The 115,343-nt window shown below is 37.1% G+C and carries 113 protein-coding genes and 8 pseudogenes (2 of these 121 only partly in view); 97 read left to right on the top strand and 24 right to left on the bottom strand.

Annotated features, from left to right (window positions below; translation table 11 throughout):
• From CYTFE_RS0113605 to CYTFE_RS31970, 6 genes and pseudogenes are all read right to left on the bottom strand, one after another.
• On the bottom strand, positions 1-110 hold the 5' end (the start) of the coding sequence (locus CYTFE_RS0113605) for an MBL fold metallo-hydrolase (protein WP_027472227.1). 658 nt of this gene lie to the left of the window's left edge; only the first 110 of its 768 coding nucleotides appear in the window; the start codon lies at positions 108-110; the stop codon falls past the left edge of the window.
• Positions 111-149: 39 nt separating this feature from the next.
• On the bottom strand, positions 150-809 hold the full coding sequence (locus CYTFE_RS0113600; protein ID WP_027472226.1) for a B3/B4 domain-containing protein: 660 nt from the start codon (positions 807-809) through the stop codon (positions 150-152).
• Positions 810-1,301: 492 nt separating this feature from the next.
• Positions 1,302-1,970 carry a hypothetical protein gene (locus tag CYTFE_RS0113595; protein ID WP_027472225.1) on the bottom strand — a complete coding sequence of 223 codons (669 nt, stop codon included), beginning with the start codon at positions 1,968-1,970 and terminating at the stop codon, positions 1,302-1,304.
• A gap of 47 nt (positions 1,971-2,017) precedes the next feature.
• Complete coding sequence (locus CYTFE_RS0113590) at positions 2,018-3,079, bottom strand: TonB-dependent receptor domain-containing protein (protein WP_152541772.1); 1,062 nt, start codon at positions 3,077-3,079, stop codon at positions 2,018-2,020.
• Positions 3,054-3,551: a TonB-dependent receptor plug domain-containing protein gene (locus tag CYTFE_RS0113585; protein WP_027472223.1), complete on the bottom strand. Its 498-nt coding sequence runs from the start codon at positions 3,549-3,551 to the stop codon at positions 3,054-3,056. Before CYTFE_RS0113585 ends, CYTFE_RS0113590 begins: the two co-directional genes overlap by 26 nt.
• Positions 3,552-3,779 (bottom strand): annotated as a pseudogene (locus CYTFE_RS31970) (carboxypeptidase-like regulatory domain-containing protein); the annotation flags it as partial. It abuts the gene before it with no gap.
• Between the two features lie 1,104 nt (positions 3,780-4,883).
• On the opposite strand from CYTFE_RS31970, the gene CYTFE_RS0113575 reads away from it, so the two are divergent.
• The 13 genes and pseudogenes from CYTFE_RS0113575 (at position 4,884) to CYTFE_RS0113515 (ending at position 12,685) form a co-directional block, all read left to right on the top strand.
• Entirely contained in the window at positions 4,884-5,138 is a 255-nt protein-coding gene (locus CYTFE_RS0113575) for an ATP-binding protein (protein WP_027472222.1), read from the top strand.
• A gap of 183 nt (positions 5,139-5,321) precedes the next feature.
• On the top strand, positions 5,322-5,600 hold the full coding sequence (locus tag CYTFE_RS26520; protein ID WP_044262805.1) for a tyrosine-type recombinase/integrase: 279 nt from the start codon (positions 5,322-5,324) through the stop codon (positions 5,598-5,600).
• Between the two features lie 154 nt (positions 5,601-5,754).
• Positions 5,755-5,940: pseudogene (locus tag CYTFE_RS31965) on the top strand (phage integrase N-terminal SAM-like domain-containing protein); the annotation flags it as partial.
• A complete protein-coding gene (locus tag CYTFE_RS31535) occupies positions 5,937-6,308 on the top strand; it encodes a tyrosine-type recombinase/integrase (RefSeq protein WP_027472221.1) in 372 nt (123 codons plus the stop codon). The pseudogene CYTFE_RS31965 and the gene CYTFE_RS31535, both read left to right, overlap by 4 nt.
• 10 nt (positions 6,309-6,318) lie before the next feature.
• Positions 6,319-6,576: pseudogene (locus CYTFE_RS31960) on the top strand (tyrosine-type recombinase/integrase); the annotation flags it as partial.
• A pseudogene (locus CYTFE_RS32170) lies at positions 6,573-7,734 on the top strand (IS91 family transposase). The pseudogenes CYTFE_RS31960 and CYTFE_RS32170, both read left to right, overlap by 4 nt.
• 368 nt (positions 7,735-8,102) lie before the next feature.
• Positions 8,103-9,158, top strand: coding sequence for a tetratricopeptide repeat protein (locus tag CYTFE_RS0113545; protein ID WP_027472220.1), 1,056 nt, complete (start codon positions 8,103-8,105; stop codon positions 9,156-9,158).
• 680 nt (positions 9,159-9,838) lie between these two features.
• The gene (ltrA, locus tag CYTFE_RS0113540) at positions 9,839-11,215 is read left to right on the top strand and encodes a group II intron reverse transcriptase/maturase (protein ID WP_027472219.1); all 1,377 of its coding nucleotides are present in this window, start codon (positions 9,839-9,841) and stop codon (positions 11,213-11,215) included.
• The gene (locus tag CYTFE_RS30025; protein WP_154665673.1) at positions 11,212-11,355 is read left to right on the top strand and encodes a hypothetical protein; all 144 of its coding nucleotides are present in this window, start codon (positions 11,212-11,214) and stop codon (positions 11,353-11,355) included. Before ltrA (CYTFE_RS0113540) ends, CYTFE_RS30025 begins: the two co-directional genes overlap by 4 nt.
• A gap of 8 nt (positions 11,356-11,363) precedes the next feature.
• The gene (locus CYTFE_RS0113530; protein ID WP_044214532.1) at positions 11,364-11,588 is read left to right on the top strand and encodes a hypothetical protein; all 225 of its coding nucleotides are present in this window, start codon (positions 11,364-11,366) and stop codon (positions 11,586-11,588) included.
• A gap of 41 nt (positions 11,589-11,629) precedes the next feature.
• Positions 11,630-11,911 carry a hypothetical protein gene (locus CYTFE_RS0113525; RefSeq protein WP_027472217.1) on the top strand — a complete coding sequence of 94 codons (282 nt, stop codon included), beginning with the start codon at positions 11,630-11,632 and terminating at the stop codon, positions 11,909-11,911.
• Positions 11,911-12,237 (top strand): hypothetical protein, encoded by a 327-nt coding sequence (locus tag CYTFE_RS0113520; protein WP_027472216.1) that lies wholly within the window; start codon positions 11,911-11,913, stop codon positions 12,235-12,237. The genes CYTFE_RS0113525 and CYTFE_RS0113520 overlap by 1 nt, the downstream gene beginning before the upstream one ends.
• A 178-nt stretch (positions 12,238-12,415) precedes the next feature.
• On the top strand, positions 12,416-12,685 hold the full coding sequence (locus CYTFE_RS0113515) for a hypothetical protein (RefSeq protein ID WP_027472215.1): 270 nt from the start codon (positions 12,416-12,418) through the stop codon (positions 12,683-12,685).
• A 178-nt stretch (positions 12,686-12,863) separates the two neighbouring features.
• Here CYTFE_RS0113515 and tnpC read toward each other — a convergent pair.
• Together tnpC and CYTFE_RS31525 are read right to left on the bottom strand one after the other, a co-directional pair.
• Positions 12,864-13,988 (bottom strand): annotated as a pseudogene (gene tnpC / locus CYTFE_RS26505) (IS66 family transposase); the annotation flags it as partial.
• 115 nt (positions 13,989-14,103) lie between these two features.
• Positions 14,104-14,283, bottom strand: coding sequence for a transposase domain-containing protein (locus tag CYTFE_RS31525; RefSeq protein ID WP_027472214.1), 180 nt, complete (start codon positions 14,281-14,283; stop codon positions 14,104-14,106).
• 1,052 nt (positions 14,284-15,335) lie between these two features.
• On the opposite strand from CYTFE_RS31525, the gene CYTFE_RS0113495 reads away from it, so the two are divergent.
• From CYTFE_RS0113495 to CYTFE_RS0113455, 11 genes are all read left to right on the top strand, one after another.
• Positions 15,336-15,578, top strand: a complete 243-nt coding sequence (locus tag CYTFE_RS0113495; protein ID WP_027472213.1) for an ATP-binding protein — start codon at positions 15,336-15,338, stop codon at positions 15,576-15,578.
• Between the two features lie 303 nt (positions 15,579-15,881).
• Positions 15,882-16,052: a tyrosine-type recombinase/integrase gene (locus tag CYTFE_RS31950; protein WP_407689942.1), complete on the top strand. Its 171-nt coding sequence runs from the start codon at positions 15,882-15,884 to the stop codon at positions 16,050-16,052.
• 220 nt (positions 16,053-16,272) lie between these two features.
• Complete coding sequence (locus tag CYTFE_RS0113490; protein WP_027472212.1) at positions 16,273-17,538, top strand: AAA family ATPase; 1,266 nt, start codon at positions 16,273-16,275, stop codon at positions 17,536-17,538.
• Positions 17,531-18,091 carry an RloB family protein gene (locus tag CYTFE_RS0113485; protein ID WP_027472211.1) on the top strand — a complete coding sequence of 187 codons (561 nt, stop codon included), beginning with the start codon at positions 17,531-17,533 and terminating at the stop codon, positions 18,089-18,091. Before CYTFE_RS0113490 ends, CYTFE_RS0113485 begins: the two co-directional genes overlap by 8 nt.
• A 613-nt stretch (positions 18,092-18,704) precedes the next feature.
• Positions 18,705-19,142, top strand: a complete 438-nt coding sequence (locus tag CYTFE_RS30785; protein WP_211238178.1) for a reverse transcriptase family protein — start codon at positions 18,705-18,707, stop codon at positions 19,140-19,142.
• 12 nt (positions 19,143-19,154) lie between these two features.
• Positions 19,155-20,081 (top strand): reverse transcriptase domain-containing protein, encoded by a 927-nt coding sequence (locus CYTFE_RS30780; protein ID WP_262505585.1) that lies wholly within the window; start codon positions 19,155-19,157, stop codon positions 20,079-20,081.
• Complete coding sequence (locus CYTFE_RS0113475; RefSeq protein ID WP_027472210.1) at positions 20,078-20,257, top strand: hypothetical protein; 180 nt, start codon at positions 20,078-20,080, stop codon at positions 20,255-20,257. The genes CYTFE_RS30780 and CYTFE_RS0113475 overlap by 4 nt, the downstream gene beginning before the upstream one ends.
• A 49-nt stretch (positions 20,258-20,306) precedes the next feature.
• Positions 20,307-20,600, top strand: coding sequence for a type II toxin-antitoxin system HigB family toxin (locus tag CYTFE_RS0113470; RefSeq protein ID WP_027472209.1), 294 nt, complete (start codon positions 20,307-20,309; stop codon positions 20,598-20,600).
• 4 nt (positions 20,601-20,604) lie between these two features.
• Positions 20,605-20,961: a helix-turn-helix domain-containing protein gene (locus CYTFE_RS0113465; RefSeq protein ID WP_027472208.1), complete on the top strand. Its 357-nt coding sequence runs from the start codon at positions 20,605-20,607 to the stop codon at positions 20,959-20,961.
• Between the two features lie 235 nt (positions 20,962-21,196).
• On the top strand, positions 21,197-21,547 hold the full coding sequence (locus CYTFE_RS0113460) for a type II toxin-antitoxin system RelE/ParE family toxin (RefSeq protein ID WP_027472207.1): 351 nt from the start codon (positions 21,197-21,199) through the stop codon (positions 21,545-21,547).
• 1 nt (position 21,548) lies between these two features.
• Positions 21,549-21,839, top strand: coding sequence for a helix-turn-helix domain-containing protein (locus CYTFE_RS0113455; protein ID WP_027472187.1), 291 nt, complete (start codon positions 21,549-21,551; stop codon positions 21,837-21,839).
• A gap of 683 nt (positions 21,840-22,522) precedes the next feature.
• On the opposite strand, the gene istB (CYTFE_RS0113450) is transcribed toward CYTFE_RS0113455, so the two are convergent.
• From istB (CYTFE_RS0113450) to istA (CYTFE_RS26495), 3 genes are read right to left on the bottom strand one after another with little or no spacing between them, the layout of a single operon-like run.
• Positions 22,523-23,278 carry an IS21-like element helper ATPase IstB gene (istB, locus tag CYTFE_RS0113450; protein ID WP_027471363.1) on the bottom strand — a complete coding sequence of 252 codons (756 nt, stop codon included), beginning with the start codon at positions 23,276-23,278 and terminating at the stop codon, positions 22,523-22,525.
• A gap of 3 nt (positions 23,279-23,281) precedes the next feature.
• Positions 23,282-23,743: a hypothetical protein gene (locus tag CYTFE_RS28785; protein WP_052343197.1), complete on the bottom strand. Its 462-nt coding sequence runs from the start codon at positions 23,741-23,743 to the stop codon at positions 23,282-23,284.
• On the bottom strand, positions 23,728-24,837 hold the full coding sequence (gene istA, locus CYTFE_RS26495; RefSeq protein WP_052343196.1) for an IS21 family transposase: 1,110 nt from the start codon (positions 24,835-24,837) through the stop codon (positions 23,728-23,730). The genes CYTFE_RS28785 and istA (CYTFE_RS26495) overlap by 16 nt, the downstream gene beginning before the upstream one ends.
• 83 nt (positions 24,838-24,920) lie before the next feature.
• Between istA (CYTFE_RS26495) and CYTFE_RS0113440 the strand changes: the two genes are divergently transcribed.
• The 20 genes from CYTFE_RS0113440 (at position 24,921) to istB (CYTFE_RS0113335) (ending at position 46,140) form a co-directional block, all read left to right on the top strand.
• Positions 24,921-25,154 carry a hypothetical protein gene (locus tag CYTFE_RS0113440; RefSeq protein ID WP_154665671.1) on the top strand — a complete coding sequence of 78 codons (234 nt, stop codon included), beginning with the start codon at positions 24,921-24,923 and terminating at the stop codon, positions 25,152-25,154.
• Complete coding sequence (locus CYTFE_RS0113435) at positions 25,151-25,504, top strand: hypothetical protein (RefSeq protein ID WP_027472205.1); 354 nt, start codon at positions 25,151-25,153, stop codon at positions 25,502-25,504. Before CYTFE_RS0113440 ends, CYTFE_RS0113435 begins: the two co-directional genes overlap by 4 nt.
• A 90-nt stretch (positions 25,505-25,594) precedes the next feature.
• Complete coding sequence (locus CYTFE_RS0113430; RefSeq protein WP_027472204.1) at positions 25,595-26,698, top strand: hypothetical protein; 1,104 nt, start codon at positions 25,595-25,597, stop codon at positions 26,696-26,698.
• Between the two features lie 24 nt (positions 26,699-26,722).
• Positions 26,723-26,899 carry a hypothetical protein gene (locus tag CYTFE_RS30020; protein WP_154665670.1) on the top strand — a complete coding sequence of 59 codons (177 nt, stop codon included), beginning with the start codon at positions 26,723-26,725 and terminating at the stop codon, positions 26,897-26,899.
• Between the two features lie 10 nt (positions 26,900-26,909).
• On the top strand, positions 26,910-27,386 hold the full coding sequence (locus CYTFE_RS0113420; protein ID WP_027472203.1) for a hypothetical protein: 477 nt from the start codon (positions 26,910-26,912) through the stop codon (positions 27,384-27,386).
• 13 nt (positions 27,387-27,399) lie between these two features.
• Positions 27,400-28,023 (top strand): hypothetical protein, encoded by a 624-nt coding sequence (locus CYTFE_RS28780; RefSeq protein WP_052343195.1) that lies wholly within the window; start codon positions 27,400-27,402, stop codon positions 28,021-28,023.
• Positions 28,024-28,042: 19 nt separating this feature from the next.
• Entirely contained in the window at positions 28,043-30,832 is a 2,790-nt protein-coding gene (locus tag CYTFE_RS28775; RefSeq protein WP_052343194.1) for a hypothetical protein, read from the top strand.
• Between the two features lie 8 nt (positions 30,833-30,840).
• Positions 30,841-31,866, top strand: coding sequence for an N-6 DNA methylase family protein (locus CYTFE_RS0113405; RefSeq protein ID WP_027472201.1), 1,026 nt, complete (start codon positions 30,841-30,843; stop codon positions 31,864-31,866).
• Complete coding sequence (locus tag CYTFE_RS0113400; RefSeq protein WP_027472200.1) at positions 31,863-35,780, top strand: strawberry notch-like NTP hydrolase domain-containing protein; 3,918 nt, start codon at positions 31,863-31,865, stop codon at positions 35,778-35,780. The genes CYTFE_RS0113405 and CYTFE_RS0113400 overlap by 4 nt, the downstream gene beginning before the upstream one ends.
• 31 nt (positions 35,781-35,811) lie before the next feature.
• Positions 35,812-36,729, top strand: a complete 918-nt coding sequence (locus CYTFE_RS0113395) for a hypothetical protein (protein WP_027472199.1) — start codon at positions 35,812-35,814, stop codon at positions 36,727-36,729.
• Positions 36,730-36,926: 197 nt separating this feature from the next.
• Positions 36,927-37,379: a P-loop NTPase family protein gene (locus tag CYTFE_RS0113390; protein WP_152541875.1), complete on the top strand. Its 453-nt coding sequence runs from the start codon at positions 36,927-36,929 to the stop codon at positions 37,377-37,379.
• Between the two features lie 2 nt (positions 37,380-37,381).
• On the top strand, positions 37,382-37,714 hold the full coding sequence (locus CYTFE_RS0113385) for a hypothetical protein (protein ID WP_027472197.1): 333 nt from the start codon (positions 37,382-37,384) through the stop codon (positions 37,712-37,714).
• A gap of 30 nt (positions 37,715-37,744) precedes the next feature.
• On the top strand, positions 37,745-38,164 hold the full coding sequence (locus CYTFE_RS0113380; RefSeq protein WP_152541876.1) for a hypothetical protein: 420 nt from the start codon (positions 37,745-37,747) through the stop codon (positions 38,162-38,164).
• Positions 38,151-38,714, top strand: coding sequence for a glycoside hydrolase family 108 protein (locus CYTFE_RS28770; protein ID WP_052343193.1), 564 nt, complete (start codon positions 38,151-38,153; stop codon positions 38,712-38,714). The genes CYTFE_RS0113380 and CYTFE_RS28770 overlap by 14 nt, the downstream gene beginning before the upstream one ends.
• A gap of 298 nt (positions 38,715-39,012) precedes the next feature.
• Positions 39,013-39,138, top strand: coding sequence for a hypothetical protein (locus CYTFE_RS31520; RefSeq protein WP_262505193.1), 126 nt, complete (start codon positions 39,013-39,015; stop codon positions 39,136-39,138).
• Between the two features lie 158 nt (positions 39,139-39,296).
• Entirely contained in the window at positions 39,297-41,150 is a 1,854-nt protein-coding gene (locus CYTFE_RS0113365; RefSeq protein WP_027472195.1) for a YcaO-like family protein, read from the top strand.
• A gap of 12 nt (positions 41,151-41,162) precedes the next feature.
• Positions 41,163-42,806, top strand: a complete 1,644-nt coding sequence (locus tag CYTFE_RS0113360) for a MutS-related protein (protein WP_044214165.1) — start codon at positions 41,163-41,165, stop codon at positions 42,804-42,806.
• 118 nt (positions 42,807-42,924) lie between these two features.
• Positions 42,925-43,236, top strand: coding sequence for a LytTR family transcriptional regulator DNA-binding domain-containing protein (locus CYTFE_RS31945; RefSeq protein ID WP_027472193.1), 312 nt, complete (start codon positions 42,925-42,927; stop codon positions 43,234-43,236).
• Positions 43,237-43,876: 640 nt separating this feature from the next.
• Complete coding sequence (gene istA / locus CYTFE_RS26480) at positions 43,877-45,403, top strand: IS21 family transposase (RefSeq protein WP_044262803.1); 1,527 nt, start codon at positions 43,877-43,879, stop codon at positions 45,401-45,403.
• Between the two features lie 5 nt (positions 45,404-45,408).
• Complete coding sequence (gene istB, locus CYTFE_RS0113335; RefSeq protein WP_027472192.1) at positions 45,409-46,140, top strand: IS21-like element helper ATPase IstB; 732 nt, start codon at positions 45,409-45,411, stop codon at positions 46,138-46,140.
• A gap of 385 nt (positions 46,141-46,525) precedes the next feature.
• Here istB (CYTFE_RS0113335) and CYTFE_RS26475 read toward each other — a convergent pair.
• Both CYTFE_RS26475 and CYTFE_RS0113325 read right to left on the bottom strand, forming a co-directional pair.
• Positions 46,526-47,725 (bottom strand): annotated as a pseudogene (locus CYTFE_RS26475) (IS256 family transposase).
• Between the two features lie 56 nt (positions 47,726-47,781).
• Positions 47,782-48,846, bottom strand: coding sequence for a phage integrase SAM-like domain-containing protein (locus tag CYTFE_RS0113325; RefSeq protein WP_027472191.1), 1,065 nt, complete (start codon positions 48,844-48,846; stop codon positions 47,782-47,784).
• Between the two features lie 790 nt (positions 48,847-49,636).
• Between CYTFE_RS0113325 and CYTFE_RS30775 the strand changes: the two genes are divergently transcribed.
• From CYTFE_RS30775 to CYTFE_RS26465, 4 genes are read left to right on the top strand one after another with little or no spacing between them, the layout of a single operon-like run.
• Entirely contained in the window at positions 49,637-49,777 is a 141-nt protein-coding gene (locus CYTFE_RS30775; RefSeq protein WP_211238175.1) for a hypothetical protein, read from the top strand.
• An 8-nt stretch (positions 49,778-49,785) separates the two neighbouring features.
• Complete coding sequence (gene ltrA, locus CYTFE_RS26470; protein ID WP_211238174.1) at positions 49,786-51,012, top strand: group II intron reverse transcriptase/maturase; 1,227 nt, start codon at positions 49,786-49,788, stop codon at positions 51,010-51,012.
• Positions 51,009-51,302 carry a hypothetical protein gene (locus CYTFE_RS0113315; RefSeq protein WP_027472190.1) on the top strand — a complete coding sequence of 98 codons (294 nt, stop codon included), beginning with the start codon at positions 51,009-51,011 and terminating at the stop codon, positions 51,300-51,302. Before ltrA (CYTFE_RS26470) ends, CYTFE_RS0113315 begins: the two co-directional genes overlap by 4 nt.
• Position 51,303: 1 nt before the next feature.
• Positions 51,304-54,798 carry a cold-shock protein gene (locus CYTFE_RS26465; RefSeq protein WP_044214413.1) on the top strand — a complete coding sequence of 1,165 codons (3,495 nt, stop codon included), beginning with the start codon at positions 51,304-51,306 and terminating at the stop codon, positions 54,796-54,798.
• Between the two features lie 224 nt (positions 54,799-55,022).
• Here CYTFE_RS26465 and CYTFE_RS0113305 read toward each other — a convergent pair whose 3' ends face one another.
• Entirely contained in the window at positions 55,023-55,868 is an 846-nt protein-coding gene (locus CYTFE_RS0113305; RefSeq protein WP_081735991.1) for a transposase, read from the bottom strand.
• 53 nt (positions 55,869-55,921) lie between these two features.
• On the opposite strand from CYTFE_RS0113305, the gene CYTFE_RS26460 reads away from it, so the two are divergent.
• Positions 55,922-56,182 (top strand): transposase, encoded by a 261-nt coding sequence (locus tag CYTFE_RS26460; protein WP_044262546.1) that lies wholly within the window; start codon positions 55,922-55,924, stop codon positions 56,180-56,182.
• Positions 56,183-56,213: 31 nt separating this feature from the next.
• Positions 56,214-57,236, top strand: coding sequence for an integrase core domain-containing protein (locus tag CYTFE_RS26455; RefSeq protein ID WP_052342971.1), 1,023 nt, complete (start codon positions 56,214-56,216; stop codon positions 57,234-57,236).
• Between the two features lie 79 nt (positions 57,237-57,315).
• Here the strand turns inward: CYTFE_RS26455 and CYTFE_RS0113290 are convergent, their stop codons facing one another.
• Positions 57,316-57,666 carry a hypothetical protein gene (locus CYTFE_RS0113290; RefSeq protein WP_027472188.1) on the bottom strand — a complete coding sequence of 117 codons (351 nt, stop codon included), beginning with the start codon at positions 57,664-57,666 and terminating at the stop codon, positions 57,316-57,318.
• A 247-nt stretch (positions 57,667-57,913) separates the two neighbouring features.
• Positions 57,914-59,254 (bottom strand): group II intron reverse transcriptase/maturase, encoded by a 1,341-nt coding sequence (gene ltrA, locus CYTFE_RS26450; RefSeq protein ID WP_044262802.1) that lies wholly within the window; start codon positions 59,252-59,254, stop codon positions 57,914-57,916.
• 805 nt (positions 59,255-60,059) lie between these two features.
• Between ltrA (CYTFE_RS26450) and CYTFE_RS26445 the strand changes: the two genes are divergently transcribed.
• From CYTFE_RS26445 to CYTFE_RS30010, 16 genes and pseudogenes are all read left to right on the top strand, one after another.
• Positions 60,060-60,332: a type II toxin-antitoxin system RelE/ParE family toxin gene (locus CYTFE_RS26445; RefSeq protein WP_211238176.1), complete on the top strand. Its 273-nt coding sequence runs from the start codon at positions 60,060-60,062 to the stop codon at positions 60,330-60,332.
• 52 nt (positions 60,333-60,384) lie between these two features.
• Positions 60,385-60,702, top strand: a complete 318-nt coding sequence (locus CYTFE_RS0113275; protein ID WP_235208392.1) for a helix-turn-helix domain-containing protein — start codon at positions 60,385-60,387, stop codon at positions 60,700-60,702.
• Positions 60,703-61,677: 975 nt separating this feature from the next.
• The gene (locus tag CYTFE_RS0113270) at positions 61,678-61,956 is read left to right on the top strand and encodes a tyrosine-type recombinase/integrase (RefSeq protein WP_044262527.1); all 279 of its coding nucleotides are present in this window, start codon (positions 61,678-61,680) and stop codon (positions 61,954-61,956) included.
• Positions 61,957-62,110: 154 nt separating this feature from the next.
• Positions 62,111-62,302: pseudogene (locus CYTFE_RS31940) on the top strand (phage integrase N-terminal SAM-like domain-containing protein); the annotation flags it as partial.
• 18 nt (positions 62,303-62,320) lie between these two features.
• On the top strand, positions 62,321-62,614 hold the full coding sequence (locus tag CYTFE_RS0113265; protein WP_027472186.1) for a tyrosine-type recombinase/integrase: 294 nt from the start codon (positions 62,321-62,323) through the stop codon (positions 62,612-62,614).
• A 105-nt stretch (positions 62,615-62,719) separates the two neighbouring features.
• Positions 62,720-64,106, top strand: a pseudogene (locus CYTFE_RS32165) (IS701 family transposase).
• The gene (locus tag CYTFE_RS31935) at positions 64,093-64,455 is read left to right on the top strand and encodes a tyrosine-type recombinase/integrase (protein ID WP_081735942.1); all 363 of its coding nucleotides are present in this window, start codon (positions 64,093-64,095) and stop codon (positions 64,453-64,455) included. Before CYTFE_RS32165 ends, CYTFE_RS31935 begins: the two are co-directional and overlap by 14 nt.
• Positions 64,452-65,615: an IS91 family transposase gene (locus tag CYTFE_RS0113245; RefSeq protein WP_027470237.1), complete on the top strand. Its 1,164-nt coding sequence runs from the start codon at positions 64,452-64,454 to the stop codon at positions 65,613-65,615. Before CYTFE_RS31935 ends, CYTFE_RS0113245 begins: the two co-directional genes overlap by 4 nt.
• A gap of 361 nt (positions 65,616-65,976) precedes the next feature.
• Positions 65,977-67,362, top strand: a complete 1,386-nt coding sequence (locus CYTFE_RS0113240; RefSeq protein WP_027472184.1) for a protein kinase domain-containing protein — start codon at positions 65,977-65,979, stop codon at positions 67,360-67,362.
• Between the two features lie 605 nt (positions 67,363-67,967).
• On the top strand, positions 67,968-68,108 hold the full coding sequence (locus tag CYTFE_RS30770) for a hypothetical protein (RefSeq protein ID WP_211238175.1): 141 nt from the start codon (positions 67,968-67,970) through the stop codon (positions 68,106-68,108).
• Positions 68,109-68,116: 8 nt separating this feature from the next.
• Positions 68,117-69,343: a group II intron reverse transcriptase/maturase gene (ltrA, locus tag CYTFE_RS26435; RefSeq protein WP_211238174.1), complete on the top strand. Its 1,227-nt coding sequence runs from the start codon at positions 68,117-68,119 to the stop codon at positions 69,341-69,343.
• A complete protein-coding gene (locus CYTFE_RS30015) occupies positions 69,340-69,483 on the top strand; it encodes a hypothetical protein (protein WP_154665669.1) in 144 nt (47 codons plus the stop codon). Before ltrA (CYTFE_RS26435) ends, CYTFE_RS30015 begins: the two co-directional genes overlap by 4 nt.
• Before the next feature lie 26 nt (positions 69,484-69,509).
• The gene (locus CYTFE_RS0113225; RefSeq protein WP_027472183.1) at positions 69,510-71,426 is read left to right on the top strand and encodes a hypothetical protein; all 1,917 of its coding nucleotides are present in this window, start codon (positions 69,510-69,512) and stop codon (positions 71,424-71,426) included.
• Between the two features lie 600 nt (positions 71,427-72,026).
• The gene (locus tag CYTFE_RS30765; RefSeq protein WP_211238173.1) at positions 72,027-72,575 is read left to right on the top strand and encodes a reverse transcriptase family protein; all 549 of its coding nucleotides are present in this window, start codon (positions 72,027-72,029) and stop codon (positions 72,573-72,575) included.
• Complete coding sequence (locus tag CYTFE_RS26430; RefSeq protein WP_211238172.1) at positions 72,490-73,404, top strand: reverse transcriptase domain-containing protein; 915 nt, start codon at positions 72,490-72,492, stop codon at positions 73,402-73,404. The genes CYTFE_RS30765 and CYTFE_RS26430 overlap by 86 nt, the downstream gene beginning before the upstream one ends.
• Positions 73,401-73,559 carry a hypothetical protein gene (locus CYTFE_RS30010; protein ID WP_154665668.1) on the top strand — a complete coding sequence of 53 codons (159 nt, stop codon included), beginning with the start codon at positions 73,401-73,403 and terminating at the stop codon, positions 73,557-73,559. The genes CYTFE_RS26430 and CYTFE_RS30010 overlap by 4 nt, the downstream gene beginning before the upstream one ends.
• A gap of 171 nt (positions 73,560-73,730) precedes the next feature.
• Here the strand turns inward: CYTFE_RS30010 and CYTFE_RS29465 are convergent, their stop codons facing one another.
• Complete coding sequence (locus CYTFE_RS29465) at positions 73,731-73,910, bottom strand: transposase domain-containing protein (RefSeq protein WP_081735987.1); 180 nt, start codon at positions 73,908-73,910, stop codon at positions 73,731-73,733.
• A gap of 622 nt (positions 73,911-74,532) precedes the next feature.
• On the opposite strand from CYTFE_RS29465, the gene CYTFE_RS0113210 reads away from it, so the two are divergent.
• The 10 genes from CYTFE_RS0113210 to CYTFE_RS0113170 all read left to right on the top strand — a co-directional run bounded on the left by CYTFE_RS0113210 (position 74,533) and on the right by CYTFE_RS0113170 (position 85,948).
• A complete protein-coding gene (locus CYTFE_RS0113210) occupies positions 74,533-74,787 on the top strand; it encodes an ATP-binding protein (RefSeq protein WP_027472182.1) in 255 nt (84 codons plus the stop codon).
• Positions 74,788-74,970: 183 nt separating this feature from the next.
• On the top strand, positions 74,971-75,249 hold the full coding sequence (locus CYTFE_RS0113205; protein ID WP_044262801.1) for a tyrosine-type recombinase/integrase: 279 nt from the start codon (positions 74,971-74,973) through the stop codon (positions 75,247-75,249).
• A gap of 101 nt (positions 75,250-75,350) precedes the next feature.
• The gene (locus CYTFE_RS0113200) at positions 75,351-76,034 is read left to right on the top strand and encodes a hypothetical protein (RefSeq protein ID WP_211238171.1); all 684 of its coding nucleotides are present in this window, start codon (positions 75,351-75,353) and stop codon (positions 76,032-76,034) included.
• Positions 76,031-78,334: a DEAD/DEAH box helicase gene (locus tag CYTFE_RS0113195; RefSeq protein ID WP_027472179.1), complete on the top strand. Its 2,304-nt coding sequence runs from the start codon at positions 76,031-76,033 to the stop codon at positions 78,332-78,334. Before CYTFE_RS0113200 ends, CYTFE_RS0113195 begins: the two co-directional genes overlap by 4 nt.
• Before the next feature lie 322 nt (positions 78,335-78,656).
• Positions 78,657-80,129, top strand: a complete 1,473-nt coding sequence (gene drt3a / locus CYTFE_RS0113190) for an antiviral reverse transcriptase Drt3a (RefSeq protein ID WP_027472178.1) — start codon at positions 78,657-78,659, stop codon at positions 80,127-80,129.
• Positions 80,122-82,335 carry an antiviral reverse transcriptase Drt3b gene (gene drt3b / locus CYTFE_RS26425; protein WP_052343191.1) on the top strand — a complete coding sequence of 738 codons (2,214 nt, stop codon included), beginning with the start codon at positions 80,122-80,124 and terminating at the stop codon, positions 82,333-82,335. Before drt3a ends, drt3b begins: the two co-directional genes overlap by 8 nt.
• Before the next feature lie 879 nt (positions 82,336-83,214).
• A complete protein-coding gene (locus CYTFE_RS26420) occupies positions 83,215-84,159 on the top strand; it encodes a reverse transcriptase domain-containing protein (protein WP_211238170.1) in 945 nt (314 codons plus the stop codon).
• Between the two features lie 3 nt (positions 84,160-84,162).
• The gene (locus tag CYTFE_RS30760) at positions 84,163-84,591 is read left to right on the top strand and encodes a group II intron maturase-specific domain-containing protein (RefSeq protein ID WP_211238169.1); all 429 of its coding nucleotides are present in this window, start codon (positions 84,163-84,165) and stop codon (positions 84,589-84,591) included.
• Positions 84,588-84,761 carry a hypothetical protein gene (locus tag CYTFE_RS30005; RefSeq protein WP_154665667.1) on the top strand — a complete coding sequence of 58 codons (174 nt, stop codon included), beginning with the start codon at positions 84,588-84,590 and terminating at the stop codon, positions 84,759-84,761. Before CYTFE_RS30760 ends, CYTFE_RS30005 begins: the two co-directional genes overlap by 4 nt.
• Before the next feature lie 494 nt (positions 84,762-85,255).
• Positions 85,256-85,948, top strand: a complete 693-nt coding sequence (locus CYTFE_RS0113170; protein WP_081735986.1) for an HAD family hydrolase — start codon at positions 85,256-85,258, stop codon at positions 85,946-85,948.
• Positions 85,949-86,016: 68 nt separating this feature from the next.
• On the opposite strand, the gene CYTFE_RS0113165 is transcribed toward CYTFE_RS0113170, so the two are convergent.
• The 3 genes from CYTFE_RS0113165 to CYTFE_RS26415 all read right to left on the bottom strand — a co-directional run bounded on the left by CYTFE_RS0113165 (position 86,017) and on the right by CYTFE_RS26415 (position 87,976).
• On the bottom strand, positions 86,017-86,424 hold the full coding sequence (locus CYTFE_RS0113165) for a secondary thiamine-phosphate synthase enzyme YjbQ (RefSeq protein WP_027472176.1): 408 nt from the start codon (positions 86,422-86,424) through the stop codon (positions 86,017-86,019).
• Positions 86,425-86,453: 29 nt separating this feature from the next.
• Positions 86,454-86,879, bottom strand: coding sequence for a low molecular weight phosphatase family protein (locus CYTFE_RS0113160; protein ID WP_027472175.1), 426 nt, complete (start codon positions 86,877-86,879; stop codon positions 86,454-86,456).
• A 125-nt stretch (positions 86,880-87,004) separates the two neighbouring features.
• The gene (locus CYTFE_RS26415; protein ID WP_044214061.1) at positions 87,005-87,976 is read right to left on the bottom strand and encodes an NAD(P)-dependent oxidoreductase; all 972 of its coding nucleotides are present in this window, start codon (positions 87,974-87,976) and stop codon (positions 87,005-87,007) included.
• A gap of 120 nt (positions 87,977-88,096) precedes the next feature.
• On the opposite strand from CYTFE_RS26415, the gene CYTFE_RS0113150 reads away from it, so the two are divergent.
• The 3 genes from CYTFE_RS0113150 to CYTFE_RS28765 all read left to right on the top strand — a co-directional run bounded on the left by CYTFE_RS0113150 (position 88,097) and on the right by CYTFE_RS28765 (position 92,592).
• Positions 88,097-90,550 (top strand): TonB-dependent receptor, encoded by a 2,454-nt coding sequence (locus CYTFE_RS0113150; protein WP_027472174.1) that lies wholly within the window; start codon positions 88,097-88,099, stop codon positions 90,548-90,550.
• 186 nt (positions 90,551-90,736) lie between these two features.
• A complete protein-coding gene (gene rocD / locus CYTFE_RS0113145) occupies positions 90,737-91,963 on the top strand; it encodes an ornithine--oxo-acid transaminase (RefSeq protein WP_235208317.1) in 1,227 nt (408 codons plus the stop codon).
• 125 nt (positions 91,964-92,088) lie between these two features.
• Complete coding sequence (locus CYTFE_RS28765) at positions 92,089-92,592, top strand: hypothetical protein (RefSeq protein WP_052343189.1); 504 nt, start codon at positions 92,089-92,091, stop codon at positions 92,590-92,592.
• A 20-nt stretch (positions 92,593-92,612) separates the two neighbouring features.
• On the opposite strand, the gene CYTFE_RS0113135 is transcribed toward CYTFE_RS28765, so the two are convergent.
• From CYTFE_RS0113135 to CYTFE_RS0113120, 4 genes are all read right to left on the bottom strand, one after another.
• Positions 92,613-93,302 carry a type 1 glutamine amidotransferase gene (locus CYTFE_RS0113135; protein WP_044214062.1) on the bottom strand — a complete coding sequence of 230 codons (690 nt, stop codon included), beginning with the start codon at positions 93,300-93,302 and terminating at the stop codon, positions 92,613-92,615.
• A 222-nt stretch (positions 93,303-93,524) separates the two neighbouring features.
• On the bottom strand, positions 93,525-95,444 hold the full coding sequence (gene argS / locus CYTFE_RS0113130) for an arginine--tRNA ligase (protein ID WP_027472171.1): 1,920 nt from the start codon (positions 95,442-95,444) through the stop codon (positions 93,525-93,527).
• Positions 95,445-95,658: 214 nt separating this feature from the next.
• Positions 95,659-96,297 carry an energy transducer TonB gene (locus tag CYTFE_RS0113125; protein ID WP_044214063.1) on the bottom strand — a complete coding sequence of 213 codons (639 nt, stop codon included), beginning with the start codon at positions 96,295-96,297 and terminating at the stop codon, positions 95,659-95,661.
• Positions 96,298-96,412: 115 nt separating this feature from the next.
• The gene (locus tag CYTFE_RS0113120; RefSeq protein WP_044214065.1) at positions 96,413-98,602 is read right to left on the bottom strand and encodes a S9 family peptidase; all 2,190 of its coding nucleotides are present in this window, start codon (positions 98,600-98,602) and stop codon (positions 96,413-96,415) included.
• Between the two features lie 420 nt (positions 98,603-99,022).
• Here CYTFE_RS0113120 and CYTFE_RS0113115 point away from each other — a divergent pair, with 420 nt between their 5' ends.
• From CYTFE_RS0113115 to CYTFE_RS0113030, 18 genes are all read left to right on the top strand, one after another.
• Complete coding sequence (locus tag CYTFE_RS0113115) at positions 99,023-100,438, top strand: SDR family oxidoreductase (protein ID WP_027472168.1); 1,416 nt, start codon at positions 99,023-99,025, stop codon at positions 100,436-100,438.
• 295 nt (positions 100,439-100,733) lie between these two features.
• A complete protein-coding gene (thrS, locus tag CYTFE_RS0113110; protein ID WP_027472167.1) occupies positions 100,734-102,683 on the top strand; it encodes a threonine--tRNA ligase in 1,950 nt (649 codons plus the stop codon).
• Positions 102,684-102,687: 4 nt separating this feature from the next.
• Positions 102,688-103,272 (top strand): translation initiation factor IF-3, encoded by a 585-nt coding sequence (infC, locus tag CYTFE_RS26405; RefSeq protein ID WP_316929584.1) that lies wholly within the window; start codon positions 102,688-102,690, stop codon positions 103,270-103,272.
• 34 nt (positions 103,273-103,306) lie between these two features.
• Positions 103,307-103,504 (top strand): 50S ribosomal protein L35, encoded by a 198-nt coding sequence (gene rpmI / locus CYTFE_RS0113100; RefSeq protein ID WP_027472165.1) that lies wholly within the window; start codon positions 103,307-103,309, stop codon positions 103,502-103,504.
• 93 nt (positions 103,505-103,597) lie between these two features.
• Complete coding sequence (rplT, locus tag CYTFE_RS0113095; RefSeq protein WP_027472164.1) at positions 103,598-103,948, top strand: 50S ribosomal protein L20; 351 nt, start codon at positions 103,598-103,600, stop codon at positions 103,946-103,948.
• A 312-nt stretch (positions 103,949-104,260) separates the two neighbouring features.
• On the top strand, positions 104,261-104,977 hold the full coding sequence (dapB, locus tag CYTFE_RS0113090; RefSeq protein WP_027472163.1) for a 4-hydroxy-tetrahydrodipicolinate reductase: 717 nt from the start codon (positions 104,261-104,263) through the stop codon (positions 104,975-104,977).
• 16 nt (positions 104,978-104,993) lie between these two features.
• The gene (lepB, locus tag CYTFE_RS0113085; RefSeq protein WP_027472162.1) at positions 104,994-106,433 is read left to right on the top strand and encodes a signal peptidase I; all 1,440 of its coding nucleotides are present in this window, start codon (positions 104,994-104,996) and stop codon (positions 106,431-106,433) included.
• 110 nt (positions 106,434-106,543) lie between these two features.
• Positions 106,544-107,776: a signal peptidase I gene (lepB, locus tag CYTFE_RS0113080; RefSeq protein ID WP_044262799.1), complete on the top strand. Its 1,233-nt coding sequence runs from the start codon at positions 106,544-106,546 to the stop codon at positions 107,774-107,776.
• A gap of 283 nt (positions 107,777-108,059) precedes the next feature.
• Complete coding sequence (locus CYTFE_RS26400) at positions 108,060-108,338, top strand: LapA family protein (protein WP_044214067.1); 279 nt, start codon at positions 108,060-108,062, stop codon at positions 108,336-108,338.
• The gene (locus CYTFE_RS0113070; RefSeq protein WP_027472160.1) at positions 108,331-108,978 is read left to right on the top strand and encodes a WbqC family protein; all 648 of its coding nucleotides are present in this window, start codon (positions 108,331-108,333) and stop codon (positions 108,976-108,978) included. The genes CYTFE_RS26400 and CYTFE_RS0113070 overlap by 8 nt, the downstream gene beginning before the upstream one ends.
• Positions 108,979-109,051: 73 nt before the next feature.
• Positions 109,052-109,459 carry a hypothetical protein gene (locus tag CYTFE_RS0113065; protein ID WP_044214068.1) on the top strand — a complete coding sequence of 136 codons (408 nt, stop codon included), beginning with the start codon at positions 109,052-109,054 and terminating at the stop codon, positions 109,457-109,459.
• 579 nt (positions 109,460-110,038) lie between these two features.
• The gene (gene tssD, locus CYTFE_RS0113060) at positions 110,039-111,079 is read left to right on the top strand and encodes a type VI secretion system tube protein TssD (protein ID WP_027472158.1); all 1,041 of its coding nucleotides are present in this window, start codon (positions 110,039-110,041) and stop codon (positions 111,077-111,079) included.
• Entirely contained in the window at positions 111,079-111,942 is an 864-nt protein-coding gene (locus tag CYTFE_RS0113055) for a hypothetical protein (protein WP_027472157.1), read from the top strand. The genes tssD and CYTFE_RS0113055 overlap by 1 nt, the downstream gene beginning before the upstream one ends.
• Positions 111,943-112,034: 92 nt before the next feature.
• Positions 112,035-113,069 carry a hypothetical protein gene (locus CYTFE_RS0113050; RefSeq protein ID WP_027472156.1) on the top strand — a complete coding sequence of 345 codons (1,035 nt, stop codon included), beginning with the start codon at positions 112,035-112,037 and terminating at the stop codon, positions 113,067-113,069.
• Positions 113,070-113,299: 230 nt separating this feature from the next.
• Entirely contained in the window at positions 113,300-113,533 is a 234-nt protein-coding gene (locus CYTFE_RS0113045) for a hypothetical protein (protein WP_154665666.1), read from the top strand.
• Positions 113,534-113,625: 92 nt separating this feature from the next.
• Positions 113,626-114,660, top strand: coding sequence for a hypothetical protein (locus CYTFE_RS0113040; RefSeq protein WP_027472154.1), 1,035 nt, complete (start codon positions 113,626-113,628; stop codon positions 114,658-114,660).
• 185 nt (positions 114,661-114,845) lie between these two features.
• Positions 114,846-115,124 (top strand): hypothetical protein, encoded by a 279-nt coding sequence (locus tag CYTFE_RS0113035; RefSeq protein ID WP_027472153.1) that lies wholly within the window; start codon positions 114,846-114,848, stop codon positions 115,122-115,124.
• A 92-nt stretch (positions 115,125-115,216) separates the two neighbouring features.
• A protein-coding gene (locus CYTFE_RS0113030) for a hypothetical protein (RefSeq protein ID WP_027472152.1) crosses the window boundary here: on the top strand, positions 115,217-115,343 show its beginning. 908 nt of this gene lie beyond the right edge of the window; 127 of the gene's 1,035 nt are visible here — the first part of the coding sequence; it begins with the start codon at positions 115,217-115,219; the stop codon falls past the right edge of the window.

Genomic DNA, 115,343 nt, shown 5'->3' with positions numbered 1-115,343 from the left:
ATTATCTTGCGTCGGCTTATCCCTGCATCTATAATGATGGCTTCTTCGTCACTCCCTATGTAATAACAGTTACCGTTACTTCCTGAAGCCAACGCACAAATTTCAATCATCTTTTTTGCATTTTTAAATGAAATAATAATATCAATCTATTAAATATAGTATGTTTTTATATGGCTTGCCATTGCATATTTTTGAAGTAGATCTGCTGTCTCGCTGATGGCTTGTTCCAATTCGTTGTTATGGTTAAAGCTTATGAATATGTATAGTATATCTCTCGTTTTGTCAGTGATCATGGTGCGAGTGGAGTCGCTTGTAGGAGTTCCGAAAGCGCCCTGATTATCTCTAAAAACAGGTAATGAGTCTATGTTGACAGTGCCGCGACCAATACCTTCGTATGGTTCTCCTTCGGCTCCTATTCCCAAGGTGATATCCTCGCTAATCAATTGTGCATCGTATCCGCAAATGGAAAAGCCTGTTTTGATAGAGATGTAGTTTAGTACATCTACCACGTTGGATATTTGATAAAGATCTTTGCCGTTGGCAATTCTGCGCATAAGTGCTTCTGCAGCCGGACGATAGCGGTTAGGGTCTTTGCCCAATGCTCTGTAAGCATCTTTTGTGGCTTTTACCGTTGTTGTTTGTCTGATCGATTCCGGGCTAAGGCTTATTTTTATCTTTTCCAGCTGTTGATGGATCCATTTGCTTTGTTCAGGAGAGCTTGGGTGTACATCTACCGACGCCTCGATACATCCCAGTTTTATATGGGGTAGTATGTCTTTAATTTTGGCTTCTATGTTGATCGCAGGCATTTATTCTGATTTTTATTGATGTGCAAAGTTAATATTTAAACTTGAATTTTATATGAGTCTGTTTTGTCATCATTAATTCGGTAAGTTGAGAGTTTTATTGGGAATCAGTATAATCCAAGGCTGGGTAAAAATATTTTTCACAAAAAAATATGCACTTTGACGCCTGTTGTCCGCACGTATTGTTATTGGTGTCGTCGCAATCGATAATAATTATTCTGGGAAAGCTTGCATAAGAAGTCATAAATGAATCCAGCAATGCTTCTCCTATGCGATACAAATCCTAGTTTGTTACGGTGTTTTCCAATCTGCTCATGGTAGGTTGTGAAGCCAATATGTACCACTTTGGGGTAGCCGGTCGGCACACGCCTTAAAAACCATGTCGCTACGCAAATCATTACAATCGTTACAATCTTCGTAACCAGCAGCAATCTGGAATATCAAGCGCATGGGCAAATCACAACGAAAGCAAGTATAGATTCATGATAAATGACCTCAAAATCGTTTTCGTAAATACTTGCTCTTTTTACGGTCAAAATACCTATAACCTAAAATTAAACTGGTTAAACTAATAATGGTCCCTCCAATACTCAGGAGAATCAGCCATGTTTCTCTTAGCCATCTGTATTTTTCGAAAAAAGAAAAATCGAAGGAGTGAAGCCCTTTGTATAGCCATCTGCGCAGGCGAGTGTTTTTATTGGATACTTTTAATAGTTTCAGATTATTTAAATCAAGATATAAAATAGTGTTATCCGTATTGTTTAAGCTAACTTTTAAAATGGAATTGTAGTTCTTGTTTTTATACTTAAAGTATTCATCCGATGTAGTAAGCCATTGAGTTTCTAATACAGGAATGTTTAAGTCTTTGCTTAAAAAGATTATTACTTCGTCCTTTGTGAACTTTTTAAAACCGACAGAATCCGATAGATGAGCGTTTACAATCTGTGGATTATATAAGTCTTCGGAATAAATAAGGTAATAGGGTTGACCAGCGAACTTTTTCCAAACTATATTTTTTGCATTCTTTAGGTTTTCTTCCTGCAGCGCTTTTTTCAGAGGTAATTGAAAGGCATCAATATCCACCGACTCTGAGAATAGCATATTGCGATAATCAGTTTTATCATTTACAGGTATCATCCATTCCGGAATGTTTGCCAGAGACATTAAACCACTAAATGTAAAGGTAAAGACAAATAACCCAAAGATAAATCCTAAAATATGATGCCATTTGTACCATCTTCTGTTTTTCCTAAGCTTTCAACAATATCGTTTTTTTGTATATAAAAAACACTGGCATTTAATTGAAGTTTAGAATTGTAGTTATACTTTAACCCACCTTCCAATTGATATCCAGATTCTGGTTCAAAGAAAGGCTCGCCATCTTCGGGTTTAAATGTATTCCCATCTCTATCTACATAAATATAATTTGGATTGTATGACGTTCTGTTTGGTCGAAAATAGCTAGCATAAGAAGAATATAAAGATAAATCGTCAATTGGCTGATATACAAGCCCTGCCCTGTATGTTAAGGCGAATTCGTTTTGCTTTGTTTTGGCGCTATGGTCATAGGTATGGGTACTTTCATCTACAGAAGCGGATTGATAAGTCATATGATAAATATCCGCACGAATACCCACTAAACCTTTTAGCTTATTGCTGATATTTAAAAGATCCTGAGCGTAAAAACTATTTAATAACTCGTTGTAAATACTAGCAGCGGAAAATTTTGTTTGTAAATCGCCCTGATTTAATATTGGGTTTTCATAAGCAATATTGGCAAACAGTCCGTCTCCATTTACATCTTCTCCAACATTGTATCCTTTATATGTAGTTCTATCAATATTAATTAAATAATACCCTGCTAAAATTTTGTGCTCAACGGAACCGGTATTTACCTGAAAACTATAATCAAGATAGTTTTGATAAGTATTTGTATGATGCGAAAACCTTAGAGGAAATTCTCTTTGTAATGAGTCAAGACAGATATATTTTCTACTATTTCCACTTAAATAATAAGTATCATAAATGGGATCGTCGCTTGTTAGAAATGGCAAGTACTCTGTTGAAAAGTAATCTATGATATCATGAGCATAATCCGCCTGAAATTTCAGTTTAGAAGTGGGGGAGAAGTTATGAATATAGCGAGCTGAAAGGTTATAGTTTTCATGATCTAAGAAATCAGCAGGATCGTTGTATCGTTGCTCACGATTATAACCTTTCGGAAAATCTCCTTGGGCATATAGTTGCTTATCGCTTGCTATTAATTGCTCCACCTGCACCAGCATTAACTTCCTTGGTATTCCAGCTACCGTATGTAGCTGTCATATTAGCCGTAAAAGCTTCTGTAGGCTTTTTGCGTACAATATTTAAAATACCTCCAACAGCAGAGTGTCCGTATAATATGGCTGCGGGTCCCTTTAAATATTCTATCTTTTCAACCGAAGCTAACGAAGTAACAGGTGCACTGTTCGAGAGGTTCATACGCTCATCCCTGGCACCATCCACCATTATTACCGGACCTCGAAATCCCCTCATAGTAAAAGTTTGAAATCCTCCGTAATTAAGACTTGGAGAAATACCTGTTGTGTATTTTACGGCTTCGTTTAAATTCCAAACCTGACGTTGGTCAAGTAAAGATCTGGTAACGGTTGAAGTAGTAATAGGAATGTCTTTTAAGGGCGCCATAACTTTCAAAGACTCTTCTGTAGGATGAATGCTTTCCTCTTGTACATCAATCTCTTGCAACTCGGATTGGTTTTTTTGAAGTGAAAAATCAACTACTTTTTTCGCATCAACAAAAACTTGCTTTGAAACATTTAGATAACCAATATAAGAAGCTACAAATGTGTGCGAGCCTTTGGTTATATTGGTAATTTGAAAGTGACCTTGTTCATCTGTTGCCGTTCCATGATTAGTGCCGTTAATAGCAACATTAGCACCTGATAGTGGTTTTCCTTGTTCATTGGTTACAATGGGTCAGTGCCAAAAGTTGGGTGTAAATGTTGTTTATAGTTGTCATGCAAATATTTTTGTTAATCTGAATAAGAAGAATTTTACATCAACAACACCTCTGAATTGCATTCTGAAATCCTTTACTTTTGCATTGAAAGATTCTGCTGCAGCATTGGTACTTCCGTTATCTAATTGAGAGCAATGTTTCTAATTTATATGATATTTTTCTTTGCTTTTGAAACTTGCGTTAATGTCCTTTTTACTCGGAAAGGTATATTTTTAAAGGTCCTCATGATAACTTCGTTATTATCATTGCCATAAAAAGGACCAAAAAGGTCTAGAACAATAGATCACTACCTGCCCTGCATCAACTTCCCTTTCCGTCCGGCGCACACTTCCTTCGCGCTAGGCCAACAGCACTACCACCTCAAGTGCGCCCAAGGAAGCTTCTCGCCAACGCCGGCCCCGGCGCTATTGTTCTGGCCAACGCTGCAATACACTAACTGATAGTTTCTTATGCAAATGGAAGATGTCGATTAAATGAAAAACACAACTCAACAACTCCATGACTTTACCAACTCGCCATCCTAACGACCTAACTATCTAACAACTTTACCAACTCGCCAACTATAACAACTCCAACAACTCGCCACCCTCAAGCTTCTCGCCAACGCCGGCCCCGGCGCTATTGTTCTGGCCAACCCTGCGCTCGTTAACCTGATAGTTGAGCTTTCAAATGAGAATCACTCATTGATTGAAAATTATCGTCATGTCCTTTTTGTCATTGCCACAAAAAGGACCAAAAAAGTCTAGAACAATAGATCGCTATCAATCCGCACCGAGCTCCAATTCCATCCTGCACACTCTTCTTTCGCGCTAGGCCAGCCACACTACCACCTCGAGTGCGCCCTTGAAGCTCTCTCGCCAACGCCGGCCCCGGGGCTATTGTTCTGGCCTGCCCTGCGGTCGTTTTATTGATAGTTTAATATTCAAATGAAAGATAACTATTAATAGAAAAATCTTAAATATAGAATTTTATAACTGAGAACTTCTATGTTCTACTTTTTGGAGTCATAACTACTAACTGATGCCGATTATGGCAGGAAAACCTAAACGAATGAGCCAATGGATCTGCTCATCATTGATGATTTTGCTGTAAGAAAAATGGATGGCCAACAGTTACTGGAATTTATGGAGCTTATTGAAGACCGACACGCAAGAAAGTCCACTATTATCATGCGCCAGTTAAAGGTTGCAGACTGGTATGATGTAATGTTGTCGAACACTGCGGCTGCCGATGCCATTATGGGTAGAATCGTACATACCGCATACCGCTTTGATCTTAAAGGAGAAACAAGGCATAAACAACAGAATGAATAATTTTTTGTAAATTCATAGCTGATTTAAAAAGTGAACGGGTATGGCCGTTTTCACAGGGTGGGTATAGACCGTTTTTTCCAAATTGACGACAGAGATTAACTTCATCACCCCACAAAAATAGAATTTACAAACACTTGCATATAAACAGATTTTATATATTTGTATATATAAAAACATGATTTGATGCCTGTAAAGCCCAAAATAATCCTCTCTTTAGCACAACACCGGAAGATGGATGTTGTAAAAATAGGAATAAACAAAAAGGTGACTCCACATATGCTACGCCACTCATTTGCAACTCATTTATTAGAACATGGTGTCGACCTTAGATACATTCAAACGTTTTTAGGTCATGTATCGAGTACCACAACAGAAATTTACACACACGTAAGCAAACGATCTCTTGCAAATATAAAAAGCCCTTTAGACCAAATTGCAGAATGTAAACAATTCAATAACTGATAATTAAATAAATATCGACATAATATATATAAACACAATATGCATTTATACATATGTTGAACGAAAGCTCCTTCGTCGCTAATTAGAAAAGTGGTAACTTAAAGTATTATTCATTAATACTTTATAAGATGAAAAAAAAACATTACGCGCGCAGGTCATTCAAGAAATGCGCTTACGCGGTTACAGTGAGAGAACTGTAGATACTTATGTATCTATGCTCTCGATTTTGGCAAAGTATTACAGGAGGTCTCCGTCAACACTTAGTCATCAGGAAGTAAAAGATTTCTGCTATTATCTTCTTCAAGAAAAAAGCTTTCGAACAGTACCATCAACCAAATGATTAGTGCCTGGAAAATATTTTGGGTGGATATACTTGGGAACAAGTGGGATGGCATTAAGATAAAGCGTCCAAGAGTAGCGAAGAAACTACCCACGGTTTTGTCTCAGTCAGATGCCTATCGTTTGGTGACAAGTTCATATAATGTCAAACATCGTACATTAATGATGTTGACTTATGCAACGGGCATGCGGTGCGAAGAAGCTCTAAGTTTGTTGCCTGAGCAAATAGATTCGGCACGTTTGGTTGTACGCATAAAGGGCAAGGGTAATAAAAGCCGAGAAGTACCACTTCCAGAGGATATATTAGAACAACTCAGAATTTATTTTAAACAGTATCGTCCTTCGAAGTATCTTTTTGTAGGGCTTTAAAAAAGGGAAGAAATATTCCGCAACAAGTTTTCGTAAGATAGTATCACGTGCTGCCTTATCAGTAGGTATAAATAAAGGCGTATCGCCTCATGTGTTACGACATTGTTTTGCTACTCATATGCTTGAAAGAGGTATCAATTTGAAACGGTTGCAGTTACTGATGGGACACAGTTCACTAAAAACAACCTCAGGTTATCTTCATTTGGCTCACCCTTACCTTGGCGAAGTTCCCAATTTGTTAATTCCAATAAAACAGGCACAGCCATGAGTCACACCGAAAATAGTAAACAGAAAATAGAAGTGGCCGATGTTGTGAGGAGCTGTCAAGATGATATTGCTACCAAGTTAAGGTTGAACAAAGAACAACAAAAGCTATTGAAGCTATAACAAGGTGCCGTACATCAGAAGCAGGCGGTCATATTGCGTATTGTAATAACAGCAGCTGTAGTTACAGTCAACAGTCCTATAACTCTTGTCGCAATAGACATTGCCCCAAGTGTCAGTATTTAAAGCAGTAGCAATGGGTCAATAAGCTCACTAGTCGATTAATGCCCGGACGCTACTTTCATATTGTATTTACCATACCAAGGGAGCTACATCCATTGTTTTACATCAACCAACAAGCATGTTATGACTTACTGTTTCGTTCTGCCTCCCAAGCTTTACAAATGCAGGACGCAATCCTTCATTTTTAGGTGCTGATGTTGGAGCACTATGTGTACTGCATACCTGGGGGCAAACATTAATGTATCATCCCCATATTCATATGCTGGTTCCCGCTGGCGGCCTGTCTACGGATGGTATGGAATGGGTTGCTTCGCCCAAGAAGTTCTTTGTGCCCGTAAAGGCATTGTCTGGCATGTTTAGAGGTATACTAGTTAAGCAACTCGAAAAAATACTGATCAAGGAAAAACTGAGGTTACCTAAGGAGTTTGAAGGAGCTCAAATGTTGAAATCAGAACTGTACAGTAAACGATGGAATGTATACTGTAAAAAGGCGTTTGGGGGTATCAACAGTGTATTACAATACTTGGGCAGATACACCCATCGGGTAGCTATATCTAATAATAGGCTAACATCTTTATCGGACAAGCAAGTGAGCTTTACCTATAAAGATTACAGACAAAATAGCAAGCAAAAACAAATGACCTTAAATCAACTTGAATTTGTGAGGCGTTTTATACATCACGTCTTACCTAGCGGATTCTTTAAAATCAGATATGTTGGCATACTTGCAACGGTACATATACATGGTAAACGAGAACAGGTAATTGCACTAGTGGGTGAAAATATGTGGTTGTCAAACCTCGAAGGCCTTACCTCATATGAAGTGTTAAGAGCATTAATAGGAAAGGATCCTTGCATATGCCCCAAATGCAATAAAGGCATAATGGTTCGCACAAGGATATTGCACCAACTAGAATGACATTAAGCAGATAAAACGTTCTTTGTTTCATGGATGCAAATAAAACAACCGTTCATGTGGGTGTAACGGGATTGTTATGCCTTAAACCAAACGAAATTAACATGCTGATGAAAGAATGTTGTATAAATAACAGAGAAATATTAGGATCAGAGCGTTTACAAAGAAAAAGAACTAGATGAAATGTGCATAGGTTAGGCCGCCTTCGTTCAACGTAATTTTATCCTTCATGACTAATAAATATTAGCAATCATAATTTTGGATATTTATCAATGTTCAACTTTTTACTTATCTTGGTCGAACAAAGGATAAAATCCTTATAAGTTAGGCAAAATAGAAAAACCCGTAACCCAGATAAAAGCAAAAATATTATGAAACAAATTTTTACATCATTTCTAATACTAATAAGCATAATTGCATTTGGACAAAACTCCCAAGTTGACAATTTATGGAAATTATATAATTCTCAGAAATATAAATCAGCTATAGAAAAAGCAAAAATATTTCTTGAAAATGAGCCAAATAATATCGACTTAAATTTAATTATTGGACGTTCATATGCAGACATCGGAGAATTTAAAAATGCGCTCACTTTTCTTGAGACTGTAGTAACTAAGGACGAAAATAATTCATGGAGAAAAGCATGGGCACTAAGTTATCTTGGGACTTGCTATTTTATGGTGCAAGATTATAATGATTCTGAATCTTCGCTTAACCAATGTATAAAACTGAATGCAACAAAAAATGCCACTAATAATGCTTACGGGCAAGCTCTGCTTTTTGGGTTTAATGAATTTTATAAAACTTGGAAAATTGTTGAAACTGATAACTTTAGATTCCACTTTCAGAACATGACTGATAATGATATTAAAAGATATGTCTCAACAAGACAGGAAGCGTTTCTAAACATTAATGATTTTTTTGATAGTGAAATTCCTAAAAAGATTGACTTTTTCGTTTGGGACTCAAGAGATGATGCAAAAAGGTTGCTAAGAGCTAATTTAGGATTTGCCAAGCCCAGATTTTGTGTTTTACATTCGCATTTTCAGCAAACAAAAGGACATGAAATGACACATATAATTTCAAACTATTCTACTAAGATGGTTAATAAGACTGGATTGATAAATGAAGGTACGGCTGTTTGTTTTGACCAAACTAATCAAGATAAAGAGAAAATTGTAAAAGATTGGTTGAAAAACAATAACAAATCAGTTTCAATTAAGGACATTTGGACAGACTGGAAAGGTTATCCAGCGGAACTGACATATCCATTGTCTGGGTTATTTGTGAAAGAGTTGATTGATAATTTTGGTAGAGAAAAATATATTGAGTTTTTTGGTAACCAGACATATGATAATGCTAAATTGGTGTTTGGAGAAAAACTTGACAAAGTGATTAAAGACTTTGAAAATAAGATGAATACCTAAATAACTACTTTGCCTAACAATGTATAAAAATAATAGCCGAGATAGCAGTAAATTCAAGGGTTGTAGCACGCTCCAATTTTCTTGTAACTTGACAGGAAAGTACCACGCAGTCGGCTACTATTCTTATACGTGGCCGTTGGTGTGCCACGAAGCTGTGGTAATCCAGTAGGTGTAAATCCTACCTAAATAATTTTGTTAAAAGATTATTGCTTCGCTCAGCATAGCCCAAGTAAACTTGGCTCTGCGTTCGCTTATGGCAATAATTGCTGTTCATTTAGAAGAGCTGCCGACAGTTAAGCCCGTGAGGGTCTTCGCTGAAGCTCGGTATGTTCAAATGACCAAGCCGTAATGCGCAAGCGTGAACCCGTGGTAGCTTCGAGAAGTGTATCAGTAGATGGGGAGAGTTTTGACGGTCTTCGAACCCTGTTACGTTGTATGAATTAACAGCAATTTGAAATACAACGGTCTACCGGAGTCATAGGGATGGCGTGGTTATAGATGGATTATTACGGAACGTGGGAGGTCTCTTGTTTTAAAGTTTGGCAATCTTAAACAGGCTGATATAAGCATAGCGAAATTCAGCAAGGAAACAAGAGAAGTCGGAGGAGCCCATAGTACCACAGACTGTAGCGACAACAAAACGCTGCATAGGGAAGGGGCTCTACTTTAGAGAAGCTTATATGGAAAACAGAACGACCTATATTGACGCAAGTCTATTAGTAAGTCCATCGTCATTTCTGACCGATGAAAGAGTTCGTGAATTCCAAAGGAAGCTATACATTAGAGCCAAGCAAGACAAGGAATTTAAAGCATATAGTTTAAGCGACAAGATGAGCTTAGGCTATGTGATAGAGGAATCCTATCGTAGAGTAAAACAGAATTATTCCAAAGGCACAGGAGTTGACAAGATGTCGTTTGCAGATATTGAGAAATATGGTGTATCCAAATTCCTCAAGGAGTTGCAAACAGAACTTCGTACCAATACCTACCGAAGTCAGGCTGTTCGTCAGGTAGAAATCCCGAAGGAGAAGAAAGGTGAGTTTCGCATGTTGGATATTCCCACCATAAAAGACAGAGTAGCACAAATGGCTGTTAAGATGCTGATTGAGCCACTTTGGGAAGCCGACTTTATTACTACTTCATATGGATTTAGACCCAAACGGGGGGCACAGGATGCAATCAAGCAAATCAAACAGAATATCTACGATGGACATCATTTCATCTATGATGCAGATTTATCGAAATACTTCGATACCATTCCTCACGATAAACTGTTTGTACTGCTTAAAGAACGCATCAGTGACAAAGGAATTCTGGATATTATCGAACAGTGGTTAACAGCCCCAAAACAATTAAAGAACGGAAAGTTGTTGTCGAGTACAGCAGGTACGCCGCAAGGAGGGGTTATTAGTCCATTGTTATCGAATATTTACCTACATGCTTTTGACCGAATAGTCAATAATTCAAAGAGTAAATTCTCCAAAGCAAACATACGAATTGTGCGTTATGCCGATGACTTTGTGCTTATGGGAACTTACTATTACAGCAGAGAAATATTAGCACATATCGATTCATTAATGACACGGATGGGGCTTACCATCAATAAGGAAAAGACAACTATTTTGCATGTGCATAAGAAAAGCCTATTCTTTTTGGGGTTTGAGTTCAGGGTAATCCGCTCCAAATTCGCTTGGAACAGGAAGAACTATACCAACGTCCGCCCGAGTATGAAATCAAGGAGTAAACTCTTTGCCAACATTCGTGAGCTTTTAGCAAAACGTAGGCATTGGAAGATTGAACCTTTGCTTTACAAGCTCAACTCATTATTAATAGGTTGGCTTAATTATTTCTCTATAAGTAAGGTAACGCACATTTGGGAAACCATAAAGGTTATCATCAAACACTTGGATTATAAACTATTTAAATGGCTCAAAAGCAAAGGACGTAAAGCGCACAAGTCGCTTCGCCAGCGACCATACAGTACTTTTGTACAAAGCAAAAGGCTGTTAGACTTGGAAAAGTATGCACGCTTGAAAACCCTTGCGAAAGCTCAATGAAGAACTCTATCGGTAAGCCGTATGAGGGAAAACTTCACGTACGGTTTGATGAAGGGGGCGCTGATAGTTTACTTATTATTGCTACTTTTAGAAGTAATAATGGGAGTAAGCTATCAGGCTCTACTCTACCCAGTAATTGAAGAAAGACATGATGCAATTAAAAAAGATTGATTCGGAAAACTGGAGATTCACACTATATGAGTCTGCTGAAGGAAATTGGTTCGCAGATTTTCCTTATTCACCTCAGAGTTTTATAGATTTGTCTATTTTGCTTGAATTGACCGATAATGAAAAAGCTAATGCACAAAAAAACCGACAGTTTTTAATTGACTTCTCAGAAATAAATACAAAGATTATTTCTCCAGAGCATTGAGTCGGACTGATTATATTTTTGATGATGAATAATATTTGCAAATGGATTACAACAAAAATGTTTATGAGGAAATGTATGAGATTCTAGATAACAATAAAGGTTCAATTGACTCTAAATACATTGATGAAATTTTTCAAGCATTTCAAGTAGCTTCTGGTCAAGGATTTTTCAAAACAAGAATGAAAGCGATTATGGATTACTTATCAACTCATTCATTTGTGATTATTAAGTATTCAGAATTAGATGTTAAGCTAGGAAACCACAATGATATAGAGAGATGCTTTCAAAAACATGATAGGACATTTAAAATTACTGATTTATAATGATTGATAGAAATGAACTTCTAGACCAATTCTCTGCTCCAATGGGAAATTCTGAGAATAAATTTATTGATTATGCGAAAAGTAATGGAATAGTGGATTTTAAAGAACTAATTCTTGAATTTAATACAATACAAAGCATGGTTTATGATTATATATATAAATTCACAGAACCTGATTTACAATTGACAGGTGATGAAATAGAGGTAATATGTCATGATTTTTGCGAGAATAAAATTGACTGGATTAATGACAAAGGAATTAAAGCTTTAAACAGTTGGCTCATTTGGATGTGTTGGCATGAAGGTATTTTAAAGAAAAATGAGTAACAACTACTGGCAACAATGCATAAAAATTATAGCCGAAACAGTAGTGATATAAAGGGTTGTAGCCCGCTTCAACTTTCTTGCAACTTGACAGGAATGAAGCCCGCAATCGGCTACATATTCTTATGTGAGTCGTTATCGCTAATGCTAAAAAAGACAGTGCCAAGCATAAAACCTGAAAATGGAAATAAAAAAAGTAATAAAACAAGACGGAGAATATAAATGTGATATTGATGTGACAGTTGATGAATGGAAAAATATACTTCAGGACAAATCCATAATGAATAAGAATTATGTAGATGTCTTATTGAAATTTCATTCTGAACCTGAACATAAATCAACTTGTAAAGAGCTTGGAATTAAACATAATAAATCCCCTCAGTCGTTTAATGGCACTATAACCAACTTTGCGAAAGCTACCCAGAAAAGCTTAATCGTTTTGAAGTTATAGGAACTGATGGGGAATCCTCTTTTTGGATTATTGCAATGACTGGGAAGTATAAAGGTGAACACTTCGAATGGACAATGAGACCAGAATTAGTGACAGCAATTGATGAAATAGATATTAAAAATACAAATCAATTTGATATGGATTATTTCAATTTGACCGTATCCGCCCGAGCAAATACTTATTCCTGAAGCAAACTTTTATCAATAAATTGCGGCAAAAGTTCTTTGAAATTTTCGGCGGGTGTAATGTGGATGTTTTCCATGACGTACTTTAGCCATTTTTGCGGATCAATGTCAAGTTTCTTGCAAGTTCCAAAGAAGCTGTAGAACATTGCGATATTTCTGGCAGCATCATGTGAACCGGCAAACAAATAGTTCTTACGTCCCAGAGCCAAAGGGCGAATAGAGTTCTCAACCAGATTGCTGTCTATCTCCAGCATTCCGTTGGTAAGATAGTTTTGCAGGCTTGTCCAGCGATTTTTGCAATATTCAAAAGCTTTGCCCAGAGGACTTCTTGGTATTACAGATCCTTTGTGCTTGTTAATATATGCTCCAATTTCGTTAATTACAGGCAGAGCTTTTTCCAGCCGCAGAGCATGCCGTTGCTCATGGGATAGATTTTGTTCCCGTGCAATGGCCTCAATGGCATAGAGAAGCTGAATGAGGCTTAGCACGTGCGAGGCCCGTTCCTGATCGTTCTTCAGTGCGGCATCAAAATACCGTCTGGCATGTGCCCAGCATGATAAATGAGTCAGTCCTGCTTTTTTTGCCAAAAAGGTATAGCCACTATAACCGTCGGTTTGAACAAATCCACGGAACGAACTCAAGTCGTCGATGGGGCCATTGGCCGATCGGCTCTTGTAGTACTCAAACAGGACGCTTTTTGACAATGGGGCATACCGAACCCACATGTACCCCTGATGACACGTTCCTTTTTTGTTGCGATCCTGCACTTTTATTGGTGATTCATCGATCATCTGATAAATTTCCCTGAAAACATGTAATCGATGTACCACGTATAAAGGTCGCAATAAATTGGCTCCAAGTTTTATCCATGATTCCAGCGTGGAGTCCGGAATGGTAACTCCCATTTGGATGAGCATCTGGCGGGTGCGGTAAATCGGTAAGTGGTAGAGGTATTTATTGGTAAAGATCATTCCCAGTAGATTGGCACTAGCGATGCATTTATGAAGAGGTCTGTTTAAAGGAGCAATTACTTGCTTTTGATCGGCTTTCTCGTCCTCTTTGGTAATAAACTTGTAACGGATGTAATGGTTCTTAAACAATTTTGCAGGTGTATAATCCGTAAATATGCGGTCTGCTACATATTGCAAAAGTAAAAAAATGCTCCAATCCGGATGTCGATTGGAGCGTTGGAATTCTCTAAGTTTTACTGGAATCTTTTGGAATTAATCGAAATTAGTGGGTGTTTTTTGGAATATTCTGACAACTATTAGACTTTTTCCAATTGTGCGGTAAAAGATCAGCCAAGTCTAAATCATAACTACTGTTGTATAACGCCATCTTAGAAAATACATCCGTAAGCCATTCGCGAGGATTTACATCACTGGCTTTGCAGCATCCCAGTAGTGAGTCCATAATTGCTGCATTTTCTGTGGCATCATGGTTACTACAAAAAAGAAGGCTTTTCTGAGACGAGGCATAGCAACTACTATGGTGAGTTGAAGAAAAGTAACGTAGTGACTTCTTTTGAAGCCATTTAAAGGCGTAATAGATTTTCTAATGCATTTTCCGGGTTACAGCTCTCGCCGCCGACCACGGCTATTGTTCTGGCCAACCCTGCGCTCGTTAACCTGATAGTTGAGCTTTCAAATGAGAATCACTCATTGATTGAAAATTATCGTCATGTCCTTTTTGTCATTGCCACAAAAAGGACCAAAAAAGTCTAGAACAATAGATCGCTATCAACCCGCACCGAGCTCCAATTCCATCCTGCACACTCTTCTTTCGCGCTAGGCCAGCCACACTACCACCTCGAGTGCGCCCTTGAAGCTCTCTCGCCAACGCCGGCCCCGGGGCTATTGTTCTGGCCAACCATGCAATACACTAACTGATAGTTTCTTATGCAAATGGAAGATGTCGATTAAATGAAAAACACAACTCAACAACTCCATGACTTTACCAACTCGCCAACTATAACAACTCCAACAACTCGCCACCCTCAAGCTTCTCGCCAACGCCGGCCCCGGCGCTATTGTTCTGGCCAACCCTGCGCTCGTTAACCTGATAGTTGAGCTTTCAAATGAGAATCACTCATTGATTGAAAATTATCGTCATGTCCTTTTTGTCATTGCCACAAAAAGGACCAAAAAAGTCTAGAACAATAGATCGCTATCAATCCGCACCGAGCTCCAATTCCATCCTGCACACTCTTCTTTCGCGCTAGGCCAGCCACACTACCACCTCGAGTGCGCCCTTGAAGCTCTCTCGCCAACGCCGGCCCCGGGGCTATTGTTCTGGCCTGCCCTGCGGTCGTTTTATTGATAGTTTAATATTCAAATGAAAGATAACTATTAATAGAAAAATCTTAAATATAGAATTTTATAACTGAGAACTTCTATGTTCTACTTTTGGAGTCATAACTACTAACTGATGCCGATTATGGCAGGAAAACCTAAACGAATGAGCCAATGGATCTGCTCATCATTGATGATTTTGCTGTAAGAAAAATGGATGGCCAACAGTTACTGGAATTTATGGAGCTTATTGAAGACCAACACGCAAGAAATTCCACTATTATCATGCGCCAGTTAAAGGTTGTAGGCTGGTACGATGTAATGTTGTCGAACACTGCGGCTGCCGATGCCATTATGGGTAGAATCGTACATACCGCATACCGCTTCGATCTTAAAGGAGATACAAGGCGTAAATAACAGAATGAATAATTTTTTGTAAATTCATAGCTGATTAAAAAAAGTGAACGGGTATGGCCGTTTTCACAGGGTGGGTATAGACCGTTTTTTCCAAATTGACGACAGAGATTAACTTCATCACCCCACAAAAATAGAATTTACAAACACTTGGATATAAACAGATTTTATATATTTGTATATATAAAAACATGATTTGATGCCTGTAAAGCCCAAAATAATCCTCTCTTTAGCACAACACCGGAAGATGGATGTTGTAAAAATAGGAATAAACAAAAAGGTGACTCCACATATGCTACGCCACTCATTTGCAACTCATTTGCAACTCATTTATTAGAACATGGTGTCGACCTTAGATACATTCAAACGTTTTTAGGTCATGTATCGAGTACCACAACAGAAATTTACACACATGTAAGCAAACGATCTCTTGCAAATATAAAAAGCCCTTTAGACCAAATTACGGAACATAAATAACTCAATAACTGATAATTAAACAAATGTCGACATAATAGATATAAACACAATATGCATTTACACATACGTTGGCTGCAAGTGTAAGTCTATACTTTCGTGTAACCAGTTTGAAAAGAGAGTCAATTTTAAAAATAATAGACAATTTAAAAATACAACAAAAATCGATTTTAAATGTTTTATTCTATATATTTGAAAATATTTTACAAAACATGATACTAAAATGATTTTAGAAATTCGGCTAAGTAATTTTTTCTCAATTAAAGACGAAGTAGTTATTGATATGAAAGCTGCTAGTCTTAAGAGTAAAAATGTAAAAGAACTTTCTGATAATGTTTTTTCATTTGACAATGAAGAAGTCCTTAAAACAATAGCTATTTACGGTGCTAATGCATCAGGAAAAAGTAATATTATTAAAGCTATTAGATTTTGTTGTGCAATGATTTTAAATTCAACTAATCACAATGGAAATATTAAGTTTAATTATCGCAAATTCAAATTCGGTAATTGTGAAAATAAACCGAGTAATTTTTTCATCAATTTTGTGGTTAATGACATTGAGTATGAATATTCTTTTTCTGTAATGCAAGATAAGATTGTTACAGAATCTTTACATTATTACCCCAAAGGTAGAATAAAGAAGATTTTTACACGGGATGAACGTAAAGGGAAAACAAAAAAAGATAAGTACAATTTCGGGACAGACATAAAAAGACCGTTGGATGTAGCGGAAAGTACATCAGATAAAACTTTATACTTATCTCGTGCTAGTCAAATGGATAGAGACATAGCAAAAGATTTGTTTATGTATTTTAATAATACTTTTATATTAGGTTATCTAGGGCATAATGAAAGACAGATAGATGATTTATTCAAAGCATACAAGCCACATTTACTAAAAGCCCTGCAAATAGCAGATAGTGATATTGTTAATATTACAGTAAAAAAGATTAAAGCACAAGGAAAAGCTTTGAATGTAAGCTTTACAGGTACAGAACTGAAAGATGCTCGAATGGAAGATACAATGAGGGAGCAATTGCAAATAAAAACGTTTCATAAAGCGGATCCTAGCATTAGTTTTGACCTATTTACAGAGGAATCTGCTGGTACAAAAAAGTTGTTTATTGTTATGTTGAGTATTCTTGACATCATAGCAAATAATAAAGTATTGTTGGTTGATGAAATTGGAGATAGTTTACATACTGATATAATTGAGTATATTTTTAATTTATTTAGAGCAAGTGGTAAGGCACAGCTTATCTGTACGACGCATAATACTCGCTTCTTGAGTTTAAAGAAATTTCGAAAAGACCAATTTTATTTTGTAAACAAAAAGGAAGATGCTTCAACTGATTTATACTCATTGTATGATTATAGTGATTTTCGTGACACAATGGATTTAGAAAAAGCATATCTGCAAGGGCGTTTTGACGCTGTTCCTTTTGTTAATGATTCGATCAAGAACCTAAAACAATTAATAGATGGCTAGTAGAAAACGAAAAGCTCCTAAAGGCAAAAAAGTTAATCCAAAATTCTGGGTTTTCTGCGAGGGAGAAACAGAAGAGGCATTTATTTATTATCTGAAAGCGAAATATCGTTTACCTTTTAAAATAATTCCAAAAATAATTGGTCAAAATATTAGTGATGATTTGATAGAAAGGCATAAAAATAAAAAGGAAACACATATAAAAGATAAAACTTTCTTAATCTATGATGCAGATGTACCTGATGTTTTAAATCGGTTGAAGGCTATTAAGAAAGGAAAATTATTAGCTACTAATCCTACTATTGAATATTGGTTTTTACTTCACTACAAAAATCAAACTGGATCTATTAGTGAAGCCGAGTGTATACGCCAATTGTGTAATCGAAACCACAATACTTATAAGAAAGGGTTAATTGACGACAAATTGAAACAGCAGCTGGATACAAAACAAAATGAAGCTAATAAGAGAGCAAAACAAACAAGATTGTATGAGAATCCGAGTTCTAATATCTTTGAATTCCTTGAAGAGCTTGAACAAGCAAAGGGTGAGATTTAATTAAATAAACACCAGCAGCCAACACGCGGTAATAAGTAATTTGGCTGCAAGTGATTTGCGTAGGTTTGAGCTTTTTAATTAGGTTGAGAGGAATTAATGAATATGGTGTTGTAAAGTGCCAAACTACTCATACCGCCAACGTTAGTGTGCCACGAAGCTGTGGTAATCCAGTAGGTGTAAATCCTACCTAAATAATTTGCTGTTCATTTAGAAGAGCTGCCGACAGTTAAGCCCGTGAGGGTCTTCGCTGAAGCTCGGTATGTTCAAATGACCAAGCCGTAATGCGCAAGCGTGAACCCGTGGTAGCTTCGAGAAGTGTATCAGTAGATGGGGAGAGTTTTGACGGTCTTCGAACCCTGTTACGTTGTATGAATTAACAGCAATTTGAAATACAACGGTCTACCGGAGTCATAGGGATGGCGTGGTTATAGATGGATTATTACGGAACGTGGGAGGACTCTTGTTTTAAAGTTTGGCAATCTTAAACAGGCTGATATAAGCATAGCGAAATTCAGCAAGGAAACAAGAGAAGTCGGAGGAGCCCATAGTACCACAGACTGTAGCGACAACAAAACGCTGCATAGGGAAGGGGCTCTACTTTAGAGAAGCTTATATGGAAAACAGAACGACCTATATTGACGCAAGTCTATTAGTAAGTCCATCGTCATTTCTGACCGATGAAAGAGTTCGTGAATTCCAAAGGAAGCTATACGTTAGAGCCAAGCAAGACAAGGAATTTAAAGCTTATAGTTTAAGCGACAAGATGAGCTTAGACTATGTGATAGAGGAATCCTATCGTAGAGTAAAACAGAATTATTCCAAAGGCACAGGAGTTGACAAGATGTCGTTTGCAGATATTGAGAAATATGGTGTATCCAAATTCCTCAAGGAGTTGCAAACAGAACTTCGTACCAATACCTACCGAAGTCAGGCTGTTCGTCAGGTAGAAATCCCGAAGGAGAAGAAAGGTGAGTTTCGCATGTTGGGTATTCCCACCATAAAAGACAGAGTAGCACAAATGGCTGTTAAGATGCTGATTGAGCCACTTTGAGAAGCCGACTTTATTACTACTTCATATGGATTTAGACCCAAACGGGGGGCACAGGATGCAATCAAGCAAATCAAACAGAATATCTACGATGGACATCATTTCATCTATGATGCAGATTTATCGAAATACTTCGATACCATTCCTCACGATAAACTGTTTGTACTGCTTAAAGAACGCATCAGTGACAAAGGAATTCTGGATATTATCGAACAGTGGTTAACAGCCCCAAAACAATTAAAGAACGGAAAGTTGTTGTCGAGTACAGCAGGTACGCCGCAAGGAGGGGTTATTAGTCCATTGTTATCGAATATTTACCTACATGCTTTTGACCGAATAGTCAATAATTCAAAGAGTAAATTCTCCAAAGCAAACATACGAATTGTGCGTTATGCCGATGACTTTGTGCTTATGGGAACTTACTATTACAGCAGAGAAATATTAGCACATATCGATTCATTAATGACACGGATGGGGCTTACCATCAATAAGGAAAAGACAACTATTTTGCATGTGCATAAGAAAAGCCTATTCTTTTTGGGGTTTGAGTTCAGGGTAATCCGCTCCAAATTCGCTTGGAACAGGAAGAACTATACCAACGTCCGCCCGAGTATGAAATCAAGGAGTAAACTCTTTGCCAACATTCGTGAGCTTTTAGCAAAACGTAGGCATTGGAAGATTGAACCTTTGCTTTACAAGCTCAACTCATTATTAATAGGTTGGCTTAATTATTTCTCTATAAATAAGGTAACGCACATTTGGGAAACCATAAAGGTTATCATCAAACACTTGGATTATAAACTATTTAAATGGCTCAAAAGCAAAGGACGTAAAGCGCACAAGTCGCTTCGCCAGCGACCATACAGTACTTTTGTACAAAGCAAAAGGCTGTTAGACTTGGAAAAGTATGCACGCTTGAAAACCCTTGCGAAAGCTCAATGAAGAACTCTATCGGTAAGCCGTATGAGGGAAAACTTCACGTACGGTTTGATGAAGGGGGCGCTGATAGTTTACTTATTATTGCTACTTTTAGAAGTAATAATGGGAGTAAGCTATCAGGCTCTACTCTACACAATAATGCTAAAAAAACATTCTGCACAAAAATAAAACAACTCTAAATTACCAAACTGGTAACTTTTAATTATCTTTGTTTGATAAAGATAAAAAATGAGAGTAATTGCAAAAAAGATACTTCGTGATTTTTGGGAGAAATATACCGACTCAGAGCAACAATTAAAGACTTGGTATAAAGAAGCTTCAAAAGCCGATTGGAAAACCCCAAACGATATTAAAGATGAATATGCGAAATCGAGTATCTTAAAAAATGGGAAAGTTGTTTTTAATATTTGTGGCAATAAATATCGATTAATAGTCGACATAAATTATGAAAGACAATGGGTATTTATCCTATTTATTGGGACACATAAAGAGTATGACAAAATAAACGCAGACAAAATTTAAGATTATGAATATTAAAGCTATAAAAACAGAAGAGGATTATAATCAAGCACTTCAAAGACTTGAGAAAATATTTCATGCACCCATTAATTCTATTGAGGGAGATGAAGCAGAAGTTCTATCAATACTAATTGAAAAATACGAAGATGAGAACTATCCTATTGAAGCACCAGATCCAATTGAGGCGATATTGTTCAGAATGGAACAAATGGACATGACAAAAAAAGATTTAGCAGATGTGCTTGGGTACAAAAGTAGAGTTTCAGAGATTTTTAGTAAAAAGAGAAAACTAAATATAAATATGATTCGCAAACTTCATGACAAGATGAATATTCCGTATGAGTCGTTGATTGCGAATTATTAAAGCACTATTGTTAACAAATTGTATGTGATCATGGCAGTTGTAGTGCAAATTCCAGCGATCTACCCCGCTCCAAAACCGGTGGGTCCTGAGACAGGAAAGCACACGCACTCTGCCACGCCACATACAAGTGACCGTTAGCCCCTATACATTTTCACAACTAAAAAAAATCATAATTATAGAAATTCAGAAATAGTTCATATTTTGCTTTTTGTAACTTTAAAGTTACCTTTGCTGTGTGAATAGAGTAAGAGAAGTAATTGCATATAAAAATTATTTTCAAGACTTCCTGAAAAACCAAACAATTAAAGTTCAGGACAAAATATTTAAAGTCATTGAAATAATTGAGACATACGAAAGAATACCGTCTCAATATCTTAAAGCAATTACTGGAACTGACGGACTTTATGAAGCACGAGTAAAATTGGCTTCAGATATTTGGAGAGTCTTTTGCTTTTTTGACAAAGGGAAATTGGTGATTTTACTTAATGGATTTCAGAAGAAAACACAGAAAACACCAAAGAAAGAAATTGAAAAAGCAAAAAAATTAATGATGGAGTATTTTGACGAAAAAAGAAAGGGTGAATAATATGAAAACTAAAAGTTGGTCTGAAATAAAGAATGATGTATATGGTGAAAAAGGTACAGAAAGACGTGACGAACTGGAACGTGATTTTGAATCTTTTAAAATAGGACTTTTATTACGCCAAGCAAGAGAGGAAAAACATCTAACACAAACAGAACTTGCTGACAGAGTAGATAAAAAACGCACATATATATCACGTGTAGAAAATAATGGTAGCAACTTGACTTTAAAAACCCTTTATGACATTGTTGAAAAAGGACTGGGTGGAAAAGTTAAAATTCAAATAGAACTCTAATTATAGAAGAGTACAGGGGCTAACACTGTGTATAATTAATGGCGGGCTTGGTTGTTTTTTTGTCGGGCGGATTCTCGCATTTAATTTCGTCCTGCCGGACAGAAATTCTCTCCGAAAATTTGCCACTAAACCATACCCAAACCGTTGGGCAACATGCAAAAAAACTACCGTAAATAGAAATTATCATAAGATATAAATATAAAGTCAGTAGATTGAAAATACCTTATAAAGTAAATATGCGGTCTGCTGCATATTGCAAAAGTAAAAAAACGCTCCAATCGGGATGTCGATTGGAGCGTTGGAATTCTCTAAGTTTTACTGGAATCTTTTGGAATTAATCGAAATTAGTGGGTGTTTTTTGGAATATTCTGACAACTATTAGACTTTTTCCAATTGTGCGGTAAAAGATCAGCCAAGTCTAAATCATAACTACTGTTGTATAACGCCATCTTAGAAAATACATCCGTAAGCCATCTGCGAGGATTTACATCACTGGTGGATATTCTGGAGCATGTTGACCCCTTGCCAAACGTTGGTTGAAGTTATGTTTTCAGCATGACATTGAGAATAGCAAATTATACATCAGCAATTTTTCGCAATAGTATTCCATCACTTATGATTAAAAAATATATTGCTAATCCCTTGCATGCAAAGAGAGCGTAGCGAACGAAGCATGCAAGGGATTAGTGTTCATGAGAAAAGATTGTTTTTCTGTTTTCCATCCGATAGCTTTTCCCTTCCAATTTCAAGACTTCACATCGATAAAGCAAGCGATCTAACAGTGCCGTGGCCAGGACTTCATCCTCGAGGGTTTCAGCCCATTGTTTAGGCGATTTATTTGTTGTAATAATCACAGAGGTCTGTTCATGTAGGTGATTTACAAGGTTGAAAAATGCCACAGCTTCATGTTTCTTAATAGGAAAAAGCATTATATCATCAATCGCAATTAAATGAGCTTTTGTCAGTCGGTTGTAAGCATTTAAAGCAGAAGATGTCATTTCTTTCATTTTTAATATGGTAACAAGTTCTTCCATTGTGATGAAATAAGATTTGTACCCGGCAACTACAGCATCATGCACAAGGCCCGCCGCAATATAGGTTTTACCGGTTCCGGATGGTCCCATTAAAACCAGATTGTAGTTTTGTTCCAGCCACATCAACTCACGCAGTTGTTTTAGTTGGGGTTTTGTAATACCGTTGGCAACATTAAAATCGTAGTTATCCAGCTGATGTTTCTTCGGTAATCTGGCTAGTTTGAGTCTTCGCTCCAGATCGGTATTTTGCCTGTGAAGGACTTCTTTTTTCAATAACTCCAGGGTGAATTCCGTATATGAAAGCTTATCTATTTGCGCCTGATGCAAGATTTCTTCTGGGGACTTCTTTGTCTGGGTAAGCCGCAATAATTCGGCATACTGCTTGATTTGTTCTATTTGCTTCATGATCTATCTCAATAATGTTTCATAAATTTCGATACTACTTTGGGCAGGAGCAATCGACTCCTTAGGGGGTTCCACATTCACTTTACTGATGTTTATTTTACTCGCCTCCGATATTTGTTTTTCTTCGTTTTGAAGATGGGCAAGTACCTCCGCAAATCGATACCCATTAAACACTTTGTTTTCGATGCAGAAGTTTAAAGTTTCCGTTTTTACCCGATCGTTCGCATTGTTTATAGCTTTTAAAATTTTCCTTATATTATCATGAAAATAACGCGGTTTGTCATTTTCCAGGTCAGCCAAATAGCTTTGTGATTCTGGTGTATTGCCAAAAGCGTTTAATAAAAGTTCATATCTCTGTTGTAGCGTCTTTGATTTTTCGCGGCAGTGATCCGTGTTGCGCACCAAAACACCCTTTCCCAGCGGAATCTTATGAGACGCAACAAGCGTATTTACATCAGATAACAAGTCCAGGGTATCCCTTTGTCATCAAGAAGCACGGTTGTATCGGCATCTTTGTAAGTCCCTATTGGTAAACTGTAAAAATTTCCCTTGTAGGCAACGGTGTTGTCTTTTCGAACCTTGTAACCAGGCAGTAATATTAATGGTTTTTCAGGGGTGTCGCGGTAAGGTTCCAGATGTGATTGTTCAATCAACCATTGTTCATAAGGGACTTTCCTGGTGGTTCCGTGAAGCTTGGCATTTGCTGTACGTTTAAGCCATACCAGGCAATCTTCCTGAAGGGTGTTTTGATCCTGAAATGTACGACCTTTCAGGAAGTTATATTTGACATATTTCACCACATTCTCAACCTTTCCCTTGGATTCAGGATCTGCTTTCCTGCAAAAAATAGTTTCAAAAGAGTATTGCTGGCAAAAACTTCGAAATCCTTCTGTTAATAAAACATCACCAAGATTTTCCCCCTTTATAAATACTTTATCCTGATCGTAAATGATCTTACTTGGTATACCGTTAAAGTAATTAAAAGCTAACTCGTGAGCATATACCGCAGTTTGGGTGGTAAAAGGGCAGCGTTGACAATAAACGTACTTGTAGCGAGAACGCGAAAGTACCATGGCGAAGAAATACACTTTGATACGATGACCTTCTCCACTCTGCATAGTAATCTCGCCAAAATCAACCTGAGCCTCGCTACCATAAGCTACCTCAGGCAGCTTTTGATATTGACGGGAACCCACTTCTTTGTACTTATTGATGGCATGCTTCTCCCGAATCGTTTTTACGAAGTTATAGACCGTTTTGCTATCTGCTTTCGGTAAATCTTCAAATGATTCTTTTAAACGATCTTCTACCTGGGCGGCTGACAAGTAAGGCGTGCTTTCGAGAAGTGTTTTTACATATTTATAATAACCAGAGAGCTTTTTTGACAGGCGATGCGGCTTATTTATCCACAACATAAAAGTCTGTTCATCCATTGCTAAATATTTACGGACAGTGCCTCTATCTATCTCAAGCTCTCTACTTATTTGACTCTTATTGAGTCCTTGTTTCCATAATTCATTAACTTTGTACCACATAAAAACTTTTTGGTTTTTATTCATAGCCTTTGTTTTTTTAGATTTCACAACCTAAAAATGGAGGCTATTTTTTATTTCTACAACTGGTGATGTTCTATTGCGAAATTTTGATGGTACTAATTTCCTATTTACATACCGCAAACAGAAACATCAAATATCTATCCAAAGAAGTTATTCCTTTCAGCGAACCGCTGGACGTGAATAGCAGCATTCATACAGTTTATAAAAGCAATATGAAAAGTGGTGCTGAACCATTGAACATTCGCATTTACATTCAGTACGAAGATTTTAAAGAGCCATTGGCAAAAGTTGAATCCAAAAAACAGGAGGCTGAATCATGATGAACACAAGCGAACTGTTACACACCATTGCCAAAGACCGCATTGAAGGACTTCGCACGATAGACAGCTATCAATTGAAGCCTGTAATGATAACAGTAACATCGGCAAACCACAGCATCGACCTGAATAATGATATGTGGATTCTGAATACCAAATCTCTTCCTGCACATATCGAGGAAATTGAAATGATTAGCAGCGATAATGTGTTTACGGCTACCCCCGAAGAATACGACTTTATGGATGAGTTTCGATTCCGTGTTTTCACAGATTACATCGACATCAAAACCATTGCAGAAACATTCAAGCCTTACCGCTTGGAATTTGTAAAGATTATTCCCCACCGCACGTAAAACGTGAGTTGATAATTGGATATATACATCAAGATTTTACAAGCTGTAAATAGTCTTGATACTTGATACTAACTACTTGATACTATTAAAATGTTAGATTACAGAGAGCAGATACAAAGCATATTCGAGTTTATAAAGCGTTCAGAGGTAGAACAAAAATACCCATACGCCTATGAAATATACCTGGTAACAGGCATTGATGAAACGGCATTGACTTCAAGAACTGCCGGAACAGAGATGTTCAATAGTGATATTGAGAAAGCCATTGAGAAGGCAAAACAGGCACACGGTACATTGCGTGTGAATGTGTATGGTGGTAAAAGCCATAATGCCAAACATTTGAACGATTACACCATCAACGTTAGTGGATTAATGAATCCACCCAAAGCACCTTTGGAACGTGGCGATATTCAAACTATCGTGCAACAGGAAGTTGAAAAGCAACAAATTCAGAGTAGTAACGATGGATTGGGCGAAATCAACGGTTTATTAGGTTTGATTACAGGAGAAAACGAACAGGCAAAAGGCAAAGTTGAAAGCTTGTTTGGTCTGTTCAATGCCTTATCTGGAAACAACAAAGAGGTTGAAAGAATCTCTTACCAAAAGCAATTGGATGACTTCAAGTTTGAAACACGCTATACCAACCTAGAAGAAAGGTACGAACGCTTGCGCAATGAGAACGCTGAACTAAGAGCTGAAAAAGAACGCTATTATGGCGAAAATAAAGAGCTAAAAACCGATAAAACAGACCTTGAAAGTCGTCTTGCCGGATATGCTCCAAACGAAGTAATGAAGCGTGTTGCCACAGGCGCATTAGTAGGTATCGGTTCTCGCATCCTTACCAATAGTCCCAAAACAGCAGAGCTATTAGGTTTATCAGCAGATGAACTCAAAGGAGCTTTAGGAATGGTTGATGATGGTTCTGACGAATCAGCTCAAATCCCTGAAACCAATGTGGAGATTACTGATATGGGTTCTTCCAACTCTCCCGAAGACAAGAAGAAAGCAGAGATTATCAAGAACTTATCCGATGCCCTTAGAACATGGGAATTACAAGAGGTGGCTAAAATCGCAAATATCGTAGGTCTATGCTTAGACAAAGCAGAACTCATTAATAAAACCCTCATGTTCCTGAATCAAGCGGTTAATGGCATTTCAGAACCAGGAGAAACCGAATTAGATAACGAAGAATAAGTCAACTAAAAAAAATAGACGATTATGAGAAAATTCAAAGTAGGAATAACGATTGAAGCCGATACAACAGAGACGGTTAAGCAAGTTGGAAACCTTATTCAAAACGCAGTTGATAAGGTGGAACAAGAGGATATTGTTAAGCTGCTGAGCAAGGTGGCGAAGAATCCAACGATTGTAAAAACGGCATTACGATACATCTAAAAATTAAGCTATGGAGTTGGATAAGGCAAGCAAATCAGCACTCATTGGCACAGGCATTCGTGTAGGTATTCCCTTTGTCGCTTTAAGCATTGGGGGATTCTTGATTTATCGTGCCATCAAAAAGCGTAGGAATCCTGACGGCACATCAGCCAGTGCAGCTCCTTCGATAAAGAAAATGGAGATAAAACAACAGAATCTGACCATATCGCCATCGGATGCTGCCTTATTTGCCAACACCCTTTACGGTGCAATGCTTGATTTTGGTACAGATGAAGAAACGATTTATAGCACCATAGACAAGGTGAAAACCAAGGATGACATGCTGCTTGTAATTAAAGCCTTTGGTCTAAAGATGTACTTGATTGGAGGGCGGGCTGCTCTTTTAGGACAAAACCACAACCTGATTGGTTGGCTTCGTTTTGAGTTAGGCGACAAAGAGATTGCCAAAATCAAACCTAAGTTCGACAGTTGGGGAATCCCTCTCTAAAACACAGTAAACTATGGATGCAAAGAAAAAGAAGATATTATTTATTTCGGGAGGGGTGTTAACCACCGGGGCGATAGTGACCACAATTGTTTTGATTCGCAGAAGAAACAAACGCAAACGTGGGCTATTGCCCCAAGGTGGTTCTGACAAAAGTCCTGCAAATATTCTAACTACAAATAACAATGCGCTGCCTCCTAATTTTAAGAATTGGAATGGTAGCAGCACTTACCTCGCATCAATGCCCAGAGGGATTCGTAATAACAATCCGGGCAATATCATTCAAAGCAATAGTAAGTGGCATGGTAAGCTATCCAAGGACCAGAACAAAGACAGACGATTTGAGATGTTTATGGCTCCTGAATATGGTGTTAGGGCTATGATAAAGCTTTTGCAGAACTATATGGGCAAAGGATTTACTACGGTTGAGAAGATTGTAAAGCGTTATGCTCCAAGCTTTGAAAATAACACAAAGGCATACATCAATACAGTCTGTAAAGATTTAAAGGTGCAGCCACAAACCAAGCTACGACCAACAAAAAACACGCTTCGCCTTTTGGTTCTCTCAATGACAAAAGTGGAAAATGGCAAGAGCTTTATCACTCCGCAACTCTTTGAGCAAGCCTATTCAATGATTTAAAAACTTATAAGATATTAAAATGGGTACTATAAAGAAATTCAAAGGAGGCGTACCTCCAACACTTAGAAACGGAGAATGGGCAACCAATGGCAATTACGCCTATTTAGGAATGCCTTTTGATGAGTATAAAGTGTTCCAGGGCATTTTTGATTTAAGTGAATCACAGTCGGTATCAGGATTTGATTTTGAGCCTGAGCAGAAAGGTTTTATCATTAAAAAAGATACACCTTTTTCACAAATCGTGGACTTAATCAATTCATTGCCCAAGGCATTAAAGTATAACGATGATGACGCAACAAGTATCAATTTGTTGTTTGAAGATAGTCCGTATATGGATGATACAGGTTCCAGGATTGCCTTTCGTGATTTTTCCTACACCATCAACCTGAAACCTTTGGCAACAGGTAGCAATGTGCTTTTCAATATAGACAACGCTTTCCTGATTAATAACAGCAATGTAAACTTTGAAAAAATCAATTTTCAGTATCCTGCATCTAAAGGGGCATTGGAGCTTTTTAATAGTTCGACTACGCTTAGTGATTGTGGTTTTGAAGCCAAACAAGATGTTGCTGCAGGCGATATTGTTTTCAAAGATTTGGGACTGAATAGAATTGTGGTTGTCAAGCCATCATTCAAAATGGAAGCCAATAATGTGGGTAGTATTTTTGATGTAATTGAATCAGGAACTACAGCAAATCTAGTTAATCCAACACTATCGGATTCAGCTTATGCACCACGAACAGCAGCAGGGCTTTTAAAAGGTGGTATTATCATTATTGGTAATGCAAACAACATCAAGCCATCGGGCGAAGATTCTTTACAGACAAGCCCTACGTCAAACGAGCATGGCGGTATTGAAATACGCACCACTTTTGCGGATAGTATCAGCGGTTCTGTTACTGGTATCAGTTACAACGACCTTGCTGACAAACCTGATTTAGCTTATAAGGCAGATTTGGTTGATGGTCAAATACCATCGGTACAGTTACCATCATATGTGGATGACGTATTAGAATATGCAACTCTTGCCGGCTTCCCTGAAAGTGGAGAAACAGGCAAAATATATCTCGATAAGGAAAGGAATAAAACCTATCGTTGGAGTGGTTCGGAATACATTTTTGTAGGTAATGCGCTTGAGTTGGGCGAAACAGAAACAACTGCCCATCGAGGTGACCACGGTAAAACAGCTTATGAACACAGCCAGGCTGACCATGCTCCATCTGATGCAACTAAGGGTGCAGACTGGAATGAAAACGTGAGTAACAAACCCACTACCATATCAGAGGAACAGGCAACAGCTATCGAAGCCAATAGTGAGAAACGTAGCTATCCACAAACTGATGAAGACAAGCTTTCTGGTATAGAGGAAAACGCTACAAATGGCGCAGATTGGGAATCGAATATTGCCAATAAACCAACGACTATATCGGAAGACCAAGCCACAGCTATTGAGGCTAATACTGAAAAGCGTTCTTATCCTGAAGCGGATGAAAATAAGTTATCAGGTATTGAAGAGAATGCTACTGCCGGGGCTGATTGGAATGAAAATATAAGCAATAAGCCGACTACCATATCAGAGGAACAGGCAACAGCTATTGAAACCAATACTGAGAAACGTAGTTATCCACAAGCCGATGAAGACAAGCTTTCTAGCATAGAGGAAAACGCCACGAATGGCGCAGACTGGGAATCCAATATTGCCAATAAACCAACTACCATTTCAGAAGACCAGGCTACAGCGATTGAGGCAAATACTGAAAAGCGTTCTTACCCTGAAACGGACGAAAACAAACTGGCAGGTGTTGAAGAGAATGCTACTGCCGGGGCAGACTGGGAGGCTAATGTGAGTAACAAACCTACTACCATATCAGAGGAACAGGCAACGGCTATCGAAGCCAATACAGAGAAACGTAGCTATCCACAATCTGATGAAGACAAGCTTTCTGGTATAGAGGAAAACGCTACAAATGGCGCAGACTGGGAATCGAATATTGCCAATAAACCAATAACTATATCGGAAGACCAAGCTACAGCGATTGAGGCTAATACTGAAAAGCGTTCTTATCCTGAAACGGATGAAAATAAGTTATCTGGTATTGAAGAGAATGCAACTTCCGGGGCAGATTGGGAGGCTAATGTGAGTAACAAACCAACTACCATATCAGAGGGACAGGCAACGGCTATCGAAGCCAATACAGAAAAACGTAGCTACTCACAATCTGATGAAGATAAGCTTTCTGGCATTGAAGAAAACGCTACTAATGGAGCAGACTGGGAATCCAATATTGCGAATAAACCAACGACTATCTCAGAAGACCAAGCCACAGCAATTGAGGCGAATACTGAAAAGCGTTCTTATCCCGAAACGGACGAGAATAAGTTATCAGGTATTGAAGAGAATGCTACTGCCGGGGCAGATTGGGAGGCTAATGTGAGTAACAAACCTACTACCATATCAGAGGAACAGGCAACGGCTATTGAAGCCAATACGGAGAAACGTAGTTATCCACAAGCCGATGAAGACAAGCTTTCAGGTATTGAGGAAAACGCTTCTAATGGAGCTGATTGGGATACCAACTTACAGAACATTCCTGATTTCTTAAAAAAGTTCCTACAGATATATGCTGATTCAGGAATCTTTTCTGGAGAAGACTGGGAAGCAAAATTGGCTGAGCTTCTAAACTTCCAAATCAACTTCATGAAAAACTTTGTAGATGCAGATGTGGACAGTCTTTCGGTTGATGTAGCAGGGAATAACTTGAAACTGACATTCAAAGACGAAACAGATAAGACAATCACACTTGATTAAATCTCTAAATGGATAAAAAGGGCTACATATCAAGAGTTCGTGAGGATTTACTGGGCGCTCGCAAGCACTCTAAAACCACAATAGAAAGTATTGCTAAAAGCTTCGGTATTACCAATAAGAACCTTGTTAAAGAGTTTACCGAACTGGCAATAATCCTTAACGCAAGAGAGGTAGCACACGATAGTTCGTTAAGCACTTACGAAAAGTACCTTGATATTGTAGCCCTTTACCAATCACAGGTTAACCTGTCCATGAGAACGAGCATGAGCGTTCTCATGCAGCAATATTCCACTCCTGCACCTATTTCGTTTTTGGCTTCGAGTTATATTCTTAATTCGAGCAATGAATCCATTTACCTCGAACCATCAGCAGGCAATGGTTTATTGACCATTGCACTTCCATACAGAAAGACATTTGTAAATGAATTGGATGATGTAAGACTTGAAAACCTCAAGCAGCAGCCATTTGCAAATATTAGTAGTTGGGATGCCTTGCAACCTCCCAAAGTATATGACGAAAATTTTGATGGAATAGTTACCAATCCACCTTTCGGTTCACTTTCTGAACCCATTCTATTTGGGAAATTCAAAATCAAACGATTAGAACATGCTATGGCTCTGAATGCCTTACGCTGCATGAAAGACAAGGGCAAAGCAGCCATTATCATAGGTGGTCATACCACCTGGGATGAACAAGGCAGAGTAACTGCGGGGAACAATCGCATTTTCCTGAATTACCTCTATCATTTTTACAATGTAGAAGACATCATCCTAATTAACGGCAAGAAGCTTTACTCCAGACAAGGAACTTCAATCAATACACGATTGATTCTGATTGATGGAGCTAAAGAAACACCATCAGGCGCAGCTCCACTTAAAAATAAATTGCATAGCACCATTGTCAATAACCATGAAGAGCTTTGGGATAGAGTATGGCTAGAACCTCAGCTTATTAGCAACGATACCGACAAGCTGAAATTATTAAAGCTACACGCTAAAGCAATCTCCATAAAACAAAAACAACTCTCTATATGAAACAGGCAATAGCATTCACTAAAAATAGCATTACCGTCAAGTTTGGTAGTGTTCCACCACAACATATATCTACAAGGCTTATTGAGCTAGGTTTTAAAACCACCAACAACAAAAGCTTTGTGCGCACCAAAAAGCTGGCTCAGAATGAGCATGAATACCTACAAGGTATGCTTGGTGTTCAAGGCTTGGGTATGGCTTATATTCCAACAGCCGAGAAAGGTTTTATACTAGATACTACAGTACCCGATTCGATGGGGCATGAAATGCACATTGCCATCCGTAAAATCAAGAAAAGCATTGGGATGCCTCTGTTTGATTTCGTTGCCGAGAAACTCGATTACGAAAATGATGACTTGGTAAAGTCTCTTTCGTGTGAACAGATTGATGCTGTATCATTAGCTATCTACAATATTGAAAAACGTAAGCAAGGAATCATCGTTGGCGACCAAACAGGCATTGGTAAAGGGAGAACGGCAGCAGCTTTAATTCGCTACGGTGTGAAAAGTGGTTTGCAGCCTGTGTTCTTATCTGAAAAGCCCAATCTGTTTACGGACTTGTATCGCGATTTATCAGACATAGGAAGTTCTGCCCTGGTTCCGTTTATAGTGAATACCAAAGAGAGTAAAACCAATATCAAGGATAAAAGCGGAGAAGTGATTTATACAGCTCCCGAAAAGCCTACTCAGGAGCGGATTATTAAGAGTAAGAAAGCACCCAATAATTACAATTTTATTTGTGCTACCTATTCACAATTCAACCAACCGAAAAAACCAGCCAAACAGCAGTTTCTAAGTTCTGTAGCCAATGGTAATGTCATTATCATGGACGAAGCTCACAATGCTTCAGGAAGTTCTAATACAGGCGAATTTATGCAAGATGTATTGCGCCAAACCAAAGGTGTTTGTTTCCTATCCGCCACATTTGCTAAGCGTCCAGATAACATGCCAATTTATGCTCAAAAAACATCTATGAGTGATGCCAATATGAGCAAAGAAGATTTGGTAGAGGCGATTATGAAAGGCGGTGTAGCCTTGCAAGAAGTACTCGCTGCACAATTGGTGAGTGAGGGACAAATGATAAGGCGTGAACGCTCTTTCGAGGGTGTTGAAGTAAACTACATTGAACTAAAAGAAAAAGCCAAAGAACAGGCTGATATTGCAGACAAGGTTACGGCTATCATTCGTGATATTATAGGCTTCCAGGAGAAGTATATCAACAAGCAAGTAAAGGAGCTAGATGGCATTGCAGCAGCCGAGGGAAAGGAAGTTGAAACCAGAAAAGGAACAAGCAAAGCAGGGGTTGATAATGTACCGTATTTCTCAAAGGTCTTTAATGTCATTAACCAATTGCTGTTTAGTATCAATGCCTCCGATGTTGCCGAACATGCCATACAGAGATTGAAGCAAGGCAAAAAGCCGATCATTGCTTTTGCCTCCACAATGGGAAGTTTTTTAGAAGGCATGGCAAAACCCGATGATGTGATAAACGGAGATTTTTCTATCGTATTGGAGAAAGGATTGGATTCAGTTCTCCGCTATACAGAGAAAGATATTGATGGCGAAGGTCAAGGGAAAACCTTTAACATATCAGATTTGTCCGAAGATGCTCAATTGGCTTACCATGATATTATCAGACGAATTGAACAAGCTTCAACAGGAATTACCATTAGCCCACTGGACCTAATCATCCAAAAAATAAAAGAAGCCGGCTATTCAGTTGGCGAAGTTACGGGGCGTAAGCTTTGTGTACAATACAACTCTACCAAAGCTAAGAATACAACGGCATTGGTAATGAGGCGTAAAAAAGAAAATACAGCGGATTTATTTCGTCAGTTTAATGAGAATGAATTGGATTGTTTGCTTATCAATCAAAGTGGTTCGACAGGAGCTTCAGCACATGCCATTGTTACCGATAAAGTATCAGCTGATAAAGTGAAGCAGCGTGTGATGGTGATACTCCAACCGGAATTGAACATCAACACCGAGATTCAAAAGCGTGGTAGAATCAATCGTACAGGGCAAATAATGAAACCGATTTACGATTACATTATTTCTGCTATTCCTGCACAAAAGCGTTTTATGATGATGCTTAAAAAGAAGCTGAAATCATTGGATGCGAATACTACCTCCAACCAAAAGAACAGTAAATCACAATTGGAATCGGACGACTTTTTAAATAAGTACGGAGACAAAGTGGTACGTCAATACATGTTGGAAAACGAAGAGCTAAACAAAGCTTTGGACAACCCATTAAAGTTTGATGGTAAGGATAGTGATGGAACGCCAACAGAGGGCGATGCTTCAAAAGTAACGGGTCGTGTAGCCGTTCTTTCTGTAAAGGAACAAGAGAAATTTTATAGCGAGATTATTGAGCGTTATAACGATTATATCGAATACCTCAAACAAGCCGATGAATATGACTTAGAAGTGGAGATTTTAAATCTAAAAGCGGAATCCATTGATAAGAATGTGGTCATTGCCGGGAAAGGTGGACGCTCGGTTTTTGGTAACGATACACTATTAGAAAAATGTGAATGTAATGTACTCAAAAAGCCTTATGTCAAAGCTGATGTTGAGAAATTGATACAAAAGGCTCTCGGTAATAAACAGCCAGATGGCATTTCTGAAGATATAGTTTTCGCACATGAGAAGTATGTGCAAAATAAGCTGAGTTCCGATATAAAGGACTTAGAAGAGAAGTATAAAGACTTGTTGGATGGTATTCCTGAAGAAAAAGGGTATCAGAAAATCCCTGTGTTTGAGAAGCAACAGCGAATGCAATATATCGTTGAGCGTGAAGATGAAATCATTAAAGCCAAAGGGCTTGATACCACTCGAATAAAAACACAAAGCGAAAACCGTCAACGCTACTTAAATAACTTCTTCAAATACTTCAAGGTTGGGCATGGCTATTTCTATCCTGCGGTAAGCTTTGAAACCGATAGTAGCGATAATTCCTATTGTATCTTTTTAGGCTTTGATATTAACACAAAACGCAAGAATCCTTATGCGCCATCTTCGGTAAAGTTACGCTTTGCCATTTCAGACAGTCGTAAATACATCGTGTTGGCTGCATCGGGCGATACAGCCAAGGAAATTGAGCGGATTATGAGCCGTAGTATACAGCTCACATCAAATCAGAAAGAAATATTAATTGACCGATGGGATGAAGCGATTAAAGCCTTTACAGCAGATAGGCAAAACCGCTACATCGTAACAGGAAATATCTTACAAGGAGCTGCCGATTTTTCAGGCAAGTTGGTAAGCTTTACAACCAAAGGTAGAGGTGTTCAGAAAGGAATTTTAATGTCAGAAGCCTGGTCGCCTGACAACAACGATAATAAGGCAGATAATTACGTTGTAGCTCCAATAGCCAAACTTCAAAAACATATTATGAGCCTACGCAATGGCTCAACTATTGCCACCGAAAACAGAATCACAATAGCTAGGCATTATGATGATACTTTCAAGGTCATCATGCCTAAAACTAAAAGCCATATTCCAATATACACGGATAAAGAAGTGTTAAAGCTTTTGGTCAATAATCGTGACGGTTTTGAGATGGTATCGGGTAATATGAGAGCTTCGGTAGAAGAAAGTAAAATGCCCAAGCTGATTAACCTACTTGGAGAGCGATTCAGTTTATCGGTTAAAATACCACGTCATTATTACGATGAGTATTTGGATAAAGGAACAAAACGGGACACCACCACAGACAGCCTTACCAATGAGGCAATGCAGATGTTTGAGCAAGATAAAAAGGAGTTCCCAAAACGACTAGCCAAGCAGAAACAAGCAGCACCGAAAGGCAAAAAGATAAAGCTTGATAGCGGAAAGCAATTAAAGCTTGTAAAACTCCGTGCAAAAGCAATCCTAATTAAGCAGAAACAGCTTCGAGCAGTAGCCGGGCTTTAAACCAATTCAGAAACTATAAAATATTTATACGATGAAACTTACAGTTAAAAATTACAAAGAAGCTACTAGAAATATAGATTTCAAAAAACTACCAGAAGCAGCTCGTGAAGCACATAAAGAGTTTGATTCATTTGCTGATTTCTACAATGAAGACAAGGACATTAAAGAAATGCTTGATAATCATTTCAAGATAGTTGAGCCATATTTGAAACAGAACACAAAACGCTTCCCTGAACTTGAAGATAGGCATCCTTTAAATATCCTAGATAAAGAATCAGGTCAGTACAAAGAAGTGTTAAAGGAATATCGTGAAAGTAAAAAGAAGAAACCTACATCAAAACCCAAAACAACCAAAAGAAAAACAGTCGCACCCAAAAGCTCCATGAACAGAACATCTAAACAGGCACAACGAAAGCCTATCGAGGTTGACCTAATGCCATTGGAGATAAAGATAATCAGGCGTTATCTGAACTTCCACAACAAAAGGGTTAGCGAACGTCAAGTATCGCTATTGTATAAGGTTATTCAAAAGGCTGCTACAGAAAAGACCATTCGCAAATCAAGCAAGTATGCAGCTGAGATTAAAAGCATCGGAAATGACCTTATTAAGACCTACAAGTCCATGAATGGCACATGTAAGTTTGAAGTTCCTGATTCACTTTACAATAAACTCAAGAACATAGTTGATGATTATGGTGTAACTCCTGCAGTTGCATTGATAAAACGTTTTATCAATCTATATGGTAATATCACAAAAGCAAAAGCACAACGACTATTAACTTCTGTTACCAACTCATTAAAAAATGGTAAGGTTAAGAAGTCCGAAAAGGAGTTTGAACAGGTTAAGAACGTTCAGAAACACTTACATGATTATCTGGAGAGTGACAAATTGCTTGTTACCAATGTTCAGCTTAAAGGTTTACAAGGTATTGCCGGATTGGGAAAGTAAATGCCACTACCAAAATTACGCCCAACGGTAGTGGCTTAAAAAACAGGGCAATAACCCGAAGTACTGCAAGAACCACAGCCATTGCATCCGATCAGGTTGTTTTAGCAAATGACCTTGCCAAGATGAATTTTAAGACCATCACTATAAAAGGCAAATTTGGCAAGCTCTTAGGTAAGCTATATTTCCCATTTTACATAATGATTTACGGCTCACGCTTTCATGGCAAAAGTACGGTTGCTTTAATGTTTGCCGATGAATTAGTAAAGCAGCATGGTTTTAAAGTCCTCTATGTAGCCAATGAAGAGGGTGCAAAAGGAACGATGCAAGAGAAAGTTGTACGTCTTGGCATCAATAGTCCAATTGGAATTATCGAAGACTATAATCCTAAACTATTCAAGGATTACGATGTGGTTTTTATCGACAGTACCCAAACAACAGAAGTCTCGCACGAGGAATTGGTCGAGTTGAAAAAGCAATTTCCACGAACCTCATTTGTGATTATTAATCAAGCAAACCGTGATGGCACATCGAAAGGTGGGACGAAATACGAACACCTAGTAGATGCCATTATGCACATCGAAAACAGGAGCGCCACAATGGAGAAAAATCGCTTTCCGGAAGGTAGTACTGAAACCATTAAAATCTTTTAAGTATGGATGAAATGACAATTAAATTCTATTGGGTAGTCATTGCAGGGTTCAGCTCGCTCATTGTAGGTGTAGTCTCTTTCGTTATCCGCAATGCGATAACCAAGAATGCCACAAAGGAAAGCGTTGAAGCTAAAACTGATTTGCTTGAAAAGGATATTCTGCATCTAACAAAAGAACTTGAAGGAGCTGAAACCAAATTTACCATACTGCATAAGCGAGTTTCTGATTTAAGGGATAGTTCTAAAGAGATTTATGTCAGCAAAGAGCTGTTCCATCAAACCATAAAGCAGCTTAACGAGAAGCTTGATACCATATTAAAATTTGTAGAACGATGACAGGCAATGCCTGAGATAATAAAAAATCAAATGAAATTATTTAGGAAACTAACACAAGCTGGTGTAGCAGAAACCTTAAAAGAGGGAACAAAGCTGATTGATGAAATTTTTACCACGAAAGAAGAAAAGCTTCAGGGGAAAATGGAGCTATTTAAAATGGCTGTGGCAGATAGAGATTCTGCACGAACCATGTACGCTAACGATAGTTGGCTACAAAAGATGTTTGCCATCTTTTTTCTTGCTGCTTGGTGTGGTTTGACTTTCGTGATGCTCAACTACTTTGTTTTTCAAACCATTGAGTTACAAGATTGGCAAATCGCTTTTATAAGCAGTATCAACGGTGGTATATCCACCAAGCTAAGCACCATTATCGACTTCCTTTTTGGTGGTTCTGTATCGGCAGTAAATAATATCAAACTTAAAAACAGACGTAAGCATGAAAACATTTGATGACTTGTTTGATGGAGTAATCAAACATGAGGGCTATTATGCCAATGTAGAGGGCGACCGAGGTGGGGAAACCTACATGGGTGTTGCCCGGAATTTACATCCTAATTGGAAAGGTTGGGAGTTTATTGATGCCTATAAAGAAACATACGGCACAATTAAGTGGAACTTCAAAATAGATGTTCCTGAACTGACACAATTCGTTAAGGATTTTTATAAAGAGACGTTTTTTGAGAAGTTCAAAATAGATGGTATTCTTGATGGCTCTCTACAAGAAATAATCTTTGATTGGTGTGTCAATAGTGGTCATTGGGGAGCGAGAGGTGTTCAGCGTGTACTAAACCAGTTCTTTGATGAAGATTTGAAGATGGATGGCATTATCGGCTTCAATACCCTAACAGCTATAAATATCCACAACCCAAAAGATTTGTTTCGGGAGATTAAGAAAGCAAGAATCCGCTATTACCATAAAATTGCCAAGAAAGGTAAAAGTCATTTGTTCCTTGATGGTTGGTTAACAAGAGTGAACTCTATGAATTTTAAATCAAAATAGTACCTTATTTGGTAGGTTTCTTCCTTCAAGCGTAGGATTTATTAGGATTTTGTATTCTATAAACTTCCACTCACAATTAGCATTTGAAGGAAAAGAATCATAATATCTAATTATTAATTTAATACTTATTGATAAACAAATGAATCAATATATTAAATTTTTATTAAAAAAATTACTAATTTCACTCCATATTCTTTGTTGTTCCTAAGATTTAGTAGGATAACTACTATGAAATAGTACATAAAGAGTGTTAATAGTGAATGGTGATGCCACTATAATGCAACCAAAACCTAAAATCATGAAACAAATGAAACATTTATTTGAAAATGGTGTAATTGTTAAAGCATCAGCGGAAGAATACATCATTGGTGCAATGTTTGCTGCAGGGTGTATTGCTATTACATCAGAACGAGCAGTTATTTAATTTAAATTGTAAAGGCTATCTTAATGAGGTAGCCTTTTATATTTAATCACGATTCGTTAATCAATACATCTACGAATCAAGAATGGCTGCATTAATAATAAAGATATGAGATTACTGCATTATTTTTTTGACTATTTACCTCTTTTATTATTTTTTTTATGGAATATTATCTAAAAAACAGAGACTATAAAACTCATAAACCACTTACAACTATTAACAATATTAGAAATATACTTTCTAACATAGATTGTTTTACATATGAAATTATATGGCAAAATATTTTTAAGGGATTTCATTCTGTTAGAATTGAAACTATAGATGGTTTTGGTACTAATGGGAAGGGAGATAATAAAGAATATGCATTAGCTAGTGCCTATGGAGAATTTCTTGAAAGACTGCAGAATAATATGCATTTAGGCTCAAAAGCTTTGACCAGAAGGCTTTATTCAAAAATAAAAGAAGAAACTGGTTTTTGCTTTTATCCGGATGAACGTATTATTACCTACGAAGAAATATTTGAATTACCATCTGATTTTTTGAAGGTATTTGAAAAAGATATTGAAACTGATTTAAACGAATATCTCGAATTATATTTTAATAGATTAAAGGAAAATAGCTTTAACGGAGCTATAAGTATACCTTTCTATGATATTAAAAATAAGAGCATACAATATTTTCCATTCAATATTCTTCATAGTTTAACGGGATCAAATGGTATGTGCGCTGGGAATAGTCCAGCTGAAGCTATCTTTCAAGGAATTTGCGAACTCCTAGAGAGATACTCAACCAATTTAATATATAACAAACAGTTAACGCCACCAACAATATCTAAACAGATATTAAAGAAATTTAAGAAACAATATGCTAAAATTGAAGAGATTGAAAGAGAAGGCTATAAAGTAATTATAAAGGACTTTTCTGCTGGTAAGAAATTACCATGCATTGGTACTATTATTATTGATGAAAAACGCAACTATTATAGACTAAACGTCGGTTCTGATACACATTTCCCTATTGCACTCTCAAGATCTCTTCAAGAAATTTTTCAAGGAATAAAAGAACGAAAACATCTTGAGGATGTTATGCTTCCTATTCCTGATGTAGAACATGAGTATTTTTTGAATAGTGATAAATCCTCAGTAGATAAGCGTAAGGAGCAATTTATGCAATTTACAATTAATGGTAGTGGTGTTTTTCCAAAGAGTCTATTTGGATCCGAAAATAGCTATGAATCGGATTTAAGTATATTTGAAGGAGACAGTTCTTATGAAGATCAAATTAAGTCTTTAAATAGTTTTATTGAACAGCTAGGCTTTAGCTTATATATCAGAGATGTATCATTTTTAGGATTTCCAGCTTATCATATATTTATACCTGAAATATCTGTAATAGGAAAGAAAAGTCCTTCGCTTATGCGAAATAGGGATGAAAAGGAAGTTCAACGAAGCTTTATAAGTGATAAAGTTGAAGATGCATTTTTTCCATTTCTGAAAATGGATAAGACCAAAGCTAAATTTCTAATTTTAGCCTTAGAAAACGAACCAATGGAATTAATGAAAGATGTTCTAAAATTAGACTTTGTAAATAATAGTATGTGGGGACAATTGAGGGTGAGTTACTTTCTCGTTGTCTTATCCATTTATACTGAAGATTATATTAAAGCAGTTAACTTCTTGAATATGCACACAAGTGAAATTGATTTAAGAAAGTTTCCATATTATAAAGCGGCAATGCTATATCTAAAAGATAAGGTAAATAAAATTGATATGGAGCAAACTTATTTGAAACTAAGTAAAAAATTTGGCACAGGTATAGCCGATGAAGTGATTAATGATTTTAACCCTAATAATGTGCTAAATGGAATTCACATACCAATATGTCCCGATTGTAAAAATTGTGTATTGATTAATGATTGTAAAACTTACGAAACGATCAACTTAACAGTAAATGTAAATAACTATGCCAAAAACTCAAATACAAACCAGAATGAACTATATATGTTATTTTCTTAAATCTTATTTTGTATGGATGTTTTAAATATTATACGTTATGCTAGAAATTCATTTTATAGTAAAATCAACAATTCTAAACAAAAAGAAGATTTCTCTGCACCCAAAACTTGCTCTTTTAGTTTTGACCTAATTAAAAGGTATTTTAAAAAGAATAACCATAAAGATAGTTTTCAAGTAATAACTGACAGGACTAATAATGACTTAGATTTAGATGAAATATTTAAATTTATAGATCGGACTAGTTCTAAAGTGGGTCAACAATTTCTATACAATAGGTTTAGAGTATTAAAGAATGACATTGATAATAAATATGAGGAAGAAAATATTTTAAATAACATAAGAAAAGATAAGAGTCAATTAAGGGTATTGTTGAGTAAATTAAACAACGATGATGCATATTATATAAGTAGTTTATTTCAAGACGAACTACTGGTTCGTCCTAGTTGGTATTTTATAATCTTAATTTTATCTATCACAAGCCTTATAAGCTTAACTTTACTTCCATTTTTCCCAAAACTTATTTTTTTACTAATTGGATTGTTGGTTATTAATGTTGGCATTCATTATTGGAATAAAAAGAATCTAATCATAAATTCTATATCTATCCCACAAGTTTTAATACTCAATAATGTTGCCAAGGAATTATATAAATTTAATCACTTAAGGTGCATTGATCCCTTATTAAGGGATAGCTTAAAAGCTATAGATAAGATAAGAAAGCAATTAATACTTAATTTATTTAGCAGTAAACTTCAAAATGACATTTATTTAATTTTTTGGTTGGTTGTAGAATTATTCAAAACTTTATTTTTACTCGAACCAATCTTACTTTTTAGTATTTTAGGAAAAATAGATACTCACAAAAGTGATATTGAGAGAGTATTTAATTTCGCAGGGAAAGTAGATGCTCTATGTTCAATAAGCGATCTGCGTTCTTCTACAGATAAATATTCCGTTCCAACTATTTCTGATAATTATAATCAATTTGATGCGAAAAATATATATCACCCATTAATAGAAAACTGTGTTACTAACTCAGTCTCAATTAGCAATAGGTCAATTTTACTTACAGGTTCTAATATGTCAGGAAAGACATCATTTATAAGAACTATTGGTATTAATTATATCCTAGGACAAACGATTAATACATGTTTTGCAGAGTCAATTGCATTTCCAAATATGATTTTGCACACTTCGATACGAATTAGTGATGATTTACTTAATGAAAAGAGTTACTATTTAGAAGAAGTTCTGACAATTAAAGAAATGATGACAGATGAGAGTAATAATTATGGGAATCTATATTTACTTGATGAATTATTAAAAGGTACAAATACTATTGAGAGAATAGCAGCTAGTAAATCGATACTTTCCTATTTAAATAACTATAAAAATATAGTATTCGCAGCGACCCATGATATAGAGCTTACCGACATGCTAAAAGATGAGTATGACTTATTTCACTTTAGTGAAATTGTAAAGAATGATAAGATTGAGTTTGATTATAAACTAAAGAATGGAAAATTAACATCAAGAAATGCGATTAGAATACTTGAATTGTATGGTTTTCCTATCGGTGTTATCAATGAGTCATATTCAATAGCAAATGAACTAAGTAATGCAATATCAACCCAAAAATTAAATTTTTTTATCTAAATATCTAATCCCAAATTTGTTATTAGAAAACAATTTCTTGAATGTCAATTAAAATCTAATTACATTTTTGGGATTGTTGGTTTTCTTAACTATAAAAATTAACAATAATTCGTAACCAATGTTAACTATAATTCCCGAAAATTACAGCATTAAACTTAAGCATATCACTCACATTAAAAATGAGTCGAACCTAAATATTATATTTACAATAAATGGCAAAAATAACACTTCAACAGAACCCTTTTATCTAATTAAGAGGAAGTTAAAAAAACAAGGATTCTTACAAGTTAACAATAATACTTTGGTAAATACATCTTTTATTGATTCTAACATTAAGCTTGGCGACAAAAGGAGTATAAGACTGTTCAAAGATACTTATGTAAATATTTCTCGAAAAAGATTACATGAAATAAGGGAGGTGTTAAATTGAAAGATTAGGCATTATTATAGTTATACTGTAAAGTATAACTATAATAATGCCTTTAATAAAACCTTCGAAAACATACAACCGGATAGCATTTTTTATATAGAACTTAAATAAACATCATTTTCTTTAGGTTTCCATATAAAACTACATACACATAAATAAAAGTTATCAACTGTTTTTCAGATGTTTGTGTATCTCCTTTTGTGGTTAATTGTATTTCCACTCTCTCAAATAAAACAACTATATCCTACAGGATATAAGTATATTACTTGGCTAGGCTACTTCCTTTTTACGGTTGATTGTATGAGCAATAATGAAGTGCGAATTAATTAATTACTCTCTTTTTGAAATGCAGTTAAATGTTTTGCTACTTCTTTTTTTGTTTCATCCTCAAAGCTATCAAGGTAAAGTTCTGTTGTTCTTAGACTGTTGTGTCCCAAGCTTTCCCCGATATATTCAGTTGAAACTGCATATTCTGGAAGTATTCGGACACCCATTCTGAAAACATCCGGACAGGCATTCCGGAATTATTCGGACACTCATTCTGGAAACATTCGGACAGTCGTTCCGGAAACATCCGGACATTGATTTAGGTCTGTTTATCTTGCTTTTCCAAAAAAAGGAAAGCGATGAAAAAACAGACATGAAAAAAGTACGCGAATTATTACATCTAGTTATTGGGCAAGGCCATAGTTCACGTCAGGCAGCCAAGATTGCCGGCATGAGCAAGAGCAGCGCCAGCGAGTATGTCAGCGGCTTCAAAACGAGCGGGATAGAACTGGATAAAATGTCGAAGCTGACCGACAGTGAATTACTATGGGCCATAACCGGACCCAACGGAAAGCAGGCAAACGAACGTTATGCCCATTTGATTTCCCTCTTCGGATATATAGAAAAAGAACTCTTACGTCCGGGTGTTACTCTACAGCTTCTGTGGCAGGAGCTTTTTGCAGCACGTGAGAAATCGTACAGTTACTCCCAATTTTGTTTCCATTATCAACAATGGGCCAAGAAGCAGAAAGTGGGGATGCACATGGAACACAAGGCAGGCGACAAACTATATGTCGATTTTACCGGGGTAAAGCAGAAGATTATAGATGCCGCAACTGGTGAAATTAGGGAGGCAGAGGTCTTTGTTGGTGTTCTGGGCAGCAGCCAAAAAGCTTACATAGAAGCCGTCGAGAGTCAGAAAAAGGCGGATTGGATAAAGGTCAACGAGAATGCATTGCGGTTCTTTCGGGGCGTTCCGCGCTGCATCGTGCCCGACTGTCTCAAGTCGGCAGTTGTGAAGGCCGATCGGTACGAGCCTCAGATTAATGCGACCTACAAAGACTTTGGCGACCATTACAGCACGGTTATCTTGCCTGCCAGGGTCTTGCACCCCAAGGACAAATCCTTGGCCGAGAACTTTGTAAAAACAGCATATACCCGAATTTTTGCACCCTTACGCAACGTACCGTTCTTTTCGCTGAAAGAGTGCAACCATGCCATGTGGGAAGAGCTCGATAAGCACAACGGGATGCCTTTTCAGGGCAAGGACTACTCCCGCGAGTATTTGTTCGATACTGTTGAAAAGGAGGAGCTGCAGCCCTTGCCCGTGTCGTTTTACGACCTGCGTGCTTTTGCCATTGTCAAAGTGCAATACAACCACCATGTATACCTGAGGGAAGATCGTCACTATTATAGCATGCCCTTCCAGTTGACGGGGAAAAAAGTACAACTCAGTTACAACAGCCGTGTGGTGGAGGTAAGCTATAACAACGTACGTGTGGCCATACACCAACGTAACCCGCACCGTTACGGGTATACCACAGACGGGGAACATAGGCCATCCCAACACAAATTCGTGTCGGAATGGGATGCCGACCGTTTTATCCGCTGGGCTGCCAAGGTATCACCCCAAACAGAATCCTTCATCAAGGGACTAATAGAAAGCAAAGCACACCCAGAACAGGCCTTCTCAGCATGTATGGGCATACTATCGGAAAGTAAGAAACACGCACCCGAAGATTTTGGAAGGGCATGCAAAAAGGCTCTGGAGATGAAAGTTTATACCTGCAAATTTATTGGCAACACACTGAAATATAAAACCTTTAACCTTGATGCCGAGGAGGAGATACGAAGAATTATGGATGATAACGAAACCAGAGGACTGGACATATTAAACTAAAAAAGATGAACGCACAAACTATTGAAAAAGTAAAGCAAATGAAGTTGTACGGTATAGAAAGAGCGTACAACCAAGTGTTCGAATCAGGCAGCAGTCAAGGTCTAACCTTCGACGAACTGCTCGCTATATTAATCGATGCGGAGTATGACGAACGGTACAATAGAAAGCTCGAACGGTATATCAAAATGGCCAACCTGAAACAAAGCGCATCAATAGATCAGGTTGATTTTAATACCCACAGGAACCTGGACAAAAATCTTTTGGTAAAACTCCAGATGTGCCAATGGGTAGAAAAAGGCCGCGACATCCTATTGACGGGACCTACGGGCGTGGGCAAGTCCTTTGTTGCGTGCGCCCTGGGATATCATGCCTGCACCAATGGGATGAGTACTCTTTATGTAACGGCCAACAAGCTTTTTGACAAGTTGATGTATGCCAAGGCAGATGGTAGTTACCCCAGAGAAATAAAGAAAATACTTAAATGTGATTTACTTATTATAGATGATTTTGGCCTCAAAGCTTTGGACACCGGCTCAAGAAATATGTTGCTTGAAATTATTGACGACAGACATAACCTAAAATCAACAATGATAACATCTCAAGTTCCTTTAAAACAATGGTTTGAATCGATAGGTGACCCCGTGGTTGCCGATGCAGTAATGGATAGGTTGGTTAACGGGTCATACCGTATCGAAATGCAAGGCGAATCAATGAGAAAAATGATAGCAAAACGTTAAAAAAATAATACCTATTTTTGAAAAAATCGCAGACCTAAAAAGTGTCCGGATAAAACCGGAATGGGTGTCCGAATAAAACAGAATGTCCAGAAACTCCGGAACGCTTTAAAACAGTTGAAAAACTATGTCTTGCTGTATAGGTAGTTACTGTTTTATCAATACCTACTTCTGTGGCAATTTTTTTCAGGGAATGTTAGCTGAACTCTGTCCTGTTGTTTTTTTACGATTTCAAATTAACTCATTATTTTTCTTTTAACCAATTTCTAAAAGCTTCATCGGGGAGCTTATGATTTTTGCCAAGGGCGGCTGAGGTACGAAGCCGTTTATATACCCTTGGCAGAACTCATAAGCGGACCTACCTTCGCTTTTATAATTTGGTGTGTGCTCACAGATTGATAACAAACCTCCCCTCAAACATGATACAAAGCTGCTGGGCTGTCAATGCCCAGTTCTGTATGGGTTGAGTCCACTTTTTCGATATGTTTTCGGTGGCCAGATAAATGAATTTCATCAAAGCCATGTCGCTGGAAAACGCACCCTTGGTCTTGGTTACCTTGCGAACCTGCCTGTGGAAGCCTTCAACGGCGTTTGTGGTATAAATCAGCTTCCTAATGGGGGCGTCATATTTAAAGTAAGCGGACAGCTCCTCCCAGTTGTCGTTCCACGAGCGCAGCACCACGGGGTACTTTTTGCCCCACGTTACTTCTAGGTTAATCAGCTCGCTCTCGGCTTGTGACTTGGTTGGGGCTTGGTTGGGGCTTGGTACACTTTTTTCAAGTCCTTCATAAATTCTTTCTGGTCTTTGGAGACCACGTATTTGAGCGAATTCCGAATTTGGTGTATCACGCACTTTTGAATTTCTGTATCGGGGAATATGCTTAATATCGCCTGTGAAAAACCCGTCAGATTATCCGTACAGGCAACCAGGATATCCTTTACTCCGCGGCTCTTTAGGTCTGTTAATACCGACAGCCAGAAGTTAGCGCCCTCGCTTTCGGAAATGTACATCCCTATGAGTTCCTTCCTGCCGCTTTTGTTGATAGCCAAAATATTGTATACGGCGCGCGATACTACCCTTCCCCCGTCCCTTACCTTGTAGTTGCATAGCATCCATCCAAACAATGGGGTAAACATCGTCTAGGGGTCGGTTCTGCCACTCCTTGACCTGTGGGATCACCCTGTCGGTAATGTTGCTCAAAACGGTTGGGGAAACCTCAACGTCGTACATGTCCCGGATATATGATCCGATGTCACGTAGGCTCATACCCTTGCCGTAAAGGCTAATAATCTTGGGGGCAAGGCTGTCTGCCAAAACGGTCTGCCGCTTCTTTACTATTTCGGGCTCAAAATCCCCGTGGCGGTCATAGGGCGGTTCAATGTCCACACTACCGCCTTCGGATCTAACCGTTTTGTTACCCTTGCCGTTGCGCTTATTGCCCTGGGAGCGACGCTCGGAGGTCAAATGCTCGTCCATCTCGGCCTCCAAAGCGCTCTCCAAAAACTCCTTTATAATGGGTGCAAATACTCCACCCTTACCCGTCAGGGATTTACCGCTCTTTAACTGTTCGAGTGCCATATCACGCATAGCGATATACTCGGGGTTCAATTCTTTTTTTTCCATAATCCTCAAAAATATAATTTTTAAATTATGGACAGAGTTGAGTTTACAGTCTCTTTTTTCATGTGGTCGTTTGTTCTTTTTATAAGTCTGTCTAAACCGCGCCTTACCTGTTTTTCGGTCATATCTTCATTGATAAAACGAAATATATAGTTTTCAGGTGAGCGGTCTTTATTTCCCCACTTGTCAATTAGCCTTTTTAAATCATCAGTATAAGCAACACTGATTGGTTTGGATGATTTTGTAGTTTTTCTTGTCTTTCTTCGAATAAAAGTAATGAACTCATCATCTACATTCTTATACTTTAATCTTATAATATCGTTCATATTCGCACCATTTAGAAGGTAACTGAAAAGCCACAAATCTTTAGCCTCGTCACGATATGAAAACTCCTTACATTCGTATTTGTATATTTTTTCAATTTCATTCATTTTCAAAGCTCGTTTTATATTCTGACTTGAAGGTAGTTTGTAACCACCTTCTCCAAAGGGGTAAATATCTTTAGAAATGGCTCCCTCACGTTGTGCAATCTTGAATATTGTTCTGGTCGAAGCCATATAAGTTTTAATGGATGACATGGAGAGGTCTTGTGCTGTCATCCATTGTTCAAATTTTTCTAATTCGTGTACCGTTAATTCTCTAAAGTCAACTTGATTGCTACCAAAATATTTTTTAATAGTTCTCATTGTAGTCGTGAATTGTGCCCAACTACACCATTGGTCATTATCGCCAAACTCTTTAATACGTCTTTCAAAATAGAATAGGATATTTGTAAGGTCACCTCCAGCAATGCCAAATTTGGTTTTAAATTGCCTGAAAGAGAAAGTTTCCATTGAGCCAATTATTTTATTGGCTTTATCCTCAATTAATGAAAATTCTAATTTGATATCTTTAAAAACACCTCTTGGTTTTGGGGCAATGACTTTATTAAACTCTTCAGGGGTAAATTCATAAACACGCTCTTTGTTGTCAATGCTATAATACATTTGTTTTCGGTTAAAAGTAACCCTTAGTTTAGCAGGGTGCTTACCATTTTTCTTTGACTGAGCCTTATATAAAACTATTGCTGTAGTAACTTTTGCTCCCATACTAATTGATTTTCGTATTTTTACTATATTGTAGTTCCCTTATTTATTAGGCATTTGGAATGTTTTACTTCATATACTTTCTAACATACAAATACATGTCAAATATAGTAATTTCGGGTAATAAAACGAAAATAAAAATTGGCTAAAAGACTGAAAACGAACTATAAAGCACTATCGAGTAATAAAAAGTAAGTATTGTACAATGTATAAAAATAATAGCCGAGTTTGTAGTATATTCGAGCATTGCAACCCGCTGCAACCTTCGTGTATTGTGACAGTTAAGCACACCGCAGTCGGCTACTATTCTTATACCGTACGTTGGTGTGCCACGAAGCTGTGGTAATCCAGTAGGTGTAAATCCTACCTAAATAATTTGCTGTTCATTTAGAAGAGCTGCCGACAGTTAAGCCCGTGAGGGTCTTCGCTGAAGCTCGGTATGTTCAAATGACCAAGCCGTAATGCGCAAGCGTGAACCCGTGGTAGCTTCGAGAAGTGTATCAGTAGATGGGGAGAGTTTTGACGGTCTTCGAACCCTGTTACGTTGTATGAATTAACAGCAATTTGAAATACAACGGTCTACCGGAGTCATAGGGATGGCGTGGTTATAGATGGATTATTACGGAACGTGGGAGGTCTCTTGTTTTAAAGTTTGGCAATCTTAAACAGGCTGATATAAGCATAGCGAAATTCAGCAAGGAAACAAGAGAAGTCGGAGGAGCCCATAGTACCACAGACTGTAGCGACAACAAAACGCTGCATAGGGAAGGGGCTCTACTTTAGAGAAGCTTATATGGAAAACAGAACGACCTATATTGACGCAAGTCTATTAGTAAGTCCATCGTCATTTCTGACCGATGAAAGAGTTCGTGAATTCCAAAGGAAGCTATACATTAGAGCCAAGCAAGACAAGAATTTAAAGCTTATAGTTTAAGCGACAAGATGAGCTTAGACTATGTGATAGAGGAATCCTATCGTAGAGTAAAACAGAATTATTCCAAAGGCACAGGAGTTGACAAGATGTCGTTTGCAGATATTGAGAAATATGGTGTATCCAAATTCCTCAAGGAGTTGCAAACAGAACTTCGTACCAATACCTACCGAAGTCAGGCTGTTCGTCAGGTAGAAATCCCGAAGGAGAAGAAAGGTGAGTTTCGCATGTTGGGTATTCCCACCAAAAAAGACAGAGTAGCACAAATGGCTGTTAAGATGCTGATTGAGCCACTTTGGGAAGCCGACTTTATTACTACTTCATATGGATTTAGACCCAAACGGGGGGCACAGGATGCAATCAAGCAAATCAAACAGAATATCTACGATGGACATCATTTCATCTATGATGCAGATTTATCGAAATACTTCGATACCATTCCTCACGATAAACTGTTTGTACTGCTTAAAGAACGCATCAGTGACAAAGGAATTCTGGATATTATCGAACAGTGGTTAACAGCCCCAAAACAATTAAAGAACGGAAAGTTGTTGTCGAGTACAGCAGGTACGCCGCAAGGAGGGGTTATTAGTCCATTGTTATCGAATATTTACCTACATGCTTTTGACCGAATAGTCAATAATTCAAAGAGTAAATTCTCCAAAGCAAACATACGAATTGTGCGTTATGCCGATGACTTTGTGCTTATGGGAACTTACTATTACAGCAGAGAAATATTAGCACATATCGATTCATTAATGACACGGATGGGGCTTACCATCAATAAGGAAAAGACAACTATTTTGCATGTGCATAAGAAAAGCCTATTCTTTTTGGGGTTTGAGTTCAGGGTAATCCGCTCCAAATTCGCTTGGAACAGGAAGAACTATACCAACGTCCGCCCGAGTATGAAATCAAGGAGTAAACTCTTTGCCAACATTCGTGAGCTTTTAGCAAAACGTAGGCATTGGAAGATTGAACCTTTGCTTTACAAGCTCAACTCATTATTAATAGGTTGGCTTAATTATTTCTCTATAAGTAAGGTAACGCACATTTGGGAAACCATAAAGGTTATCATCAAACACTTGGATTATAAACTATTTAAATGGCTCAAAAGCAAAGGACGTAAAGCGCACAAGTCGCTTCGCCAGCGACCATACAGTACTTTTGTACAAAGCAAAAGGCTGTTAGACTTGGAAAAGTATGCACGCTTGAAAACCCTTGCGAAAGCTCAATGAAGAACTCTATCGGTAAGCCGTATGAGGGAAAACTTCACGTACGGTTTGATGAAGGGGGCGCTGATAGTTTACTTATTATTGCTACTTTTAGAAGTAATAATGGGAGTAAGCTATCAGGCTCTACTCTACTGTGCAACCCTAAAAAACGACAAGACCGACAGAAAATGTACAGAAAAATGAAAGATAAAATGCCAACGCTTCAGCAAAATCAAAAGAGCTGCATCCCTACGCTCAAAGCCAACCCAATGCAGCACATTTGCTTTTGCTCCAACGCACAAAAATCACGATAGTATGTTAATTGGACTTGTAAAATGGTTTGACAAAGACAAAGGTTTTGGTGTTGTTGGAACACCTGATGGCGAAGAGTATTTTCTTCATATTAATAGTTTTACTACAAAACCAGATAAAATACTAAAAGGAACGCCAATTGCTTTTTCACCAAAAACTGACAATAGAAAAAATAGGAATTCCGCTGAAAGCAGTCGATTAGTTGGTAATTCAGAAGATTGGAAAGTTATTTTGAATCATTTAGGAAAGCCTGACAGTGTAAGAATAGAAGTTGAAGTAAGAGGACACGGAAGAAGAGGTAACCCATACCACCGAAAAGAAATGCAGTCATTTAGTCTAATTGGACTGTCATTAAAATATTTCTTTCAAGATAAAAATGAAGAAGAAATATCAAATTTTATCATTGACTATTATGACAATGACTTAAACACAAAACAATTCATTTCATATTGCGAATTAATTGAAGATAGTCTTCCAAAGCATTTTTCAAACGAAATATCAACCAATATTCTAAACATTGTTTTTTCACACTTTGGTAAAAACTTGAATGAAGAAATACTATATGCTGTTTGGAAACAAAAGAAGTTTAAATTCATTTCATACAATGAAATGGACGATTACGAAATACCTGAAAGTGTTTTAAGAGCAAATATTCTTGAAATCGGAAAGTCAGAATTAAGCCGTATTTTAAATTTTAGTTTTGGGTCAGAGTTTGGTTCTTATTATGTAAATAATAAATTCAGCAACATTGAAACTCTTACATCTGACGAAATAAAAGAACTATATCAATTTGTAGAATTTGAAAAGGAAACTGAACAAGAAAACAGAAAACATCAACTTGATAATTTATACACTCAAAGAATTGAAGTTGAATTAACTGAAAAAGCCAACCAACTTGACACAATAAGAAATAGTGATGATTTCAATAATTATAATCGTTTACTACAACTTATTCCCAATCGCTTTACTGATACTGACAAAAACAAAGTAACAAAATCAATTCATAAAATAATAGCTCAAAAGTGTTCAGATGAATTTAAACCAGAGCTTTGGATTAAAGGTATAATAGAAGAAGTATCATTAGAATTTGTTTCAAAATATTTTCTTAATAAAGATACTCAATCAGACAAGCGAATATCAATCCTTACTAAGTTACAAACAGACAGGCAATTTGAACTTTTAAAAAAATATGCTGACGAATATACTTTTGAAAAGGGTTTTGCTTTGCTTGAAGAACTAGTCAAAAAAGAAAATTCACTAAATTATTATTTTGACCTTTTAGAAGTTCTTTTCAATACTGAATTTTGGAAAGATAAAAAAGGAAAAGAGTTGATTGAATCATTTACTGATTACGTAAATGACCAAAGCAACGATGAACAGAAATACGATTTGTTTTTAATCGGTTATATAAAGGATGTTCCGCAAAACATCGTTAGACAAAACATACACCAACTTGAAAAAGAAGATTGCAAAAAGATATTTAAAAGCATATCAGAAAACAAACCTTTCATTAGGGACATTTTAACTGAAAAGGTAACATTTGAAAATACAGTTTCTTTGAGTTGGCTTTATGATTTGGCAATAGAATTTTTAGACATAGAAAATTTCAACACTTTTGACAAGAAAGCATTTGACACCACCGAACATTCTGAATACTTCAAATTTTGGGAAATAGGGAAAGCAAAATTATTTCCACAACACCAAATTGAAGAATTATTACAAGATGAATTTGAAAACTATGCTCAAATAGATAATTGGATTAAAAACAATGCAACAACAACCGAGGAAATATCGGATTTTTTGTTCTCATTTCTAAATAAGCAGGTTCCAGTAACAGACAGAAAAATTTTCTACAAACAGTTAAATCACATAAAATATCTGTTGCAGTTAAACGAATTGCATTTAGAACAGATAAAACAAATTCAAAACGATTTTTACACTGTAATTCTGTGGGTATTAGACAAAGATGATGTTTTAAATTTTGAATTACTAAAACAGAAATTCATCTACTTCGCTCCTGATGAACAAATAAGAATAATTAGAAAATTGTTTTTTATTAAAGCAAATGGTCAGTTTGATTTGACCATTGAAAAGCTAAATGAACTTACAAGATTTGATTTAGATTTATACAAAACAAACTTAGAATTCAATCCCGAGATACCTATTGATATTTCAACAGACGTAGTTGTCAAAGCGTTATTGTCATATCAGCAAAACAAACGTTTCTTTGTTGAAAGCGAACTTTTGACGATTATATTGAATGACTTAAAACTTGACAAAACAAGACGTTTTATATTGGCAAATTATTTTGAAGATTGCTTAGGACGACAGACTGCAAAATTTGACTGGTCAAGAGAAGGCGAAATTAGAAAGATTAAATATGGTAACAATCAGTTTTATTTTGCCATTAGCTTTTCTACGGGAAATACTCATTGGGTTAATAATCGTTGGGGTGGCAGAGAAGTTTATTCCCCAAATCCAAATTTTGAAAACCTAAAAGAAGCGGTTAAGAAAATTTCAGGGGTTAAATGGAATCCAAATGAAAAGCATTGGGGTGTTCCATCACAATACGAAACGGAAGTTTTGAATTTTGCGAAAGAGCAAAGATTTTTTCTTGACTTTGAAGGAAGTAATTATGCAAATAACATTCACTTAGCAGATTTTAAAAGGGAAGATATTCCAAATGGAATTTCGTTTTGCGAGGGTAGATTAGCAAACAAACCACACGTAATGTTTAAAAGGAAATTTTGGTGGTGTGGCGGACAACTGTGTTTTAGTAAATGCGAAACAATCCACAAAACAGACGAATGGGAAAAATATACATTACTTGACTTTTGTGAAATTTTAGACTTAAATACTGATGAAATAAACAAAATGGGAGACTTCATTCCCAAAGGCAAATATTATCAATTTATTGCTTTAATAAATCGCTTTAATAGATTATTAGAAAAACTATACTGTAAAGACTGTGGGCACATTTTGTATCCTTCTGATTTCGGAACAGGTCACTTTGCTGCACACACTGTTGTAAGATTTCAATGTCGGAATGATGAATGTGAAAACAATGAAGAAATATACTTAAATCATTGCCTTAATGGACAATGTAACAATATTATAGATAGCAGAATTTCAAAACGGTGTGATAATGGTTTATTTATATGTGATAGTTGTGGAAGTTGTTGTGCTCACAATATGCTAGAAAGACGATTATCAAACTTAAAATTGACTGGAGGCTACATACACGACAATTTAGTGAAATGTGTAAATGAAAAGTTAGGACACCTTGAAAGAGGAGAATATTTTTGTTATAAATGCAAATCTGAAATGACTGAAATCAGCGATGACATTTTCCAATGTTCAAAATGCAATGTGGAATATGATACAACGAAATACAATTTCAAAAGACCACATATACATTTAAGAAAAACAATAGCAACGACAGGTAATAATGGAAATGATAAAGAAAGTTTTAACGATGACTCTGACTTTCCATTTTAACCAACGCTTTTGGTGGCACATTTGCAATTCACACAAGCTTACACTACAGCCCAAAATTGCAAAAGAGCCACCAAGCCAACGCACAACAGAATGGATGCTATATGACAGATAAACAAATAAAAATGAATAAAGGGCAGCACACAATCGAATAGGTGGCTGACAGGATTGTAGCCCTGCCAGTGCACCTTTCACACCACCGTACGTACAATGTCGTTAAGTTAAGGTCATATCCCTTTAGATGTTAAACCTTTATGTCTTCGCCTGATTGATGTATCAGGTCTTTTAAATGACCTTCCGGGTCTTATTATTTCTAATCTTTTTGAGAGTATCTCAATTAATTTAGTTATAAAAACCTTGGGGGTACTTGAATATATGATATCTAAAAAGAAATCTTTTAGTTTAGCTAATGATTGTGTTTTGTTTGCTTGCTGCTTATATTTTCTATTTTTTGTTGACTTTATATTGCTATTTATAGCTTGTGTTCTTATCATCGAAGATAGATTTAGCATAAAAACCTTTGCATAAAAATCCTGTTTTATTGCAATAGTTGTTTTTCCAGTAAATTGCTCTAAATGAAGTGATTTTTTGAAAGATTTAAATCCTTCTTCAACGGACCATCTCATATGGTAAAGTTGCTTAAGGTCATTTAATGTGAAATTTTTTCTATTTGTTAAATTTGTTAGCAAAACTTCCTTTTCTCCTGATGATAATTCAATGCAAACCAAGCGAAGTCCTTTAATCTCCAAGGGAATATCATATTCCCTAATTTTACTTAAATCTCTATTAGAGCGTCTTTTTAATGTAAAATCAATATCACTATTATTACTTTTAACTAATTCAACAGCATCTTTCCAAGCCGTACTTAACCGAAAACAGAATTTATAATTTTCCTTCATTAATAATCCAATGAGCCAATGACTTGGATAACCTCTATCAAATACTAAAATGTCAGATTGAGAGCTAAGAATTTCTAGGTGTTTTACAGCAAGATCTAGTTCACTTCCTTTTCGTTTTATTATTTGGGCATCTAGCACTAATTCATTGCAAACATCATATGCAAATGATCCTATATTAGCCCGTAATAAAACCGAGCAGAAAAATAAACAATTAAATTTGTACTGCTATGGAAAAAAAGACACGTTTTACGACAAAAATCAAAACAGAAATTGTTCTGTCCTTGCTTCGAGGAGAAAGCATGGAGGCTGCAAGCCGTAAGTATGGAGTAACGATCGCCGATTTGAGTTTTTGGCGTGATCAGTTTGTTAAGCATGGAGCTGATGGATTTAAGCGCAAGCCCGATGATTCTAGACTAAAGGAGGCCGAACGTATGATTGGTAAGCTGCAAATGGAGTTGGAACTCAAAAAAAAAAGAACGAATTGGTAGCAAAACTAAAAAGGAGATAATCGCCTTGTTGATGAAAGAGGTTTGCTCTATAACGCAAAAACCATATCCAAAGCGACTTATATTTAAGGTAGTGGGTTATAGTAGTAGCACATGGTATGAGAAACCAGTGGCAAAAACAGGTAAACGAGGTAGAAAACCCCTTCATAGTGATGAGACCGTCTTGCATGAGATCAAGGTTGAAATTCAGAATAGTGTATTTAAATCTGAAGGCTATTTCAAGGTTAAAAAGCGCATGCAAAGAAGGCCTAACAATGCCATTAGGGCTGGGAAAGAGCGAGTGAATAAGCTTATGCGTGAGAATGATTTACTGAGTCCAAACAGGAGATCCAGAAGTACTAAGAAGAACGATCATAAGGGGCGCATTATAACTGACAAACCAAATATAATGTGGGCCACTGATGGCAAAAAGTTCTGGATTAATGGAAGTGGGTGGCACTGGTTTTTCGGTGTTATTGACCATTTTAATGACGAAATATTGGCATGGCATATAGCAAAGATTGGTAACCGTTTTGCGGCTATGGAGCCAGTACGTTCTGCTATTCGGAAACAATTTGGCTCCGTTAATAGAGATGTTTGCAGAGGTATGGAGCTGCAGTTACGTAGTGATCACGGTTCACAATATGACTCTGCAGACTTTATGAATGAGATGAAGTTTCTTGGCCTAGGAATGTCGAAGGCGTATGTGAGGTCGCCGGAATGCAATGGCATAATTGAGCGGTTTCACCGTACCCTGGAGGAAGAGCTTCTACAGATCAAGCCTTTTAATTCTATTGAGGAAGCTCAACGGGAAATAGCTGAATTTATTGACAATTACAATACACATTGGATATTACACAGGTTGAACCATTACTCCCCGATGGAGTATAAACGAATGTATATAGAAGCGCTGAAGAACGCCCAGTCCGATACTTCGGGTAATATTGAGCCAGAGGGCCAGTTTGTCCTCCTTTTGAGTGGTTCGATACCACGAAAAAAGGATCAAACACAAAAAATAAGCAAAGGGGTAAAACTTGCGGAAATATCCCTTTCGTAGATCCTTCGGTATAACAAATCACCGTCGGACCAGTTTGTCCGACACAAAAATAGAAAAAAACTAAAAAAGTGCTCGGTTTTTAGAGGCCAATACAATATGCAAATGATCCTAATGCTCCAATGATAGTTTCATCATGTTGATTTCTACTATAGCCAAAGTCGTTTTTAAGTTCCTCTGATGCTGGCAAATTAATCTTCGTCCCATCAATAGCGACAACTCGCTTTTGTTTCCAGTCCTTTTTATAAGGTGCATTCTCATTAAAATATTCCAGGTTAGACTTGTTTAACTCAATAAAAGCTTCAGGTTTTAACTTTCTTCTTGATTGGGTAAATGCACTTTTTGAGATTGTTTGAAATGAATCAGGAGATTTTGAAAGAGCTTTAAAAAACCGATCTAATTCTGTATGAACACTTGGACGGCTAAAACACATTAGGGATATTAATAAATCTTTAAAAGACAACTTTCGATTACGAGTAAAGTCTTCTTCCGAACATTTACTTCTATTGATAAAACCTTCATTATCAATAGTTTTTAGAGAGTGAGAAAAAAGCCCTTCTACAAAAAGAGCTCCTCTGCTTTTCTTTTCCTTATTACACTTCTAATATACTTAAAAATATCAAGAAATCCTTAACTTAACGACATTGACCGTACGTACGGGTCTCGTATACGGCGGTTCCTTACATCACGGGGAATAGCGAATTTGTCTTAGTAGGTAAAGTAGCTGTTATTTCATTGTACATAGAAGCTAATGGGATATAGCCTCGCTTTTGAAGTCGTTGCACCGTAATGGTTGTTCCTAAAATAGGACTTTGAGCGATAGCCCAACCACCCATACGGCTTCTGCTCCAAGCATAGGCCATACCAGCTTCAATGCCTAATCGGATCAGGTTTTTCCTTTTCCGCTCAGGCTTTTTCCAATGATGCCAAATGCAGTATCTAAGACGATTACGGAGCCAGCCATCCAACTCTTCCAGTTTTGTTTTGATATTGGCATATTTGAAGTTGTTAATCCAACCTCGTTGGATTTCAATTAACTTACTAATGCGTTCATCAAAGCTCATTGGAGTAGTCTTTCGAGTGACTTCTTTAAGTTTTGCTTTAAAACTCTTCCATCTTTTTGGGGCAACTACCAATTGGTATTTTCCCTTGATACCTTTCTTATAGATCGGTACAAAACCGAAGCCGAGTATTTGGAAGTTTACTGGTCGTCTGATGCCACTTTTGTCTCTATTGATAGGGAGTTTCAATTTATCCCTAAGAAATATGTAAATGTCATTTCCGACCTTCCTAGCCTGCGATTTCGTTTTGCAATAGATGCTAAAATCATCAGCATAACGTACAAAGCGCAACCCTAATCTTTCCATTTCTGAGTCTAATTCATGAAGAATTATATTTGACAATAATGGACTAATCGGGCTACCTTGTGGAACTCCCATCCGTCGTTTGGTCAGTTTACCATCTTTTTCAAGTGGAGCGCGTAACCAACGACGAATTAAACACATGGTTTTTGGGCATTTAATCTTGCGGTATAGCAACTGCAACAGAATTGCATGGTCAACCCTATCGAAAAACTCTTTTAGGTCAATCTCAACAATATGTTGGTAGCCTGAATTGATATAACTCAAGGCTTTTCCTGCTGCTTGTTGCGTATTACGCTCAGGTCGGAAGCCATAACTATAGGTAGAAAAATCTATTTCATAATGCATCATTACCACCCGTGACACTGCCTGTTGCAGCATACGGTCAATAGCAGTAGGAATACCTAGTTGACGGGTTTTACCACCTCCTTTGGGTATTTCTTTGCCTCTGATGGGTTGTGGCAAATATGCACAAGTCAGTATCTCTTCAACCAATTGATTACGGTGTAAATCTAGATGGTGTTTAAGTTCGGAAACTGACATACCATCTATACCGCCTGCACCTTTGTTACGTACTACATCCTTGCAAGCTATGGTTAAGTTTGCTGGATGTATTACCCGTTCAATTAAATTACTGGTGTTCCGTTTTCTTCTTTTCATTTCTTAGCTAATCCCTGTTCCCTGCTAATCTTCTTTGGGGCTGGAAAGGCTCGAATCCTTTTACCTCCGCCAAAGATTTATAGCGATATAAAGTTCAGCCCTTCACTTATCTATGAGACCTCCATGCTTAGCGTGGTATTCGTTAGAATGGCTCGTTTTCCAAAGCTACTATGGCTTTTGCTGACTGCTCTGCTCTATTAACTCGTAATTACAGAGCTCTCCCCTGGTAAGTGCTATATCCTTCATCCAATATCTGCCGCATCTACTTTATAAATACTCGCCTCCTTGGCGTTTGGACGTTGCAATGATGTGTTTACTCATCCGATTTATAAAGCCTCATATGCGATTCCTGTTCGTCAGAACCGGAGTTTGCCGTTTGACTTCCTTCACTGCATAGGTCACCCCATACCAGCTTGTCACTTGCTAACGGTTCGGAGCGTTACCTCCGCCCGTGATGGGACTTTCACCCTCTGGATATTAAATAATACTCCACATTCCGAGGTTTATTGAAGATAATTTGTATTTTCAAACTTTTTCAACAACTTCGGGTGTGGGTGTACTGCAGCACATGCAGGGCACACACATTTTGTATAGTGCATAGCGGGTTTTGTGGGTATTTTGCGCTTCGTCACTCGCCCGTATTTCGGTGCAGTTATGAAAGTTAAAGCTCACGTAATCCGCTACGACACCATACAATTTACCGTTAGCCCCTATACATTTTCACAACTAAAAAAAATCATAATTATAGAAATTCAGAAATAGTTCATATTTTGCTTTTTTGTAACTTTAAAGTTACCTTTGCTGTATGGATAGAGTAAGAGAAGTAATTGCATATAAAAATTATTTTCAAGACTTCCTGAAAAACCAAACAATTAAAGTTCAGGACAAAATATTTAAAGTCATTGAAATAATTGAGACATACGAAAGAATACCGTCTCAATATCTTAAAGCAATTACTGGAACTGACGGACTTTATGAAGCACGAGTAAAATTGGCTTCAGATATTTGGAGAGTCTTTTGCTTTTTTGACAAAGGGAAATTGGTGATTTTACTTAATGGATTTCAGAAGAAAACATAGAAAACACCAAAGAAAGAAATTGAAAAAGCAAAAAAATTAATGATGGAGTATTTTGACGAAAAAAGAAGGGGTGAATAATATGAAAACTAAAAGTTGGTCTGAAATAAAGAATGATGTATATGGTGAAAAAGGTACAGAAAGACGTGACGAACTGGAACGTGATTTTGAATCTTTTAAAATAGGACTTTTATTACGCCAAGCAAGAGAGGAAAAACATCTAACACAAACAGAACTTGCTGACAGAGTAGATAAAAAACGCACATATATATCACGTGTAGAAAATAATGGTAGCAACTTGACTTTAAAAACCCTTTATGACATTGTTGAAAAAGGACTGGGTGGAAAAGTTAAAATTCAAATAGAACTCTAATTATAGAAGAGTACAGGGGCTAACACTGTGTATAATTAATGGCGGGCTTGGTTGTTTTTTTGTCGGGCGGATTCTCGCATTTAATTTCGTCCTGCCGGACAGAAATTCTCTCCGAAAATCTGCCACTAAATCATACACTTTAACCTTGGGCAACATGCAAAAAAACTACCGTAAATAGAAATTATCATAAGATATAAATATAAAGTCAGTAGATTGAAAATACCTTATAAAGTAAATATGCGGTCTGCTGCATATTGCAAAGTAAAAAAATGCTCCAATCCGGATGGCGATTGGAGCGTTGGAAATCTCTAAGTTTTACTGGAATCTTTTGGAATTAATCGAAATTAGTGGGTGTTTTTTGGAATATTCTGACAACTATTAGACTTTTTCCAATTGTGCGGTAAAAGATCAGCCAAGTCTAAATCATAACTACTGTTGTATAACGCCATCTTAGAAAATACATCCGTAAGCCATCTGCGAGGATTTACATCACTGGTGGATACCCTGGAGCATGTTGACCCCTTGCCAAACGTTGGTTGAAGTTATGTTTTCAGCATGACATTCCGGCGGATGTTGACCCCTTAAAATGTTTTTGAAGGAATAATATTGCTCGGTGATCAAAAAAAACGGAGCATGTTGACCCCTCTCGCGAACAAATGCTTTTCGAAAAACGGAGCATGCTGACCCTCTGGATTTAGGTTTAATTAATTTGCCATTATGGGTAGAATCGTACATACCGCATACCGCTTCGATCTTAAAGGAGAAACAAGGCGTAAATAACAGAATGAATAATTTTTTGTAAATTCATAGCTGATTTAAAAAGTGAACGGGTATGGCCGTTTTCACTGGGTGGGTATAGACCATTTTTTCCAAATTGACGACAGAGATTAACTTCATCACCCCACAAAAATAGAATTTACAAACACTTGCATATAAACAGATTTTATATATTTGTATATATAAAAACATGATTTGATGCCTGTAAAGCCCAAAATAATCCTCTCTTTAGCACAACACCGGAAGATGGATGTTGTAAAAATAGGAATAAACAAAAAGGTGACTCCACATATGCTACGCCACTCATTTGCAACTCATTTATTAGAACATGGTGTCGACCTTAGATACATTCAAACGTTTTTAGGTCATGTATCGAGTACCACAACAGAAATTTACACACACGTAAGCAAACGATCTCTTGCAAATATAAAAAGCCCTTTAGACCAAATTACAGAATATAAACAACTCAATAACTGATAATTAAACAAATATCGACATAATAGATATAAACACAATATGCATTTACACATACGTTGAACGAAAGCTCCTTCGTCGCTAATTAGAAAAGTGGTAACTTAAAGTATTATTCATTAATACTTTATAAGATGAAAAAAAAACATTACGCGCGCAGGTCATTCAAGAAATGCGCTTACGCGGTTACAGTGAGAGAACTGTAGATACTTATGTATCTATGCTCTCGATTTTGGCAAAGTATTACAGGAGGTCTCCGTCAACACTTAGTCATCAGGAAGTAAAAGATTTCTGCTATTATCTTCTTCAAGAAAAAAAGACTTTCGAACAGTACCATCAACCAAATGATTAGTGCCTGGAAAATATTTGGGTGGATATACTTGGGAACAAGTGGGATGGCATTAAGATAAAGCGTCCAAGAGTAGCGAAGAAACTACCCACGGTTTTGTCTCAGTCAGATGCCTATCGTTTGGTGACAAGTTCATATAATGTCAAACATCGTACATTAATGATGTTGACTTATGCAACGGGCATGCGGTGCGAAGAAGCTCTAAGTTTGTTGCCTGAGCAAATAGATTCGGCACGTTTGGTTGTACGCATAAAGGGCAAGGGTAATAAAAGCCGAGAAGTACCACTTCCAGAGGATATATTAGTTCTACTTTAACAGATTAAAATGATCACTGAAAAAACGATAATTTAGTATTGTTTTTCTTTCGTAATAAACAGTAAATTAGTATATTGCAATTGAAACAAAGAACAAAACTCAAGTTTGCAATGGGTAACGGGCGAAAACTTAAAAATATACGAATAATGGTAAAACACTGCTAGCGGTCAACAACCGACTTGAAGTGTATTTATCTGAATTTCAGCACCATTTTAAAAATAGAACAAAATCCAACTTCGACAAAGCTACTCAATACGTCGAAGGTCTAGCTTTAAGCGATTTGAAAAACATCGAACGCATCACTGAGACATTAAACGCAGACTACCATAAGATGCAGCATTTTATCACCGAATCCAATTGGGATGCAAGAGCTGTCATCGACCAAATAGCAAATCAGGTAGACCAATCACTCCCAAACCAAAAATTAAAAGGATTACTCATAGACGAAAGCGGATGGGTGAAAAAAGGTGACAAAAGCATTGGTGTTGATCACCAGTATTGCGGGAACGTTGGGAAGACTGCAAACTCGCAGGTTGCAGTTTTTGGTTGCTTGTGCACGGACAAATATGCAGCGTTGGTCGACACGAGGCTGTACCTTCCAAGGTCATGGTGTACTAACAACGCCAGGTGTGAAACTGCTGGCATCCCCAAAGAGGACAGGGTTTTCAAGACAAAAACCGGAGCTGGCTACAGATATTGTGAAGCACCAACTGGAAATGGGTATCGAGTTCGATTACGTTGGGGGGGATGGACTTTATGGCAATGACCTTGCGTTTACCCGTTCGGTTGAGGATATGGGTTTGGTGTACATGCTTGACATTCATAGCGATCAAAAAATCCACCTTGAAAAACCAGAACTACATATTCCAGAGCGAAAGAGCAATCGTGGGCGCCCACCCAAAAGGCCGAAGGCAAGCACCCCATCGGTAAACGCTAACGAATATATAGAAACGCTTACAAACAAGGACTGGAAAAGCTTGACATTCGTGATTCTGCCAAGGGAAAGCTGAAGGGATTGTTCCATTTTAAGACAGTTTACATTTGGGATAAGGTTCAGAACATTGTTGAGAAACGGTTGCTGGTCATTTCGAAAAGAAAGACAAAGCAGGGAGTAGAAGTAAAAGATTCGTTCACTAACGCAGAACTTGCTCAATACACGCATCAGGCGCTGGCATACATGCAGGCACGACGCTTTTTCATTGAGCATAGCTTCAAAGAGCAAAAACAGATAGTAGGCTTGGATCAGTTCCAAACCCGCAAATGGCTGTCATGGCATCACCAAGTAGCCCTCAACTTAATGGTGGGCAGCTTTATGCTGAAAGAAAAACTATTGAATCAAGACGAAGTCCCATTGTTGTCGGCAAGAGACATTATGGATTTTATGGTATACAAATTTTATCGTGAAATGACCGATGAACGGATGCTGGAAAAACTGCAGCAGCGACATGAAAAGCGACAGCGTGACATAGACCTCTGTTATTCAAAGCAATAAATCTGTTAAAGTAGAATTAGAACAACTCAGAATTTATTTTAAACAGTATCGTCCTTCGAAGTATCTTTTTGAGGGCTTTAAAAAAGGGAAGAAATATTCCGCAACAAGTTTTCGTAAGATAGTATCACGTGCTGCCTTATCAGTAGGTATAAATAAAGGCGTATCGCCTCATGTGTTACGACATTGTTTTGCTACTCATATGCTTGAAAGAGGTATCAATTTGAAACGGTTGCAGTTACTGATGGGACACAGTTCACTAAAAACAACCTCAGGTTATCTTCATTTGGCTCACCCTTACCTTGGCGAAGTTCCCAATTTGTTAATTCCAATAAAACAGGCACAGCCATGAGTCACACCGAAAATAGTAAACAGAAAATAGAAGTGGCCGATGTTGTGAGGAGCTGTCAAGATGATATTGCTACCAAGTTAAGGTTGAACAAAGAACAACAAAAAGCTATTGAAGCTATAACAAGGTGCCGTACATCAGAAGCAGGCGGTCATATTGCGTATTGTAATAACAGCAGCTGTAGTTACAGTCAACAGTCCTATAACTCTTGTCGCAATAGACATTGCCCCAAGTGTCAGTATTTAAAGCAGCAGCAATGGGTCAATAAGCTCACTAGTCGATTAATGCCCGGACGCTACTTTCATATTGTATTTACCATACCAAGGGAGCTACATCCATTGTTTTACATCAACCAACAAGCATGTTATGACTTACTGTTTCGTTCTGCCTCCCAAGCTTTACAAAATGCAGGACGCAATCCTTCATTTTTAGGTGCTGATGTTGGAGCACTATGTGTACTGCATACCTGGGGGCAAACATTAATGTATCATCCCCATATTCATATGCTGGTTCCCGCTGGCGGCCTGTCTACGGATGGTATGGAATGGGTTGCTTCGCCCAAGAAGTTCTTTGTGCCCGTAAAGGCATTGTCTGGCATGTTTAGAGGTATACTAGTTAAGCAACTCGAAAAACTACTGATCAAGGAAAAACTGAGGTTACCTAAGGAGTTTGAAGGAGCTCAAATGTTGAAATCAGAACTGTACAGTAAACGATGGAATGTATACTGTAAAAAGGCGTTTGGGGGTATCAACAGTGTATTACAATACTTGGGCAGATACACCCATCGGGTAGCTATATCTAATAATAGGCTAACATCTTTATCGGACAAGCAAGTGAGCTTTACCTATAAAGATTACAGACAAAATAGCAAGCAAAAACAAATGACCTTAAATCAACTTGAATTTGTGAGGCGTTTTATACATCACGTCTTACCTAGCGGATTCTTTAAAATCAGATATGTTGGCATACTTGCAACGGTACATATACATGGTAAACGAGAACAGGTAATTGCACTAGTGGGTGAAAATATGTGGTTGTCAAACCTCGAAGGCCTTACCTCATATGAAGTGTTAAGAGCATTAATAGGAAAGGATCCTTGCATATGCCCCAAATGCAATAAAGGCATAATGGTTCGCACAAGGATATTGCACCAACTAGAATGACATTAAGCAGATAAAACGTTCTTTGTTTCATGGATGCAAATAAAACAACCGTTCATGTGGGTGTAACGGGATTGTTATGCCTTAAACCAAACGAAATTAACATGCTGATGAAAGAATGTTGTATAAATAACAGAGAAATATTAGGATCAGAGCGTTTACAAAGAAAAAGAACTAGATGAAATGTGCATAGGTTAGGCCGCCTTCGTTCAACGTAATTTTATCCTTCATGACTAATAAATATTAGCAATCATAATTTTGGATATTTATCAATGTTCAACTTTTTACTTATCTTGGTCGAACAAAGGATAAAATCCTTATAAGTTAGCAGTTATATAAACTCCGTCTACATTAAGAATATAATATGGCAAAATATAGAATAGTAAAGAAACTAGGAAAAGGAGGAAATGGAACTGTCTACAAGGTGGTAGATGCTCAAGGAAACTTCTTTGCGAAAAAGATTTTAAACAGAAAAGCTTCACCAAAGAATTACCAAAGATTTAAAGATGAAATTGAAGTACTGTATTCATTGAATGACAGAAAAGGAGTTATTGAAATTATTGAATCTTATTTGCCAAAAAAGATTACTGAAAGCAATAAGGCTTTTTATATAATGCCATTAGCCACAACATTAAAGGAGCATATTCAAGATTTAGATGACGAAACAATAATTAAGCTTGTTATAAAACTCTGCGATGGATTATTATATCTTCATTCTAGAGGAATTACACACCGAGATATTAAACCTGACAACATATTAGTAGTGGACGGGGAACCTGTATTCTCTGACTTTGGATTAGCAAACTTCCCAAAGAAAAAAAGGATTTCAAATTTAGACGAAAAAATTGGCCCCTACTGGACAATTGCTCCAGAAATGAAAAGAATTTCAAGCACTTCAGAATACAAGAAAGCTGACATTTATTCTTTTGCGAAAACGGTTTGGATGATTTTAGCAAAAGAGTGGAAAAGTTTTGACGGACAATATATTCCTGATAGTAATATTTCTTTAAATAATTATGTCGACTTAATTATTAACAGGACTAGAATGGGTGGTGTATGGAATTATGAATCATTAGTTTTACTTGACAGGCTTTTAATAAATGCAACTAACAATAACCCGTCCGAGCGTCCTAGTGCTATTCAATTTAAAGAACAATTTGAATTTTGGTACACAAGCAATCTAGATTATACATTGAGAAATATTTACGAATGGGAAGACGCATTATCTAAAATATTTCCTGTTTCCATTCCTGTTTCCTGTACTTGGGAAAAACCCGAAGCTATTCTTCAAGTCTTGAAAATACTATTTGAAAGATATGATAACCTTAACCACGCTTTTTATCCCCGTGGAGGAGGAATGGATTTTGAAAAAATAGAAATATACGAATTGGAAGAACTCCTTCTTATAAACAGAGATGTAGTTTTAAAACCAAAAATTCTCATTTTTGAATCAATGAACAGCTATGATTGGAGTTATTTTAGATTGGAGGTAGACGAAATAGAACCAGTTTTTACAGATAATATAAGTGAATTTGAAGAACGTTTATTTGTTTTACCCGATGGTAGATATTCAGAAATTGAAACGGATGAAACAGTAGAATATTCACGGTTTTTTAAAGGAAGCTTTGTAATAACAAATAAGATGTCTAAAATCAATCAATTATCAGGTCGTTATAATGCCTATAGTGGGCTACATAATAAACATTCAAACTCTGAATACAAAGTGATATTAACTGAATTAATGAAATAAATACAACTGCTAACATTTTGTATAAGTAATGGCAGGTAAAGTGCTAGATATCAAGGCTTGTAGCCCGATAAAATTGCGCAGCGGTTTGACAGGAAAGCACCCCGAAATCTGCCACTACTCATACAATTTACCGTTAGTGTGCCACGAAGCTGTGGTAATCCAGTAGGTGTAAATCCTACCTAAATAATTTGCTGTTCATTTAGAAGAGCTGCCGACAGTTAAGCCCGTGAGGGTCTTCGCTGAAGCTCGGTATGTTCAAATGACCAAGCCGTAATGCGCAAGCGTGAACCCGTGGTAGCTTCGAGAAGTGTATCAGTAGATGGGGAGAGTTTTGACGGTCTTCGAACCCTGTTACGTTGTATGAATTAACAGCAATTTGAAATACAACGGTCTACCGGAGTCATAGGGATGGCGTGGTTATAGATGGATTACTACGGAACGTGGGAGGTCTCTTGTTTTAAAGTTTGGCAATCTTAAACAGGCTGATATAAGCATAGCGAAATTCAGCAAGGAAACAAGAGAAGTCGGAGGAGCCCATAGTACCACAGACTGTAGCGACAACAAAACGCTGCATAGGGAAGGGGCTCTACTTTAGAGAAGCTTATATGGAAAACAGAACGACCTATATTGACGCAAGTCTATTAGTAAGTCCATCGTCATTTCTGACCGATGAAAGAGTTCGTGAATTCCAAAGGAAGCTATACATTAGAGCCAAGCAAGACAAGAATTTAAAGCTTATAGTTTAAGCGACAAGATGAGCTTAGACTATGTGATAGAGGAATCCTATCGTAGAGTAAAACAGAATTATTCCAAAGGCACAGGAGTTGACAAGATGTCGTTTGCAGATATTGAGAAATATGGTGTATCCAAATTCCTCAAGGAGTTGCAAACAGAACTTCGTACCAATACCTACCGAAGTCAGGCTGTTCGTCAGGTAGAAATCCCGAAGGAGAAGAAAGGTGAGTTTCGCATGTTGGGTATTCCCACCAAAAAAGACAGAGTAGCACAAATGGCTGTTAAGATGCTGATTGAGCCACTTTGGGAAGCCGACTTTATTACTACTTCATATGGATTTAGACCCAAACGGGGGGCACAGGATGCAATCAAGCAAATCAAACAGAATATCTACGATGGACATCATTTCATCTATGATGCAGATTTATCGAAATACTTCGATACCATTCCTCACGATAAACTGTTTGTACTGCTTAAAGAACGCATCAGTGACAAAGGAATTCTGGATATTATCGAACAGTGGTTAACAGCCCCAAAACAATTAAAGAACGGAAAGTTGTTGTCGAGTACAGCAGGTACGCCGCAAGGAGGGGTTATTAGTCCATTGTTATCGAATATTTACCTACATGCTTTTGACCGAATAGTCAATAATTCAAAGAGTAAATTCTCCAAAGCAAACATACGAATTGTGCGTTATGCCGATGACTTTGTGCTTATGGGAACTTACTATTACAGCAGAGAAATATTAGCACATATCGATTCATTAATGACACGGATGGGGCTTACCATCAATAAGGAAAAGACAACTATTTTGCATGTGCATAAGAAAAGCCTATTCTTTTTGGGGTTTGAGTTCAGGGTAATCCGCTCCAAATTCGCTTGGAACAGGAAGAACTATACCAACGTCCGCCCGAGTATGAAATCAAGGAGTAAACTCTTTGCCAACATTCGTGAGCTTTTAGCAAAACGTAGGCATTGGAAGATTGAACCTTTGCTTTACAAGCTCAACTCATTATTAATAGGTTGGCTTAATTATTTCTCTATAAGTAAGGTAACGCACATTTGGGAAACCATAAAGGTTATCATCAAACACTTGGATTATAAACTATTTAAATGGCTCAAAAGCAAAGGACGTAAAGCGCACAAGTCGCTTCGCCAGCGACCATACAGTACTTTTGTACAAAGCAAAAGGCTGTTAGACTTGGAAAAGTATGCACGCTTGAAAACCCTTGCGAAAGCTCAATGAAGAACTCTATCGGTAAGCCGTATGAGGGAAAACTTCACGTACGGTTTGATGAAGGGGGCGCTGATAGTTTACTTATTATTGCTACTTTTAGAAGTAATAATGGGAGTAAGCTATCAGGCTCTACTCTACTAAGGCATTAAAAAAAACCGCAACAAATTGAGATATTATGAGTGAAAATAAATTAACATCATACAATTTCTTAGCAACCTTAACGGAAAATGGGAAAGACCTTTATGGTAATGTATATATCCCTATTTGTAAAAGGGCATTAAGTAAATACTCTGAGAAAGGAAAGGAATTTGGAGCAGATAGCGATATCCAGGAACAAATACTTGAAATGTATGGTTTTAATGTCCCCATTACTATTGTTAGACAATTAATTAAAGCTTCAGCGAATAGTTTTTCTCGAAAGGAAAAGCAAGAAACTGCAATTGAGATTTATGAAAATGGGAAGAATTTTAAAATGAAACTTTTTGTTTTCAATCGATATGAAAAGATATATTCCCAATTATCGACAGATTCTAAACTATTGCAGAAGGCTTTTGCATCGTATTATTGTGATTGTTCTGATGAAGGAATCTTGGATTCTGAAATTCCTGAATTTGCAGATTTTATCGACAAGAACAAGAATAAGCTATCTCATTTTTTTGCAGGTCAAGATATTAATGGGAATGATATTGATAAGTCATATTTATTACATATTCAGTTTATAGAGCATATTGAAATCAATAATAGGTTTTTATATGAATTGGCCGAGAAAATTTATTTCGGTTCAGTTATAGCGGGGTTTCTTGAATCAGGAATTGACGTAAATGCTAAGTTCCTTTCTGGGGAGGAATATTTTATTGATACACAGATTATTTTGCGAGGACTAGACTTGCAGAATGAATCAGACACACAACCTGCAAAAGAATTAATTGACCTAATTATTAAACTTCAAGGGAAACCAAAATATTTAGGAATCACATTATCTGAACTTTCTCATATCCTAGAGGTTTCGATTGAAAACTATAACAAAAACACTCCGACTTCAACAGTCAATGAAGCATGTATAAGACTTGGGAAAAATAAAAGTTGGTTAATTAATTTCAATAATAACATTGAAGAAAATATTTCTAAAAATCTTGGATTAGAATTGGAAACCATTTCCAAACTTAATATAGAAAAGTATAAAAAGTCAAAGGATATTAAAGAACTTCAAGGCACTAGGAAAAACACAGCTAATGCCGAACATGACGTACTTGCATATCTTCATATTCGCGATAAAAGAGACAATTTAATTCGAAGTTATCAAAAAGCAAAATATTGGTTTGTTTCGGCAAACAAAACCCTTTATCAATTTAATATTTCAAAAAATCCTGCAGGTGTAACAAGTGAAGTAATTCTTCCTGATACATTAACTAGCTTACTCTGGCTAAAAGGCAATCGCACTCTTGATAAAACAATTAAAAAAATAGGATTAACTGAATTGATGTTGCAAACTTTTCATGAAGAGATTGCTAGTAAAGAGCTTATTAATGATTTCCATGCAGCGGTATCTGAAAAAACAAGTATTGAAGATGGCGAATATGAAGTATTACTTTCTTCCATTGCACATCAATCAGCTAAACGAATTCAGAAACTAGTAGAATTATCCGAAGTCGATAAGGAACGGTTTAATGAGAAAGTTCATCAAACAATTGCGAAAGAAAGGGAACGCAAGAAAAAAGAAGGTCAGCAAAAGCAAGCAACTATAAACGACTTGAAAAAGGAAAAAGAGGAAAAAGATATAGCAAAAAATAGATTAGCAGAAATAGAACATCAATTACAATTAAATGATTCTTCAAACAAATCTGAAATTGAAAAATTAAAAGAGGATATAGCTAATCAAAAAGGAGAATTAACCCAACAGAAAGCAAGATTGTCGAAATTTAAAAGGGCAATTTTTATTTTGTTCATCTCTCTTATACTTTTAGTCTTGGTCTTAATTTCGATTGAGGCATGGAGTAAAATTAAGATAATCCTCGCAGGAATAACAGGTTTGGGTGGCTTATGGGGTTTCATTAGTTTGATGATAAATATTTATAAAATGGCTAAGGAATAACGCCTTATAACAATGTACAAAAATAATAGCCGGTTCAGTAGTAAATTCAAGGGTTGTAACCCGCTTTGGCCTTTCTGTAGCTTGAAAAGTTTGAAGCCCGCAGTCGGCTACTATTCTTACACCGTACGTTGGTGTGCCACGAAGCTGTGGTAATCCAGTAGGTGTAAATCCTACCTAAATAATTTGCTGTTCATTTAGAAGAGCTGCCGACAGTTAAGCCCGTGAGGGTCTTCGCTGAAGCTCGGTATGTTCAAATGACCAAGCCGTAATGCGCAAGCGTGAACCCGTGGTAGCTTCGAGAAGTGTATCAGTAGATGGGGAGAGTTTTGACGGTCTTCGAACCCTGTTACGTTGTATGAATTAACAGCAATTTGAAATACAACGGTCTACCGGAGTCATAGGGATGGCGTGGTTATAGATGGATTATTACGGAACGTGGGAGGTCTCTTGTTTTAAAGTTTGGCAATCTTAAACAGGCTGATATAAGCATAGCGAAATTCAGCAAGGAAACAAGAGAAGTCGGAGGAGCCCATAGTACCACAGACTGTAGCGACAACAAAACGCTGCATAGGGAAGGGGCTCTACTTTAGAGAAGCTTATATGGAAAACAGAACGACCTATATTGACGCAAGTCTATTAGTAAGTCCATCGTCATTTCTGACCGATGAAAGAGTTCGTGAATTCCAAAGGAAGCTATACATTAGAGCCAAGCAAGACAAGGAATTTAAAGCTTATAGTTTAAGCGACAAGATGAGCTTAGACTATGTGATAGAGGAATCCTATCGTAGAGTAAAACAGAATTATTCCAAAGGCACAGGAGTTGATAAGATGTCGTTTGCAGATATTGAGAAATATGGTGTATCCAAATTCCTCAAGGAGTTGCAAACAGAACTTCGTACCAATACCTACCGAAGTCAGGCTGTTCGTCAGGTAGAAATCCCGAAGGAGAAGAAAGGTGAGTTTCGCATGTTGGGTATTCCCACCATAAAAGACAGAGTAGCACAAATGGCTGTTAAGATGCTGATTGAGCCACTTTGGGAAGCCGACTTTATTACTACTTCATATGGATTTAGACCCAAACGGGGGGGCACAGGATGCAATCAAGCAAATCAAACAGAATATCTACGATGGACATCATTTCATCTATGATGCAGATTTATCGAAATACTTCGATACCATTCCTCACGATAAACTGTTTGTACTGCTTAAAGAACGCATCAGTGACAAAGGAATTCTGGATATTATCGAACAGTGGTTAACAGCCCCAAAACAATTAAAGAACGGAAAGTTGTTGTCGAGTACAGCAGGTACGCCGCAAGGAGGGGTTATTAGTCCATTGTTATCGAATATTTACCTACATGCTTTTGACCGAATAGTCAATAATTCAAAGAGTAAATTCTCCAAAGCAAACATACGAATTGTGCGTTATGCCGATGACTTTGTGCTTATGGGAACTTACTATTACAGCAGAGAAATATTAGCACATATCGATTCATTAATGACACGGATGGGGCTTACCATCAATAAGGAAAAGACAACTATTTTGCATGTGCATAAGAAAAGCCTATTCTTTTTGGGGTTTGAGTTCAGGGTAATCCGCTCCAAATTCGCTTGGAACAGGAAGAACTATACCAACGTCCGCCCGAGTATGAAATCAAGGAGTAAACTCTTTGCCAACATTCGTGAGCTTTTAGCAAAACGTAGGCATTGGAAGATTGAACCTTTGCTTTACAAGCTCAACTCATTATTAATAGGTTGGCTTAATTATTTCTCTATAAATAAGGTAACGCACATTTGGGAAACCATAAAGGTTATCATCAAACACTTGGATTATAAACTATTTAAATGGCTCAAAAGCAAAGGACGTAAAGCGCACAAGTCGCTTCGCCAGCGACCATACAGTACTTTTGTACAAAGCAAAAGGCTGTTAGACTTGGAAAAGTATGCACGCTTGAAAACCCTTGCGAAAGCTCAATGAAGAACTCTATCGGTAAGCCGTATGAGGGAAAACTTCACGTACGGTTTGATGAAGGGGGCGCTGATAGTTTACTTATTATTGCTACTTTTAGAAGTAATAATGGGAGTAAGCTATCAGGCTCTACTCTACGGCAACATGCAAAAAAACTACCGTAAATAGAAATTATCATAAGATATAAATATAAAGTCAGTAGATTGAAAATACCTTATAAAGTAAATATGCGGTCTGCTACATATTGCAAAAGTAAAAAAACGCTCCAATCGGGATGTCGATTGGAGCGTTGGAATTCTCTAAGTTTTACTGGAATCTTTTGGAATTAATCGAAATTAGTGGGTGTTTTTTGGAATATTCTGACAACTATTAGACTTTTTCCAATTGTGCGGTAAAAGATCAGCCAAGTCTAAATCATAACTACTGTTGTATAACGCCATCTTAGAAAATACATCCGTAAGCCATCTGCGAGGATTTACATCACTGGCTTTGCAGCATCCCAGTAGTGAGTCCATAATTGCTGCATTTTCTGTGGCATCATGGTTACTACAAAAAAGAAGGCTTTTCTGAGACGAGGCATAGCAACTACTATGGTGAGTTGAAGAAAAGTAACGTAGTGACTTCTTTTGAAGCCATTTAAAGGCGTAATAGATTTTCTAATGCATTTTCCGGGTTACAGCTCTCGCCGCCGACCACGGCTATTGTTCTGGCCAACCCTGCGCTCGTTAACCTGATAGTTGAGCTTTCAAATGAGAATCACTCATTGATTGAAAATTATCGTCATGTCCTTTTTGTCATTGCCACAAAAAGGACCAAAAAAGTCTAGAACAATAGATCGCTATCAACCCGCACCGAGCTCCAATTCCATCCTGCACACTCTTCTTTCGCGCTAGGCCAGCCACACTACCACCTCGAGTGCGCCCTTGAAGCTCTCTCGCCAACGCCGGCCCCGGGGCTATTGTTCTGGCCTGCCCTGCGGTCGTTTTATTGATAGTTTAATATTCAAATGAAAGATAACTATTAATAGAAAAATCTTAAATATAGAATTTTATAACTGAGAACTTCTATGTTCTACTTTTGGAGTCATAACTACTAACTGATGCCGATTATGGCAGGAAAACCTAAACGAATGAGCCAATGGATCTGCTCATCATTGATGATTTTGCTGTAAGAAAAATGGATGGCCAACAGTTACTGGAATTTATGGAGCTTATTGAAGACCGACACGCAAGAAAGTCCACTATTATCATGCGCCAGTTAAAGGTTGCAGACTGGTATGATGTAATGTTGTCGAACACTGCGGCTGCCGATGCCATTATGGGTAGAATCGTACATACCGCATACCGCTTTGATCTTAAGGGAGAAACAAGGCGTAAACAACAGAATGAATAATTTTTTGTAAATTCATAGCTGATTTAAAAAGTGAACGGGTATGGCCGTTTTCACTGGGTGGGTATAGACCATTTTTTCCAAATTGACGACAGAGATTAACTTCATCACCCCACAAAAATAGAATTTACAAACACTTGGATATAAATAGATTTTATATATTTGTATATATGTAAACATGATTTGATGCCTGTAAAGCCCAAAATAATCCTCTCTTTAGCACAACACCGGAAGATGGATGTTGTAAAAATAGGAATAAACAAAAAAGTGACTCCACATATGCTACGCCACTCATTTGCAACTCATTTATTAGAACATGGTGTCGACCTTAGATACATTCAAACGTTTTTAGGTCATGTATCGAGTACCACAACAGAAATTTACACACATGTAAGCAAACGATCTCTTGCAAATATAAAAAGCCCTTTAGACCAAATTACAGAATGTAAACAACTCAATAACTGATAATTAAACAAATATCGACATAATAGATATAAACACAATATGCATTTACACATACGTTAGGGGCAAGTGTACGAACATCCTACAAACTATGAATTAACCATATGAATGGATATACAATTATAGATAAAATACAGATTGAAGATAATATCACCTTCATTAGGATTAATCCTACTAACATAGAATTGACCTTAAAGGATGTTTTTGTTTCTCTTTCAAATCTGAGTTGGATAAACGATTTTGATAAAAAATATATACGACAGAGTTTTCAAGTACGAGCTGATGCAACCGTAAAGTATATTAGCGATAATATAATTAAATCTACTGATGATGAAATAACAAGTAATTCAGGAGAATATCTAATATCAGAATTGGCTAGAAAATCAATCATTAGCGAATTGAATTATTCAAATATTCCATTAGGGGAATTAATAAAAGAGCAAAAGAGCGGTAATCCAGGTTTTGATTTTTATACCGAGAATTTAACCGAAATTCTTCTTTTTGGTGAGGCAAAGTATCTTGCTGATAGAAATGCTTATGGGAGTGCGTTTGAACAAATTGTTAGATTTGAAAGAGAGAAAAGAGACATCGCAGATTTACAAGATATTGATAAGTTTTGCGGTGAAGCGTCATTAAGGAATGTTATCGAAAATAACAAAGGATTTATCGCTGCATTTGCATCTAAATCGACAACAACAGAGAGACTGATAAACAATATTAAAGCAAATGCTGATTATAGTAAACTTAAAAATTTTAATGAATTAATATGTGTTGCTGTTAATATATGAATGATATAATTAAGAAAATAATTTCAGGCGAAGATATTGACTCAATCTTCGGTTATGTCTTGGATAGGCTTTTTAAAATTGGGCCTGTCTCAGTAACAGATATGGAAATTCTATCCTATTTGAAATTATATCAACCTGAAAAATTCGATTCTTATAAAAACTCTGTTTTAAACTACATGGGAGTTTTTTACAAGGAGACAGAGCGAAAAACTCTAAAAGAAATAGTTTTTGGGCAATACAGAAAACATTTAGAAGACACTTATCAAAAAGAGTACACTCCTGTTCAAGCAAATATTGTTCAAGGAATTGACAACAATAATTGTTTTAGTTTTTCAGCACCAACTAGTACTGGGAAATCGTACGTCTTCATAAATAGAATATTGGAAACCACAAATGACGTTGTAGTTGTTGTTCCTTCACGTGCGCTAATAAACGAATACTACCTGAAATTAAGCGAATTGATTACAGATAAGACTGTAAATATTCTAACTTTCATAGATAAAATAAACACAAAAATTGCACGGCGAAATGTTTTTATTGTTACTCCAGAAAGGTGTCGAGAATTGTTTAAACACAAAGAAGAATTTTCTGTAGACCTTTTCTTATTTGATGAAGCTCAATTAAGTAATGAAAATTCAAAAAGAGGATTGTACTTTGACAGTATTGTAAGACGAAGTTATAAAGCATATCCTGAAGCAAAATTTATATTTGCACATCCTTTTGTTAGAAATCCAGAATCTCAAATTGTTAAGAATCATTTTAATCCGGAGCATTCCTTTGCTATTCAGTATACTCAGAAGAATGTTGGACAACTTTTCTTATGTTCTGACGATGAATGGAATTTTTATCATTTTGGAATTGATAAGAATATTATGGGGCAAAGGAAACTCAAATGCGAATTTGACCCTATAGAAGATGTTATTCGCAATAAAGGGTCTGTTTTATTTTATGTTTCAAAGTCAAAAATTTATAACAAAGGTTTCTTAAATCAGTTTAGCAAATATATAGACCTCTGCAATGAAATTGAAAATGAACGAATAGAAAAATACATTGAATTACTCAAGCAATATACGGGTGGGGATACAGTTGCAAATAAAAATCATTATTCGCAAATGATAGCTTTATTAAAAAAAGGTATAGTAATTCATCACGGTTCACTTCCATTACAGACTAGAATTATTATTGAGCAATTTACAAAGGAAGGATTGTGTCGATTATGCTTTGCGACATCAACGTTAGAACAAGGAATAAATATGCCTTTTGATGTTGTATTTCTTGATAGATTAGAAAACAGTAAGCCTTTATCGGTTAAAAATCTTATTGGCAGAGCAGGAAGGTCAAGTTTGGATTCTAAATTTGATTTCGGTTATGTTATTGTCGGTTCTCAAGCTAAGATGTCAAATTTCAGAAAGATTATGAATCAGGATGAAGAACTTGATTTTGTTTCTGCATTGGAAAAAGACGATGAACATGATGACGATTACAATGAATTTAAGAAAGCGATATTAAATGACACCTATTCCGATGAATTTAATTTAACTAATAATGATATTGAGAAATTAACAGACAGTCAAATCGATGATATAATTAAAAGCATTTTAGACTCTGTTTTTACTGATGGATATTTAATTCCATTGAATGTTATAAGTAGTGATTCTCGAAATAGATTACAACTCTATACTTATTTTCAAGAGTTATATTCTGTTTATCTAGGCAGGTATCTTGAAAGAGGAGAACAAAATGTTTTTAATACTGCTATTAAGATTATTCTTTGGAGAATATATGGTAAAACTTTTAAAAACATTTGTTGGTACAGATATTCATATGCTAGTAAATCTCACGAAAGAGAGCAATTAGAACGTTTTGGTAGAAGTACTGATATTCTTGAAGCTTCATTTTACACGGAATATAAAGATTTACCAGATAAAAACATAAATGTATATAGTGCTTTAAATGGGGTTAAAGCAAAGGATGTCGATTATGATTTAATTATGTATGATACATATGATTATATTGATAAACTTATAGGTTTCAAGTTAAGCGATGTTTTCTATGCAGCATTCTATAAATATTATGAAAGAAAAAATGATGAACAGGCTCTAAAACTTGCAAAATATATTAAGTACGGTACGGATAATGAACGTCATATATGGATGTTGCGATATGGATTATCATTTGAAGATATTGAAATATTAGATAGGCATATTGATACAATAAACTCGGAGGGAATTCAATTTAAAGAATCAATTTTACAAGTCTCTGATGAAGATAAAATATCGATAGAAAGATTTTTGAATTAATGGTTAAACAAACACCAGCCCCTAACACGCGGTCATAAAACATTGCGCGGATAGTGCTATATTTGAACGAATATAACATTTAATCAACGGCTTAGCAGGCTGATAAGTTTGTGTTACAAAATGCGCAACGATTTTATACCGCCATCCGTTAGGCACAAGCTAAAAAAACGACTGAGTGGAAGTTTAACTATAGAAATGAAAGGAAAGCCAACGCACAAATAGCACATTTGTTTTTTTTGCCAATACACAATCCAACGTTGAAAAAAACAAAAGAGCTATTTTTTTGCCAACGCTAGACAATGACCGAGACAATTGAAACAATATGAAAGACCAAACATTTTCAGCTAAAAACTTTCAAATAATTTTCGACACTGAAAATCGAAAAGGTAATGATATTGAGAAAAGGTTTCCTGAGATTTTCAATGATTCAATTGAGATACGAAAAACAATAAAGACTCTTAATCAGAACATTCACAGAGAAAATGATAAAACTAGAAAATCCGAGCTTAAAGAAAGGAGAAACACCTTAAAAAAAGAACGAGAAAAGTCTATAATTGAAGTTCTCGAACAGATATCAAGCAAGGTTAACAAATCAGGTTTTGCGGTCAATGTACTTGAAGGAGCTGTCTATGGAAAAACAAGTTATTCATTAGAAAAATCTGTTGAAAATGTTTTTTTATCAAAGCAATTACAACAAAATATTAGTCAAACATATAAAATACGGCAATCATCAAGGTATGAAATAGTAAGCCTCCTTATAAACCTAATAGAAGATGAATTTCCTAAGGTTATCATTAGAACTGATATAAAAAGCTTCTATGAATCAATTCCACAGAATAAGGTTATACAAAAGATAAAAGAAGATAATCTTTTAAGTCTAAAAACTCAAAGATTCATTGGGGAAATTCTAAAAGGGTATAACTCAGCAACTGGTCAGACGAAAGATTATAAAGGTGTGCCAAGAGGAGTTGGAGTGAGTGCATACTTGTCAGAATTATATATGCGTGCAATTGACAACAGAATAAAAGAACTACCTGATTTAGTATTTTATGCAAGATATGTTGATGACATCATTGCTGTTTTCACTCCTGAAAAAGAAGAAAAAGGTTTACCTAAAAGATATAAAGGTCAAATAAAAACAATTATAGACGAAAATAATCTTTCAATAAATGATAGAAAAACAATACCAATTAATCTAATTCCCGGATTAAAATCAATTGAGTTAAACAACTCTAGCTGCAAGTCGATAGAGTTTCTCGGTTATAAAATCGGAAGCAAAAAGATAGAAAAAGAAAAGAAGGATGGTAGCGGTGTTGAAACTAAATATGTATTATCAGTCGAGATGACTGAAAACAAGCTTAATCGGTATAAGCAAAAAATTAAACTTGCTTACGACGATTTTAAAAATAAAAAAACAAGAAATAGACAACGTGCATTTAAACTACTTTTGGCGAGGATGGATTATTTATCTTCAAATACAAAGCTCAGAAATAATAAGAGTAAAGTGTTTGTGGGCATTTATTATTCTAGCCCATTTCTTCAAAATGCTGAATCTCTTGAACAGCTTAATAAGTCAAGCCAGTGGAGGATTAGTAGATTTGGTTTTACAGTCGAAGAGAAAGAAAAATTATCAAACTGTGATTTTGTAAAAGGCTTTGAAGAAAAAAAGTTCAAAAAATTACCATTGATAAAAAAGACTTACAAAAATCACAATGCAAACAAATCAAATTCAACGAATAAAGGAGTATTACAATTTGGACTCTCTGAAATAACTAAAATTTGGAAAAATGCGTAATCGTAAAGGGAAAATAATTGGCTACAAAAAAGAAAGGGTTGTACTTTCTGATATATTGCCGTATGAGGTACCTCCGTATTTTTCAAATAGGTATTTCTATAATTTCTTGGTAAATAAAAAGGTTTGTCTTGTTGGTGATGAATTAAGATTTAAAAAGGACAATTCTAAGATAACAGAGCAGATAATCCGTCTCTTATTTGGTTTCGATAAAACAAAGACAAAGAAATCATTTGAAGATTACGATTATTATCAGATTACTGATAAAAACCTTATTACAATTCCATTTAGTTTTAGGATTGCACATAAAGATGATGACTATAGGGAACTTGCCGTTATCCATCCAATAAATCAACTTCAATTAGTCCAATTCTATGACAAATACAAGTCTAATATTAAAGATGCAACAAATAAAAGCCAATTCTCTTTACGTAAACCCAGTAAAGTTGCCTCTCTAAAATACTATAAGGACAAAACTCACACAAACAAACACAGTAATAACGAAGAGATTGAAATCATAGAAAGTTCAAACAAAGAATATACAAGCTTGAAGACTTATTTTTCTTACCAAACTTGTAGTAACATCTTTGAATTTTACGAATCATATGAATACCAAAGGGCTGAAAAAAGATTTGACAAGCTATTAAAATTTGATATTTCAAGGTGTTTTGATAGTATCTATACACATTCGATTACCTGGGCATTACTGAATAAAAGAGCGGTTAAGGAATACCTTGCACCTAAATTTAAAACAACATTTGGTCACAAGTTTGACGAAATGATGCAAAGGATGAATTATAATGAAACTAGCGGAATAGTTATTGGTCCAGAATTTTCCAGAATCTTTGCGGAAATTATTCTTCAAAGAGTAGATAAAGAGGTTGAGAAGGCTCTTTACCAGTTGAAATTAGAAAATGAAGGCGATTCTAAGTTCGAATACAAAAAGGGTTATGACGTTTATCGTTATGTAGATGACTATTTTGTTTTTTATAGTGATGATAGCGTAAAAAGTGAAATATTGAAGCTTTATAAGATTGAACTTCAGAAATATAACTTATACTTTAACGAATCGAAAACAGAACTATTCAGTAAGCCCATAATTACAAATATTACTATTGCAAAAGAAGAAATCAGAAAGCTTGTTGAGCATTCTTTAATATTCAAACTTGACAAAGATGAGTCTAGAAGTCAGCTTGGCATTAAGTATTATTCAGCCAAAGACATTATCACTAATTATAAACTTATCCTTGCCAATACAAATACATCTTACAAAGATTTACAAAACTACTTCCTTGTAATCATTTTTAATAAGGTAAGAAAAATGGTATCCCAAATTGGAACAGAGCAGAAAAAACTGCTTAAAATGTATAAGGATATAGATAACATTGAGGCAGAAGAGTTAGAAAAACAAGAAAAAATTGTGAAAGTATATTTCAACAATATATTTGATAATTTTAATGAGATAATTGAGCTGTCATTTTTTGTTTATACTGTTTTACCTAGAGTTTCGTATTCTATTAAACTGTGCCATATTTTACATCGAATTATTGATTTTGTCAAAAATCAAGAAAAATCAAAACAAAAGCTTTTGGGTAATGACACATTCAATGATGACAAGCTTAAATATATTGCTTTTGATTTTGATAGAAAGCACTCTGTTTACAAAAAAATATATGATGGGATTTTAATGGTGTTCTCAAAAAACAAAACACTCAAATATGCTCAAATTGAAACCTTATATCTTCTTCCAATTGTTAATGAATTAGGTGAACACTATTCATTCTCCGAAGAAACTATTTTTGAGCATTTTAGAATAAATGAAAAGGAAGGTAGTGAGCTAAATTATTTTACAATTATATCATTGCTAAATCACATTGAGAATAAAAAAGAATATCGAAGGATTCGGCGTGCATTAAATAAAATTACAAGACAAAAAATCTCAAATTATGAATCATCTAAAGCAGAAGATGTATATTTGTTAGTTGACCTTTTGGTTTGTCCATATGTTGCTGACAAGGAGGAGGATTTAGAAGATTTTCGACTTAAAATTTTAAATAAAATTGGCTTCTTTGAAGACGGTGTCGAAAAACCAAAGAAGAAAGAAATTTTAAAACTTATAAATAAACAACTTGTAAATGTCTACTGTGATTGGAATAACAAAAACTATGGTGTTGAATTAAATACTAAACGTGGTCATAGTGTATATTAAGATATAGGGCAATCCTTTTGGAGCTCCAAAACCGTTATTTTCTAGTTGAGGAACTAGCACACACAAGCCCTCAAAAGTGTTTTCACTTTTACGGTCAGGGGTGGAGTCCCTGACTTTTTTTTATTAAAGACTGCCTATGCTAAAGCCATACACATTTACAATTCGCACGAGCCAACGCTCCAACCAAAAATTGCAAAAGAGTATGTCTTGCCAACGATGAACAGACAACGTAACTTGTAGCATATTAAAATGTTAAATGATTGAAAATAAATAAAGCCAGTGCCTAACATTTTGTATAAGTAATGCCGAGTGAAGTGCGTAATTTGAGCTTCGGTTCTCGTATCAAAGTTCATCTCGGTTCGACAGGAAAGAGCTTCGAAATTCGGCACTACTCATACAATTTACCGTTAGTGTGCCACGAAGCTGTGGTAATCCAGTAGGTGTAAATCCTACCTAAATAATTTGCTGTTCATTTAGAAGAGCTGCCGACAGTTAAGCCCGTGAGGGTCTTCGCTGAAGCTCGGTATGTTCAAATGACCAAGCCGTAATGCGCAAGCGTGAACCCGTGGTAGCTTCGAGAAGTGTATCAGTAGATGGGGAGAGTTTTGACGGTCTTCGAACCCTGTTACGTTGTATGAATTAACAGCAATTTGAAATACAACGGTCTACCGGAGTCATAGGGATGGCGTGGTTATAGATGGATTACTACGGAACGTGGGAGGTCTCTTGTTTTAAAGTTTGGCAATCTTAAACAGGCTGATATAAGCATAGCGAAATTCAGCAAGGAAACAAGAGAAGTCGGAGGAGCCCATAGTACCACAGACTGTAGCGACAACAAAACGCTGCATAGGGAAGGGGCTCTACTTTAGAGAAGCTTATATGGAAAACAGAACGACCTATATTGACGCAAGTCTATTAGTAAGTCCATCGTCATTTCTGACCGATGAAAGAGTTCGTGAATTCCAAAGGAAGCTATACATTAGAGCCAAGCAAGACAAGGAATTTAAAGCATATAGTTTAAGCGACAAGATGAGCTTAGACTATGTGATAGAGGAATCCTATCGTAGAGTAAAACAGAATTATTCCAAAGGCACAGGAGTTGACAAGATGTCGTTTGCAGATATTGAGAAATATGGTGTATCCAAATTCCTCAAGGAGTTGCAAACAGAACTTCGTACCAATACCTACCGAAGTCAGGCTGTTCGTCAGGTAGAAATCCCGAAGGAGAAGAAAGGTGAGTTTCGCATGTTGGGTATTCCCACCATAAAAGACAGAGTAGCACAAATGGCTGTTAAGATGCTGATTGAGCCACTTTGGGAAGCCGACTTTATTACTACTTCATATGGATTTAGACCCAAACGGGGGGCACAGGATGCAATCAAGCAAATCAAACAGAATATCTACGATGGACATCATTTCATCTATGATGCAGATTTATCGAAATACTTCGATACCATTCCTCACGATAAACTGTTTGTACTGCTTAAAGAACGCATCAGTGACAAAGGAATTCTGGATATTATCGAACAGTGGTTAACAGCCCCAAAACAATTAAAGAACGGAAAGTTGTTGTCGAGTACAGCAGGTACGCCGCAAGGAGGGGTTATTAGTCCATTGTTATCGAATATTTACCTACATGCTTTTGACCGAATAGTCAATAATTCAAAGAGTAAATTCTCCAAAGCAAACATACGAATTGTGCGTTATGCCGATGACTTTGTGCTTATGGGAACTTACTATTACAGCAGAGAAATATTAGCACATATCGATTCATTAATGACACGGATGGGGCTTACCATCAATAAGGAAAAGACAACTATTTAGCATGTGCATAAGAAAAGCCTATTCTTTTTGGGGTTTGAGTTCAGGGTAATCCGCTCCAAATTCGCTTGGAACAGGAAGAACTATACCAACGTCCGCCCGAGTATGAAATCAAGGAGTAAACTCTTTGCCAACATTCGTGAGCTTTTAGCAAAACGTAGGCATTGGAAGATTGAACCTTTGCTTTACAAGCTCAACTCATTATTAATAGGTTGGCTTAATTATTTCTCTATAAGTAAGGTAACGCACATTTGGGAAACCATAAAGGTTATCATCAAACACTTGGATTATAAACTATTTAAATGGCTCAAAAGCAAAGGACGTAAAGCGCACAAGTCGCTTCGCCAGCGACCATACAGTACTTTTGTACAAAGCAAAAGGCTGTTAGACTTGGAAAAGTATGCACGCTTGAAAACCCTTGCGAAAGCTCAATGAAGAACTCTATCGGTAAGCCGTATGAGGGAAAACTTCACGTACGGTTTGATGAAGGGGGCGCTGATAGTTTACTTATTATTGCTACTTTTAGAAGTAATAATGGGAGTAAGCTATCAGGCTCTACTCTACGGGGCAAGTGTAAAAAAGACCACGACAACCTGATACGATAACGATAAATAATAAAATAAGAAAGGATTGGCTATTTCGGAGTGACCATGCCAGCATTATCGGTCAAAACATGCCACTTTAAAAGATGCTGCAATAATACAAAAAAATTAGTTTTCCCTTTTTAAAATTCCTTTCCTGAGCGACTCAAAACAATTCGCAACTAATTTTAGGACGAGTCATACATAGGAAAGACCGGTTGGAAGTGAAAGCTTTGGTAGTGAGGATCTGTTTTTAATTCTATTCGAATTTGAGAGGATTCATTAGAACGTGATGTAGCCTCTGTTATTGCATGTGTAATTGAGATTGAAAATGTCTCTTTGATATCATGGAGGCGGCCTGCTGTTGGTGTGTCCACTATATTTTTTGAATGCGTATGATGAGAAAATGGAGGAATCGAATAGAATATATATTTCTTGTTTTCTTGTTTTTTTTGTTTCTTTCGATTTGTGTTTGTAAGAATCTTTCTTGTTTGGTTTCAATGTTAATAAATAAAAGGATGAGTGAAGCAATTATACCGAGAGACTTAAGGTGTGTGATATTTGATATGGATGGAGTGCTATATGATTCAATGAAGAATCATGAGATTGCCTGGACAGGGTGTTTTAAAACCGTGGGCATTGATTTTCCGGCTTACGAAGCTTATTTGCACGAAGGAAGTCCTGGTCTAGAGACCATTGCATATGTGTATAGGCAATATTTGAACAAGGAAGTTTCGGAGGAAGAATGTGAGCGTATTTACAATGAGAAGATACGTTTGATGGGGCAGCTCCCCATAGCTGAGAAAATGCCACAGATGGGCGATCTGATTGATTTTATACGAGAAACAGGAATGGATGTGTGGGTGGTGACAGGCTCTAAGCAACCTACCTTGTTGGATCGCTTGTCGGATGACTTTGGTATTCCAGCAAAGCAGATTATCAGTGCTAGTGATGTAACAAAAGGAAAACCAGATCCGGAACCTTATGCGAAAGCAGTTGCTCGTTGTGGTTTTACAGCCGAACAGTGCATGGTGGTGGAGAATGCGCCACTGGGAGTTCAGTCCGCAAAGGCGGCAGGGGTGACTACTATTGCTGTTAATACTGGTGTTCTCGAAGATGAAGTGCTGGTGGAGGCAGGTGCTGATATTGTGCTGCCGGATACCTCTAGTTTATATTCCTATGTGCGGTCTACTCTTCAAGAAAGGGGATAATCAGCGGTTCATATGTTCATAAAATAAGTGCAATAGTGTTTTCTGAAATGTAATTGTTGCTGTTGGTATTAGGAATAAATAGTAGCGATTAGGTTTCTGCGTCCGCCAACATTACGAAACTCGCAAAGGTAAATTCCTTGCCATGTTCCCATATTTAAACGTCCATTTGTGATGGGTATAGTGAGCGAACAACCGACAATACTTGATTTTACATGCGAAGGCATGTCGTCACTGCCTTCAAGGGTATGTGTGTATTCTGGCATGTTTTCGGGAATGAGTGTGTTCATAATGGTTTCAAAATCAGCACGTACAGAAGGGTCTGCATTTTCGTTGATGGTCAGTCCTGCCGACGTGTGCTTTATAAATAGATTCAGTAGACCGACATCAGGAAGGTCCAGGTGAGATTCGATAAAGTCGCTGATTAAGTGAAAACCCCGACTGAATTCAGGTAGACTTATTTGCTTTTGTGTAATCATGGGTCTTGGCTTATGTTGATGTTTTTATTTTATTGCAGAATGTTAAAGTGTTTCATGGCAAATTCCATGGCATAGTCTTCAATTTCGTTACATACCTCTCTGTAGGATAAAAGTTTTTCTTGATCGGAACCTTGTGCCAGTGCAGGGTTTTTAAAGGGGTGACAGATTATTTTTCCTGGCTCGTGGCTTAATAGTACATCTTCGGGTGATGAACTATCGGCAATAATCACATATGCAAATATTTCGTGTTGGTAATCAGATAGGTTAACCGATTTGTTTTTGTTAATGTCAATAACGGATTCCATCATGGCTTTTTGTGCCAACATTTGTATGGGCTCAATATGCCCACCGGCACTAAGAACTTCGGCTTTCCCTTTTAGATAATAGTTTAGCCAGCCTTGAAGCATTTGCGATCGGGCAGCATTTTTTTCGGTGTATACAAGAATTTTTTTCATATGTTTATAATTTGTTTCTTAATGGTCATATGGCACTCGCCGAAATTAATCATTCCCCTGTGTGTGAAAAAATCTTATGGCTTGTTTCATCTCAGTTTGTTTTTGAATAGCCAGGGCTTTTGATTTTAATGTAGATTGTTTTTGTTAACAATATAGTTCTGTAATTCTCCAGTAAAGAATTTTCGGATGATCTGGCTTACTAATATACTCATTTCTTTTCTTGTTTCCAATGTGGCAGTTCCTACATGGGGGGTGGCAACTACATTGTTAAATGTCAACAATTCTCTTGGAATATGTGGTTCGTTTTCAAAAACATCCAAGCCCGCACCTGCGATCTGCTTGTTTTGTAAGGCGGCAATAAGCGCTTTCTGGTTGATAACGCTTCCGCGTGCGGTGTTAATTATATAGGCCGTGTTTTTCATTAAGTTAAACTCAGCGAAGTTAATTAAGTGTTTTGTTTCAGTAGTTAGGGGGGTATGTAAAGAAACTACGTCTGAGTCCTTTAGAAGAGTTTCAAGGGGTACTCTGTGTGTGCAATATTTGCCTTCAATGTCAGCAGGTAATGGTTGTCGATTGTGGTAGATGATGTGCATGCCAAAAGCGAGAGCTCTGCGCGCTAAGGCTTGACCTATGGCACCCATGCCTACGATGCCGAGTGTTTTGCCTGTAAGTGTGGTACTCAGGTTTTTCATGACACCTACTTTAACACCGTCAGCTGTTCTTAGCTGATTGTTTAAGGCACCTATCTTACGGGCTACTGCAACCATTAAACCCATGGCCAATTCGGCGGTTGGCTCAGTTACCGGATCGGGTGTGTTTGTAACAGTAATGCCTCTGTTGCTCACAAAGGGGATGTCAATATTGTCATATCCTACTCCGAAATTAGCTATTAACTTTAGTTTGGAGGCTCGGGTGATGTGTTCGTTTGATAGCTGATGACCAAATACAGAAACAATGGCATCACAGGTTTCAATATGCTCATTTAGCTCAGCGTCGCTGATTTGATCATCCTTAGGAAATATTACTTCGAAATTGTCTCCCAATACGTCAAATCCAACGCTGGGGATCTTGTAGCTTATCAGTATTTTCTTTTTCATGTCTCGGAAATAAAAAAGTAAAACTATCGTTTTTCTAAGTAATTAGAAAGGATATTTGTAGTAGTTACTTACTTTTGTAATGTAAATTTGTGAAAAACGAGGACTCTTTATACAATATGTATGCTTAAAAAACTATTTGTTTTACCCCTATGTGTGATGTGTGTATTGGTTGTTTATGCGCAAAAGCAGGTAGAAATAAGTGGGGTTGTTAAGTCTGAAGATGGCGTTTTACTTGATTGGGTGAATATAGCAGTTAAAGGACAGCCTGGCGGATCAATAACCAATGAAAAAGGGGCTTTTAGCATCGATGTAAAGTCTGAATTTCCTGTAGAGTTAGTATTTAGCAGACTAGGATATCAGGTCAAAAATATTCTTTTGGACAGTGATGCAGCGCTCAGGAATTTGGTCGTCATCATGTCTTCAAAAAGGGAGTCTATTGAGTCGGTGGATGTAAAAGCCAAGCGTAGAAGCGATCAGAACTTTACGGCCATTGACTCCAGGTTATCAGCCAATCTTCCAGATGCCTCAGGGGGTAGTGTTGAAGCCTTGGTAAAGACGCAGATGGGGGTGAGTTCCAATAATGAATTGAGTTCGCAGTACCGCGTTCGTGGAGGTAATTTTGATGAGAATCTGGTGTATGTGAATGACATAGAAGTGTATCGACCTTTTCTTGTGCGTGCCGGACAGCAAGAAGGACTTAGTTTTGTGAATCCTGAATTAGTATCTGATATTCAATTTTCGGCAGGTGGGTTCGATGCTCGTTATGGCGATAAGATGTCTTCGGTGCTAGATATAAAGTATAAGCGGCCTACTGCATTTGCGGGGAGTGCATCTGCTAGTCTGTTGGGTGGTAATGTGCACTTGGAAGGAGCTTCTTCTGCAGGGAAATTTACGCATGTAACTGGTCTACGTTATAAAACCAATCAATATTTACTGGGATCCAGCGATGTGTCGGGCGATTACAAACCGTCGTTCTTTGACATGCAGACTTATCTGAGCTATCGCATGAATGAAAAATGGCGAGTGGGATTTCTGGGTAATGTTTCAAGAAATAAATACGATTTTATACCTGTGGACAGAGAAACATCCTTTGGTACTATTAATGAGGTTAAGGTGTTGAAGATCTATTTTGAGGGGCAAGAGGAAGATGAATTTTTGACTGGTTTTGGTGCCGTTAGTCTTGATTTTTCGCCCAATAATGATCATAACTACAAATTTCTGCTCTCAGGCTATCGTACTTCAGAAGATGAACGATATGATATCCTTGGACAGTATTGGTTGCAAGAGCTGGAAGATGAAGAGACGGAACCGTCGGAAGCTGATAAAATAGCCTCAGGTATTGGTGTTGGCTCCTATCTTGAACATGCCCGTAATTATTTGTTTGGAGCCATTACCAATATAGCTTTTCGTGGCGCTCATCGTTTAGATGCAAACCGTATTGAATGGGAAGTAAAATATCAGTATGAACGATTTTCGGATATCATAAATGAATGGGAAATGAGGGATTCTGCTGATTTTAATATCCCTCTTGATACGGATAGATTGGATATGGTTTATTCCTACAATTCAGATCATGCTATTGCTTCCAATCGTTTTACTGCCTTTGTGCAGAGTGATAGACATGCAACATGGGGAAGAAACGATGTGGATATAGCCCTTGGTGTACGTGCCAATTATTGGGATTTTAATGATGAACTATTGATAAGCCCTAGATTCGGTCTTACAGTGAAGCCTGAATGGGAAAAGGACTATCGATTTAAATTTTCGGCAGGGGTGTATTATCAGTCGCCTTTTTATAAGGAATACCGGACGAGGCCTGATAGTCAGCATAATCTTCAGGATGGTATTAATGATCAAATTAAAGCACAGCAATCCATTCATTTTGTTAGCGGGTTTGATCATTATTTTATGAGGGGAGATAGGCCTTTTAAGTTCTCTACTGAATTGTACTATAAAAAAATGAAAAATCTGATTCCCTATCAGGTCGATAACGTGAGAATCAGGTATTCGGCTTTGAATAACGCGGTGGGATATGCGGCTGGTATCGACTTAAAGGTGAATGGTGAGTTTGTGAAAGGCGTGGAGTCCTGGGCTACCCTATCTTTGATGCGTACAGAGGAGGATTTGGAAGATGACTCGTATGTGGATAAAAGTACTGGTCAGGTGATATATCCGGGTAATATACCACGTCCTTCCGACCAACGATTGAATTTTAGTTTAATGTTTCAGGATTATTTTAGAAATAACCCCTCTTTTAAAGTTAACCTTAATTTTTTATATGGAACAGGCTTGCCTTTTGGTCCACCGCATTCCGAAAGATATTTGGCTACCAACCGGATGCCTGCGTACCGAAGAGTTGATATCGGTTTCTCTAAGGAGATGACAGGAAGTGAGTTGAATAAAACTAGTGGCGCCTTGAAAAACTTGTGGATCGGACTCGAGATATTTAATCTGTTTGATATCAATAATACCATTTCTTACTTCTGGGTGACGGATGTAAATAATAGGCAGTATGCGGTACCCAATTATCTGACAGGCAGGAGACTGAATTTGAAAGTGCTTACCCGTTTTTGATATCTCGTATTTTTTTAACAGACTGAGAAGTAGTCTTGTGGGTTTGTGGTGAAATATATCGCAGGTTCTTAAGAGATGCTTTATTTAATAATCGTCATTTTTGTGAGGGTACGGTGATATTTCTCATCAACAAGAATGTGCTTTCTTCTTATCTTTAGGGTTGGAAAAACAATTAATAATATAGATATGAGCAATATTCACATGACCCCGCAAGAATATATTGAGAGGGAAGATAAATTTGGTGCCCATAATTATCATCCTCTTCCGGTAGTTTTGGATAGGGGTGAAGGTATTTTTGTCTGGGATACTGAAGGAAAAAGGTATTATGATTTTCTTTCGGCTTATTCGGCTGTTAACCAAGGGCATTGTCATCCTAAAATTATTCAGGCACTCCATGAGCAAGCAGCGAAGTTAACGCTTACATCCAGGGCTTTTTATAGTAGTGTATTGGGGGAGTTTGAGGAATATATTACCGATTATTTCGGCTATGATAAAGTATTGCCCATGAATACCGGAGCTGAGGCTGATGAAACAGCCATCAAGTTATGCCGGAAGTGGGGGTATGAGAAAAAGGGAATTGAAGAAAATAAAGCCAAGATAATCGTCTGTGATGGTAACTTTCATGGTAGAACTGTGACCATTATCTCCATGTCTACAGACCCGGATTCTTATAAAGGCTTTGGTCCTTATACGCCTGGTTTTGAGGTAGTGCCATATAATGATCTGAATGCCTTGGAAAAAGCATTGCAGGATCCCAATGTAGCAGGATTTCTGGTTGAACCTATTCAGGGAGAGGCTGGTGTTTATGTGCCGGAAGATGGATATTTGAAGAAAGCCTATGATTTGTGTAAGGCTAAAAATGTGTTGTTTATGGCAGATGAGGTGCAGACAGGCATTGCGCGTACTGGTAAAATGTTGGCTTGTGATTATGAAGGTGTTCGGCCGGATGTGTTGATATTGGGTAAGGCAGTGTCTGGTGGTGTATTTCCTGTGTCAGTGGTATTAGCTGATGATGATATTATGCTCTGTATAAAGCCGGGTGAGCATGGTTCAACATATGGAGGTAATCCGCTGGGATGTAAGGTTGCTATGGCAGCATTGCAGGTAATTAAGGATGAGAACTTAGCCGATAATTCTGCACGTCTGGGAGAGTTATTTCGCCAAGAGTTATCAAAGCTGGATTCGGATATGATTGAGTTGGTCCGGGGTAAAGGTCTTTTGAATGCAGTAGTCATCAAGCCTAAAAATGGAAAAACAGCTTGGGATGTGTGTGTGGCTATGAAAGAGAATGGCTTGATTGCTAAGCCAACACATGGACATATTATTCGTTTTGCACCTCCTTTGGTCATCACAGAAGCGGAACTTAGAAAAGCCATCGAAATCATAAAAATGACCTTGACTGAGTTTGAATAAATAGATTTGGTGAAAGTGTGAAGCATTGTTCTTTAGTTAGGAACAGTGCTTTTTGTTGGTATTCTGTTGGTGCTTTGTGATAATCTAACTATCTTTTGATTGACTTCACTAATTATTAATATATCATGGAAAAAGTATTGGAACTTCTGCATAATCGGTATCAGAAAATTGAAGAACGTAACTTTGATCTGAATAGTTGGAAAAAAGGAACTATAGCTGTATTGGATTCTATACTGGGACCGGATAATTTAAAGAGAAAGTTAATAGAAGATATTGAGTTTGAGAATAATAGCTGGTCTTTGCGAGATACTACCGGAGATGTGGATTCCATCAAGAAGACTTGCGCCGATGTGTTGGAGACCATTATTTTAGAAATTGAGACTTTGGGGTTGGCAGAAAAAGTGGTTCCTAACAAGGGAGAGGGGAAAAGTAAAGATGTGAAGTTGATCAGTAAAGCGATTGGTCAGGAATTGAGTCATACACAGATGGAAGAGCTTAGAAAGCTAATCCGACAAAAGGATGTGTCATATATTGATGTGGTGGACAAATTTAAACACTACGGTTATGAGGTAGCTCCACGTATTTTGGCAAGTCTGTTGCTAACTCCTAAAGTTAAGAAGAGTTTATAGTGATTGGATAGGACGAGGACTTATTGATTGCGTGCTAGGTAATCCAGTAAACCAAACATGACCTTTTTGTTTGCATCAAAGTACTTTTTCTGGTGCGTAATTTCTTCTGCAGATTGAATCTTGAGGCCTTCTTCCATTAATTCGTGAGCACCATTGTTCACCATTTCTTGGATGGTTTCTGGTGTTTGCTCCAGGTGAAATTGTAGAGCTACCGTTTTGTTTCTGATCATAAAAGCCTGGTTGACTACTTCTGGGGTAGAGGCTAAGAGTCGAGCATCTTGGGGGAGATCAAAGGTGTCTCCATGCCAATGAAAAACAGTGGGAGATGTGTTCTCAAAGCAAAGTGGGGAGTGGTGGTGATTGGTTTGTATCTGAAACCAGCCGATTTCTTTTGTGTCGCCAGGGTACACGTGTGCACCCAAGGAGGCAGCTATAAGCTGAGAACCCAAACAGATGCCCAAAACAGCTTTGTCGGCTTCAATGGCCGACTTGATAAGCGTCAACTCTTCAGTAAGCCAGTGATAATCTTTAGTGTCATAAACACCCATGGGACCGCCCATCACAATTAACAGATCAAACTCATTTAGTTTAGGGAGTGTATCATTGTTGAATTGCTGGGTGCACGAGAGAGAATGATTGTTGGTCGAAGCCCATTCCTTAATGTTTCCCAGCCCTTCGAAGGGCACATGCTGAATCCAATGAATGTTCATATATCTTTTGATAAGGTGTTTTAAGCTGTTCTATTTAGTGGCTGCAAGAAAACTACTGTTTTTTCTGTCTTTGATAAGAAAGCTTCAAAGACAAGCCTTTCGATATTTTTGAAACCAAGGAGTTTTCTTGCAAAGACTAATTATTAATCAGGTTAAGAAGATAGATCTTTTTGGCAAGAGCTAGGTAGTACTACCATCCACCTAGCTCTTGTGTAAATAGCTTTACATTTTGTCGGGAACATCTATACCCAATAGCCACATTGCATTTTTGATGGTTTTACCCACTGTTTTACAAAGAAGCAAACGCATCGTACGTTTATCTTCATCCTCTTCGAAGAGGATAGGGCAGTCGTGGTAGAACTGGTTGTATTCTTTGGCCAGATCATAAACAAAGTTAGCGATAATAGCAGGAGAAAATACCTTACCTGCTTCGGCCACCACATTGGGGAAGTTGGCAATGGTTCTGATTAGGTTATTTTCCTTTTCACCTATCTCTACGTTTGTTGGTGCAGTATCCGCTATTTGAATACCTTTTTCGGCAGCCTTGCGGAAAATAGATTGGATACGGGCATGGGTATACTGAATAAATGGACCTGTGTTACCGTTGAAGTCGATGGACTCTTCTGGGTTGAAGGTCATGTTTTTACGGGGGTCTACTTTCAGTATGAAATATTTCAGAGCACCCAAAGCAATCATTTGATACACTTTTTCGGCCTCTTCCTCTGTATATCCGTCTAGTTTACCCAGCTCCTTAGACATCTCACGTGCTGTCTTAACCATTTCGTCTACCAGGTCATCGGCATCCACCACAGTACCTTCTCTCGATTTCATCTTTCCTTGCGGTAGTTCTACCATTCCGTAGGAGAAGTGAACTAAGTCCTTGCCCCATTTAAAACCCAGCTTGTCGAGTAATAATGCCAATACTTGAAAGTGATAGTCTTGTTCATTACCTACTACGTATACCATTTTGTCGATGGCATAATCGTCATAGCGCAGTTTAGCTGTACCTATGTCTTGTGTCATATAAACCGAGGTGCCATCTTTACGCAGTAATAGTTTTTGATCCAGCCCTTTGTCCGATAAGTCGGCCCATACGCTTCCGTCTTCTTTGCGGTTGAACAAACCTTCTTTGAGCCCCTGCAATACCATTTCTCTTCCTTCGGTATAGGTCTCTGATTCGTAATAAATTTTATCAAAATCAACGCCCATCTTTTTGTAGGTGACATCAAAACCTGCGTAAACCCACTGGTTCATCATCTCCCAGTCTTTATATACTTCAGTGTCTTTGGCCTCCCACTTGCGTAGCATTTCACGAGCTTCCTGTATCAAAGGGGCATTGTTTTCAGCATATTTACTCAGTTCTTCACAGGCTTTGAGTTGTTCATTTTCTTCATCATTGAGTCCTTCTTTGGTTTTCTTTTTGCTTTTTAAGGCAGAAAAGGTGGTTTTGAAGTCGTCAATATTTTTGATGGATGGGTATTCCGATATTTTCTTCCGGATAATCGCATCTATTTCTTTTTTGTATTCCTGATCGAACTTCACATAGAAATCACCTACCAGGTGGTCGCCTTTTTTGCCTGCACTCTCCGGAGTAACCCCTTTCCCCCATTTTTTCCAGGCCAACATGGACTTGCAAATGTGAATACCACGGTCGTTTACTATGTTGGTTTTAATGACTCTATTTCCGTTTGCTGCGGCAATTCTAGAAACAGAATAGCCCAATAGATTGTTTCTGATATGACCCAGATGCAGTGGTTTATTGGTGTTTGGAGATGAGTATTCGATCATGGTAAGTGGCGAGTTATCATCGGCTGCCACAAAACCATGTTTTTCTTCCTGAGCAATCTTGTTGATGAGGTTTAGCCAGTAGTTAGTAACTAACTCAATGTTCAAGAAACCTTTAACCACATTAAAACTTGCAACGGTATTGTCGTTGTTCTGGATGTATTCTCCAATATCGTTCGCGGTTTCTTCAGGAGATTTTTTTGAAATTTTTAATAAGGGGAAAACCACAATGGTAAAATCTCCTGTTAAATCTTTGCGGGTGATTTGAACCTGCGCCTGATTCTCATTTATTTCTTGTCCGTATAACTCCTGTACCGCGGCAAGCAATTTGCCTTTTAGCTGCATTTCAATATTCATGGTTATGCTTTCTGCTTATTGTTTTCAATGAAAGTGCAAAGATAAAAAAGTTATCCTTTTTTTATGGTATGTGGTTAATTAGTACCCACATTCACCTTTATTTATGTATTGAAACCTATGGTGAAAGATTTTATTGTTATAGATCTTTGGGACTTAACAATGCAATGATCATCTATCGGTGCGTGATCATACAGGCTTACTTTTTTATCCCTGATTATGGATGTTCTTCCTCGGTGAGATCAAATTGAATATCAATTAAATATTCACTGTTGATATTTTTGCCCTTATAGGTAGCAGGAATCCATTGCCAATGCGAAGGTATCGTTTTGGCCACTCTCATCACTTCGGCATTTAAGATGGGATGAAGTTTTTCTTTGATAAAGAGACTGGTTATTTGTCCTTTGGAATTAATTCTAATGGCTAAAACTATTTTTCCTGTAATGTTTTTGTTTTTGGCTTCATCGGCATAAACAATATGGTTGACCATAAATAAATAGGGAATAATTGGACTGCCAAGAAATAAAACCGGGGTTTCTGTATATTCTTCGGGGGTTTGTTTGGAACTTATTTTTATTACTTTTTGGGTGTTGTGGTCGTATTCGAACTCAAAAATACCGTCCAATGAAAAATAGGCCCATCTGCCAAACTTTTTGTTTTCTTTATAGATGCCTTGCTCGATTATAAAATCTTTGTATTTTTTTAAATATCTACCATCTTTTATTGCTGTATCGGAAGTGAAGGCCAGATATTCCTCGAAAAATGGGCCGTTGTGTTTGCGAACGGTTTCATGCTCTTGCGCATAGGAGAGCATGACCCATGCAGACAGTAACAGTGTGAATAGTAATTTTTTCAAGATGATGGTTTATTCGTTTGAAATATACAGGGTGTTAAACTCTTTGTTTAACTATTTCAGGCTCAAGATATGCCGATAATCTTTTGGTGCATCCTGAGCCTGAGGTGAAGAGGTGTTATAGGTTCTTTTTGAGATATTCGCTCATCATTGTATACAGATGCATCCGAGTATTCCCTCCAAATATACTGTGATTACGGTTAGGGTAAACAAACATATCAAACTGTTTGCCGGTCTGAACCAACTGTTCTACATATTCAAGTGTGTTCTGAAAATGCACATTGTCGTCGGCTGTACCATGAATCAGAAAGAGTCTTCCTGTTAGGTTTTCTGCCATGTTGATGGGAGAGTTGTCGTCGTAACCTTTGGCGTTCTCTTGAGGACGTCTCATATATCTTTCGGTATAAACAGAGTCGTAGTAACGCCAGTTGGTGACAGGGGCTACAGCGATGCCTACCTTAAAAACGCCATTGCCTTTGCTTAGGCAGCTTGCACTCATAAAACCACCATAGCTCCATCCCCATATGGCTATTCTTTCGGCATCACAATACGGTAGAGAACCTAAATATTGGGCAGCTTCAATCTGGTCGTCTGATTCTAATTTGCCCAGTTTCATATAGGTGCATTTTCTGAATTCTTCTCCGCGAGCTCCTGTACCTCTGGGATCAACACAGGCCACCAAGTAACCTTCTGCAGCCAAGTATTGCTCCCAGCCGATGTTCCATTTGTCTAACACTTGTTGCGAATTAGGACCGCTGTATTGGGTCATTAAAACGGGGTACTTTTTGTGGGCATCGAAATGGATGGGTTTCACCATCCATCCATGTAATTCAACCCCTTCAGAAGTTGTAAAGGAGAAAAATTCTTTGGGAGATATTTTGTAATCTTTCACTTTTGTCTCCAATGCCTTATTGTCTTCCAGTGTACGTATTAATTTTCCGTTTTGGTCGTGTAGGGTTACAACTTTAGGAGTGGTGGTGTTTGAATAATAATTGATGAAATATTTGAAGTTACTGCTGAACACAGCAGCATTGGTACCTTCTTTTTGAGATAGTTTATATTTCTTTTTGCCATCCAGTGAAACAGCGTAAACCTCTCTTTGGGTGGGGGATTTTTCTGCTGCCTTATAATAAATCATTTTCTTTTTGGCATCGTAGCCGTAATATTCCATCACGTCCCATGCTCCTTTGGTCAGCTGTCGCACTTTCATTCCGGCCATAGTGTACAAATAGATGTGGTTGTAACCATCCATCTCACCCACATAAATAAAGTGTTTACCATCGTTTAAAAATGTCAGGTTATCCAATACATCTTCGGCAATATAGTATTTGCTTCGGTGTGTAAATATATTTTTTGTTAGAGTACTGGCCGTATTGGCAATTAAGAGGTCGAATTGATTTTGTAGACGATTCATTTTTAGGATGGCCAGCCTTCCGTCTTCATGTGTCCATCGAATACGTGGAATGTAATATTCTTCTGAATCATCTATTTTCATCGTTTTGGTGGTGCGGTTTTTCAAATGAAAAACATGAACACTGACCTCCGAGTTGGTTTCTCCTGCTTTGGGATATTTGAATTTATATTCTCCAGGATACAGGGCATTGGCTTGGTGTGTGGGGTGACTGCCTTTGTATAAAGGAAAAGTATACTCTCGTACTTTGGACTCGTCAAAATGCACATAGGCCAGTTCCATACTGTTGGGAGACCATTCCATCGCTTTGTTATAAGCAAATTCTTCCTCGTAAACCCAGTCCGGAATACCGTTGATGACTTTGTTGAATGCTCCATCTTCGGTGATTTGAGCTGTTGTGCCAAATTTAAGCTTATTGATAAAAATGTTGTTGTCTTTTACGTAGGCTACCATTTCACCATTGGGAGAGAAGGTGGCTACCTGTTCGTTGCCATTTTCCGAAAGCGCTTTGATCTCCTTACGCTTAATGTCATATACGTAATAGTCGGCTTTGAAAGAATGACGATAGATGGATTTTCGATTTATGTAAACCAGTATCTTGGACTCGTCGTTGTTTAATTCATATCCTTGGATGTGTTGAATAGGACAGTCTTCTATCTTTTCCAAATCCATGATGACAGCAGTTTTCTTGCCTGTTGCATAGGCATACTTAACAATCTGCCTTGCCTCGTTCTCTAATGTGGTGTAATGTATACCATCATTCATGGATTTTAATCCGCTGACCGATTTGGCGTTAAAAGTATGGCTTTTGTTTAAGTCTTCAAGGGTAACTGTTTTTTTTTGTGCCTTAAGAGTTATGGGCAGCAAAAGGGCAATAAGTAATATCAACCTGTTCATTATTGTGCGCTTATTTGTGGATGAAACTATTTTTTAATCAAACAAAACTAACAAAAACAAGGCCTAAATCAAATTATTCAGGATTTTGCAAAGCGTTTATGTGAAACGAACCATGACGATGGTTGGAGGGATGAATTCAACGTTTTTACATGGAAAGATGACTATTGCAATATGTATCCTAGTATCAATGAAACGAGCCCTGAGAATTGTTTCGCACAAAGGCAGGATGATTCATTTCGATGAGTTTCATTGAAGGAAGATCCTAAATGTATGATTGAAAGTAGATTCTGATGATTGATAATGTAATTCAGGAGATAAAGAACTATATTGTATGAAACGAGCCATGAGAATAGCTTCACACACAGAGGGATAATTCTTTCTGGCGAGTTCCATATGACTTTTGAAAGAAAATATAAACATATGAAAGTATTATTAACGGGAGCAACAGGATATGTGGGGAAAAGGTTATTACCTGTTTTAGTGCAGGCTGGATACCAGGTAGTATGTTGTGTGAGAGATAAAAGGCGATTTTCACCGGAGCCATCATTGGTGGATAATTTGGAAATCGTTGAGGTGGATTTGTTGGAGGAGGATACCTTAGATGCTATACCCAATGACATTGATGTTGCTTATTATCTGGTTCATTCGATGTCGGGTAGCAGAGACTATGAGCGTCAGGAAGCTTTGTCTGCCAATCATTTTAGAGAGAGAATGAATGATATTGGTGTGCTACAGGTGATTTATCTGAGTGGTATTGTCAATGACCATGAGTTATCTAAGCATCTTAGTTCTAGAAAAAATGTGGAGGAAGAATTAAATAAAGGAAAGTATGCCTTAACTACTCTTAGAGCAGGTATTATCATCGGTTCGGGTAGTGCTTCCTTTGAAATTATTAGAGATCTGGTGGAGAAGTTACCTGTTATGATAGCACCTAAATGGCTCCTAACCAAGTGTCAACCCATTGGTGTGTCAGATGTGGTTAAGCTCCTGGTGGGAGTGCTCCATCTTCCTCAGGTTTTTAATAGAACTTTTGATGTGGGAGGGCCCGAGGTGCTTACTTATAAGGATATGTTATTGAGGTTTGCTGCTGTGCGCGGTTTAAAGAGGCGAATTTATACTCTGCCAATCATGAGTCCTCGGCTGTCGTCTTACTGGTTATACTTTGTTACATCAACCTCTTATATGTTGGCTACTTCTTTGGTGGATAGTATGAAAGTTGAGGTGGTAGCGAGAAGTGCGGAGATAAATGATATTGTGGGAATATCACCTGTTAAATATGAAGAGGCTTTGCGAAAAGCATTTAAAAAAATAGCACAAAATGAAATTGTGTCCAGTTGGAAAGATTCAATGGTGAGTGGACAAATGAATTTTAGAATCTCTGAATTTATTCAAGTGCCTAACTATGGCTGTTTCAAGGATATAAAAAGAATGGGTATTGCTGATAGACAAAGCTGTTTGAATAAGATTTGGAATATTGGAGGTTCTACTGGTTGGTATTATGCCACCTGGTTATGGAGTATTAGAGGATTGGTGGATAGTTTGTTCGGAGGGGTGGGGTTACGTAGGGGGCGTACCCATCTTACGCATATACAACCTGGTGATGCGCTGGATTTTTGGCGCGTATTATATGCCAATAAGCAGGAGGGTAGATTACTGCTGCTGGCAGAAATGAAACTCCCGGGAGAGGCTTGGTTAGAATTTAAATTGGAGGATGATATGCTTGTGCAAACGGCTACTTTTCGACCTAAAGGATTAAAAGGAAGGATATATTGGTATTTGGTTTCTCCCTTTCATTATTTTGTTTTTAACGGAATGATTCGGCAATTGGTAAAGTAATTCGTCTTATGGAGTTCTATTTGTGAACAACATAAAGGTTTTCTTTTAATCGAGCTAGCCTTTAAGCGTGATCTGTTACTGATAAGGATGATATGGGATGAGAGGTTTGTTGGAAATATGAAAAAAATGAGCCAATTGCATTCAATCATTCTATGACATAAAATTAAAATGAACGATCCTTATATCACACTAACAAATATTATTTATCTTTGTCGTTCTTTTTATAATGAACTATTAACTTTTGTTGATTTTTGGGTGTTCGTATAATTCAGAATTGACAAATAATTTAAGAAACATGGTTAAAATAACCTTACCAGATAACAGTGTAAGAGAATATGAAGCCGGAGTAACCGGTTTGGAAATAGCCAAGAGTATTAGTCCTCGTTTGGCAAAAGAAGTTTTATCGATTTCAGTTAATGATGAAACGTGGGATCTTACACGTCCAATCAATACAGATGCCTCCATTAAATTGTATAAATGGGAGGATGATGAAGGGAAACATGCTTTTTGGCACTCTTCGGCTCACCTTATGGCTGAGGCCTTGGAAGCTTTGTATCCAGGTATGAAATTTGGTATAGGTCCTTCCATTGAAAATGGATTCTATTATGATGTAGATCCGGGTGAGGATATTGTGCTACGTGATGCGGATATGCCTCGGATTGAAGCCAAGATGAAAGAGCTGGCACGTCAAAAAAATGCCTATGTACGCACCGAAGTGAGTAAGGCTGACGCGCTTAAGTATTTTACAGATAAAGATGATGAGTATAAGCTGGAGTTGATTAATGAGCTAGAAGATGGTACCATCACATTTTATAAACAAGGTGCTTTTACAGATCTTTGCCGTGGGCCACACTTGCCTTCTACTGAGGTGGTAAAGGCCATTAAGGTATTGAGTATTGCCGGTGCCTATTGGAGAGGGGATGAAACACGTAAGCAATTAACGCGTGTTTATGCCATTACTTTTCCAAAGCAAAAGATGCTGGATGAGTATATGGTGAGGTTGGAAGAAGCTCAAAAACGTGATCATCGTAAGATAGGGAAAGAGTTGGAATTGTTTGCTTTTTCGCAACGAGTGGGTCAGGGCTTGCCTTTGTGGTTGCCTAAGGGTGCGAAGTTGCGTGAGCGTCTAGAGAACTTTTTAAAAAAGGTTCAGTTGCAATATGGTTATCAACAGGTTATTACTCCCCATATTGGGAATAAGGAGCTATATGTCACTTCTGGCCATTATGCCAAATACGGAAAAGATTCATTTCAGCCTATTACTACACCTACCGAAGGTGAAGAGTTTTTGCTGAAACCGATGAATTGTCCTCATCATTGTGAGATATACAAGGTGAAGCCTGTGTCTTATAAAGATTTGCCTATTCGTATGGCCGAGTTTGGTACCGTTTATCGTTATGAGCAGAGTGGTGAATTGCATGGTCTCACAAGAGTAAGAGGATTTACCCAGGATGATGCACATATTTTTTGTGCACCAGATCAGTTAAAAGAGGAGTTTAAGAAGGTAATAGATATTATTCTTTATATCTTTAAGGCTTTGGATTTTAAAGATTTTATTACGCAAGTGTCTCTGCGTGATCAGGAAGATAGAAGTAAGTATATCGGTAGTGATGAGAACTGGGAAAAGGCTGAGTCTGCTATTGTGGAGGCTTGTCAAGAGAGAGGCATGGAGACGATTGTAGAATATGGCGAAGCGGCATTTTATGGTCCTAAGCTTGACTTTATGGTTCGTGATGCCATTGGCCGTAAATGGCAGTTGGGCACTATTCAAGTAGATTATAACTTGCCCGAGCGTTTTGAATTGGAGTATATGGGTGGCGATGGAGTTAAACATCGCCCGGTCATGATACATAGAGCACCGTTTGGAAGTATGGAGCGTTTTGTGGCGGTATTGATTGAACATACAGCTGGAAAATTCCCGCTGTGGTTAACTCCTGAACAAGTGGTTGTTTTGCCAATTAGTGAAAAATATAATGATTACGCAAAAAAAGTTTCAAATGTCCTGAATAATTCCGATATTCGCAGCGTTTTAGACGACCGTAATGAGAAAATCGGGCGGAAAATTCGGGATAACGAACTGAAACGTATACCCTTTCTGCTTATTGTTGGAGAGAAAGAAGCAGAAACAAATACTGTTTCGGTACGTAAGCAAGGTGATGGTGATAAAGGAACCATGACCATTGAAGAATTTTCGGAATTTATCAATAAGGAAGTTGAAGAACAACTTTCTGCGATTGAAGCATAAATGAATATTAATTAAATTAAAGGAGGATCTTAAAATAGCACTTAATAGAAGAAGGAACAGCGGTCCGCCGCAGAAGGATACACCAAATTTTCGTGTAAATAACGAAATAAGAATTCCAAAAGTTAGACTAGTTGGTGAAAACGTTGATGAACCGGGGGTTTATTCTACATCTGAAGCCATAAAAATGGCTGATAGGTTGGATTTGGTGGAGATTTCTCCTAAAGCAGATCCTCCCGTATGTCGAATTACTGATTATCAGAAATTTCTGTATCAGCAAAAACGTAAGCAAAAAGAACTGAAGTCTAAAGCTGTAAAAGTGATTGTAAAGGAAATTAGGTTTGGACCTAATACCGATGATCATGATTATAACTTTAAGCTGAAGCATGCTGAAAAATTTCTTTCAGAAGGAGCAAAAGTAAAGGCCTATGTGTTTTTTAAAGGGCGTTCTATTTTGTTCAAAGAGAAAGGTGAGATCTTATTGTTGAGATTTGCTCAGGATCTGGAAGAATTTGGAAAGGTTGAGCAGCTACCTAAACTTGAAGGTAAAAGGATGATCATTTTCCTTTCACCTAAAAAAGTGAAGAAGTAAGCTTCAATTATATAAACATTTTAATAATAGTACAATGCCAAAGATGAAGACGAAATCCAGTGCGAAAAAGCGTTTTACGATCACTGGAAGCGGTAAGATTAAAAGAAAGCATGCCTTTAAAAGTCATATTTTGACTAAAAAGACAAAAAAGCAAAAGAGAAATCTTACTTACGCAACTTTAGTTCATCCAGCCGACGAGAGTAATATCAAGTTGTGTTTGAACATGAAGTAATAAGGAGCATCCTTAAGTAAAAAATTATTAATCGAATGAAGTTAGCTGAAAGATCCTGTAAGCAGGACGCTAGTCATTCTAAAACATGTAAAAATGCCAAGATCAGTAAATGCGGTTGCTTCAAGAGCACGTAGAAAAAAGATTTTAAAAGCCACCAAAGGTAACTTTGGACGTAGAAAAAATGTGTGGACGGTAGCTAAGAATACCTATGAAAAAGGTTTAGGATATGCTTACCGCGACAGAAAAAGAAAGAAAGGTCAGTTTAGAGCACTTTGGATTCAACGAATCAACGCTGCTGCACGTATCGAAGGAGTTTCTTATTCTAAATTGATGGGTGCAATGACCAAACAAAATATTGAGATTAATAGAAAAGTTCTTGCAGACTTAGCTGTTAACCATCCAGATGCTTTTAAAGCAGTTGTGCAAAAAGCCATGGCTAATTAGTACAGAGGATTTAACTTTTATAAAAGGGCAGAGAGGTATATAGCTTCTTTGCCCTTTTTTTTGCCTTATGGGTGAATTTACGCTATTGTTTGCGCTTTGATAACTATCTTTTTTATATTTGCCAAACTAATATATATGAGAATTCAATCAAAGATGGAGAGATTAGGAGAGGTTAATATTTGGTTAAAGCCGATGTTAACTCATCTTTATGTTAGTTAGTCTCTTATCTTTGTTCTTATCTTATAAAAATAATTTGAAAAGATTTTTAGTGGGTAGTACAGCTTAAAAATCTCTTAAATAAACATCTACTTTATGAATATTGCGTTAATAGGTTATGGTAAAATGGGCAAGGAAATAGAAAAGATTGCTCAGGAAAGAGGTCATAACATTACAGCCAGGATAGATATGCAGAGCGGAGATGCCTTCGATGGGGAAGGATTTGCTGCTGCCGATGTAGCCATTGAGTTTACCATGCCCGCAGCGGCTTATGGTAATTATATGGAGTGTTTTAAACGAAATAAACCGGTTGTGTCTGGTACCACCGGTTGGCTTAATAAGTTAAACGACATAAAGGAACAATGTGAAAATAAGGGACAAACTTTTTTTTATGCTTCTAACTTCAGTGTAGGGGTGAATGTCTTTTTTGAGATCAATAAGAAATTAGCGCAATTGATGAATGGTGTGTCAGGCTATGAAGTATCTATGGAAGAAACACATCATATTCATAAAAAGGATAGTCCCAGTGGAACTGCTATCACCCTCGCCGAAGGTATTATTGATCAATTGGATGGTAAAACAGGTTGGACTGAAGATCAATTTCCAAAAGATAATGAAATTCAAATTGAAGCCTTTCGTAGAGAGGAAGTGCCTGGTATTCATACTGTTATTTATGATTCTGAAGTGGATGAAATTATTATTCACCATAGCGCTAAGTCACGCAAAGGATTTGCTTTGGGCGCTGTACTCGCTGCTGAATTCACAGCAAAGAATAAAGGATTCCTGGGGATGGGTGATATGCTTAAATTTTAACTAAAACTTAATTATTATGCCAAAAAAATCTGTTGTAACGTGGATTAGATTTTCCATAGCAGCTCTTGTATATTTTTTATGGGTAATCTGGGTAGGTAACTATTGGTTATTGCTTGGTTTACCGATTATATTCGATATTTATATTTCTAAAAAAGTGCCTTGGAGTTTTTGGAAACGAACCAAAGATGGTAAAAAACCAAGTGCTTTTGTGGAGTGGGCAGATGCATTGATCTTTGCTTTGGTGGCTGTGTATTTTATTAATCTCTTTTTGTTTCAAAATTATAAAATACCTACTTCATCTCTTGAAAAATCCTTGTTAGTAGGGGATCATTTGTTTGTGAGTAAGGTGAGCTATGGTCCTCGTATTCCCAATACACCGCTGTCTTTTCCCTTGTTACAAAATACCATTCCTATTTTAAATACTAAATCGTATGTGGAATGGCCACAGTGGGATTATCATCGCCTAAAAGGCTTGGGCAAAGTTGAAAATAATGATATTGTGGTTTTTAATTTCCCTACACAGGATACTGTGCCTGTGAAGTATGTAAACCCAGACTATTATGTGGAGTCGCGCAGAAAGGGATGGGAAGTGGCCTATCGTGATAAGAGTGTGATGGCAGGGTTTGAGAATGCCAGTCAATGGGAAATCAATAATAGATTACGTGAGTTGGGAAAACAACAAATACTGTTAAACCCGCATTACTATGGCGAGGTGATATACAGACCTGTCGATAGACGAGATAATTATGTGAAGAGATGTATTGCCATTGCCGGGGATACACTGGAGTTTCGTCATAATCAGGTTTATATTAATGGCAAAAAAGCTGTGAATCCTCCAGGATTACAGCATTGGTATAACATCATGACTGATGGTACAAAACTCAATAGTAGGTTTTTAGATAAGCTTGAAATATCTGCTGAGGATGCGAGTAATATGGGTATGGGACCTTATTATCGTTTGCCTTTGACGGAGGAAAAAGCTGAAAAAATGAAGACTTACCCTTTTATTCGACAAATGGCCATGGATGAAGAAAAAGTGGATTCTACACAGGCACCCAGCGTTTGGCCTTATAGTACAGACTATATGTGGAGTCGTGATAATTATGGTCCCTTATATATTCCTAAAAAAGGAGATACCGTAAAACTGACCATGGAAAATCTGGTAATCTATGATCGTGTGATCACAGCTTATGAAGGAAATAAATTGAGGGTTAAAAATGGTGAGTTCTTTATTAATGGTGAAAAAACGGATGAGTATACCTTTAAAATGGATTACTATTTTATGATAGGTGATAATCGCCATCAGTCCGCTGACTCCAGGTATTGGGGCTTCGTTCCCGAGGATCATATCGTTGGACGTCCCATATTGGTGTGGTTATCCTTGAACAAGGATAAGTCGTGGTTTGGTGGTAAAATAAGGTTCGACCGCTTTTTTAAATGGGTGGTGAACGAATAAGGCAACGAATAATATACTTGAAAGCAGGGGTGGGGTAATGTTATTCGCTCCTGCTTTTTTGTTTTATGCCTCTTGAAACGCATCGTAGTAAATTGTATAATCAAATAGGAATGTACCTAAGAGTGATGGTTAAATTAGTGGTGGCTGCGCTACTCTTTTTATTAGGAGTGTGGACGCAAAGTTTATTGCCGTTTGTGGCTATGGTTATTTTAGGAGATTCGATGCGCAAAAAATCCTATGGCCATTTAGTCTGGTGCTATCTTCAAAAGAGGTTGCAGCCTTATTTTTGTTATTTTGAATGGAGTGTTGCCCTATTGGCTGCACTTTGGGTACTTGTTTTTGTACAAGGTAATTTTATTGGTATTTATACTTTTCATACTTCCTCTATGCATCAAACTTTGCAAGTGGGAGACGTTTTGTTGGTTAATAAATTAATTCCTGGAGCAAGGCATGCTTGCAATGATATACATTCGTATGGCAGAAGTAAGGGCAGTGCTCCGCTCTCTTATGGGGATGTGATTATTTTTAATTTTCCTGAAGCGGATACTTTGTTGGAGAGTAGGCCTACTGAAAGTTATTATTACCTGAAACGACTATACGGTGCTGCGAGTGTTGAATTGAAGGATAAAACAGAACTGAAATATCTGGATGTTAAGCGCCGTCCTCGTTTTGTAAAAAGATTATATGGACTTCCCGGCGACTCGATTGTTATAGATCATGGTGATTGTTATGTCAATGGTATGCACATTGATTTTCCTCAAGAGTCCATAGGAAGATACCTCATAGATAAGGATGTGGTTCAGGCGCTGAAAGACAAAGGTGTTAGGCCCTATAGTGAATTAACGACCGAAAAAGGTTTGTCGTGGGAAATCATACAACAAGATTATGATCGTGTGAGAGATTTGTATGGAGGCCTGAAGCCTGATTATATGCTAAAGAATTTCCCCGATCCTTTGGTATTTCCCTTTGATAGCCATCTGCTTTGGAATATGCATTATATGGGGCCTATTTATATACCTAAAAAGGGGACAAGCATAAAGTTGACGCTTAGTAATTTGCCATTTTACAGTAGAGTCATGACCGTTTTTGAGCAAAATGAACTGCAAGTAATAGATGGCAAGATTTGGCTCAATGGCAAAATAACCGATGAATATACTTTTAAAATGAATTATTATTGGGTGATTGGGGATAACCGACCGCATTCTTTCGATAGCCGCTTTTGGGGTTTTGTACCGGAAAACCATATTATTGGAAAGGTGACCCGTGTTCTTTTGTCAAGAGATATACATAAAAAAGGTTGGATATATCTTAGGAAAGAACGATTTTTGAAAAAGGTAGAATAGTTTGTCGTATATGTCTTTGTTCTGTAGACCTAAGACAGGTTGCTATTGACCTGGTTAGGTTTGTGACAAGCTATGAATCAAGTTTGTTGCTTTATGATCTAATATGAAACGTGCCATGGGAATGGATTTGCACACGAGAAGATGATTCATTCTGGTGTGTTCCATATGGCCATTGAAAGAAAATTATAAACATATGAAACGAGCCATGAGAGTGATCTCTCACACAGGTGAATGATTATCACGGCGAGTTCCATATGACCATTAAGAAATAAATTATAAACATATGAAAAAGTCTTTTTGGATATTGATGGTATTGGCTGTTTTGGTTGTTGTTTTTTCAGTTCAGAATGCCGACCCGGTACATATTAGGGTGCTTACCTGGCAGGGAGATATATCCCTGGCTATTTTGTTAATAACAACTTTTATTCTGGGAGCTTTAGTGGGGGCGCTTTATTATGGTTTGACCATGCGTCAGAAAAAGAATAGCAAAAAGGATAATATTGCCCGGGATATTCCATTTGAAAAAGAGAAAAAGCAAGAAGAGATCGAAGCAGATGAATAATACTTGTACCTTGTTTACTACAGCTTACCTGCCTCCTGTTCAGTACTTGGCTCATATGCTTTATGCTGAAAATCCAGTGATGGAACACCATGATCATTACGTGAAGCAGACATATAGAAATCGATGTGATATTATGGGAGCTAATGGAGCGATTTCTTTAACAGTGCCTGTTGCTAAGGGACGAAGGTTAAAGGTGAAAACCAAAGATCTGGAGATTTCCTATGATGAACGATGGCAAGCTTTACATTGGCGCTCTATTGTTTCTGCTTATAGCTCATCTCCTTTTTTTGAGTTCTATATGGATGATTTTAAGCCTTTTTATGAGCAGAAATATCGTTTTTTATTTGATTTTAATCTAAAATTGCTTCAGGTAATCTATGATGCTTTGGATTGTCCTTTGAATGTTAAATTAACGGATGCATATGTCGCCGCAAATGCAGAGCGTGTTGTTGACTATCGGGAGCTTATTCATCCTAAAAAGAATTATGCAGAGATGGATAGGGGGTTTAAAGTCTTGGAGTACAGACAGGTTTTTCAAGATCGTTTTTCTTTTACGCCCAATTTAAGTGTGATAGACCTGATATTTAACAAAGGCCCGGAGGCTATTGATTATCTGGAGGAAAGTATTGTGATGAAATAACTGTATTGACGAATACATTATCTTGTTAATGCATTCCATTGGGTAATGTTAAAATTCATATAACAGAATAAGAATGTACCCCGAAGTCTCATTTTTTAAACGAAACAATGTAAGCATTAGAATAGTAGTGACTTTATTTTTGTTGGAATTGTTATATCTTTTAAACAGAGATGTTTTGCGTCCGTCGTTTAGATCAAACGAGGCAGTTGTAGTGCTTTTAGGCTCTTTGCCTAACTTTCTGGCCGCGTTCGGGGTGTGTCTTGCTTTAATACCACTTTGCCTGCGCTGGGGTGATAAAAAGGTGGGGCGTTCTTTTGTTTATCTGGTCTCTATTATTTGTTGGGGTCTGTTGATGCAGGAGGAAATTACGCCTTTTGCCTTTGGTAGTTGTGTAAATGATGTCAATGATATGATAGCAAGTACTATCGGCACTGCCGTGGGAATAGGTTTTTATGAAATGCTTGTTCCTGATCAGGTATAAAAGTTGGTTTGCTTTTGTTTAGTCAGTGTTTAAATAGTTTTTTATATGATTAGCATTTGATTTTTAATGACCATATAGAACTTACCAATATTGATCATTTTCCTGTGTGTGAAGCTATTGCTAATGCTCCTTTCGTATCCTCAATAGATCGATTCAAAAATGAACATGCCTCCCGTGCATTTATATTCGTCATGAAAGAAGCGACCCTGTGTTTCTGAGCAACCATGGTCCAAGTCAATTTGAAATAATAAGCTTAATTGTTAAGTTTCATAGGATTAAACGTATGATGGAATTCAGGCATTGTGTTTATGCGCCGTTATTGGAAGCTTCCATTTTAATACTCCATTTACCCTTTTTTTAACGTTTCCTCATGAAAGAGAAAGTACTCATATTAATACTATTTTACGTTACACATTTAATTATACGAATGATATTCAAATTCTTTTATTATTCTCACTTAGATACTTACATAAGTAATACTTGATTTGTTTAAGTCAATGATTTATGTTAAAATTGTAGTATAATTAATATTATTAACCAAATTCTCAACTTATTTTTCTTATCCATTGTCCAATAACTATGTATAAAATTAAACTGGTTGTAAACAGCTATGAACGCTGGCTTACAGGTCTTCATTATGAGTATTTTTGCCCCATTGAAGTAGATAAAAAGTACTACCTAAAATTCCTACAAAAGAATTTCCCGTATGAAATGAGTGATGCCTACGATTTACATCCATACGGACATATACTACCATCAGTTAAAAAGAGTAGATTAGACGACCAATTGCAGCGTGATACGATGCGCCAAGTTGAATCAGGCTTCTATGGACCTCCTTTCGTATTTAATGACTTATGCTTAGGTCAATTTAACGAGAGCGACACCAAAAAAGTAGGCTACTACAACACCCTTGCCAAAGCACGACACGATGCCGGTCTTGATTATGGCATCGTGCCCAACTACACCCACAACTACGATAAGTACCTGCGCCCGGTTCAAAACATGACTGCCCGTACGAGCTATAATAAAATAGGTGGCATATTTAGTTTAGAGCTTGATAGTTCGGAGAATGATGACTATTTATACGAGTGGCTACTCAGCAACCAAATGCGCCAAGGCAAATTGGTATTTTACGATGGAGATGGCGACCAAGCCTTTAAAATTGAATTTTGGGACTGTTTCTGTATTCGTATTGGCGAACAAATGACCTCAACAAGTAGCACTGCCATGAAAATGAATGTACGTCTATCGCCTGCTATTACCCGTAATCGAAACGAAGAACACCAAAAAGTGTGGAAGATTACTGATATTACGCCTAGTAGTAATGCATTTGGGTCAGGACCAGTAGGTGAGGAGATTGTGGAGGAAGGAAAAGTTATTTCATGTAAGTTTATTGACGAAGATGGTAATGATATTTCGAATCCGAAGAAAAATCAAAATATAACCTTGGTGATTAATACCACTGGTTTGGTGGGTAAGCGCATAAGCATAAATCTTGGCGATGATAAAATTGATTACGAATACGAAGGGACTTACCTTGAAAACGACCTATTAGAAAATATTTCAGTAAGTGATGATATAATAAAATTACCTCTCAAAACCCTAAAACAACGCAAATAATGGCAAGAGTATATGAAGTTGGAAACGAAAGTAACTACGCAGAAACACCTGGTTTAGTTATGTTAATCGAATGCGATTTAACCCCTCCCCCTATTGCAATTGGTAAAATAGAATACTATTTTAATAGATTTGAGAACTTTATAGAGCGCCACCCTGATTGCGAGCATACACCACCCGACTATTACTATGGTGTATTGGTAAATGTCGATGAGGAAATAGATACAGAAGACCTAAAAGAATTGGTTGACGATACAAAGTTACCCATATATGAGCGTGCCGATGGCAAGAAAAAACCCGACCCAACACAAAGCTATGGGCATAAATACTGTACCAAGTTTAGTAAGCTAAAACCCGAATTAACTCCCGCAGGGCAAGAGTGGTTACATAAAACCCTCAAGTATCTGCAAAAGTATATGGAATTAGGCGTAGTTGACAAGGCTTATGTATCTAAGTATAATCATAATTTTAATAAAAAAAATGGGCTGGATGAGGAAGCTAATATTAAGCTCTTTTATACCGATATTGAATTGAATAACGATAAGTTTAGGAGTTTTGCTTTTGCTACCCACCCCGATGCTTATGATCCACTTACTATGCAAAAGTTACCTATGCAAGATTTGTTGCGTATTTTATCTACTCCCGAATTAAAGGAGTGGGGAGAATGGGATACATGGGAGCAAGCATGGATTATGGCTTGCGAAATAATTCCCAATGAGTTAAAAACTTGGCAAATAACAGAAGCTACTTGGGAAAAACTAAAAAAGGATTATCCTAATGCAACACGCATTATTACAGACCGCCAAAAGTTATTAAATGAAAAACTAAATGAATTAAAATCGCATTGGGAACAGTTTAGCTTATAAGAACATAATAACAAATGAAGAAGTTTTTTTTAGTAATAATTACAATATTAATAGCCTTGTTACTATTTAATTGTAAACGACAATTAATAAATATGAATTGGAAAGAAATAGATTTTATCGATATACCAGGTGAAACTCCATATATGGGCTTTGCCTCAGCATTAAGTAACTACGATATAAAAAAAATATTGCCTGTAAGCGACAAACAATTTATTTTAGTGGGTAGTAACGAACCACAATCTATGGATTACGAACCTGATCCTGGTTGCGATGCCATCGTATTTACATCCTCTGATGGTGGCGATAATTTAAAAAAAACAATATTGGGTAAAGGGGTTTGTAAGGGTGTTATATATATTGATAGCACCTATTATATTAAAGTTGCTACGGGTGATAAAGGATGGTCGTCTTATTTAGTGAAGGCCGATGCCGACTTTAATAAGTGGGAAGTAGTAGGTGCTTACGATAATAATAATATTTATAAAATTGATTTCTTTAGTAAAGAAATAGGTGTTGCTTGTTTTTTTGATAATGACACAGAAAAACCTATAAATAAATACACCTATGATGGCGGTGTAACTTGGCATTTATTTAAGCATTATCCTGATTATTATATAAATATATCGAGATTGATTTCAGCAACAGAAGTAGAATATTTGCACAATAACAACTATATGAAATATGATTTTATTACCGGGGAAGAAGAAATTTTAGCTAAGGATATATACCCTAAAGGGTGTAAACAAAAGCTATCTGTTAATATTAGCACTTGCAAAAAACAACTGTATGTAAGTTTCACAAAAGAACAATCGGATTATAAAACACATATTAAATTTATAAAAACCAACGAAATAATAAAACTACCAAAGGGCATAAAAATGTATACCGATGTAGCAGTGCATGGCGATTATATTCACGCCATGAATCATGATGGCCCTTGGTATAATTACATATATAGCACGGATAGAGGAAAAACCTGGCACACCGAAAAACTACGCGATTTCTTTGTTACACCAAACCCTATAGCCTATTATGGTAAAGGTCAGGTTTATGCAGAAATAGGGTATATAAGAGCCGAGCAAGAAGGCAGAGGTGCACGGCTTGGTATACGCCAAATAACAGAATAATAAAAGTAGCGTCTATCTTAGTTAGTGGCTGCAAGAAAACGACTGTTTTTTCTGTCTTTGATAAGAAAGCTTCAAAGACAAGGCTTTCGATATTTTTGAAACCAAGGAGTTTACTGATTGTAAATGACTGTTTCAAAAATGAGAATAACGCAGTATTTGGAGTTTTCTTGCAAAGACTAGTTAAGATGGACGCTTTTTTCTGCTGATTAGCACAAGATTTATTGCGTATTTTGGCTACACCTGAATTAAAAGAGTGGACAGCATGGGATACGTGGGAGCAAGCATGGATTATGGCTTGCGAAATAATTCCCAATAAGTTAGAAACTTGGCAAATAACTGAAGCTACTTGGGAAAAACTAAAAAAGGATTATCCTAATGCAACACGCATTATTACAGACTCCCAAAAGTTATTAAATGAAAAACTAAATGAATTAAAATCGCACTGGGAACAGTTTAGCTTATAGGAACATAATAACAAATGAAGAAGTTTTTTTTAGTAATAATTACAATATTAATAGCCCTGCTACTATTTAATTGTAAACGACAATTAATAAATATGAACTGGAAAGAAATAGATTTTATTGATATACCGGGTGAAACCAAACATGATACTTATTTTGCGGCATTAAGTAATTACGATATAAAAAAAATATTGCCAGTTAGCGAGCAGAAATTTATTTTAGTGGGTAGTAATGGCCCTCAAACCAGGAGAGCTGATGTGACAAAGAAATGCGATGCCATCGTATTTACATCCTCTGATGGTGGCGATAACTTTAAAAAGACAATATTGGGTAAAGGGGTTTGTAAGGGTGTTATATATATTGATAGCACCTATTATATTAAAGTTGCTACGGGTGATAAAGGATGGTCGTCTTATTTAGTGAAGGCCGATGCCGACTTTAATAAGTGGGAAGTAGTAGGTGCTTACGATAATAATAATATTTATAAAATTGATTTCTTTAGTAAAGAAATAGGTGTTGCTTGTTTCTTTGATAATGACACAGAAAAACCTATAAATAAATACACCTATGATGGCGGTGTAACTTGGCATTTATTTAAGCATTATCCTGATTATTATATAAATATATCGAGATTGATTTCAGCAACAGAAGTGGAGTATTTGCACAATAACAACTATATGAAATATGATTTTATTACCGGGGAAGAAGAAATTTTAGCTAAGGATATATACCCTAAAGGGTGTAAACAAAAGCTATCTGTTAATATTAGCACTTGCAAAAAACAACTATATGTAAGTTTCACAAAAGAACAATCGGATTATAAAACACATATTAAATTTATAAAAACCAACGAAATAATAAAACTACCAAAGGGCATAAAAATGTATACCGATGTAGCAGTGCATGGCGATTATATTCACGCCATGAATCATGATGGCCCTTGGTATAATTACATATATAGCAAGGATAGAGGAAAAACCTGGCATACCGAAAAACTACGCGATTTCTTTGTTACACCAAACCCTATCGCCTATTATGGTAAAGGTCAGGTTTATGCAGAAATTGATTACATAAGAGCCGAGCAAGAAGGCAGAGGTGCACGACTTGGTATACGCCAAATAACAGAATAATAAAAGTAGCGTCTATCTTAGTTTGTGGCTGCAAGAAAACGACTGTTTTTTCTGTCTTTGATAAGAAAGCTTCAAAGACAAGGCTTTCGATATTTTTGAAACCAAGGAGTTTACTGATTGTAAATGACTGTTTCAAAAATGAGAATAACGTAGTATTTGGAGTTTTCTTGCAAAGACTAGTTAAGATGGACGCTTTTTTCTGCAGATTAGTACAAGATTTATTGCGTATTTTGGCTACACCTGAATTAAAAGAGTGGACAGCATGGGATACGTGGGAGCAAGCATGGATTATGGCTTGCGAAATAATTCCCAATGAGTTAGAAACTTGGCAAATAACTGAAGCTACTTGGGAAAAACTAAAAAAGGATCATCCTAATGCAACACGCATTATTACAGACTCCCAAAAGTTATTAAATGAAAAACTAAATGAATTAAAATCGCACTGGGAACAGTTTAGCTTATAGGAACATAATAACAAATGAAGAAGTTTTTTTTAGTAATAATTACAATATTAATAGCCCTGCTACTATTTAATTGTAAACGACAATTAATAAATATGAACTGGAAAGAAATAGATTTTATCGATATGCCGGGTGAAACCAAACATGATACTTATTTTGCGGCATTAAGTAATTACGATATAAAAAAAATATTGCCAGTTAGCGAGCAGCAATTTATTTTAG

Source organism: Saccharicrinis fermentans DSM 9555 = JCM 21142 (assembly GCF_000517085.1).
Taxonomy (GTDB): Bacteria; Bacteroidota; Bacteroidia; order Bacteroidales; family Marinilabiliaceae; genus Saccharicrinis; species Saccharicrinis fermentans.
Note: the sequence above shows the minus strand (reverse complement) of the source record. Positions and strands in the feature narration are given on the sequence as shown.

Excerpts from the sequence above, each read along its gene's own strand:
- CYTFE_RS28765 (WP_052343189.1), top strand. The coding sequence starts at position 92,089 with ATGGAAAAAGTATTGGAACTTCTGCATAATCGGTATCAGAAAATTGAA.
- CYTFE_RS29465 (WP_081735987.1), bottom strand. The coding sequence starts at position 73,910 with ATGGACTCACTACTGGGATGCTGCAAAGCCAGTGATGTAAATCCTCGC.
- ltrA (WP_211238174.1), top strand. The coding sequence starts at position 68,117 with ATGAGCTTAGACTATGTGATAGAGGAATCCTATCGTAGAGTAAAACAG.
- CYTFE_RS0113475 (WP_027472210.1), top strand. The coding sequence starts at position 20,078 with ATGAAGAACTCTATCGGTAAGCCGTATGAGGGAAAACTTCACGTACGG.
- drt3b (WP_052343191.1), top strand. The coding sequence starts at position 80,122 with ATGCGTAATCGTAAAGGGAAAATAATTGGCTACAAAAAAGAAAGGGTT.
- drt3a (WP_027472178.1), top strand. The coding sequence starts at position 78,657 with ATGAAAGACCAAACATTTTCAGCTAAAAACTTTCAAATAATTTTCGAC.
- CYTFE_RS0113380 (WP_152541876.1), top strand. The coding sequence starts at position 37,745 with ATGAAATTATTTAGGAAACTAACACAAGCTGGTGTAGCAGAAACCTTA.
- CYTFE_RS31535 (WP_027472221.1), top strand. The coding sequence starts at position 5,937 with ATGATTAGTGCCTGGAAAATATTTTGGGTGGATATACTTGGGAACAAG.
- CYTFE_RS0113120 (WP_044214065.1), bottom strand. The coding sequence starts at position 98,602 with ATGAACAGGTTGATATTACTTATTGCCCTTTTGCTGCCCATAACTCTT.
- CYTFE_RS0113135 (WP_044214062.1), bottom strand. The coding sequence starts at position 93,302 with ATGAACATTCATTGGATTCAGCATGTGCCCTTCGAAGGGCTGGGAAAC.
- CYTFE_RS30015 (WP_154665669.1), top strand. The coding sequence starts at position 69,340 with ATGAAGAACTCTATCGGTAAGCCGTATGAGGGAAAACTTCACGTACGG.
- CYTFE_RS26420 (WP_211238170.1), top strand. The coding sequence starts at position 83,215 with ATGGAAAACAGAACGACCTATATTGACGCAAGTCTATTAGTAAGTCCA.
- CYTFE_RS31520 (WP_262505193.1), top strand. The coding sequence starts at position 39,013 with ATGAAACAAATGAAACATTTATTTGAAAATGGTGTAATTGTTAAAGCA.
- CYTFE_RS0113575 (WP_027472222.1), top strand. The coding sequence starts at position 4,884 with ATGGATCTGCTCATCATTGATGATTTTGCTGTAAGAAAAATGGATGGC.
- CYTFE_RS0113365 (WP_027472195.1), top strand. The coding sequence starts at position 39,297 with ATGGAATATTATCTAAAAAACAGAGACTATAAAACTCATAAACCACTT.
- CYTFE_RS30020 (WP_154665670.1), top strand. The coding sequence starts at position 26,723 with ATGAGAAAATTCAAAGTAGGAATAACGATTGAAGCCGATACAACAGAG.
- CYTFE_RS0113485 (WP_027472211.1), top strand. The coding sequence starts at position 17,531 with ATGGCTAGTAGAAAACGAAAAGCTCCTAAAGGCAAAAAAGTTAATCCA.
- CYTFE_RS28780 (WP_052343195.1), top strand. The coding sequence starts at position 27,400 with ATGGATGCAAAGAAAAAGAAGATATTATTTATTTCGGGAGGGGTGTTA.
- CYTFE_RS30775 (WP_211238175.1), top strand. The coding sequence starts at position 49,637 with ATGGAAAACAGAACGACCTATATTGACGCAAGTCTATTAGTAAGTCCA.
- CYTFE_RS0113210 (WP_027472182.1), top strand. The coding sequence starts at position 74,533 with ATGGATCTGCTCATCATTGATGATTTTGCTGTAAGAAAAATGGATGGC.
- CYTFE_RS26430 (WP_211238172.1), top strand. The coding sequence starts at position 72,490 with ATGGATTTAGACCCAAACGGGGGGGCACAGGATGCAATCAAGCAAATC.
- CYTFE_RS0113400 (WP_027472200.1), top strand. The coding sequence starts at position 31,863 with ATGAAACAGGCAATAGCATTCACTAAAAATAGCATTACCGTCAAGTTT.
- CYTFE_RS0113515 (WP_027472215.1), top strand. The coding sequence starts at position 12,416 with ATGGAAATAAAAAAAGTAATAAAACAAGACGGAGAATATAAATGTGAT.
- istB (WP_027471363.1), bottom strand. The coding sequence starts at position 23,278 with ATGAAGCAAATAGAACAAATCAAGCAGTATGCCGAATTATTGCGGCTT.
- CYTFE_RS0113520 (WP_027472216.1), top strand. The coding sequence starts at position 11,911 with ATGATTGATAGAAATGAACTTCTAGACCAATTCTCTGCTCCAATGGGA.
- CYTFE_RS30770 (WP_211238175.1), top strand. The coding sequence starts at position 67,968 with ATGGAAAACAGAACGACCTATATTGACGCAAGTCTATTAGTAAGTCCA.
- CYTFE_RS28770 (WP_052343193.1), top strand. The coding sequence starts at position 38,151 with ATGAAAACATTTGATGACTTGTTTGATGGAGTAATCAAACATGAGGGC.
- CYTFE_RS0113455 (WP_027472187.1), top strand. The coding sequence starts at position 21,549 with ATGAAAACTAAAAGTTGGTCTGAAATAAAGAATGATGTATATGGTGAA.
- CYTFE_RS26460 (WP_044262546.1), top strand. The coding sequence starts at position 55,922 with ATGGAAAAAAAGACACGTTTTACGACAAAAATCAAAACAGAAATTGTT.
- CYTFE_RS31525 (WP_027472214.1), bottom strand. The coding sequence starts at position 14,283 with ATGGACTCACTACTGGGATGCTGCAAAGCCAGTGATGTAAATCCTCGC.
- CYTFE_RS0113495 (WP_027472213.1), top strand. The coding sequence starts at position 15,336 with ATGGATCTGCTCATCATTGATGATTTTGCTGTAAGAAAAATGGATGGC.
- CYTFE_RS0113385 (WP_027472197.1), top strand. The coding sequence starts at position 37,382 with ATGGATGAAATGACAATTAAATTCTATTGGGTAGTCATTGCAGGGTTC.
- CYTFE_RS0113390 (WP_152541875.1), top strand. The coding sequence starts at position 36,927 with ATGATTTACGGCTCACGCTTTCATGGCAAAAGTACGGTTGCTTTAATG.
- CYTFE_RS0113315 (WP_027472190.1), top strand. The coding sequence starts at position 51,009 with ATGAAGAACTCTATCGGTAAGCCGTATGAGGGAAAACTTCACGTACGG.
- CYTFE_RS0113270 (WP_044262527.1), top strand. The coding sequence starts at position 61,678 with ATGCCTGTAAAGCCCAAAATAATCCTCTCTTTAGCACAACACCGGAAG.
- CYTFE_RS0113195 (WP_027472179.1), top strand. The coding sequence starts at position 76,031 with ATGAATGATATAATTAAGAAAATAATTTCAGGCGAAGATATTGACTCA.
- CYTFE_RS0113225 (WP_027472183.1), top strand. The coding sequence starts at position 69,510 with ATGAGTGAAAATAAATTAACATCATACAATTTCTTAGCAACCTTAACG.
- CYTFE_RS0113115 (WP_027472168.1), top strand. The coding sequence starts at position 99,023 with ATGAAAGTATTATTAACGGGAGCAACAGGATATGTGGGGAAAAGGTTA.
- CYTFE_RS0113040 (WP_027472154.1), top strand. The coding sequence starts at position 113,626 with ATGAACTGGAAAGAAATAGATTTTATTGATATACCGGGTGAAACCAAA.
- CYTFE_RS0113050 (WP_027472156.1), top strand. The coding sequence starts at position 112,035 with ATGAATTGGAAAGAAATAGATTTTATCGATATACCAGGTGAAACTCCA.
- lepB (WP_044262799.1), top strand. The coding sequence starts at position 106,544 with ATGTACCTAAGAGTGATGGTTAAATTAGTGGTGGCTGCGCTACTCTTT.
- rpmI (WP_027472165.1), top strand. The coding sequence starts at position 103,307 with ATGCCAAAGATGAAGACGAAATCCAGTGCGAAAAAGCGTTTTACGATC.
- CYTFE_RS0113470 (WP_027472209.1), top strand. The coding sequence starts at position 20,307 with ATGAGAGTAATTGCAAAAAAGATACTTCGTGATTTTTGGGAGAAATAT.
- CYTFE_RS26455 (WP_052342971.1), top strand. The coding sequence starts at position 56,214 with ATGAAAGAGGTTTGCTCTATAACGCAAAAACCATATCCAAAGCGACTT.
- thrS (WP_027472167.1), top strand. The coding sequence starts at position 100,734 with ATGGTTAAAATAACCTTACCAGATAACAGTGTAAGAGAATATGAAGCC.
- istB (WP_027472192.1), top strand. The coding sequence starts at position 45,409 with ATGAACGCACAAACTATTGAAAAAGTAAAGCAAATGAAGTTGTACGGT.
- CYTFE_RS0113290 (WP_027472188.1), bottom strand. The coding sequence starts at position 57,666 with ATGTGTTTTAGCCGTCCAAGTGTTCATACAGAATTAGATCGGTTTTTT.
- CYTFE_RS26415 (WP_044214061.1), bottom strand. The coding sequence starts at position 87,976 with ATGAAAAAGAAAATACTGATAAGCTACAAGATCCCCAGCGTTGGATTT.
- lepB (WP_027472162.1), top strand. The coding sequence starts at position 104,994 with ATGCCAAAAAAATCTGTTGTAACGTGGATTAGATTTTCCATAGCAGCT.
- CYTFE_RS0113205 (WP_044262801.1), top strand. The coding sequence starts at position 74,971 with ATGCCTGTAAAGCCCAAAATAATCCTCTCTTTAGCACAACACCGGAAG.
- rocD (WP_235208317.1), top strand. The coding sequence starts at position 90,737 with ATGAGCAATATTCACATGACCCCGCAAGAATATATTGAGAGGGAAGAT.
- CYTFE_RS30785 (WP_211238178.1), top strand. The coding sequence starts at position 18,705 with ATGGAAAACAGAACGACCTATATTGACGCAAGTCTATTAGTAAGTCCA.
- CYTFE_RS0113490 (WP_027472212.1), top strand. The coding sequence starts at position 16,273 with ATGATTTTAGAAATTCGGCTAAGTAATTTTTTCTCAATTAAAGACGAA.
- CYTFE_RS0113430 (WP_027472204.1), top strand. The coding sequence starts at position 25,595 with ATGTTAGATTACAGAGAGCAGATACAAAGCATATTCGAGTTTATAAAG.
- CYTFE_RS0113465 (WP_027472208.1), top strand. The coding sequence starts at position 20,605 with ATGAATATTAAAGCTATAAAAACAGAAGAGGATTATAATCAAGCACTT.
- tssD (WP_027472158.1), top strand. The coding sequence starts at position 110,039 with ATGTATAAAATTAAACTGGTTGTAAACAGCTATGAACGCTGGCTTACA.
- CYTFE_RS31945 (WP_027472193.1), top strand. The coding sequence starts at position 42,925 with ATGTTAACTATAATTCCCGAAAATTACAGCATTAAACTTAAGCATATC.
- ltrA (WP_211238174.1), top strand. The coding sequence starts at position 49,786 with ATGAGCTTAGACTATGTGATAGAGGAATCCTATCGTAGAGTAAAACAG.
- ltrA (WP_027472219.1), top strand. The coding sequence starts at position 9,839 with ATGGAAAACAGAACGACCTATATTGACGCAAGTCTATTAGTAAGTCCA.
- CYTFE_RS0113245 (WP_027470237.1), top strand. The coding sequence starts at position 64,452 with ATGAGTCACACCGAAAATAGTAAACAGAAAATAGAAGTGGCCGATGTT.
- CYTFE_RS30010 (WP_154665668.1), top strand. The coding sequence starts at position 73,401 with ATGAAGAACTCTATCGGTAAGCCGTATGAGGGAAAACTTCACGTACGG.
- CYTFE_RS0113170 (WP_081735986.1), top strand. The coding sequence starts at position 85,256 with ATGAGTGAAGCAATTATACCGAGAGACTTAAGGTGTGTGATATTTGAT.
- CYTFE_RS26465 (WP_044214413.1), top strand. The coding sequence starts at position 51,304 with ATGTTAATTGGACTTGTAAAATGGTTTGACAAAGACAAAGGTTTTGGT.
- CYTFE_RS0113325 (WP_027472191.1), bottom strand. The coding sequence starts at position 48,846 with ATGGGAGCAAAAGTTACTACAGCAATAGTTTTATATAAGGCTCAGTCA.
- CYTFE_RS26400 (WP_044214067.1), top strand. The coding sequence starts at position 108,060 with ATGAAAAAGTCTTTTTGGATATTGATGGTATTGGCTGTTTTGGTTGTT.
- CYTFE_RS0113420 (WP_027472203.1), top strand. The coding sequence starts at position 26,910 with ATGGAGTTGGATAAGGCAAGCAAATCAGCACTCATTGGCACAGGCATT.
- CYTFE_RS26520 (WP_044262805.1), top strand. The coding sequence starts at position 5,322 with ATGCCTGTAAAGCCCAAAATAATCCTCTCTTTAGCACAACACCGGAAG.
- CYTFE_RS0113595 (WP_027472225.1), bottom strand. The coding sequence starts at position 1,970 with ATGTCTCTGGCAAACATTCCGGAATGGATGATACCTGTAAATGATAAA.
- argS (WP_027472171.1), bottom strand. The coding sequence starts at position 95,444 with ATGAATATTGAAATGCAGCTAAAAGGCAAATTGCTTGCCGCGGTACAG.
- CYTFE_RS0113240 (WP_027472184.1), top strand. The coding sequence starts at position 65,977 with ATGGCAAAATATAGAATAGTAAAGAAACTAGGAAAAGGAGGAAATGGA.
- CYTFE_RS0113525 (WP_027472217.1), top strand. The coding sequence starts at position 11,630 with ATGGATTACAACAAAAATGTTTATGAGGAAATGTATGAGATTCTAGAT.
- CYTFE_RS0113165 (WP_027472176.1), bottom strand. The coding sequence starts at position 86,424 with ATGATTACACAAAAGCAAATAAGTCTACCTGAATTCAGTCGGGGTTTT.
- istA (WP_052343196.1), bottom strand. The coding sequence starts at position 24,837 with ATGAATAAAAACCAAAAAGTTTTTATGTGGTACAAAGTTAATGAATTA.
- CYTFE_RS0113600 (WP_027472226.1), bottom strand. The coding sequence starts at position 809 with ATGCCTGCGATCAACATAGAAGCCAAAATTAAAGACATACTACCCCAT.
- rplT (WP_027472164.1), top strand. The coding sequence starts at position 103,598 with ATGCCAAGATCAGTAAATGCGGTTGCTTCAAGAGCACGTAGAAAAAAG.
- CYTFE_RS0113405 (WP_027472201.1), top strand. The coding sequence starts at position 30,841 with ATGGATAAAAAGGGCTACATATCAAGAGTTCGTGAGGATTTACTGGGC.
- CYTFE_RS26445 (WP_211238176.1), top strand. The coding sequence starts at position 60,060 with ATGGATAGAGTAAGAGAAGTAATTGCATATAAAAATTATTTTCAAGAC.
- CYTFE_RS0113395 (WP_027472199.1), top strand. The coding sequence starts at position 35,812 with ATGAAACTTACAGTTAAAAATTACAAAGAAGCTACTAGAAATATAGAT.
- CYTFE_RS0113530 (WP_044214532.1), top strand. The coding sequence starts at position 11,364 with ATGATGCAATTAAAAAAGATTGATTCGGAAAACTGGAGATTCACACTA.
- CYTFE_RS0113070 (WP_027472160.1), top strand. The coding sequence starts at position 108,331 with ATGAATAATACTTGTACCTTGTTTACTACAGCTTACCTGCCTCCTGTT.
- CYTFE_RS0113035 (WP_027472153.1), top strand. The coding sequence starts at position 114,846 with ATGGACGCTTTTTTCTGCAGATTAGTACAAGATTTATTGCGTATTTTG.
- CYTFE_RS28775 (WP_052343194.1), top strand. The coding sequence starts at position 28,043 with ATGGGTACTATAAAGAAATTCAAAGGAGGCGTACCTCCAACACTTAGA.
- CYTFE_RS0113360 (WP_044214165.1), top strand. The coding sequence starts at position 41,163 with ATGGATGTTTTAAATATTATACGTTATGCTAGAAATTCATTTTATAGT.
- CYTFE_RS0113055 (WP_027472157.1), top strand. The coding sequence starts at position 111,079 with ATGGCAAGAGTATATGAAGTTGGAAACGAAAGTAACTACGCAGAAACA.
- dapB (WP_027472163.1), top strand. The coding sequence starts at position 104,261 with ATGAATATTGCGTTAATAGGTTATGGTAAAATGGGCAAGGAAATAGAA.
- CYTFE_RS0113200 (WP_211238171.1), top strand. The coding sequence starts at position 75,351 with ATGAATGGATATACAATTATAGATAAAATACAGATTGAAGATAATATC.
- CYTFE_RS30765 (WP_211238173.1), top strand. The coding sequence starts at position 72,027 with ATGGAAAACAGAACGACCTATATTGACGCAAGTCTATTAGTAAGTCCA.
- CYTFE_RS0113150 (WP_027472174.1), top strand. The coding sequence starts at position 88,097 with ATGCTTAAAAAACTATTTGTTTTACCCCTATGTGTGATGTGTGTATTG.
- CYTFE_RS0113435 (WP_027472205.1), top strand. The coding sequence starts at position 25,151 with ATGATGAACACAAGCGAACTGTTACACACCATTGCCAAAGACCGCATT.
- CYTFE_RS30005 (WP_154665667.1), top strand. The coding sequence starts at position 84,588 with ATGAAGAACTCTATCGGTAAGCCGTATGAGGGAAAACTTCACGTACGG.
- istA (WP_044262803.1), top strand. The coding sequence starts at position 43,877 with ATGAAAAAAGTACGCGAATTATTACATCTAGTTATTGGGCAAGGCCAT.
- CYTFE_RS0113160 (WP_027472175.1), bottom strand. The coding sequence starts at position 86,879 with ATGAAAAAAATTCTTGTATACACCGAAAAAAATGCTGCCCGATCGCAA.
- CYTFE_RS0113545 (WP_027472220.1), top strand. The coding sequence starts at position 8,103 with ATGAAACAAATTTTTACATCATTTCTAATACTAATAAGCATAATTGCA.
- CYTFE_RS30025 (WP_154665673.1), top strand. The coding sequence starts at position 11,212 with ATGAAGAACTCTATCGGTAAGCCGTATGAGGGAAAACTTCACGTACGG.
- ltrA (WP_044262802.1), bottom strand. The coding sequence starts at position 59,254 with ATGAAAAGAAGAAAACGGAACACCAGTAATTTAATTGAACGGGTAATA.
- CYTFE_RS0113065 (WP_044214068.1), top strand. The coding sequence starts at position 109,052 with ATGTACCCCGAAGTCTCATTTTTTAAACGAAACAATGTAAGCATTAGA.